The organism is Candidatus Legionella polyplacis (assembly GCF_037013735.1).
Lineage (GTDB): Bacteria > Pseudomonadota > Gammaproteobacteria > Legionellales > Legionellaceae > Legionella_E > Legionella_E polyplacis_A.
In genome coordinates this window covers 115343-230685 of sequence record NZ_CP135136.1, presented here as the reverse complement: position 1 = coordinate 230685, position 115343 = coordinate 115343, and the positions used below count along the sequence as shown (strand labels likewise).

Below are 115343 nucleotides of genomic sequence, written 5' to 3'. Positions count from 1 at the left end.
CTAGAGTGGACGATAAAATGGTTTTCTGATGATCGTGATTTTATTGGAATGAATTCTTTGTTGTTACAAAAAAAATATGGAGTTCCAACGAAGTTGATCGGTCTTATTATTAGTAAGAAAAAAATTATGAGGCATGGATATAAGGTTTTATTGTCTAATAATGATACTGGAGTAGTTACTAGCGGAGTGTATTCTCCTTTTTTGAAAAAATCTATTGCTTTTGCTCGTATTCCTTGGAAAAATATAGATAAAATGGTACAGGTATTGATTTATGGAGAGTATTGTTTGGCTAAAGTATGTAAACTAAAATTTGTTAGATAGGATTTATATATTAGGTTATTTGTACTATATAAAAAACAAGATTGAAATTGTTTTTTTGTTTTTAGATTTGATAGAATAATATATTTTATTAGTTATTATGAATAATAATATTGTTTATAATTTATTAACAATTGGATATTGCAATATCTTGGTTTTATTACATTTTTATTTGATATGGAAGTATTATTATAGCATTTAATATTCTTAATTAGATTTCATGAAAAATTAGTATTATATACTAATAATATTTTAAGTATTCAATTGTATTTTTTTTAGCCCTAGTTTTTTGAGTAAAATATTGTCTTTTATTGTAGGAGCATTTTCAGAGGTAAGTAGTTTTTCTCCATAAAAAATAGAATTAGTTCCAGCTAAAAAACATAATGCTTGTAATTCATAGGACATATTTTTTCTACCGGCTGACAATCTAATTGAAGATTTTGGCATAGTTATTCTTGCTGTTGCTATTGTACGTATAAAATCAAAAGGATCAACATCCTTTATATTATCAAAAGGTGTTCCTTGTACTTTTACAAGCATGTTTATTGGTACGGATTCTGGTGGTTCATTCATATTAGCTAAAATTACTAGCATCTTTATTCTATCATCATTGGATTCTCCCATTCCTATTATTCCTCCGCAACAAATTTTAATATTTGCTTTTCTTATATTATCTAGTGTTTTGATTCTGTCTTCAAATGTTCTAGTTGTTACAATTTTATTGTAATATTCTTTAGATGTATCTATATTATGGTTATAAAAATCTAATCCAGCTTCTTTAAGTTTTTTTGCTTGATTTTCATTTAATGATCCGAGTGTTACGCAGGTTTCTAAATTTAATTTTTTTATTTCTTTGATAATGTTGCAAATTGTATTTAAGTCCTTATTATGTAGTCCTTTCCAAGCAGCTCCCATACAGAATCTAGTGCTCCCAGCTTTTTTAGCTTCTTTGGCTTTTTGAATAATTTTTTCAATATTTAGTAGAGGTTTTGATTCAATATTGGTATTATGATGTATGGATTGCGAACAATATGAACAATTTTCAGGGCATTTTCCTGTTTTTATACTTAGTAATGTACTGATTTGTACTTCGTCAGGTCTAAAATATTTTTTATGACTTTTTTGTGCGTTGTATATTAATTCGGGGAATGGCATGTTAAATATTTTTTTTGCGTTTTCAAATGTCCATGTTTTGTTCATATGTTATTCTCCTATAGAATAGTAAGATAAATTATGTATAAATTATATAATCGATATTACACTACCTTAAAGAATAAAGGAAGAGATAGAGTAATTCCTTCTATTAATTATTTATCAAATTTTATTGATTTTTCTACAAACGATTATTTTTGTCTTAGTAGATTAAATACCTTATGCAAGGAAATTAGTATTTTTGTAAAAAGATATGGAATAGGATCGACTGGTTCTAGATTAATTTCTGGAAATAGAAAAATTTTTGAAAAGTTAGAATCTCAAATTGCTAAAGATAAAAAAACAGAGTCATCTTTAATTTTTAATTCTGGATTTCAGGCAAATATTTCTGTATTAAGTAGCTTACTTAATCAGTCTGTTTTAAAGAATGTTCCAATTGTATTTTTTGATCGATTAAATCATTCAAGTTTATACCAGGCTGTATTTTTGAGTAAAGCTAGGTTAATTCGATATAGACATAATGATATGGAACATTTAAATGATTTACTTAAAAAGTATAATAATTGGACAAATTCTAAATTTATAGTGACAGAAACTATTTTTGGAATGGATGGTGATGTTTTGTTGATAAAAGAAATATATTGTCTTGCTAAGAAATATAATGCATTTTTATATTTAGATGAGGCACATGCTACTGGAATGATAGGAGAAAAAGGATATGGTCTATCTACTATGATTGATCTTAGTGAAGTTCCTCATTTAGTTTTAGGTACTTTTAGTAAGGCAATTGGATGTTTTGGCGCTTATATAGCGTGTTCAGAAGTTATCAAAAATTATTTAATTAATTGTTGTCCTGGATTTATTTATTCTACTTCCTTACCTCCAATGTTGATTGGAGCAGTTTTTAAAGCTTGGAAATTAATTAAAAGTTTATCTGATAAACGTGATATTTTAAATAAAAAATCTAGTTTTTTAAGAAAAAGATTAAATTATTTTGGATTTAATACTGGGAATTCTTCTACTAATATTATACCTATTTTTTTACATAAAGACATTTCTGTAATTAATGTTAAAAATATGTTTTTACAAAAAAAAATAGTTGTTTCTGCAATAAGACCACCTACCGTACCTCCTGGTAGTTCAAGATTACGTGTTGCTATTAATATTAGTCATTCAAATGAGCAAATAAATAATTTATTAAGAGTTTTAAAATCTATATGAAGTATGATTTAGTTTTTTGTCATGGATGGGCATTTGATAGAAATTATTTTAAGTTTTTAGCAGAAAAATATTTTTTTAATATGAATTACTATTTATTAGATATAGGGTATTTTAATAGTAGTAATATGTATTTATTAGATCTATTACGTAATAAGTATTCTAAAAAATTTATTGGCATTGGACATTCTTTAGGTTTTTTAAAGTTATTATTGTCTTCTTTAAAATTTGAAGCATTAATTGGAATACAATCTTTTATAAATTTTTTAGGTTTTACAAAGTATTTAAGAAAAAAAAGAAGAAATGAATTTGATATATTATGGAATTTTTTTATAAGAAATGAAAGAAATGCATTAATGTTTTTTTATAAGCGCTGTGGTTTTAAGAATTCATGTAATAAGAATATTAATAAATTTATTTTAAGAAAGGATCTTAGATTTATTTATGATTTTAATTTAAATTTTGATATATCAGTTCCAATCTTGATATTGGCATCTAAGGATGATAATATAGTTCCCATAGATTTAATTTATGATAATTTTGGTAAATGTTGTAATATAATTACAATTGAAACTGGTAGTCATTGTTTGGGAATTTATGAATGTTCTTTTGTATATAGGAAAATTATAAATTTTTTAGATGAAATTAAATAAAGAATTTATACAAAATAATTTTGATAGAGCAAGTTTATCCTATGATAGTGTTGCTTCAATTCAAAGGGAATGTGCCTTAATTTTGGTTAAATATTTAAAAAAATATTTTCCTAATTTTTATCCTTATTCTATATTGGATTTAGGAACTGGAACTGGTTATGTAGCAGAAGTTTTATTAAATTTTTTTCCAAAAAGTAAATTAGTTTTAAATGACATATCATTTAATATGTTAATGCAAGCTAAAAAGAAATTATTAAATGATGATATTGAATTTATTATGAGTGATATGGAAGATAGAAATTTTAATTTTCATGATCTTGTTATTTCAAATTTTTCTATTCAATGGGTAACTAATGTTAAAGATTTATTAAAATATTTTTCTAGTAATTCGATTGTTTTTGCTTTTACTTGTTTACTTGATGGAACATTTAAGAATTGGATCAGTTTTTTTTTAGAATCTTCGTTGCCTATTCCTGTATGCAAATATCCATCTGAAAAAGATATGGAAAATTATTTAATTTCTTTAAAATTGAATAATTATGTCTATAATATTAAAGAGTTTTCACTTGAATTTTTGAATTCTGTTGAATTTATTAGATATTTAAAAAAATTAGGTGCTAATTATAGTAGTAATAAGTTGATGATAACAGATTTAAGAAAAATTATTAAGAATTATAAAGATAGGTTTATTGTAAATTATAAAGTTTTTTTTGGTTTTTTGAATTAATGAAGATATTTATTGCTGGTACAGATACGAATGTTGGGAAAACTATTGTTAGTAGTTGGATTTGTTTGCATACTGGGTTTCCTTATATTAAGCTTATTCAAACTGGCTATAAATATAAAAATACGGATACTTTTATGGTTAAATCATTGAGTAATGCGTTTACTTATAAGGAAAATTATATATTTAAAAAGTCTTTATCTCCGCACTTGTCTGCTTATTATGAAAATAAGTCTATTAAAATTGATAATATAAAATTACCTGATGTTAATAATTTAATTATAGAGGGAATTGGTGGTTTATTAGTTCCTATAAATGAAAAAATGTTAGTAATTGATTTAATAGTACATTTTTCTTTACCTGTTATTTTAGTTTCAAAATCAATTTTGGGAACAATTAATCATACATTATTAAGTATAGAGTCAATGCGCTTAAGGAAAATTAAAATTTTGGGAGTAATTTTAGTGGGACCGTATAATCAAGATAATATTAATTCAATAGAATTTTATGGTAAAATAGAAGTGTTGTATTCAGTTCCTAATTTTAGAAAGTTAAGTAAAAAATCTTTAAGTAAGGTTTTATTTTCTGATAGGTTGAGGAGTTTATTTGGACTTTTTGTTAGAAGATAAAAATATTATTTGGCATCCATTTGTTCAAGAAAAAAAGGAGAGTTTATCTATTTTTATAAAAAAAGGTAATGGATCTTATATTTATGACAATAATAATAATGCGTATTTAGATTTAATTAGTAGTTGGTGGGTAAACTTACATGGACATTCTCATCCTAAAATTTCTGAAGCTATATATAAGCAAAGTTTAATTTTAGAACATGTTATTTTTTCTGGGTTCACACATGAACCTGCAATAAAACTTTGTAAGAGATTAAGTGAAATTTCGTCTTTTAGTAGTTTTTCTAAGTTTTTTTTCTCTGATAATGGTTCGACAGCAATAGAAGTATCTATTAAGATGGCATATCAATATTGGAGAAATATTGGTGATTATAATAGAACTCTTTTTTTGGGATTTGATGGTGGATATCATGGAGATACATTGGGGGCTATGAGTGTTGGTGTTACATCTAAATTTCATGATAGTTTTAAGGATTTATGTTTTTCTGTATTTAGTATTCCATTTCCTTATACTTATTTTGGGGATCTCAATGTTGAGTTAAAGGAAAATAATTCTATTAAGATTTTAAAAAATTTTTTAGAATTTAATCATTTGAAAATAGTAGCGTTAATAGTAGAGCCATTGGTTCAGGGTGCTAGTGGAATGAGAATGTGTAGATCGGTATTTATAGAAAAAGTAGTAAATTTAGTACGACAATATGGAATTTTAGTTATATTTGATGAGGTAATGACTGGTTTCGGTAGGACTGGAACTTATTTTGCTTTTGAACAAACTCGTATTGTTCCTGATTTTTTATGTCTTTCCAAGGGATTGACTGGTGGTTTTTTACCTCTTGCTTTAACTATAACTACTAGTATGATTTATGAGTCTTTTTTAGATACTAGTACAAAAAAATTAAAAACGTTTTATCATGGACATTCTTACACCGCAAATCCATTAGGATGTGCTGCGGCTATTGCTTCATTAGAATTGTTGTTTGAATTGAATACAATGAATTCTATTAAAAATATATCTACTTTGCATATAAAAATGTTAAATAGATTATTGGAAGAACATTCTGATATTATAAGTTGTGTAAGATCTGTTGGAACGATTTCTGCATTCAATATTAATTTGAATGATGATATTATGATAAAGTTAAAAAAAATTTTTTTATGTTATGGTTTATTGCTTAGACCATTGAATAACGTTATTTATTTAATGCCTCCTTATTCGATTACTTCAGAAGAATTGTTATTGGCTTATAATAAAATTGAAGAAATTATTGTAAAGGTAAAAAACAAAAAGTTTATTGGAATATGTTTCTAATTATAAAATTTAATATTTAAAGTTATAAGTATTTATTATTGAATTTTTGTATTTTTATATTTTTTTTATACGCTCGAAGGGATTTGAACCCCTGACATCTTGGTTCGAAGCCAAGTACTCTATCCATACTGAGTTACGAGCGCATTTTTTGTCTTTAAATTTAATATTTATTAAATAAAAAATAGATTAATTTTTTTAAGTTTTTATTTTATTGGGCTGTATAGGAATTGAACCTATGACACAGAGGTTAAAAGCCTCCTGCTCTACCAACTGAGCTAACAGCCCTTTTTTATACTATTATTAGTTAATAATAACTATAGTTACAATAAAATTTCAAGTGTTTTTATATAGTTATATGTCAATTAATGGTTTTTTTGTATTTAGATTATTATTTGTTGCTAATATAGTCCAATTATTTGTTAAAAAATAGTTAATTTGTTTTTTTAGTTCTGAGTTAGGTATTATTAATAATATTACATCTGCTCCTAATGCTCCACATCCTTTAGATGCTAAAATATTAAATTTCTTTTTAAAAAAGTTTATATATTTTTTAGTATAATCTGTTATTAAATTGAGTTGTTCAAGTTTTTTTTGGTATGCATTAATTGATTGTATAAGCATAAGACTATTTTTTTTTATAAATGCTAGTTTTGCAAGTTCTGTAATTTTTGACAAGACATTGAAGGATTTTGATATAGTAATACTTTTTAAGTGTAAATGAGTTTTTATTTTTTTGTTACTATGTAACAGTAAGAATGATAGATCTTTAAATGGCCAATTGTAATTATGTAAGATTTTATTTTTTTGATTAAAATATACACAAAGTTTTTGTGTTTGTGCTATTAGGTCATACCCACTTGTATGTAAAGTTTGTTTTTTTTTGTTAGTTATTTTTATATATTTAAAATAACTTTCTGTTAAGTGTTTTATAGATGGTAAAGTAGATGATAAGTGACATTTAATTAGATATATTCCAAGAAATTGAGCACTAGATGATCCTAGTCCTCCATTTTTTTTATAAGGATCATCCCATGATATTTTTCCTCTATTATGAAGAAATGAGTTTTTCCATAAGTATTTTGCAGGAGGATATGTAATTTTTTTATCAATAAAATTTTTATATGGGTTCCAGGATAATCTAAAATATGGAGTTGTTGTTAATATAATTGCTGAACCACCTATTAAAGCAGAATATTCTCCTAATAAAAATGTTTTAGCAGGAATATTAATGTTCATAAAATTTTTTATTTTATAATTAGTTATTAGTAGTAATGTTTTATTTATTAAATTTTATTGTGTTTTGATTTTGTGAATATAAAACCAAAATAAATTATATTTTTTAAAAAATTTTTTTGTATAATTAACTATTTATTAGTATTCTATTTTAGAATAATTAATTATATTTATTATAATATAAAGTATTTATTATGTTATTTGTTAAGTAATTTTAAATTTTTATTTAGAAAAAAACTCTATTATAAATAGAATAAATAATTTTTAGTATAAGTTTTTATAAAATTTATGTTTAGTTTTTTAGTTTTGATTTTAATTTATAAAAAGACATAATTATATGTGAGTATATATTTTATATGATTTTTTAAAAAAAATATTTTTTTTTAGTTATTACTGTTTTTAGTAACAGTTTTTTATTATTTGTTAATAGAATATTTTCCTTTTAATTCTTTTAATGTGTGGCTTCCAGTACAAAACATGGCTATTTTTAGTTCATATTCGATTAATTTCATTAGATTACATACTTTTTTTGAATTATGTATTGCTGCGTTTAACATTAACTGAGCAAAACCTACTATGTTCGCTCCCAATGCAAATAGTTTTGCTGCATCTAATCCGTTTCGTACACCACCTGATCCCCAAATTTCAAAGTTTGGAATTAAAGAAATTGCATTTTTTATACTTTGTATAGTAGTAATACCCCAATTACTAAATGTTATAGCTGCTTTTTTTTTTATCTTGTTTTTTGTTCTTTTTCCTTCAATTCTTCCCCAATGAGTTCCTCCTAATCCGCTTACGTCTACGGCTGCTATTCCAATTTTTTTTAGTTGTTTCAGTGTTTCTTTTGAAAAACCACATCCTGTTTCTTTTACAATTACAGGAATAGATAGTGTTTTTACTAAATTGTCTAATGCTTTAAAGCATCCTTTAAAATTTGGAATTCCTTCTGGTTGTAGAATTTCTTGCAAAGGATTACAGTGTATGATGATGGCTTTAGCTTGTAATGTATCTATTAGTTGTTGAATTTTTTGAAAGGGAGTATGAATAAGTTGAGTTATTCCTAAATTACTAAATAAATTTACATTAGGAAAGCGTTTTCGTAGAAATATCCATTCCGAAGAAGCATGTATATCAGTTAGTTCTCTTCGTTGAGAGCCTACTCCCATTGACCATTGATGTATTGAGCAAGCTTTTATTAGATTGTAATTTATGTTAATGGAGTTTTTGTGTCCAGCAGTCATAGAGCTTACTAAAAAAGGTTTGATAACTTTTTCCCCTAATTGGGTGCTATTAATATTAATTTCTTTGAAATTAATGTTTGGTAATGCGTTGTGAGTAAGTAAAATTTTATCTAAAATATTATGTTTAGTTGTTTGATTGGATTTCATAAGAGCTAGTTTTATGTGTTCTTTTTTTCGTTTTTCAAATTGAAGATAATTATTTTTATTCATTATGAATTAATTAGATTTTAAATATATTTAAATGATGTTTTGGAAAATTTAATTTTAAATATTTTTATATGATTTAAGTTTAATGAAAGTTAATTTTTCTTTTCAAGTTTTTAGTTAAATTTTATTTTATTTATTTTGAAAACGATGTCTTTTTGTATATTTTTTTCATTGATTGTGAATTTAATATTATTGGATGTAATGGCTTAAGTGATTATATATTTTGTATAATAAATAATATTTAATTAAATATTAAATTTTAATAGATATATTATAGTTTTTTATTATAATGTTTAATTAAAATTGTTGATTTATTTTTTAAAATTTTTTATATAATAGAATTTATGAGATTTTATGGCAATATCGTGGCGTTGGTAACTCCATTTTTTCAATCAGGTGCAATAGATGTCAGTAGTTTGTGTAGATTAGTAGATTTTCATATTTACATGGGTACTAATGTGATTCTTTCTCCAAGTATTACTGGAGAATATAGTACATTATCGAATAAAGAAAAAATTTTAATAGTAAGAACTGTAGTTAATCAAGTAAAAAAACGTATTCCTATTATTGCTTGTACTGGATTGGATAACTTGAATCATTGTATTGATTTGACATTAAGTTTTATAGATTATGGAGTAGACGCTGTTTTAGTTTCAACTCCTTCTTATTTAAGACCAACTCAATTGGGTTTGTATGAGTATTATAAATATATTTCAAAAAAAATTAAAAATTTTCCTATTATATTGTATAATATTCCTAGTAGGACATCATATAATTTACATATAAAAACCATAGAAAAGTTAATAAAGATTCCGAATATCATTGGAATAAAAGAGACAGTTATTAATTGTAAAAAAAGATTTAAAAGACTTATATATTTATGTAAAAATGAAGATGTTTGTCTTTATAGTGGAAATGATTTGGTATCTGCTGATTGGATATTAGGTGGAGCAAGTGGTGTAATTTCTGTAGCAAGTAATATTGTACCTAATTTGATATCAGAAATGTGTTGTTTTGCTTTGAATTTAAATGCTAAAAAGTGTTTACAAATACATAATAAATTAATTTCTTTATATAAATTATTATTGATTGAATCAAATCCTATACCTGTTAAATGGGTATTAAGTAAAATGGGTCTTATAAAAAACGAGTTACGTTTACCTATGACTGTCTTATCTAAGAAGTCTGTAAAAATAATGGAGAAAAAGATATATGATTTTATATCAGTAGATGGCTACTATTAAATAGTGTTATGTATTTTAATTATCTTTATATGTTAGATAAATTGAAAAATTTTTGGTTTTTTATTATTAATTTTATATTTTAAATAATTTAAGTTTTTAGTGTTGTATGTATGTTTTTATATACATAGTAATGTATATTAATTGTTTTTATGTAAGATATTTTAAATTATTTTAGGTGAATTTTATGACATTTGTAGTAACAGAACCTTGTATTAAATGTAAATATACTGATTGTGTTGAAGTTTGTCCAGTTGATTGTTTTTATGAGGGGCCAAATTTTTTAGTTATTAATCCAAATGAGTGTATTGATTGCGCTTTATGTGAATCGGAATGTCCAATTAAGGCTATAGTACATGAGGATGAACTTGAAGATAAACAAAAGATTTTTTTAAGTATTAATAAGGAATTATCAAAAATATGGCCTAATATTACTTCTAAAAAAAAAGCATGTAAAGATGCTGATTATTGGGAAAAAATTTCTAATAAATTACATTTTTTAAAAAAAAAGTGGGAATAATAAATTTTGATTGAGATATGAATTTTTTAGCTATTGATTTATCTACAGATATGTCTTCTGTGGCTTTATTAACTAAAGATGGGATGTTTTATAAGAAAGATTTAGATTTAAATAATCGTTCTAGATTTGTTTTAAAAATGATTGATAATTTATTAATAGATTCTGGTATATGTTTTAGTAAATTAGATGCAATAATTTATTGTGCAGGACCAGGAAGTTTTACTGGAATTCGTGTTGCTTGTAGTATAGTAAAAGGTTTAGCATATACCATGAATATCCCATTATTTTCAGTTAGTAGTTTTAATTCTATTGCGCAAGAAGCTTATGCTATGCAGCAATATATTAATATTAATTGTTTTAAATTTAATTTGTTAGTTGTAATGGATGCAAAAATGAATAGAGTTTATTGGGATTATATTAAATATAAGTTTATTAGTACAAAAGAGAGAATATCAAAAGTTTCAAGTATTTCTATACCTGAAGATAAATCTGAATTAATTTTAGTTGGTGTTTTTAATGATAAGATCATCAGTTATTTGTCTGGTAAGATAAAAAGTCGAATTGTGAATAAATTTTTTATTTATCCAAATGCGAAATCCATTATTAATTTTGTATTAAGTAGAAAAATATCAATTAATAATGTACATATTAACGATGTTGTTCCTATCTATTTAAAAGATTTAATGTTATTATGAACATATACTTAGGATAAGATTCAATGGAAAATTTTTTATTAAGAACTTTAGCTTGCCCATTGTGTAAAAAAAGATTAATTTTTGAGAAAAATAGGTTAATATGTACTTTCGACAAAATTTCTTATCCAATATTAGATGACATTCCTATCATGTTAAAGGAAAAATCTTGCATATTACAATAATATTTTTGATTTGATTTAATTTGGTATTTCAAATTTTGATTTAATGTTCTTTATTTGATTTTAATTAATTTGATTTTTAGTAGAGTACAGTACATACGTTTATATGTATAGATTTATAAAAATAAAAAATTGTTATTTTGAATAGGCAATTGGAAAACCATTTTACTTTGATGAGAGTTTAATGGATATTAGTAAGTTTTAAGTAATTTTTTAAAGTTTTTTGTTGATATCTGCTCCATTCTTTGTTTTTTATATCAAGTCTTTTATCGTATTTTTTTTTACCTTTTGCTAAAGATATTTTTACTTTAATTAAATTGTTTTTCCAATAAAATTCCAATGGGATTAAAGTGTATCCTTTTTGTTTTATGCTTCCGATTAGTTTTTTAATTTCTTTATATTTTAATAGTAGTTTTCGTGTTCTTTTTGTTTCTACATAAAAATTTTTTATTACATTTTGAATTGGTTGTATATGTGTGTTTAATAAAAATATTTCTTCATTTTTTACTAAAATTATAGAATTAGTTAAGTTAATGGAATTTATACGTATACTTTTTACTTCCCATCCTTTTAAAATTATTCCAGCATCATAGATATTTTCTATATAATAGTTAAAATATGCTTTTTTATTAGATGCAATGATAGAGGATATATTTTTTTTATATATGTGCATTATAAGATTTTGTGTTTTTTAACATATTATTTGTAGGTTATGTTTTAATAATATTAATTTTAAGTATAGAAAATTAATGAATATTATTTTTTTTTGATAAAGCAAATATAGTATCATACTATATTTAATATAAATATAACTTTATGTACAAATTATTTTATACTAAAATTTATAGAAGTAGTTTTTATAGTATTGTGTTATTTATTTTTAATAAAATGTTTTTTAGTACTCAAACTAATTTTTAGTATAATGGAGTGTTATTTTTTTTATATGAAAAAAATTGTGATTATTAATTGGAAAATGAATGGTAATATATATGATATAAGATTGTTAGTTGAACAATTAATTTTATTTTATAAAAAAAAAGTGAATTTAACAAAATTTATTGTTATTCCACCATTTATTTATATACCTCTTGTTGTAAGTATTTTAAAAAAAAAGGGGGATATGTTAGATGTTTTTTGTGGAGCTCAGAATATTTATCCAAGGGATAATGGACCTTTTACTGGTGAGATTTCTGCATCTATGTTAAAAGATTATGATTGTAGATATGTTTTGGTTGGCCATTTTGAACGTCGTAGTATTTTTAAAGAAAATGATGCTTTAATTTCTAAAAAGTTTCATTTTTTACAAAGTAAAAAGATGATTCCAATTTTGTGTATTGGTGAATCAGATGTAGAAAGAAAAAATAAAAAAACAGAATTGGTATTGGAAAATCAATTATTATCTATTTTAACAAAAAATAGTGATTTAATAGATTCTTCTGAAGAAATTTTTTTTAAAGATTGTATTATTGCGTATGAACCAATATGGGCCATAAACAATAGAAAAGTTATATTAGATATGGTATATTTACAAGATACGATATCTTTTATAAAAAATTTTATATTTAAAATTAATAAAGGTTTTGATAGAAATGTTCATGTAGTTTATGGTGGTGGTGTTAACAAGGATAATGTTAAGTTTTTATTTTCTAAATTAAAAATTAATGGAGTATTAATTGGAAGGAGTTCTTTAAATTTGTATAATTTTTTGGATATTGTGAAATGTATAAATTTATATTAATAATTCATATTTTCATTTCTTTTGTTTTAGTTTTTTTAGTATTATTTCAAAATGGTAAAGGAGCTAGTATGAGTCTTTCTTTTAATTCTGGAATTTCTAGTACATTATTTGGAAGTAAGGGTTTAAACAGTTTTTTATACAAATTTACAATTGTTTTATCTTTATTTTTTTTTATTACAAGTGTATCTTTATCATGCTGTCTTTCAGTTAAATTAAAAAATTTAACATCAGTCAATCATAATAAAAATTACATAGGAGATATATTTAGAGAGAATGTACTGGTTCCTTCTTCTGTATATAAAATGGAACGTACATCTTATTGATAAAAATAAAATATTTTTATGATTAATTAGTTCTAATAATTTGATAATATTAGTATGTTTTTTATACATATATTTGTATATGGAGAATAAAAAAAATAATTTTATTAGGTTAATACCGAAGTGGTGGAATTGGTAGACACGTCGCTTTGAGGGAGCGATAGCTAATTATTTATAGCTGTATCGGTTCGAATCCGATCTTCGGTATAAGAATATTTTATATTTTATATTTTATTTAATATTTTAAATTGGTGAGGTGATTATTGGTGTATTTGTTAATTTTAATTTTTTTTATTATTGTACTTTCCATTAGTTTGATAATAGTAGGTTTTGGTTTGTTAGTTAATACTTTTGTTGAGAATAAAGAAAAGAGTTTATCATATGAATGTGGTTTTGATACTTACAGTCATGCACATGATCCTTTTGATATAAAATTTTATTTAGTTTCTATATTGTTTGTTTTGTTTGATATAGAAACTGTTTTTATTTTTCCTTGGGTTGTAGTTTTTCGTAAATTAAATTATATTGGAATATATGGAATGATATTGTTTTTGGTTTTGTTAGTAATTGGATTTATATATGAATGGAGATCTGGAGCCTTAGATTGGAAATGAATGTTACTATTAAGAATTTTTAATGTTTATTTGGACTAAATAATTATATAAATTTTTATAAGATTATGTTTCATAAATATGAATTAGTGAGGTAAGTTATATTAGTAAAATTAGTATTTTTGAAGGAAAAAAATATTTCTTAACTTCTATAGAAAAATTAGTAAATTGGGCTCAGGGAAATTCATTATGGCCTATGACATTCGGTTTGGCATGTTGTGCTATAGAAATGATGCATGCTGGTTCGTCTAGATATGATTTGGATCGTTTTGGCGTTTTATTTAGACCTAGCCCACGTCAATCTGATGTTATGATTGTTGCTGGAACATTATGTAATAAAATGGCACCTGCTTTGAGAAGAGTATATGATCAAATGCCCAATCCAAAATGGGTTATCTCTATGGGATCTTGTGCGAATGGTGGTGGATATTATCATTATTCTTATTCAGTTGTTCGAGGATGTGATCGAGTTATACCTGTTGATATTTATATACCAGGATGTCCTCCTACTGCTGAAGCGTTGATTTATGGTATAATGCAATTACAAAATAAAATTAAGCAAAGATAATTTTATCTATTTTTAATAAAATTATTTAATGATACTATTTTTAGAGTTTTATGAAAAAAATTATTAGTTTATATAATAAATTACAGAGTAGATTAAAAAATTATAGTAGTAAAATAATAATTGATAATAATGAAATTACGTTAAAATGTGATTTATGTTGTTTGAAAAATATTTTATTAGTTTTGAAAACTGATAGTGAATTTAGTTTTAATCAACTAATTGATTTGTGTGGCGTAGATTATTTAGATTATGGAAAATCTGACTGGAATGTAAGATCGGCAACAGTATATGGTTTTTCTAGAGCTGTATTAGAAAAAGATAGTCAAATGTTGAATTTTGATAAAAATAGGTTTATGGTTGTATATCATTTATTATCAACTGAAAAAAATTATCGTGTTCGTATAAAATCTTTTGTTAACAATGAAGATTTAATAGTTCCTTCTGTTTGTGATATTTGGGAAGTAGCAGATTGGTTTGAAAGAGAAACATATGATATGTATGGAATTTTATTTGATGGACATCCTGATTTAAGAAGAATATTAACTGATTATGGATTTATGCATTATCCGTTGAGAAAAGATTTTCCTATCATAGGTTATTCGGAAATTCGTTACGATGATAATTTAGGTAAAGTAGTTTATGAGCCAGTAAATATTGAATCAAGAATTACTGTTCCTAAAGTTGTAAAATTATAATTATTTATAAGATAAATAGATTTTATGTTTAATGAATAGAAATTATATTAACTATAGAAAATAAATATATGGAGTTAAAAACTTATACTTTAAATTTTGGGCCGCAGCATCCTGCTTCACATGGTGTGTTACGTTTGGTATTGGAATTAGAAGGAGAAACTATAGTTGGAGCTGATCCTCATATTGGTTTTTTACATCGTGCAACTGAAAAACTTATAGAAACTAAACCTTATTTACAAAATATTGGATATATGGATAGGTTAGATTATGTATCTATGTTATGTAATGAACATAGCTATGTGTTAGCTATAGAAAAACTTTTAGGATTAGATATTCCAATAAGAGCAAAATATATTAGAACTTTATTTGATGAGATTACTAGAATATTGAATCATTTATTATGGTTAGGGGCTACGGCTTTAGATATTGGAGCTATGACTGTTTTTCTTTATTGCTTTAGAGAGAGAGAAGATTTATTTGATTGTTATGAGGCTGTATCTGGTGCTCGTATGCATGCTAAATATTATAGACCTGGAGGTGTTGTTCGTGATTTACCAGAATTTATGCCAAAATATAGATCTTCTATTATAAATAGTCAAAAAGATATTAAGAAAATAAATGAGAGTCGTGAAGGAAGTTTTCTTGATTTTTTGTCGGATTTTACAGAAAGGTTTCCTAAATGTATAGATGAATATGAAACATTGTTGACTGATAATAGAATATGGAAACAACGAAATGTAGATGTAGGAATTGTTTCTAAAGAGGATGCGTTAAAATGGGGATTTACAGGTCCAATGCTTAGGGCTTCTGGAGTAAATTGGGATTTACGTAAAAAACAGTCATATGCTGCATATGAGTACATTGATTTTAATGTACCAATAAAGTTCAATGGAGATTGTTACGATAGATATTTAATTCGTATTGAAGAAATGCGTCAATCCAATATTATTATAAAGCAGTGTATAAAATGGCTTAATAATAATCCTGGACCTATTAAAGTAGATAATTTTAAAATTTCCCCGCCATCTAGAAATAGTATAAAATCTAGTATGGAATCTTTAATTCATCATTTTAAATTATTTTCTGAAGGTTTTTTTGTTCCTGCGGGAGAAGTTTATGCAGCTGTAGAAGCTCCAAAAGGAGAATTTGGAATATATTTAGTATCAGATGGTTCTAATAAACCGTACAGGATTAAAATAAGGTCTCCTTCATTTGTACATTTAGCAAATTACCATAAAATGGTTAAAGGACATTTATTAGCTGATGGAGTTTCAATTCTTGCTAGTCAAGATATTGTTTTCGGAGAGATAGATAGGTAATAATTTTAACATTAAAAATAAATATTTTTATCTAAAATAAAATTTAGAGTAGTTTTTATAGATAGAATTTAAATAAAGAAATATATATTCATTTGTATGATTAAAACACTTAATCAATTAGTAGACTCTAATAAATTAAAAGAAATTGATGATTGGATATTAAAATATCCAGTTTATGGAAAAAAATCTTCTGTAACAAGAATTCTTATGATATTGCAAGAAATATATGGGTATCTAAATAATGAATTAATTGTTGCTGTAGCGGACTATTTAGGTATTTCATATATTTCTGTTTATGAGGTTGCTAAATTTTATTCCATGTTTTTTTTAAGTCATGTTGGAAAGTATGTTATTAATATTTGTACTGGTTTACCGTGTTGTTTATTGAAAGCTGATGATATTGTTGAGTATATTAAAAATAAGTTAGGTATTTCTCTTAATGAAACAACGAAAGATGGTAAATTTACTTTAAAAGAAGTTTCATGTTTAGCATTTTGTATTAATGCTCCTATTATAAAAATAAATAAAAATTTGTATAAAAATATTACTTTTGATGAAGTTGATTTTATTTTAAAAAAATATTTATAATATGTAAAATATTAAGTTAATTTAAATTAGAATTTGATGAAATTAAATCAAGTTTGTTATAGGACTTTTCATTTAAAAAAATCTTGGACCTTATCTGCATATCAAAGCGTTGGAGGTTACACTGCTTTAAAATATATTATTCGTACTAATATGTCTCCTGAGGAAATTATAAAAGAGATAAAAATATCCTCTTTAAGAGGAAGAGGTGGTGCTGGTTTTCCTACATATATTAAATGGGATTCTATAGATAGAACTAAGAATGAAGATAAATATGTTGTATGTAATTCTGATGAAGGTGAGCCAGGAACTTGTAAGGATAGATATATATTAACATATAATCCACATCAATTAATTGAAGGAATGATTATTGCAGGTTATACTATTGGAGCTAAAGTTGGTTATAATTACATAAGGGGCGAGTTTTGGTTTCCATTTAAGAGAATGGAAGAAGCAGTAAAAGAAGCTTATATATTTGGTTTTTTAGGGAAAAATATATTGAGTAGTAATATCGATTTTGATTTATATAATCATTTAGGAGCAGGTTCCTATATTTGTGGAGAGGAAACAGCTTTATTAAATTCATTAGAGGGTAAAATTGGACAACCTAGGTTTAAGCCACCATTTCCTGCACAATATGGATTATATGGAAAACCAACTCTTATAAATAATACAGAAACTTTAGCTTCTATACCATTAATTATAGAAAAAGGAGGAGAGTGGTTTTTAAATATTGGAAAACCTCCAAATAATGGAGGTACGAAGTGTTTTAGCGTCACTGGACACATTAATCGACCTGGAAATTATGAAGTTCCGTTAGGTACTCCTTTTAAAACAATTTTATCTTTAGCAGGAGGAGTGTATGGTGGAAAAAAAATTAAAGCTGTAATACCAGGTGGAACTTCTATGAAGGTTGTTTTAGGAAAAACTATGATGGACTTGGATTTAGATTTTGATAGTTTAAAGGATATTGGTTCAGGACTAGGGTCTGGTGCCATCATTATAATGAATGAACATACTTGTATGGTTAATGCTCTATATTGTATTACAAAATTTTATATGGAAGAATCTTGTGGACAATGTACACCTTGTAGAGAAGGTGTTGGATGGATGTTTAGATTACTTCGAAAGATAAAATGTGGATATGGAAGTCTTGATGATATTGATAAATTGGTTAATGTAGCTAACAATATAGAAGGAAAAACTATTTGTGCATTTGGAGATGCTGCTTCATGGCCTGTTCAAAGTTTTATTAAAAATTTTTATGATGAATTTGAGTGTTTTATCAAAAAAAAATCTATTTTTTAATAGAGAATTTTTTTAAAAATGATTGAAATAGAAATAAACAATAATATTTTTAAGGTTGAAAAAGGAAGAACTATTATTCAGGTTGCTGATGATAAAAATATTTATATACCAAGGTTTTGTTATCATAAACAGTTATCATTAGCTACTAATTGTAGAATGTGTCTTGTAGAAATTTATGGATTTAATAAATTGTTTCCAGCTTGTTCAACAGTAATTAATAAAAAAATAAAAATTTTTACTCAATCTAAAAAAGTTATTGAGGCTCAAAAATCTGTTATGGAGTTTTTATTAATTAATCATCCGTTAGATTGTCCTATTTGTGATCAAGGAGGAGAATGTGAGTTACAAGATTTTTCTATGGATTTTGGATCTGATTTTTCAGCATATAAAGAAGAAAAAAGAGTATTTAGCAATGATAATTTTGGATCTTTAATTGCTTCTGAGATGACACGATGTATTTACTGTACAAGATGTATTCGCTTTGATAGGGAAATTAATGGATCTCAGGAATTAGGATTATTAGGTAGAGGAGATAAGATAAGGATAGGTACATATATAAAATCATCTATAACATCAGAAGTATCTGGGAATATGATTGATTTATGCCCAGTTGGTGCTTTAACTTCTAAACCATTTAGATCATTGAAGCGCTCATGGGAATTGTTTCAATATAATGGAATATCTATTCATGATTGTTTGGGATCAAATATTTATTTTCATGCCAGTAAAAATAAAGTATTTAGGGTTGCCTCTAGAAAGAATGATAATATCAATAAATATTGGATATCTGATAGAGATCGTTTTAGTTATTTAGGATTGCAAAGTAAATTTCGTGCAAAGAAACCAATGTTAAAGAGAAATGGTAAATGGTGTTTTGTAGATTGGTCTATGGCTTTAAAAGCTGTGTCTGATGGAATTTTAAATATATTACAAAAATATGGTCCTGAGCAAATTGCAGTTTTTGCTTCTCCTTCATCTACATTAGAAGAATTTTATTTACTTCAAAAATTAATGAGATCTCTTGGAATAAATAATTTGGATTATAGATTACAGCAAATTGATTTTAGAGATCAGAATTATCAAGAATTAGCTCCATATAGTTCTTTATCATATTCTTTAATTGCAGAACAAAAAAATATACTCATTGTAGGATCTAATATTCATAGAGAAGTTCCGTTAGTTGGATTAAAGGTGCGTGAGGCCTTTATTAAAGGTGCTAAACTATTTATTATAAATCCTATTGATTATAATCATAATTTTGATGTTGAAAAAAAGATAATTTTACCTATACAGGATCTATCATTGCAATTGGCTAAGTTGGTATTAGCTGTTTTGCCAAATGATTTTTTTCTACCTAAAGAATTAAAAAATTTTTTTGAAGGTTTGACAGTAGATGATGAGACTTTATTTATTGCTAAATCTTTATGTTATCAAAATTCTGTTATTATTACGGGTTTTATATGTGAGAATCATCCAGATTCTTCTTTATTACGCACTTTATTGTATTATTTTAAATTATTTAGTGGTGTGAGAATATTTAGGTTAACTTTTGGATCAAATACCTTAGGTGCTTGTGTTTCTGGGTTTTTGCCACATAGAACAACTGGAGGAATTTCTATAAATAATCCAGGAATGGATGTTCAGTCTTCTTTGAAAAAAAAATTAAAAAGTTATATTTTATTGGCAGTAGAACCAGAATTTGATTTTGCTAATTCTTATTTAGCATTAGATTCTATAAAAAATGCTGATTTTGTTGTTGTTTTTTCTGCTTTTCAAAATAATCAAGTTAAAGAATATGCGAGTATTTTATTGCCTATATCTCCTTATTATGAAACTGATGGCACGTATATTAATATTAATAATATTTGGCAGACAGTTAAACATGTTTGTAATCCATATGTTGAATCTAAGCCTGCTTGGAAAGTTTTTAGAGTTTTAGGAAATATGTTAAATTGCAGTGGATTTGAATATTCATCAATTTATGAGGTTTTATCTGAAATTAAATCTATTTTAAAAAAAACTAAAAAAATCAAATATTGTCCATATTTTCCAAAGAAATTTCCTATTTCTCAAAAATTTTTAGTTCGTGTTGGAGAATGGCCTTTATATAGGGTTGACATGATTGTTCGAAATTCTTGTGAATTACAAACATGTCCATCTTCAGATATAGATAAGGTATATGTGAGAATTAATTCTAGTACTGCAAAAAAAAATAATTTACTAACTTCTAAATTTGTTTTAGTTTCTCAAGAAGATAGTATGAGTGTAATGTTACCTATTAAGTGTGATGATAGAGTTGGAATGAATATGGTTTGGATAGTAAACGCTATGTTGGAAACTGTAAATTTAGGATATTCCTTTTTAAAAGTAGATTTAAAAAAAGTTGATTAAAGATATTATATGTATATAAGTAATTTGTTGTTTATTTTTATAAAAATTGTAATGTTTATTTTTATTTTGATGTTTTGTGTAGCATATTTGACATATGCAGAGAGGAAAATAATTGCTTATATTCAATTGCGTATTGGTCCGAATAGAGTAGGTTGGAAAGGATTACTTCAGCCATTTTCTGATGTTATTAAATTGTTTACGAAAGAAATTATTTTTCCTATAGAATGTAATAAGTTTTTATTTCTTTTTTCTCCTATTGTTTCTTTAATTATTTCTTTGATGGGATGGTCTGTTATACCATTATCGGATACTATGGTTTTTAGTAATTTAAAACTGGGTATTTTATTTATTTTTATGATAAACTCTATGAGTGTATATCCTATATTGATAGCTGGGTGGTCGTCAAATTCAAAATATGCTATGCTAGGCGCTTTGAGAAGTGCTGCCCAAACTATATCGTATGAAATACCAATGGGAATTGGGTATATAGGTATAATTCTTGCTTCAAATAGTACTAATTTGATTGATATTGTAAAATCACAAAGTGGTGGCATATGGCATTGGTGGGCAATACCTATGTTTCCACTTTTTATGACATTTTTGATTTCTGCTATAGCTGAAAATAATAGAGCGCCTTTTGATCTAGTAGAAGGAGAATCAGAAATTGTAGCTGGGTTTCATGTTGAATATTCTGGAGTAATTTTTGCTATGTTTTTTCTTTCTGAATATATTAATATGATTTTTTTATCTACTGTAATAAGTTTGCTGTTTTTTGGTGGTTGGTTATCTCCATTTGATGGTATATATTTTTTAGATAGTTTCTTCATTGTTGCCCCTAGTTTTTTATGGTTGTTAATTAAAGTTTTATTTTTTTTGTTTATTTATTTATGGATTAGAGGTACATTTCCTAGATATCGATATGATAGTTTGATGCAATTAGGATGGAAAATATTAGTTCCTATTAGTTTTTGTTGGTTAATTATCGTTGTATGTATGGTACAATTACATTGTAAACCTTGGTTTTAGTTTTAATAAATGTAATGAGAAAAATAAAGACATGTTTTATAAATTTAAACGATTATGTAAAAAAATGAGATTATATGTTTTGCGTTTTTTGTTATTAGAGATGTTACGTGCTTTATGGTTGACTGGAAGATCAATTTTTAAAAAAAAAATAACAGTGCAGTTTCCTGAAAATAATATACCTGTATCTCCTAGGTTTCGTGGTATGTTAGCTTTAAGAAGATATCCTAATGGAGAAGAAAGATGTATTGCTTGTAGATTATGTGAATCTATTTGCCCTTCATTGGCAATTACTATTGAATCAGAAATACAGGAGGATGGAACGAGAAAAGCAATAAAATATGAAATTGATATGTTTAAATGTATTAGTTGTGGTCTATGTGAAGAGGCATGTCCTGTAGATTCAATTGTTGTAACTCCTATTCGTCATTATTTTTTTACTGAAAAAGGTCAAAATTTTTTTACAAAAGAACAATTACTTAATATTGGTGATTTAATGGAGAAGAAGATAATTTATAATAGAAGAATTGATAAAAATTATTATTATTAACAATTTTTTGTGTGGGAGGATATTTTATTGATGTTAATAAAGGATTTTTTGTTTTGTGTTTATTCGATTTTATTGATAGTTTTGACTTTTATGGTTATATTTCAAAGCAATCCTATATATTGCGTATTATTTCTTGCATTAAATTTTTTGTTCATTTCTTTATTATGGTTAGTAAATAATTCTGAATTTTTATTTTTTATTTTTATTTTAGTTTATGTTGGAGCTATAATAACCTTATTTTTGTTTGTTACAATGATGATAGGATCATATAGTAATGTTGGTTCTGATGGTTCTTTTTCTATTTTAAATTTTGTTTTGTTTTTTGTGACCTCATTTTGTTTAATAATACTATTTATATTAGTATTTCCTAAATGTTTATTATTAAATAGGGGTAGTCAAAATTTTAATAAAATTGATTTATCTTTTTTGTCGTTATTTACTTATAAAGTTATGAGTTTAGATAAAAGCGTGGATCATACTATGAAAATTGGTAAAATGCTTTATTTTGATTATATTATTCCATTTGAATTAATAGCATTAATATTATTGGTTTCGATAATTTCTGTAATTGTTTTATCTAAAATTAGAAATAGGTAATGTATTTAGTAGTATTAATTTTATTTAATAGTATTATTGAGTTAATTTTTATTTACTAAATTCTTTCTAAATGGGTAATTTTAAATTTTATGGTTTTTAAAAAAGAGAGGTTTATAGTATTATAGTAAGAATATTAGATTTGTTTTTATTGTGCAATTGATATTAATTGATGAATATCAGTATATTTTATTATTTTATTTTAAGAATAGAAAATGATTATTGTTATGTTGCCTATAGGTTATTATTTAATATTAACAGCAGTATTATTTAGTTTTAGTTTATGTGGGATTGTATTGCGCAAAACTCATATGTTAATATCGTTGATGTGTATAGAATTGATGTTTGTAACTATATGTACTAATTTTATTATTTTTTCTAATTTTTATAGTAGGGTAGATGGAGAAATTTTTGTATTTTTTATCTTAGCTGTTGCTGCTTCTGAAATATCTATAGGTTTATCCATTTTGATGTTATATTATCGTGTGCATGGTAATATTTATTTGGATAATTTGAATAAATTAAAAGGTTAATTATTGTGAGTATTGAATGTTTATTTTTATTTATAATAATATTATCTCTTTTATTTTCTTTGTTGTTTATAGTTCTTTTTCAAAAAAAACTTAGTAATAACATGATTCACGTTATTACTATTTTTAGTACTTTTACATCTTTATTATTATCTGTATATATTTTTATATATTTTTTATTTGTAACTAAAAAAATAGAAAATTTTAATTTTTTAATATGGATGAGTGGAGGTAAAGTTTTTCCTTATATTTTTCATTTTGGATTTTTAATTGATTCTTTAAGTTGTGTTATGTTGATTTTAATTAATTTTATTTCATTAGTTGTTCAAATTTATAGCATAGGTTATATGAAAGGAGATATAGGATATAAGAGATTTTTTTCTTACATAATTTTATTTACTTTTATGATGAATTTATTGGTTGTTTCTAATAATTTTTTACAATTATTTTTTGCTTGGGAAGGAGTTGGTTTGGTTTCATATTTATTAATTAGTTTCTGGTTTTTTAAAGAAAAAGCTATATATTGTGGATATAAAGCTTTTTTAATTAATCGTATTGCTGATTTTGGGTTTATATTAGGTATTGGATTAATTTTATCTTATGTTGGAAGTTTAGATTACCATGTTGTTTTTCAAAAAGTATATTATTTGAAAAGTAAACAAATATTTTCAGTTTTTGATAATGTTCATTGTTCATTATTAACAATAATTTCTATATTTCTTTTTATTGGTGCTATGGGTAAGTCTGCTCAAATTCCATTACATATTTGGCTTCCCGGATCAATGGAAGGTCCTACTCCAATTTCAGCTTTACTTCATTCTGCTACCATGGTTGTTTCTGGTATATTTATGTTAATTCGCGTTTCTCCATTAATTGAATATTCTACTGTTGTATTGAGTTTGATTTTGATAGTGGGATCAACAAGTGCTTTTTTTATGGGTATGGTTGCTATTACATTAAATGATATTAAATCTATAATTGCTTATTCTACTTTATCTCAATTAGGATATATGATGTCTGCTTTAGGTGTATCTGCTTATAGTTCTAGTTTATTTCATTTATTTAATCATGCTTTTTTTAAAGCTCTATTATTTTTATCAGCTGGATCTGTAATAATTTGTATGTCACATGAGCAAAATATAAAAAAGATGGGAGGATTATGGAATAAGATTCCTATTACTTATTTTTCTTATTTAATTGGTAGTTTATCATTATGTTCTATTCCTCCATTTTCTGGTTTTTATTCTAAAGATTCTATAATAGAATATGTAAAATCTTCTAAAATTTTTGGTAGTAATTATGCATATTGTTTATTATTGATAACTGTATTTATTACATCGTTTTATATTTTTCGTTCTTTTTTTATAATTTTTCATGGTAAACGAAAGGAAATTATAAACATAAGTTTTTCTTATATGCATGAAAAATATTTTGTTTTTTGGTTTCCTTTATTTTTACTTGTGATATTTTCATTGGGTTCTGGATTTTTTTTGTATAAAAATATATTTAGTGAGTTTTCCTTTTTAAAAGGATCATTTTTTGTTTTGCCAAACCATGTTGTGAATTATGTCTTTTTTAGAGAGATGTTGGCTTATTTTTATTTTGGTAAGAGTATGTTTTTAAATATAGCTTTTATTTTAACGATATTTGGTATATTTTGTGCTTGGATATGTTATATTAAGATTCCATGTCTTCCTATTTATTTTTCCAGAAAGTTCTCTTTGATATATAAAGTACTTATAAATCAGTATGGTTTTGATTTTTTGATTAATTATTTTGTTTTTCTTTTTAAGAAAATTGGAAATATTTTTTATAAAATTTTTGATCGAAAAATAATTGATGGATTCATAGTAGAAGGAATCAGTTTGATAATTTTGTGGTTTTCAAAAAGAATTAAGTTTTTTCATAATGGAAATTTATATAATTATGTTTTTGTCATGATTTTATCTGTTATTTTATTGTCATATTGTACGTTGTTTTTTTATGGGAGATAGAGAGTATAGCTATGTATTTTTATTGCATTAGTTTGTTAATTTGGATTCCGATCCTATCTGGTTTATTGATTTTATGTTGTAGTAGAATTAATTTTTTTAAAAATTTTGATTTTCGTTTTATATGGTTATTAATAGTAAGTTTTATTTTTGTTATTACTATTTGTATGTTGTTTAATTTTGATTTGAATTCTCTTAAAATGCAATATGTTGAAGAATATTTATGGATTCCTACTTTTAATATTAAGTATAGTGTGGGAATTGATGGTTTATCTATGTCTTTAATTGTGTTAAGTGAAATAATTATTTTTATAAGTGTTTTATCAATATGGAATTATATTGAAAATAATATTTCCGAATATTTAGCTTATGTACTTGTAATACAAGGATTACTTATTGGTATTTTTACATCATTGGATGTAATATTATTTTATGTTTTTTGGGAATCTATTCTAATTCCTTTTTATCTTATTATTGGAATTTGGGGATCTACAAATAAGTCTTATGCTGCTATAAAATTTTTTATTTATACATTTTTAGGGTCTATATTTATGTTATTAGCATTTATTTATATTGGACAAATAGCTTCTTCATTTGAAATAAAAGATTTTTATTTTGTAAAGTTAAATGTAAAAGAGCAAATTTTGATTTTTGTTTCGTTTTTTTTAGCTTTTGCTGTAAAGATTCCAATTTTTCCTTTTCATACTTGGTTACCTGATGTACATACTGAAGCTCCATCAGGAGGATCTATTTTATTATCTGCTATTTTATTAAAAGTTGGTGTTTATGGATTGTTGAGATTTTTATTTCCAATAGTTCCTTATGCTTGTAATTTATTTGCAAATATAATTTTGTTAATATCTTTTTTTTCTATTATTTATATTAGTATTATTGCTTATGTTCAAGAAGATTTAAAGTGTGTTATTGCTTATTCTTCCATATTACATATGAGTCTTATTATACTAGGTTTATTTTCAACTTTTTTAATTATTCATAGATTAGGTAATATTAAATATGCTGGATTTGTATTTGAGGGATCTATTTTTATTATGTTTTCACATGCTTTTATTTCTAGTGCTATGTTTTCTAATATTGGTTATCTTTATAGACGTTTGCATACAAGGAAAATTAAAGATTTTGGAGGAATAGCCAGTGTGATGCCAGTATTTTCTTTTTTCTTTATATTTTTTAGTATATCTAATTTGGGAATTCCAGGAACTTCTGGTTTTGTTGGTGAATTCATGGTAATTTTGGGTAGTATGAAAGCTGGATTTTGGTTAAGTATAGGATCTGGAATTATTTTAATATTAGGTGCTTCTTATACATTACGAGTATGTAATTACGTTATATTTGGTTCGATTGTTAATTATAAAATTAAAAGTTTATATGATTTATCTAAATTTGAGAAAATTTCGAATTATATTTTATTTATGTTTGTATTGATACTTGGTATTTACCCAAATATATTATTAAAGTATATTCATAATTCGGTAAGTGTTTTTTTATCTAAAGAAAATGTTTAAAAATTTAAATTTTGTTTGAGGCGTATATTAATGAGTATGTTGTATTGTAATAGTTCTTACATTGTTTTTTCTTCGGAAATAGTAATATTAGTTACAGCATGTTTAATATTATTGATAAATTTGTTTGTAAATAATAAACTTTTGGTAAATAAATTTACTTTAATATTTTCTATATTAGGATTATTTATATCGACTATTTTTAGTTTCTTTTTGTTAAAGAATGAAAAGTTATTTTTTATTGATAATTTTTTTATTAATGATAAATTAGTTCAGCTAATAAAATTATGTATTTATTTTTTTGCTTTCATATTTTTTTTATATTCTTGGTTTTATGTTACTAAATATAATTTAAATTATGTTTCAGAATATTATGTTTTAAGTTTATTTTCTGTTTTAGGAATGATGGTTTTAGTTTCTTCTTATTCTTTTTTAACTATTTATCTTGGATTAGAATTGTTGTCTTTTCCTATATATGTTATGATTGCGATTTTTTGTATTGGAAATGATGAAATTGAAGCAGTTTTAAAGTATTTTTTTATGGGTGCTATTGCTTCTGGATTATTATTATATGGTGTTTCTTTATTGTACAGTTTAACTGGAAAATTAGATTTAGTAAGTGTTTTTAAAATTATAAAATCTGGAAATTTAGAACAAAGTCAAATGTTACTTATATTTGCTTCGATATTGATTTTATCTACTTTTAGTTTCAAATTATCAATTGCTCCTTTTCATATGTGGGCTCCTGATGTTTATGAGGGATCTTCAATTCCAGTAGCTTTATTTATTAGTACTGTTCCTAAAATATCTATTTTAGGAGTATTGTTACATTTTTTGATTCCAAATTATTATAGTAATATTTTTTTTCAATGGAAGTTATTTTTTTTAATTATATTACTATTTTCTATAGGTATGGGAAATATATTAGCTATTTTTCAAAGTGATATTAAAAGATTTTTAGCATATTCATCTATTTCTCATATTGGTTATTCTGTTTTAGGTTTGTTATATAAAATTAATATTAATTATAGTGCTGTTATTTATTATTTTATATTTTATTTATTAGCAGTATCAGCTTTTTTTGGGTTTTTGATAGTATTATCTGTTGTTTGTGATAAGAATATAAGATTTTTTTATGAATTGAGAGGTTTAAATAGTGTAGATCCTTTGTTGGCTTTTTTTATATTGACGGTAATTTTTTCTATTGCTGGTATTCCTCCTACAATTGGTTTTTTTGCTAAATTTTATGTTTTAAAAATTTTGGTTGAAAATCATTTATTTTGGATAGCTATTTTTAGCTTATTGTTTTCAGTGATTGGGTTATTTAATTATATATATATTATTAAAATAATTTATTTTGATGATTTTAATGGTCAGTTTAATTTTGTTAAATCTTGTAAAGTTGTAAGAATAATATTCTTTGTTCATTGTTTATTTCTAATGATTTTAGGGGTTTTTCCTTCTATATTAATAAATATTTGTACCAATATTTCACATTAATAATGTTTTATTAGAAAAAAATTAAATAATTAGTTTTAGTTATATAAAATTTTGTTACTTTATAAGAGATTAAGATAAATATAATGCTTGCTATATATTATAATGATGCGATATACTCATTCTTTTATTATAATTGCGGGGTGGAGCAGTTTGGTAGCTCGTCGGGCTCATAACCCGAAGGTCATAGGTTCAAATCCTATCCCCGCTACCAAAAAAGTTTATTAAACCCCATTTAATTTGGGGTTTTTTGTTATATAGGAAAGTATATGATTTTAAGTTTGTATAATTTTTATATTTATTTCTAGTAGGTAGAAATTAGTATTTTTTTATAGGTTATGTGAAAAATAAGAGTAAAAATAGTATTTTTTTGATTGTAAAAATAGTTAATGAAAGAAAATATGTGTTTATAGATATTTTTTTTAGAAATTAATAAATATTTGATGATAAAAAGTATCTTACTATGATATAGGAATAATAATTGATATTAGGTATATTATTTATTTTTTGAATAGATTTATCATGTATATCAAATATTGTGTGAAATAATTTATATTAGTGTTTTAATATTGTTAATTTTGAAATAAAAAGAAGAATATAAGAGTATAAATACTATTTTATAAATAAAATAGAGTATATTAAATAGGTATGCAAGAGAGGTATTTTAATTATGAGTAAGGAACTGTTATTAGTAGCAGAAGCTTTATCAAATGCAAAAGGAGTACATAGGGATGTAGTATTACAAGCAATTCAATTGGCTCTTGAATCGGCTACTCGTAAATTTAGTGACAAAGATATTAATGTAAGAGTACAGCTTGATTCTAAAACTGGAGAATATAAAACGTTTCGTTTTTGGGAAGTAGTTTCTGATGAAAATTTAGAATTTCCAGAAAAACAAATTGTTTTAAGTAAAGCAAAAGAATATGTTCCACGCGTTGAGTTAGGAGGTATAATAGAAGAATTAATGCCTTGCGTTAAATTTGGTCGTATAGCAGCTCAAACTGCTAAGCAAATTATTATACAGAAAGTTCGTGAAGCGGAAAGAAAACAAATTATTGATCAATTTAGTGACAAATTAGGTCAATTAGTATATGGTACTGTAAAGAAAGTAACTCGTGATAGTATTATTGTTGATTTAGGTGGAAAAGCTGAAGCATATATGTCTCGTAATGAAATATTGCCAAATGAAGTTTTTAGACCTAATGATAAAGTACGTGCTTATTTGTATGATATTGTTTCTCAAATTCGTGGTCCTCAGTTATTTGTTAGTAGAACTAGGGATGGTATGTTAATTGAGTTATTTAAGATCGAAGTACCGGAGATTGGAGAAAATATTATTACTATTAAGGCATCTGCTAGGGAACCTGGAAATCGTTCAAAGATTGCTGTTAAAACTAATGATGGTCGTATTGATCCAGTTGGTGCTTGTGTTGGAATGAGGGGTTCTCGTGTACAAGCTATTTCTAGTGAGTTATCTGGTGAAAGGGTAGATATTATATTATGGGATGATAATCCTGCTCAATTAGTTATTAATGCTATGGCACCAGCTGAAGTAACTTCCATTGTTGTTGATGAAGATGCTCATTCTATGGATTTAGCAGTAAAAAAAGAACAATTATCTCAAGCTATTGGTAGGAATGGACAAAATGTGAAATTAGCTAGCCAATTAACTGGATGGTCTTTAAATGTGATGACTATTGAAGATTTTAATAATAAAGGGAAAGAAGAATCTAATACTATTGTTAATTTTTTTATGTCTAATTTATGTATTAATGAAAAAATAGCGAGATTATTAGTTGATCATGGTTTTTCTTTGTTAGAGGAAATTGCTTATCTTCCAAAGGAAGAATTATTAGTTATTAGTGGATTGAATGAAGAGATTGTTGATAATTTAAAAAAGCATGCACATAATGTATTGTTAACAAAAGCATTGGCTTCTGAGGAATTTAAAGAATGTAGTAAGGAAAATAAAGTTCTGTCATCAGAGTTATTAGGGATGCAGGGAATGACTAAAGAAATAGCCAATTATTTACTTTCCATTGGTATAACAACTATGGATAAATTGGCGGAATGTTCTGTAGATGAGTTATTTAATTTAAAAAATGGAATGACAGAAAAAAAAGCAGCTGATTTAATTATGCAAGCAAGAAAATCTTGGTTTGAGTAAGTCTGTAATATACATATTATGTAGTGTATAGACTACTATATTACAGGTAATATATCAGAATTTTTTTTTATTTATTGTTTATTGTTTTTATTTAAAATAATAATAGTTTTATATAAAAAATATAAATTGGTTATTTTGTGAAAGATATATTTATTAGTTTATATGAGATAATGGTTGGTATTTATTATTAATTTTAGGAATATTATATATGTCAGATTTAACAGTAAAACAGTTAGCTAAGATTGTTGGGATTTCTGTTGAACGTTTATTATTAAAATTTAAAGAAGCTGGTTTATCATTTAGTGATTCTCATCAATTAGTTTCTGAAGAACAAAAGGGTATTTTGCTTAATTATTTGAATGATTTAAAAAAAAAATTTTATTTGAATTCAAAAATAAATGTAAAAAATAATTTAAATTTATTTAAAAATAAAAGTATTGTTAAGAATAAAATAGAGAATGATATATGCATTGGTGGAAAAAAAATTAATGTTGAAATTCGTAAAAAAAAAATATATATGGATCAAGATTTATTTGTGAAAACTAAGGATTGTCAAATAAATTTAAAAGATGTTTCAATTGTTGAAAAATGTGATGATAAAAAAAATTTAAATATGAATTTAGATTGGATAAATGGTAATCGTAATATTGTAACAAAAAAAATTTTTAATATAAAAAATCAAATTAAATTGCATGAGAAAGATACTTTTATTAGAAAAGATGATAGTAACTTCATTGAAATACATAATAATAGAAAATTTTTTTTAAAAAATAATAAAAAAATGATTTCTAATATTGGTAATAATTATTTAAAAAAAATGGAAGATAAAAAATTTGAAAAAAATAAAAAGAAGAGTTTTAATAAGACTATTTTAGAAAAAGATATAAAGTTTAAAATTGGAAAAATGAGTGTTAAACACTATATGAATTTAGATGATGAGAATGATAAAAAATTGGTTAGTAGATTAAAAAAAATAAATAAATCAAAAAAAAATTATGTAAAAAATAAAATTAATGTACATTCTGAGAATACAAATTTGTTGGTAAATCATGGGTTTGAAAAACCATGTAAGTCTATTGAGAAAGAAATTTTTTTACCAAAGAGTATTTCTGTTCTAGAACTCGCTAAAAAAATGTCGGTAAAAGCAGTTGAAATTGTTAAAGTTATGATGGATTTAGGTAGTATCGTAACTATAAATCAAATTATTGATCAAAGTACAGCTTCTATTATTGTTGAGTCTATGGGGCATAAATTTATATTAGAAAAAGAAAACACTATTGAAGATATATTAAAAAATAATATTGTAGAAAAAAAGAATATTAATGTAAATAATTTAAATTTTATAACGATTAGACCTCCTATTGTTACTATAATGGGTCATGTTGATCATGGAAAAACATCATTGATTGATTATATAAGAAAGACAAATGTTGCTCATTTTGAGAAAGGAGGAATTACCCAACATATTTCTGCCTATCATATTAATTATTTAAATAAATTTATTACTTTTTTGGATACACCAGGTCATTCTGCCTTTATTTCTATGAGAGAAAGAGGTGTTCGAATTACCGATATTATAGTACTTGTTGTGGCGGCAGATGATGGAGTCAAACCTCAAACTATAGAAGCAATACAACATTCAAAAAAAAGTAATGCTCCTATAATTGTTGCAATTAATAAAATTGATAAATGTGAAAATGTTAATTTAAATCGTATTATGCATGAATTGTCTGCTTATGATCTTCTCCCAGAAGAATGGGGTGGAAATACAATGTATATAAATATATCAGCTAAATTTGGTACTGGTATTAATAAATTATTAGATGCAATTTTATTACAATCTGATTTACTTGAATTAAAGGTTTCTACACGAGAGAGAGCTGAAGGTGTTGTAGTAGAATCATATATTGATAAAGGAAAGGGTCCTATTTCTATGGTTTTAATGAAAACTGGTATTTTATATAAAGGAGATTTTATTTTGGCTGGTTTAAAATATGGAAAAGTGCGAGCTTTATTAGATGGCAATGGAATTTGTTTGGATAGTGTTAAACCTTCTATACCAGTAAGTATTTTAGGAATACCACATGTTACTTGTTCCGGGGATAAGGTTGTTGTGGTGAATGATGAAAAAAAAGTTAGAGAAATACTTTTATGTAAGAAAAGAAAATATCAAAATATAAAAAGGTTTAATGAAAGAATACCTTTTACTAAGGATTCATTAAAGAATATGATTTTATTTTCTGACATTAAAAAATTAAATATTATTTTGAAGTCAGATGTTTATGGATCAATAGAAGCTGTAACTAATATAATATTAAAATTATCAACGGATACGGTAAAAATAGAAATTATATTTAGTGGAGTTGGAAATATTACTGAGTCTGATGTTCATTTAGCTATTGTTTCTAATGCTATTATTATTGGATTCAATGTTAAATCAGATAATTTTATAAAAAAGTTATTAAAAGATAATTCAATATGTTTATATTGTTTTAGTGTGATTTATGATGTTGAGAATTTCGTTAAATCATTGTTAAGTAAAATGATTATTCCACAATCTAGAGAGATCTTGATGGGGTTTGCTACAGTTAAAGAAGTATTTAATGTATCAAAATTTAAAGTTATTGCTGGTTGTTTAGTAAATAATGGAGTTATCAATAAATGTCATCCTATTAAAGTATTACGCAATAATATTGTAGTGCATAGTGGTATGTTAGATAACATAAAGAGATTTAAAGAAAATGTAGTAGAGATTAGAGAAGGATTTGAATGTGGAATAAGTTTTAGAAATTATACTAATATTTTATTAGGTGATATTATAAATTCTTATAAAATAATTGATTAAAAGTTATATATTTTTTATTATGGTATTAAATTAAAATTTATTTTATTTCTTATGAGTAGTGATTTCAAAAGAATTGACAGAATAGCTTCTGTTATACAGAGAGAATTATCTATTTTGATTTATAAGGTTTTAGATAATCCTAAATTGCCTAAGTTCATTACAATTACTTTTGTAAAAGTATCTAAAGATTTAAGTTATACTAAAGTATACTTTACTGTTTGTGATGAGAATAAAAAGTTAGCAGTAGAAATTCTTAATCATTCTGCAAATTATCTAAGAAATAAGTTATCAAAGTTATTAAGAATTTATACTGTTCCGAAATTATATTTTATATATGATAAAAATATAGAATATTCTAGAAGATTATTAAAGTTAATCGAAAATATTAATGTTGTTAGTAGAATAAAATGATTTTTTATGAATATTTATCAATAGTGATAGTATACATTTTATGTGTAAAATAAATGGAATTTTACTTATGAATAAACCTGTAGGGATAACTTCTAATTGTTTCTTACAAAAGATTAAGAGGATTTATGGAATTAAGAAAGCTGGATATGTTGGAACATTAGATCCTATGGCTAGTGGGATGTTACCTTTATGCTTTGGTGAAGCTACTAAGTTTAGTCAATATATTGTAAATTCAAAAAAATTTTATCAGGTAGTTGGTTTGTTAGGCATAAAAACTACAACTTTAGATTCTTTTGGAGAAATTATTAGAACCAATACTGCTTGTTTGGGAATAAAAATTTCGAAATTAATTGATGTATTAAATAAGTTTATAGGAGGTATAAAACAACGCCCCCCAATGTATTCTGCTATTAAATATAATGGTATTCCATTATATAAATATGCTAGAAAAGGTAAAATATTAAGCAGAAAATTTCGTGATGTGTTTATATCAAAATTAAATTTGATATATTTTGATGGTAGATATTTTATACTTAATGTTTGTTGTAGTAGGGGTACTTATATCCGTACATTGGTTGAAGATATAGGATTGTATTTAGGTGTTGATGCACATGTTGTAGGGTTACACCGTGTGTATATAGATATTTTTAAAAAAGATTTTTTAATAAATTTTTCGGATTTAAAAAATAAAACATATAGTGAATTATTATCTTATCTTATATCGACAGAATGTTCTGTAATGAATTATCCTATTGTATATCTTGATAAAGATGACATTATATCTTTATATACTGGAAAAATATTAAAAAATAAAAATTGTTTATTTGAAAGGTATGTTCGTATTTATAATAGAGAAAAGAATGTTTTTATAGGATTAGGTAAGTTAAGTGACAATGGAGATATTAGTATTAAGTATCTATTTAAAAATCTTGATTTATAGGTTTTATAAATTTATGTTTTATACATTTTTTTTAAATATATTTAAACTTGAAAAAGTTTTATTTTATTGTAGACATATTTTCTTGACACTCTTTTTCGATTATTTTAAAATGAAATAAAAGGTTTAATTTTTTTATTATTTTTGATAGATAGTGGGGGGAGTTTTGGTTAGTGTAAATCAAAAGATATCTAATGATTCTTATATTGTAAAAGAAAATATTAATTATGATACTGGATCTGTAGATGTACAAATATCTTTAATGACTAGTCGTATTAAATATTTAACTGATCATTTTAAAAATAATAGGAATGATTTTCATTCAAAACTTGGTTTAAAGAAATTAGTTAATAAACGTAAAAAATTGTTAAAGTATTTAAAAAGAACTAATATAGATAAATATAAGGAAATTATTGACAACTTAAATTTGAGAGATTCTTATTAACTTTTTGTATATATAAAGTAAAGTAAATGTTTATATTTATTATTAGTTTTTAAATTTTAAAAGGCGCATGTATATAGATGCGCCTTTTTATTCTAAAGTAAAAAAATGTTTTTTAATAAGATTTTAATATATTAAAAATATTTATTCTATTATAAATATTGATTATTGATTTTTAAAATTAAATGTTTAAGAGGTAGCGTGTTGAAATGAAAGTTGCTAAAAAAATACAGTACGGAAATCATATTTTAACGATTGAAACTGGAGAGATTGCTCGACAGGCTGATAGTTCTGTTTTTGTAAGCATGGGAGGAACACAGGTTTTGGTTACTGTTGTTTCTAGAAAAGATGAAATAAAAAATAAAGATTTTTTTCCTTTGACAGTTTATTATCAAGAAAAAACTTTTTCTGCAGGTAAGATACCTGGTGGTTATAATAGAAGAGAAGGGAGATTAAGTGAGTATGAAATATTAGTTTCTCGTTTAATTGATAGATCTTTAAGACCTATTTTTGATAGTAAATTTAATGAAGAAATTCAGATTATTGCTACAGTTATGTCATTAAATCCTGAGGTTCCATCTGATATTTTATCTATTATTGGTTCTTCTGCAGCATTAATGATTTCTGGATTATCTTTTAATGAGCCTGTTGGTTCTATTAGAGTTGGATATAAAAATGGTATTTATTTGTTAAATCCTAGTTATAAGGTTATTTCAGAATCTGATCTTGATTTGGTTGTTTCTGGTGTTAAAGATTCTATCATAATGGTTGATTCTAGGTCTAATGAACTAAGTGAAGAGATTATTCTTGGAGCTATGTTTTTTGGACATATGATAATGCAGGATTTGATATTAATGATTAAAGACTTTGCAGAAGAATGTTTGTCTGATAGAAATTATGTTGATTGCAATATTAGTTCTAAAGAATATATTGATGAACAAAAATTATATAAACAATTGTCTGAATCTATTTCGAAAGAGATTTTAAAAGCTTATTCGATAAAAAATAAAGTGGATCGGCAGTTATTTTTAAGAGATACTAAGAAAAATCTTATATTAAATTTTTGTAATGAAGATATTACTGAGGATGTTATATTAAAGATGTTTTGTGTTTTGGAGAGATTTATTATTCGTAATCGAATAATTAATGGAGAGCTGAGAATTGATGGACGAACTTGTGAAGAAATTAGACCTATCAGTATTAAGACTAATTTTTTAGAAAGGGTTCACGGATCTGCATTATTTACTAGAGGAGAAACACAAGCTATTGTAGCAGTGACATTAGGAAATGATAGAGATGCTCAAACTATAGATAGGTTATTTTCAATTGATATTAAGGATAGATTTATTCTACATTATAATTTTTTACCTTATGCTGTTAAAGAAATTGGTATTTTGGGTTCTCCTAAACGTAGAGAGATTGGACATGGGTATTTGGCAAAAAAAAGTTTATTGGCAGTTTTACCTAAAGTTTCAGAATTTCCTTATGTTATAAGGGTTGTTTCAGAAATAACAGAATCTAATGGATCTAGTTCTATGGCAACTGTTTGTGGATCTAGTTTAGCATTAATGGATGCTGGAGTACCTTTAAAATCTCATGTGGCAGGTGTTGCAATGGGTTTAATTAAAGAAGAAGAAAAGTTTGTTGTGTTAACAGATATTATTGGAGATGAAGATCATTTAGGTGACATGGATTTTAAAGTTTGTGGAACTAAAAGTGGTATTACTGCATTACAGATGGATATTAAAATTAAGGGAATTACAAAAGAGATGTTTGAAAAGATTTTAAATCAGTCTTCATTGGCTCGTATGAAAATATTAGACACAATGTACAGCGTGTTATTAAAGAACAGAGATGAATTATCAAAATATGCTCCTAGAATTGATACTTTAATGGTTTCAAAAGATAAAATTCGTAATGTTATTGGAAAAGGTGGATCAGTAATTAAAGGTTTGATTGAAACTACAGGTGTGTCTATAAATATTAATGACAATGGAATTGTTCAATTATTTTCTACAGATAAAATTGCTTTAGAAGAAGCTAAGAATCGGATTAGATTATTGGTTTCTGATATTGAAGTTGGAAAAACTTATAAAGGAAAAGTAAATAAAATTGTGGATTTTGGAGCTTTTATTAAGATTTTACCTGGAAGAGATGGATTATTACATATTTCTCAGATTTCTCCTGATCGTTCAAAACGAGTAAGTGATATATTACAAGAAGGTCAAGAAATAGATGTTTTTGTTTCTGGGATTGATAGACAAGGTAGAATTAAATTAGAATGGAAGAGAGAAAGAAATAAGGATCAGTAGTGTGTTTTACAATATAAATATATTTTTAATATAAAAATATTAATTTTATGTATAAATTTTTTTAAAATTCATAGAGAAAAATTTTTTATTTTTTACATATTTAGAAAAGCTGTATATAAAGGTTTTTTATATATTTTTTTTAAAAAATATATTATTAGTCTAATTTATTAGTTTTTAAGATAAGTAGAGGCTATAAATTAGAATTTTCTTCTATGTTGATTTTTTTTATTGTTTTTGCTAATAACGTAGCTAAACTTATTGTTCTTATTTTTTTTGTATTTTTTGCTGAATTATTTAGCGGGATTGTGTTTGTTACAATAATTTCATCTAGTTCTGATTGTTCTATATTTAATATAGATTTTCCAGATAATACTGGATGTGTTACGTATGCTCTTACACTTGAAGCTCCATTTTGTTTTAGTTTTTTTGCAGCAGAACAGATTGTTCCTGCTGTATCAATAATATCATCTACTATTATGCAATTTCTATTAATAGGATCTCCAATTATATGCATAACTTGAGATTTATTAATGCTATTTCTTCGTTTATCTATGATCGATAGTTCAGTGTCGTTTAGTAATTTTGCAGTTGCTCGTGCTCTTACTACTCCTCCTATATCTGGAGATATTACCATAATGTTAGAGAGTTTTTGTTGTTTTATATCTTCTAATAATACGTTAGTTGAATAGACGTTATCAACTGGTATATAGAAAAATCCTTGAATTTGATCTGAATGTAAGTCTACAGTTACAACTCTGCATATTCCAACTGATTCCATCATATCTGCAATAATTTTTGCAGTAATTGGAACTCTGGATGATCTTACTTTTCTATCTTGTCTTGCATATCCAAAATAAGGTACTACTGCAATTATTCTTTTAGCTGATGATCTTCTAAGAGCGTCAGCCATTATTAATAGTTCCATTAGATTATTATTAGCGGGAGCACAAGTAGATTGTAATATAAAAACGTCTTTTCCTCTAACAGTTTCTAATATTTCTACCATAATTTCTCCATCGCTAAATCTTTTAACTAAGGCTTTTCCAATCGGAATATTTAAATAATTGGATATTTGTATTGATAAATTTAGATTAGAGTTACCTGTGAAAAGCATCATTTTGGACATATAAATTGATTTGTTATTTTATAATTTTAAAAAAACTGGGGTGCTAGGATTTGAACCTAGGTATGCAGGGATCAAAACCCTGTGCCTTAACCGCTTGGCTACACCCCAAATATAATGTAAATGATATATATATAAAATATTTTGTATTAATTATAAAGTATTTTGCAAAGTATTTATTATATTGTCAATAAATGTTTTTAAATCAAAATTAATTGATTAATATTTGTACAAGGTTTTAGTAGATATTTGTTTGTAAATAATATTTCTATAATAGTCTAAAATATATTTTTAAATAAAAAATAGAACCTTTTATAAATAAATTTTATTTACTTTTATTAGATTTAAAATTGATATTTTTTTAAAAAAATAGACTTATATTATATTAAGTAGTTTGGTATGATTTTGTTTTATTGTTAATAATATTTTGAATAATTAGTAATATCTTATTTAGTTAATTAGTTTTTTTATACTTTTAAAGGTTTTTGATATTAGTTTTTCTTTATTTTTTAGATTATATTTGTTTGAGTATATTGGTTCTCCAATGTGTATTTCTATTTTTTGATTAGTATTTATTTGTATTGTTTTTTTTGGTAAAACGTTATCAGTTCCTTTTAATCCAATAGGGATTATTGTTGATTTAGTTTTTATTGCTGATATAAATACACCTTTTTTAAATGGCATTAGTTTTTTATTTTTAGATCTTGTTCCTTCTGGCGCTACCCATATTACAATTCCTTTTTTTATAAGATTGTTCATATATTCTAGATCTTTTATGGCTTTATATTTGTTTTTTCTGTCGATTACTGGAAATTCCGATGATAATATTCCTTTTCCAAAAAAAGGGATTTTAGTTAGTTCTTTTTTGGTTAACATTCTAACTGAATATTTTGGAAATATTTTAAAAATTATTGGTATATCATATAAACTTCTATGATTGGACATCAATATAGTAGGTTGATTTAATTTTGGTTTTATATTTTTAGGATTAAAAATTTTATATTTTATTTTTGCAATTTTTATTAATCGTTCTGACCATAATTGAATTATTTTATTGGTATAATTGCGATTTATTATATTGAGTTTTTTTCTGATTATTGATTGACAACATGCTAGTATTGTATAATACAAAGATATTAAAATAATTTTAATATTATTTATTTTTTTTAAAATGTTTTTTGTCTTGTACATATAATATTCTTTTCTTTCTAAGAAAAATTTAATTGTATTATATTTTGTGTGTAATAAGAATGGTTTTTAAAGAAATTATATTTAAGTGTTTTAATATTTAAAAGGCATAAAAAATTTTATAATGAGTGATAATTGTAATATATTTTTTATATACTTTAAAAAGTTTACAAAAGGGTATTATTTTTTTAATTATTTTAAATTTTTTTTAAAATAGATTTTTTTTTACAAAAGAAGTATATAATTTATATTTATGTAATTTAATATAAGGTATTGTTATTTCATGATTTATGGAGTTTTAAATTTATCTTTTTTTGGTAATCTAGTGGCAGTGTTGGTATTAACACAATTGACTATTGCTTCAGTTACTATTTATTTGCATAGATGTCAAGCTCATAGATCTATTGATTTACATCCTTTAATGAGTCATTTTTTTCGCTTTTGGCTATGGTTAACAACTGGAATGGTTACTGCAGAGTGGGTTGCTGTGCATCGTAAACATCATGCAAATACAGATATACAAGGAGATCCACATAGTCCTAAGATTGAAGGATTGGGTATGGTTCTTTGGAATGGAACAGAATTATATAGAAAATCTTTGATGGATAGAAAAATGATAGAAAAGTATTCTCATAATACCCCGGAAGATTGGATAGAGAAAAATTTTTATTCAAAATTTCCTTCTAAGGGGATTTTATTAATGTTTTTTCTAGATATTTTATTTTTTGGGTTTCCTGGTATTAGCATTTGGGGTATTCAGATGTTATGGATTCCTTTTCATGCTGCTGGTGTTATTAATGGAATAGGTCATTATTTTGGATATAGAAATTTTGAATGTGTTGATTGTTCTAAGAATATTTTCCCTTGGGGATTTTGGATAGGAGGAGAAGAACTCCATAATAATCATCATGCTTTTTCTTTTTCAGCAAAATTTTCAAATAAATGGTGGGAATTTGATATGGGTTGGGTTTATATTTGTTTTTTACGTTTTTTTAGAATGGTTAAAGTAAGAAAAGTTTCACCTAAGTTAATGAAGGATAAAAGTAAATTATATATAGATTTAGATACGGTAAAGGCTGTTATTAGAAATAGATTTCAAATTATGTCTCGTTATTATAATGATGTTATTTATCCTATTCTTAAAGATGAGAAACGTAGTAGTTTTGAAAATCGTAATAAATATTTATTGGATAAAGCCAGATATTTATTGCGGTTACAAGATAATTTTTTATCCTCAAATTCTAGATTTTTATTAAAATCTGTATTAAAGCGATATAAACGTTTACAAATAGTTTATAATTTTCGTATATCTTTACAGAATATTTGGCTTGTTGCTGCAAGTTCTCAAAAGGATTTAATTGATGCATTAGTGTGTTGGTGTAAACAAGCTGAAGAATCAAATGTAGAAGTTTTATGTAATTTTTCTCAAAATATTAAAAAGTATATTTAATTTTAGAAATTATGTTTATATTTAATTTTTTAGTTGAATTGTAATTCAATATTTAAAATATTTTATTTATAAAAATAGTTTTCTTGTAATTATTTTAATTAATTATTATAGATAAATATCATATTTATGAAATTTGGTATTTTTATTTTATTACTAATATTAGGGTATTTAGTAGGATCATTATGTTTTGCTTTGTTGATTAGTAAGATTTTTTGTTTTAAGGATCCTAGGCTATTAGGCTCAAAAAATCCTGGAGCTACGAATATTCTTAGAGTGTTTGGATTTAAATATGGGGTATTAGTATTATTTTTTGATATTATAAAAGGTGTAGTTCCAGTTCTGTTTTCACAATTTTGTAATTTAGATCAAAACAAAATTATTTATATTTGTATAGCATCTATCATTGGTCATATGTATCCTATATTTTTTAAATTTAGTGGAGGAAAAGGAATAGCTACAGCATTTGGTTCTTTAAGTTTCTTATATTATAAGTTTTCTATTTTTATTTTTATTTTTTGGATTTTGATTTTTATTTTAACTGGTTATGCATCTTTAGCATCTATTGTTAGTATTTTTATTTGTTTTTTTATTATATTTTTTATTGTTAAAAGTAAAATTGAGATATTTCTTATTTTTTTTATTGGTTTATTGCTTATTTATAAGCATAAAAATAATATTGTTTCATTAATTAATGGCAGTGAGAATAAAATTAATTTGTTATTTACTTTTTTAAGTAAAAAAAGTTTAAATAAATAAAATTTTAATTTTATTTATTAAAATGAAACATCATTGTAATAATATTATAATAAAGATTATATTAAGTTTATGATGAAGTTATCAAGTGTAGCGAAATTATTTGGATATTCTTATAAAGAATCTTTAGTAATTAAAAATGTTACTATTGATAGTAGAACAGTAAGTTCTGGTTCTTTGTTTATTGCAATAAAAGGAAAGAATTTTGATGGTAATAATTATATTAAAGAAGCTGTGAAAAATGGTGCATGTGCTGTTATATGTGAAAAATTGGACAATGAAATAGATAATAAAAATGTACCTCAATTTCAAGTAAATAATACATTAAGTGCTTTACGAATATTGGCTACTTATTATAGAAAATTAATTTCTTGTAAAATTATTGGAGTTACTGGTAGTAATGGAAAGACAACTGTAAAGGAAATGATTTCTTTAATTTTACCTAAGCCATCTTTTGCTAGCAAAGGTAATTTAAATAATTATATTGGAGTTCCAATAAGTGTATTAAATTTAAAGTTCTATCATTCTTATGCAGTTTTTGAATTAGGAGCTTCTAATTTGGGAGAGATTAATTATTTATCTAAAATAATAAAACCAGATGTTTCTTTAGTTACTAACATTGCTCCTGCTCATCTTAAAGGATTTGGCAATATATATAATGTAGCAAAAACCAAAGGAGAAATTTATAAATCATTAAATTTAATTGATGGTGTGGCTATTTTAAATAGAGAGGAATATTATAACTTTGTTTGGAGAGAATTTTTATTGAATAAAAGAATAATATATTTTTCTCATATTAGATGTTCTGATGTTTATGCTAGAAATATTATAATGGATAATTATGGTTATGCCAAATTTACTTTGGTTTTACCTATTGGCTGTAGTAATGTGAAATTAAAGGTTCCTGGTAGGTATTCTGTAATTAATGCTATAGCTGCCGCAGCTTGTTGTTATGCTTTAGGAATTTCTTTATTTGAAATAGTTAATGGTTTAGAAACATTTAGAGGTGTTTCTGGTAGAATGACATTCTTAAGAGGGAAAAAGAATTCTTTAATTATTGATGATACTTATAACGCTAATTTATATTCTGTTTTAGTAGCAATAAATATGCTTTATAAGGTAAAAAGAAGAAAAAAGATTTTAGTGTTAGGTGATTTATATGATCTTGGATGTTTTTCAAAAAATCATCATAAGGTAATAGGATATATGGCTAGGTATTATAATATTGATTTATTATTTACTTTAGGTCTGAATTCTATAAATTCTAATATTATTTTTTATAATATGAATATTGAAAAACACTATATGTGTAAAGAAAAATTAATTTATGATTTATTTTATTATCTTGATAAAGATACTGTTATTTTGGTTAAGGGTTCTAGAATTTTTTTTATGGAAGATATTGTGAGAGCATTATTGATCGAATAATCATATGCAAAAATATTATTTTTTATTCATAATTTATTTATTACGGTTGATAAAATAATTAATGTTTTATTGGTTAATATGTTTTTTGATAAAAAAAAAGTATCATTACATTTTATATTTATCTAAGTTTTTAATATTACGTTCAATATTATCCGGTATAACTGCTTTTTTAATTTGTTTATTTTTTGGTAATTTGATAATTAAATATTTAAAGCAGTTTAATATTAGACAGATTCTTAGATGTTCTAAACATAGTAATAATTTATTAAAGAAAGATACTCCTACTATGGGTGGTATTTTAATTATATTTTCTATTTGCTTTAGTTGTTTGATTTGGGGAGATTTATGTCAATTTAATTTATGGATAGCAATATTTGTTATTATATGTTTTGGGATAGTAGGCGCTGTAGATGATTATTTGAAACTTGCATGTAAAAATAAAAATGGTGGATTATCAGTTTCTTGTAAATATTTTTTTGAATCGTTAATTGTAATTGGTGCTTTAATATGTCTTTATTTTAATTCTTGTAATAATATACAAACGCAATTGATTATACCATTGTTTAATGGTATATGTATCGATGTTGGGCCTATCTTTCTTTTATTAGATTATATTGTGGTTATGGGAAGTAGTAATGCAGTAAATTTAACTGATGGTTTAGATGGATTAGTTATATTTCCTATTATTACGAATATTGGATTTTTATGTTTACTTATTTATATGTTTTCTGGAATAGGTAATATTTATTATTGTAATATTCCAGTTTTTTTTAATATAAAAGAATTAATAGTTTTTTGTTTTTCTATTATTGGATCTGTATTAGGTTTTCTTTGGTATAATTGTTATCCTGCTCAAATTTTTATGGGAGATACTGGATCTTTAGCTATAGGATCTGCATTAGGTATTATTTCTGTAATTGGAAGACAGGAGTTTTTTTTAATGATTACAGGAGGTATATTTATTTTAGAAACGATGTCAGTAATATTTCAAGTGTTATATTTTAAATATACTAAGGGTCGTAGATTGTTTAATATGACTCCATTGCATCATCATTTTGAACTAAAAGGTTTACATGAATCTAAAATTATTGTTAGATTTTGGATTATAAATATGCTATTTACGTTCATTGGTTTGTTTGTATTAATTATTTCTTTAATATAAATTAAAGAAATATTTATAGATAATATTATAAACATTATGTTTTATTTAGTTGCTGGATTAGGAAAAACAGGATTATCTGTTTCTAGATATTTATGGAATAAAAATAAAAGTTTTATTGTTTTTAATACCTATAGAGATATTAAAAGATTATCGGTTTTTATTAAAAATTTTCCAAATATTGATATATATATTGGAAGTATACCAGTATTTGTTTACAAGAAAATTAAAGCGGTTATCTTGAGTCCTGGAATTTGTTTAAATGAAGATTTTATTAGAAAAGCTGTTGATTTAAATATTCCAATTTTTGGCGATATAGAGTATTTAATAAGAGAAACAAAATTTTCTTCTAAAGTTATAGCTATTACTGGTACTAATGGAAAATCCACAGTAGCAACTTTATTAGGAGAGATGGTTAAGTTTTATGGGTTATCTGTTATTGTAGCTGGTAATATTGGTTTTCCTGTTTTTGATGCATTATTGAATAATGATGTATATGATATATGGATTCTTGAATTATCTAGTTTTCAATTAAGTTTACTGAGATCTTTAAAACCTTTTATTGCTACAATTTTAAATATTTCTTCGGATCATTTAGATAGACATCTAGATTTATTTTCTTATATAGAGGTTAAACAGAGTATTTATGAAAATGCTGATTATGTTTTATATAATAGAGATGATTATAATACTTTTCCAAAAAAAATTTTTCCTTTTGATAAAAAATATAATTTTTCTTTGAAAAAACCAAATTCTTCTAGAGAATGGGGTATTTCAATTATTGATAATATTAGTTATATATCTCATGGTAGTGAAATATTATTAAATATTGAAGATATTAAAATTAAAGGTAAGCAAAATTGGCAAAATGCTTTAGCTTCTTGTGCATTAGCAACTCATATAGGTATAGATAAAAATAGTATAATTAGTGTATTAAAATCATATATTGGATTACCTTATAGATGTCAGTGGATTGGTTCTTCAAATGGGATTAAATGGATTAATGATTCTAAATCTACAAATGTAGGTGCAACTATTTCTGCAGTTTTGAGTGTGAATGAATTAATAGTGGGGAAAATTATATTAATTATTGGTGGAGATAGTAAGAATGCTGATTTTTCTATTTTAAGTGAATACATAAAAAAGTATGTTCGAGTAATTATTATTATAGGAAAAGATGCAAATAAAATAAAATCAGTATTTTTAGGTATTGTACCAGTATGTTTAGTTTTTTCTTTAAAAAAAGCAATGATTGTTGCTAAGTCTAAAGCAAAATTTGGAGATGCAATTCTTTTTTCTCCAGCATGTTCTAGTTTGGATATGTTTCGTGATTTTAATCATAGGGGAGAAGTTTTTAATAAATTATTGGTTAAAATTTAATAATTTTATTGTTTGCAAAGATAAAATTCTGCAGTAATATTAGTTATATTTTTTTTGAAAATTTTATTTTTTATAGAAAAGTTTTTATTTGTAAAATAAATAGTATTTATAAATAAAGATTTATTCTTTTGATTAAGAATATTAATTTGAATTTGTTATTAATGTTTTAATTTTTTGTATAAGAATGGTTGATAATTTAATGTGTAATCAAGAATTACTATATTATAAAGCAGAAGAGTATTTAGATAATATAAATTTTTTTAAATATAAAAATATTCATTTTATTGGTATCGGTGGAATTGGTATGTCTGGAATTGCTAAGATTCTTTGTGAAAAAGGATATAATATTACTGGATCTGATCTCGAAGATAATCATATTATAAATTCTTTAAGATTATTAGGAATTAAAATTAGTATAGGTCATAAAGCAATTAATGTATTGAAAAGCGACTTAGTTGTTAAATCATCCGCTATTTCTATGGAAAATATTGAAATTAAATTTGCAATAAAATATGGAATTCCTATTATATCTAGAGGATTAATGCTTGCGAAATTATTATATTATCATTACAATATTATTGTATCTGGTTCTCATGGAAAAACTACCACTTCTGGTTTGATTATTAGTATATTTACTGAATGTAATATAGATATTAGTTTTGTAATTGGTGGTATATTAAATGTTTTGAACGTTAATGCAAAATTAGGTAAATCTAGATATTTTATTGCAGAAGCGGATGAAAGTGATGCATCTTTTTTATTTTTAAAACCAGATATAGCTGTTGTTACAAATATTGAGAAAGAGCATTTAGATAATTATTTTAATAATTTTAATAATTTAAGTAATACTTTTATAAATTTTATTAATAATGTTGTTCCAAGTTATGGTTTATCTATTATTTGTATAGATAATAAAGAAATTAAGAGGAAATTATTAAAAATAAATGGATATATAAGAACTTATGGATTTTCTAAAGATGCCGATTATAGAGCGTGTAATTGGGTTCAAATAGGATTGTTTAGTCATTTTACAGTGCATAGACCAAAACCTTTTTGTTCTTTAAGAGTAAAAATTATTTTACCAGGTAGGCATAATGTTTTGAATGTTTTGGCGTCTATTGCTGTTTCTACAGAGATTGGAATTAATGATAAGTATATTATTAATGGATTATTAAAATTTAAAGGAGTAAATAGACGTTTTCATATTCTTGGTAAGTGCCAATTTAAAAATGGAGAAGCACTTATAATTAGTGATTATGGTCATCATCCTAATGAGATTTTATCTACTATTAACGCAATACGTTCTGTTTGGCCTAATAAGAGATTAATTCATGTATTTCAACCTCATCGTTATAGTAGGTTAAAATTGTTATTTTCAGAATTTGTTAATGTTTTAGCTTTATCAGAGGAATTGTTTTTATTAAATGTATTTAGTTTAAATGAAAATTTTATTAATTGTGTAGATAGTAAAGATTTGTTAGATAATATAAGACAACGTTTTTTAAATTACAAAGTTACATTAATAAATAATGATGAAATATTTTTATATTTAAATTTATCTGTTAATGATGGAGATATTATTTTAATGCAAGGTGCTGGAAATATTCATTATTTAGCTTTAAATTTATTAAATTTACATAATTGATTGGTATGGTTCATACTTGTAATAATAATTTTCCATTTTATGGAAAATTATTTATTAATATAAATTTATCTCGGTTTACTACGTTTAAAATAGGTGGTATGGCTAACAGATTATATAAGCCAATTAATATTTATGATTTAATTGTTTTTTTTAAAAATTTATCTTTAGATGAACCGTTATTGTGGATAGGATCTGGAAGTAATATTCTTATTCATGATGATGGTTTTTTAGGAACGGTTATTGTTACAAAAAAATGTTTGAATAATATTTTTTTATTAGATGATAAATGTGTATATGTTGAAGCCGGAGTTTCTTGTACGAAATTAGTTTCGTTTTGTGTAAAGCAGAATTTTTCTGGTATAGAATTTTTATCTGGTATACCTGGTACAATAGGTGGAGCATTAAATATGAATGCTGGATGTTTTAATCAGAATATATGGTCTTTTGTAGTATCTGTAGAAATTCTTAATCGTTGTGGTGTACGTTCTATTCGTTATCCGTCAGATTTTATAATTTCATATCGTTGTGTTACTGGATTAGATGTAGATGAATGGTTTGTTTCTGCAATTTTTAGTTTTTCAAAAGGAGAAAAAAAAAAATCAATTGATAAAATTAAAAGATTTTTATCTTATAAAAGGAAAGTTCAACCAATTAAAGAGTATAATTGTGGTTCTATATTTAAAAATCCTAGTAATGATATTTCTGCTGGTTATTTAATTGAATCATGTAATTTAAAAGGAAAAAAAATTGGTGGAGCAATGGTTTCAAATAAACATGCTAATTTTATTGTAAATTATAATGGCAATGCTTCATTTAAAGATGTTAAAAAATTGATAAATATTATTAAATATACTGTATGGAAGAAAAAAAATATTAAGTTAGAAACTGAAGTTCATATATTGGATAATAAATAAAATGAGTTCTTTAATTTTGAAAATTATTTTAATTTATGGAGGAAAGTCTGTAGAACATGAAGTTTCTTTATCTTCTGCTGCTTCAGTGCTGTCAAATTTAAATAGAGAAAAGTATGAAATTATACCTATTGCCATAGATAAAACAGGATGTTTTTTTATCAATGATTATAATGAGTTGTTAAAATTTAAAGATAAACTTCCAGTTAAGACATTTAAATCAAAAATTTTATCTAGTTTTATGAAAAATGGAAATTTATTTATTGATGCAGATGTGGTTTTTCCTATTATACATGGTTCATTTTATGAAAATGGTTCATTACAAGGTTTATTGGAGTTGTCTGAAGTGGCTTATGTTGGTAATAATGTTAAATCTTCATCGATTAGTATGGATAAAGATTTAGCAAAACGCATTGTATGTGATAATACAATAAAATGTGCTCGTTATAGGGTTATTTCTTTTCGTACAAGTTTTAAAGAACGAATTGTATTCTATAAAAAGTTAATTAGTGAATTAAATTTTCCTTTATTTGTTAAACCATGTTCTTTGGGATCTAGTATAGGTGTTGCAAAAGTAGAAAGTTTTGATCAATTGGTTTTTGCTGTTAATAGCGCATTTAATTATGATGAAAATGTAATAATAGAGGAGTGTATTTTGGGGAGAGAAATAGAGATTGCTGTTTTAGAAAACAGATTTTCTATTAATCCAATTGTAAGTGTACCTGGAGAAATTCATATTAATCATCCTGATAATTTCTATTCTTATTCTGCAAAGTATTTAGATACTGATTTTATTGAATTGTGTATTCCTGCTAATTTGAATTATAAATTAATAAAAAAAGTACAATATTTTGCTAAAGAGATTTTTATTCGTTTAAAATGTAATGGAATGGCTCGTATTGATTTTTTTGTAACAGATGAAAATGAAGAAATTTATTTTAATGAAATTAATACTATACCTGGATTTACAAAAGTTAGTATGTATCCAAAAATGTGGGAAATGAGTGGTTTATGTTATACAAAGTTACTTGATGAATTAATTGAACTTGCAATTATTAAGAAAAATAATTCTGATAGATTGATTAGAAGTTAAAATTTTATTTATTTATTAAATGTATTTAATTTTATTAGTAAACATAAGATTTTATATAAGGTATAAATATTATTTTTTTTTAAAGATATTTTAGTATTTTTTAGTTTTAAATTAAGTTATGATTAATAAGGAATAATATTTAGTAATAAAATATTTTGTTTTTTTAAATAATTATTAAATTTTGTATTTGTTAAATATTTTTAAATTTAATTTATAAAAGGTATTATCATTATTTTTTAATTTAAAGGAGGGGAAATTGTTTGAATTAATGGAAACAAAAAAAGATAATATAATTATTAAAGTTATAGGCGTTGGTGGTGGTGGTGGAAATGCTATAAATTATATGATTAGTAAAAATTTTAGTAAAAATAATATTGAATTTATTTATGCTAATACAGATAAACAAGCTTTAAAAAATTCTAATGTAAAAATTCAAATTCAATTAGGAGAAACTTTATCAAATGGATTTGGTGCTGGATCAAACCCTAATGTTGGTCGAGAATCAGCAAATGAAAGTAAAGATAAAATTAAAGAAATTTTATTTGGTTCAGATATGGTATTTATTACTGCTGGAATGGGTGGAGGAACTGGAACTGGTGCATCTCCTGTATTTGCTCAAATTTCTAAGGAGTTGGGAATTTTGACTGTTGCTGTTGTTACTAAGCCGTTTTTATTTGAAGGAAAGCAAAGATCGTTAATTGCTGAAGATGGAATTTATCAATTAAGTAAGTATGTTGATTCATTGATTGTTATACCAAACAGTAGATTAATTACGGTTCTTGGAAAAAAAATTACTTTAATTAATGCCTTTAAAGTTATTAATGATATTTTGTTTAGAGCAGTAAAAGGTATTTCTGATTTAATTATTAAACCTGGATTGATTAATGTTGATTTCGCTGATATTCGTACTGTTATGTCTAAAAATGGTATAGCAATGATAGGCACAGGAAGTGCTTTTGGAGATGATAGGGCTTGTAGAGCAGCAGAATCAGCTATTTCTTCTCCATTTCTTGAAGGTACAAATTTTTCAGGGGCTCGTGGAATATTGGTAAATATTACTTCCAATGAAAGTATATCTATTGGTGAGTTTCAAGAGGTTGGTGATATAGTAAGAGAATTTGTTCTTGATGATGCAACTATGATAATTGGTTCTGTTATTGACGAAGCAGTAAAGGAAGAGATTATAGTGACGGTTATTATCACTGGTCTTAATAATTATTTTTATATGGATAAATATCAACATAATAATATGTTATTTAATTTTTCAAGAAAAAACTTTATTGGTTTATCTCGGAACAATAGTAGTGTTTTTGAGTTTTGTAAGTTAGATAATACTTTATCGTCTAAGTTTAGAAAGAATAATTTACGTGAAGTAACAAAATTGAACGGAGATTTAATTTCCAATGAAAGAGATTCTTTAGATATTCCAAATTTTTTAAGAAAAAAAGACGAGAAATCAGAATGATTAAAATGTTATATAAAATTTGTAAAGATATTTATAACTATATAGGATTATTTTTTTGTGGGATAAAATATTTTTATCTATGTTTGATTATTCGTATGAAAAATATAATATGTATTTAAGAAAGTTTTTTTGAATATTTATTGTTAATAGTAGTGGTGTTTTAAGTGTTAAATATTTTATTTAATTATTATTAAAGGAAATTATTATATTTTTGAATATTTTTAGAAAGTAAAATAAACTATTTTTAGCTTTATATTTTAAGATGTAGATATTAATAATTTTATATAATGGAGATAGTATTATTATATGGCTGTTAGAGATATAATGTATTGTGTTAAAAATGATGAACAGTTAAGAAGAGTTTCTAAGCCAGTTTTGAATTTTAATGATTCTTTACAAATTTTGATTGAAGATATGTTTGAGACTATGTATAAGTTTAATGGAATTGGTTTATCTGCTCCTCAAGTTGGAAAAAATATTAGATTATTTGTTGTAGATATTTTTAAAAAAAAAGGTGATCAGTTTGTATTAATTAATCCTGAGATTATCAAATCTAAAGGTATAACAGATTCTTATGAAGGTTGTTTGTCCATTCCTGGAGTTCATGCATGGATTGTTAGATCAAAAGAGATAACTGTTCGTGCATTAGATCGATTTGGTGTTTATTTTGAAAAAAGTGTTAATGGTTTATTAGCAGAATGTTTTCAACATGAAATTGATCATTTAGATGGAAAATTATTTATAGATTTTCTTTCTCCATTAAAACAATTTCTTGTGAGAAAGAAAATAAAAAATATACTAAAAAATAGTAAAAAATATTTGTGATAGTATAATTTTTTAATTATAAGGATTGTTTTTTTGAAAGTTATATTTGCTGCCACTGGTAATTTTGCTTTACCTTGTATAAGGCTTATACATAAATCGGATTTTTTTAAAATAGTTGGAATATATACTCAACCAGATAGTCATTCGGGAAGGGGTAGAAAATTAAGAATGTCTGATATTAAGAAATGGGCTTTGGAGTATCAATATCCTATATATCAACCAAAAAATTTTAAGGATCATTTAGTTATTAATGAAATGAGAAATTTAAATTCTGATGTGCTGATTGTATCAGCATATGGTAATATTCTACCTTTAGAAGTTTTAAATATACCAAGGTTTGGTTGTATTAATATTCATCCCTCTTTGTTACCTAGGTGGAGGGGTGCATCTCCTGTGGAATATGCTTTATTATATGGAGATAAAAAATCTGGTGTTACATTCATAAAAATGGATTTAGGAATAGATACTGGTGATATTTTATATAGAAAATGTTGTCCGATCTTTTTAGAAGATACTGCTTATTCTTTAGGGATTCGTTTATCTAAATTAGCAGAATCTATGTTATTAGATGTTCTTAATCTTATAATAAAAAAGAAAATAGTTACAAAAAAACAGCGTGAATGTTATGCGACTTATTCTAAGAAAATAAAAAAAATTGATGCAATAATTGATTGGAATAAATCGGCTTTAGAGATTAGAAATAAGATTAGGGCGTTAAATCCAAAACCTGTAGCACATACTCATGCTGTATTATATAACAATAAGTTTAATATAGATTATAAATTATTAATAAAGATTTATTGTGCAGATATAAATAGTAATTTAATGTCAATATATGGTAAAAAACCAGGAACTATTATTGCAATAAATAAAAGTTGGATAGAAGTTTGTACAGGTTTTGGTAGTTTATTAATAAAAGAATTACAATTTCCTGGATCTAAAGTGATGAAAGTAAATAGTTGGTTGAATTCTAATCGTTTTAAACTTTATGAGGGTTTGCTTTTGGAATGAATAATTTTAGATTAGAGTCATATTTAGTTTTGTTAAAAGTCTTAAAAAATAAGTTGACACTTAATTTTTTAATTAAAAACAGAAATATTTCTTCTTTATCTAAAGAAATTTGCTTTGGTGTATGTAGGCAGTATTATAGATTGAATGTTTTAATTAATTTTTTTTTAAGGAAACGTATTAGATTTATAGAGATTTTAATTGTATTGTTAATTGGTATATATCAATTACGATATATGAAGAAAGCATCTAATTATATTGTGATAAAAGAAAGTTTGTTGCTACTAGATTTAATAAATAAATCATGGGCAAAAAGCTTGGTAAATGCTATATTAAATCAATATTGTACTTATGTAGATAAATTATATTTAGAAAATAATAATGATTTTATTTTTAATCATCCAAACTGGTATATACAAGAAATACAAAAAGATTGGCCATTAAATTGGATTCAGATTTTGAAAGCAAATGATTGTCATCCTCCAATGAGTTTGCGTGTTAATAAAATGTTTATTAATAGGGAAAAGTATTTGTATTTTTTAAGAAAAAAAAATATAAGCGGCTTTCCTCATATGTATTCCTCTGTTGGTATTACTTTAGGTACAGCTTGTAGCATTAAGGATTTACCTTATTTTCGAGAAGGATATGTTTCGGTGCAAGATGAATCTGCACAAATGGCTGTTTCTTTGCTATCTTTGAAACCAGGTTTAAGAGTACTTGATGCTTGTTGTGCTCCTGGTGGTAAACTTAGTCATATTTTAGAAACTGAATCAGAATTATTAAATTGTGTAGCAGTTGATTGTAGTCATAATGGTTTAAATAAAGTTAAAGAAAATTTATTACGTTTGCAATTAAAAGCTACTGTAATAAAAGCAAATGTATTAAATTTAAAAAATTGGTGGGATGGAAAGTATTTTGACCGTATTCTTTTGGATGTTCCGTGCTCTTCTACAGGTGTTATTCGTAGATGTCCTGATGTCAAAATATTACGTACAAAGAAGGAAGTATTATTTATGAGTTCTTTACAAAAACGTTTTTTAAAAACTTTATGGTCTTTGCTTAGTTTTAATGGAATATTGGTGTATGTTACCTGTTCGATATTAAAAAAAGAAAATGAAGAAGTAATTAAAGATTTTTTAAAGAATAATAATAATTGTGTAATTTGCAAAAAAAATATTTCTTGGGGAATAGATACTGGATATGGTTGGCAAATTTTACCTGGGATTAATAATCAGGATGGATTTTTTTATAGTGTTTTAAAGAAAAAGAATAATTAAATATTTTTATTATTAAAAAAAATTTTTATTAGCAATAAAAATTGTATCAGATATTATTTTTTATCTATGTTTAGATAAAGTAATGTTTATGTTATAATTGGTATTATTTTTTATTTTGTTCTACAAACATATTCTTTTGTTCTTGTATCAATTTTTATAAAATCTCCTTTTTGTATAAAATTAGGTACGCGTATTTTTAATCCTGTTTCTAATATTGCTATTTTATTTCCATTTTTTGATATTTGATTCTTAAAATTTGGATTAGTTTCTGTTACGAAAAAATTTATAAAGTTAGGAGCGACGATATGTATAGGATTTTTATTCCATAATGTTAAAGTATATATTTCCTCTTCTTTAAGCCAAATTTCTATATTAGATATGTCGTTTTTTTTTAGCTCATATTGCTCAAAGTTATTAATGTTTATAAAATTCCATGCATGTAAATGTTGATATAGATATTGTACATTAACTTCAATAATATTAGCTACTGGTAATTTTTCTCCAGCTTTATATGTACGTTCGATAATTTGATTATTTTTTAAATTTCGAATTTTTATACGTACGAATGCTTGTCCTTTTCCTGGTTTTATAAAATGACTTTCAATGACAATATATGGATTGTTGTCAACAATGATTTTTGTACCAATTTTAAATTTATTGGTATGATAGTTAATCATTAGATTTAATTTTTAAATATTATTTGTTAATATAAGTATTTTTAAAAAATTAGATATTATAGGATAACTTGATTTTGGAGAGATGGCAAAAAGTTTTATCAAAAAGTTTTTTTAAAGTACAAGAATTATTAAAATTTTTATCACTTCCTGTTGATATTGGAAATTTGGAAGCAGAAAAAAAATTTAAGACTAGAGTTCCTTTAAGTTTTGCATTGCGTATAAAAAAACGTAGTTTTAAAGATCCTATTTTACTTCAAGTTTTAGCTGTAAAAAAAGAATTGAAAGAAAAACTAAATTATGTTAAGGATCCTTTAAAGGAAATAAATATTAATGTTAAAAAAGGTCTTTTACATAAGTATTATGGACGTGTTTTGTTAATTTTGACTGGTTCTTGTGCAGTTAATTGTCGTTATTGTTTTAGAAAGTATTTTCCTTATAGAAATAATACGTTGCAAACTCGTAAATGGGATTCTGTATTGGATTACATAAATAGAAATCGTTCTATTAATGAAGTTATATTAAGTGGTGGAGATCCATTACTAGTATCAAACAAGGTATTATTTAATTTATTTGATAAATTAAACAATATTGATCATTTAAAAATTATTAGAATTCATACTAGGATTCCTGTGGTTTTTCCGGAACGTATTGATAAGAGTTTTTTAGAGATATTATATAAGATTCGTTTGCAGAAAGTTATTGTTTTACATATTAATCATCCGCAAGAATTGAATAATTCAATTTTGAATGTATGTGTATATTTAAGGAGTGTAGGTTGTTATTTATATAATCAATCAGTTTTATTAAAAAATATTAATAATGATGTTAATATTTTAGTGAAATTAAGTTATTGTTTATTTTCTTTTGGAATTTTACCGTATTATTTACATCTATTGGATAAGGTTAAAGGAATATCACATTTTGATATACCTATAGATGAAGCAAAGTTTATATATAGAGAATTACAAAAAAAGTTACCTGGATATCTTGTTCCTAAATTGGTTTATGAAAACCCTGAATGTTTAAATAAAGTATTAATTTCATAAATTTTACATATAAGTTATTGTTTTTTTTGTGTTGTTTTTTATAACTTGATAAGTTATTTTAGTTTTATGAATTAAGATATTGATTATAAGGATAATAAAATGTGTTTTATAGATAATAAAGATAATAAGATGTGTTTTTTTATATAATTTTTTTTAATAATTGTAATTAGTGATTTTATATATATAAAGAATGTTATAATGGGTTGTAATATTAAATTTAGTATTTTATGTTAAAAATTTTAAAAGGAATTAGAATAAGTAACATTGAACGTTAAAAATTAATTATTTTATTTATAGTATATATATTAAAATATATTGATTTATTTTAAATGAATAAATTTATTTTGGGTTTATAAATTTTAATAATTTAGTTAGATATTTATTGTTTAAGATCGAAGATAAATTTTATATAAGAGATAGTGAGTTTTCTTTTTATTTTATTATTTTAAAGTGATGAATATTTAATATTTTTAGTGGTGTATTATTAATATATATAAATTAGTATTTATTCTTATTTTTGAATTAATAATTTTTTATTAAATTTATCTTTTCAAAGGTTTTTTCAATAAAGATTTATTCTATAATTAACAAAATTTGAAATATAATGTTTATATATTTAAAAAAAAAATTTTTTATTTTTAATAAAATAAATTTTATGATTAGTATGATTGCGGTTATTGATGAAAAAGGAGGTTTAGGAATAAATAATAATTTATTATGTCATTTACCTGATGATCTTAAAATTTTTAAACAAATTACAATGGGATTACCTGTGATAATGGGAAGAAATACATTTATTTCAATAGGAAAAAAACCATTAGTAGGAAGATTAAATTTAGTTTTAACTAATAAAAATTTTAATTTTTATAAAAGTAAGTATCAAAAAAGTAATGTTAAAGTTTTAAATTCTTTAGAGGATACATTAAATGTAGTAAAATCTTATAAAGAATCTGTAGTTATTGGTGGAGCTATAGTATATAAAAATTTTTTTCCATTTGTTTCAAAAATTTATTTAACTATTATACATAATGTTTTTAAAGCTGATGTTTATTTTCCTAAATTTGATATAAATAATTGGAAGATTAATAATAAAATATTAAAATTAAAAGATGATTTTAATCCATTTGATTTTACTTTTTATTGTTATGTAAAAAGATAAATTTGATTATGCATTGAAATATGAAATTTATACAAATAATATTTATAAAATAAATTGTATTTAAAAAATATTTTAGATATGTTATTAGTAGTAATATATTTTTATATAAAAGCTTTAAACTAATTATTATATGAAATTTATTTTTTAATAATATTTTTTTATATATATGGGTCTGTAGCTCATTTTGGTAGAGCACACCCCTGATAAGGGTGAGGTAAGTGGTTCAAATCCACTCAGACCCAGAATAATTTTTGTGTTAGTATTATTATTTAAATATATATTTATACTTTTATAAAGTATTAATAGTGTTTTTATTAATTAAGGTTTTAAAAGTTTAATATTTTTTAGTTAACTTAAATTTATAAAAGAAACGAAATTTAGCTTTTTTTGTAAAAATTTATAAATAATTGATAAAAATAGTGGTGTTTAGAGTAAAATTTTATGCTATAATCAGTAGAATTGTTTTTTATATTTTTGTTGTGCTGATATAGCTTAATTGGTAGAGCAACTGATTTGTAATCAGTAGGTTCCAGGTTCAATTCCTGGTGTCAGCATGTAACTTTAGTTCATTTATTATTTTTTTTCAATGCGTTATTTATATTGATTTTGATAAATAGAAATTTTTTTATTTATATTATTGTGTGATTTTTAATTATTTTATGTATTCTGGAGGGGTTCCCGAGTGGTTAAAGGGATCAGACTGTAAATCTGACGACTCAATGTCTTCGAAGGTTCGAATCCTTCCCCCTCCATGTTTTGCTTTGTATAATTTGGATCTATATAGAATTAAAATAAAATATATTATTTAAAGTTTTATATTATAAAGAATATTTTGCGGGCGTAATTCAATGGTAGAATCTTAGCCTTCCAAGCTAATAATGTGGGTTCGATTCCCATCGCCCGCTTTTTTATTTATTACTTTATTTTATTTTATTTTTATTAAAAATAGTAGTTTACATAATGCCCACATAGCTTAGTGGTAGAGCGCTTCCTTGGTATGGAAGAGGTCGTTGGTTCGATTCCAGTTGTGGGCATGTATTTTATTATTTTAAAATATTTAGTATATGTTTTAATTAAAATTAAATTTTGCTTTTATATTTTGATTTAATATGTTTACGAAATGTTAAAATTTAAATAATTTTAATTATTTGTATACATATAAGGTATGCAAATGTTTTATGTTAATAATTAATATAATAAAAGAGATTATGTATATATAAAATCGTATTATGAGTTAACACAAATTTTGTTTTTTAGATGTTTTATTGTTTAAATTTGTATTTTTTAAAATTTTAGAATGAATAATTGAAAAATTATAAGTATAATTTTATTATGTTATAATATGGATGTATTGCTTATTTTTATACTATAAAAGTTAGTTTTTTGACTATATAATTATTTTTTTTGATATATAATTAGTAATATATTAAGAATTTAATTTTATTATTTAGATAATATAAAAATATTAATAATGTGGATGTGTGTTATTAGTTTTGGTTTTTATAGGTAGAAATATTAAATATTTTTTTGATGGAGAATTTTAAATATTAATAGGTCAGTAGCTCAAATAGGAAGAGTAACGGTCTCCAAAACCGTGGGTTGTGGGTTCGATTCCCTCCTGACCTGTATTTAGTAATTTGAGAGTATAGTGAAATATTTGAATACATTATTTAAAAGAAATATAAGAGTTTTGTTGTGGGTTGTTTGTTTTATAGTGAATATAATGTTTTTTTATGTTGCTTGTGTAAATTATGTATATTATGCTAAATTGATAATAGGTTTTTTAAGTTTGTTTTATACTATTTTTGTATTTATATCTTCTGTTCAGGGAAGATTAATTTTAAAGTTTGTTAAGGAGGCAAAGATTGAATTATATAAAGTTGTATGGCCAAATAGATCAGAGACGTCTAAACTAGTGTTAGTTGTTATTGTTATTATTTTTTTTGCTTCTTTATTTTTTTGGTTTATAGATTCTATAATTATTTGGTTAGTTTCTAAATTAATATATTTGGGTTGATAAAATATAGTGGAAAACAATGAAAATCTTAAAAAATGGTATGTAGTGCATGTATATTCTGGATTTGAAAGGTTGGTAATGAAAGAGATAAAATCTAAGATAAAACAATTTTGTTTGGAGGATAAAATAAGCAATGTTGTAGTTCCTTCAGAGGAAGTTGTTGAGATGAGATTTGGGAAAAAAAGAAGAAGTACACGTAAATTTTTCCCTGGATATGTATTGGTTTGTATGATTATGGAAGATAAAACTAGAAATGTTATTCGTGAAATTCCTAGAGTTTTAGGTTTTATTGGAGGAACAAGAAATTCTAGCATGGGAATAGAAAAATGGCCTACTCCAATTTCTGACAAAGAAGTTGAGGTAGTTTTACAACGTATAGAGGATGGAGTTAGTAAGCCTAGACCAAAAATTTTGTTTGAATCTGGTGAGCTTGTTCGTATAAAGGATGGTCCTTTTATTGATTTTAATGGGGTAGTGGAAGAAGTTAATTATGAAAAGAGTCGTTTAAGGGTTGCTGTTTTAATATTTGGAAGATCTACACCTGTAGATTTAGAATTTAGTCAAGTTGAAAAGACTTAAAATTTTTAGTTTTATTTAATATAAATTTATTTTTTTTGATAAAAGTATTATACTACTTGATTAATAGAACTTAAAGAGATTTATTTTTTATATAATTAATGTTAAAAATAGTATTTTTATTGTTTTTTTGTTAATTTATTACGTTTTTAGTTAAAATATTGTATTTTTAGTTTTAATTTGTAGTTAAAAGGAAAATATTATAATGTCTAAAAATATTGAATCAGTAGTTAAGCTGCAAATACCTGCTGGAAAAGCAACACCTGCACCACCTGTTGGTCCTGCTTTAGGTCAGCATAGGGTTAATATTATTGAGTTTTGTAAGCAATTTAATGAATCTACTAAAAGTGTGAAATTAGGATTAATTGTTCCCGTTGTAATTAAGATTTATTCTGATCGTAGTTTTGATTATGTTATAAAATCTCCTCCTGTTTCAGTTCTTATTAAAGAAGAATTAGGTATAGATAAAGGTTCTAATGCATCCAATAGTAAGAAAGTTGGAAGTTTGAGTTATGTTCAACTTAAAAAGATAGCTTCTATAAAAGCAAGTGATTTGACAGCATCTAATTTGGAATCTGCTATTAATTGTATAAAAGGAACAGCAAAAAGTATGGGAATAGATGTAGATAAAAATTTGAATTGAATAAGGAAGATTTATAAAGTTTATTATGGCAAAAATAAGTAAAAAAAGAAAAGATATTAATAAATTGATTAGCTATAATTCTACCTATAAGATAGATGATGCTATTAAGTTTCTTAAAAGATTTTCAAGTAAAAAATTTGAAGAGAGTGTGGATTTATCTATTAATTTAAATATAGATGCTAAAAATTCTGAGCATTTTATTAAATCATCGATATGTGTGCCACATGGTTTAGGGAAAGTATTTCGTGTTGCTGTTTTTGCTCAAGGAGATAAGTTAATTGAAGCTAAAAATTCGGGTGCTGATGCATTTGGATTTGAAGATTTATTTAAAGAAATAAGAGATGGAAATTTAGATTTTGATATTGTTATTTCTACTCCGGATTCAATGAGTTTAGTTAAAAAACTAGGTAAGATATTAGGGCCAAAAGGATTGATGCCAAATATTAAAATGGGTACTATTACTAATGATGTAGGTAGAGCTGTGTTAAATGCAAAATCTGGACAAGTTCGTTATAAGGCTGATAAATATGGTATCATTCATTGTAAAATTGGAAAGATTACTTTTTCTTACGAAGAGTTATTAGAAAACATTAATGCATTAATATTTGATTTAAAGAAAAATAAGCCTTTATCAGTAAGAGGTAATTTTTTTAAAAAAATATTTTTATCAACTACTATGGGTCCTGGTTTATCTATTGATATTAGTACGTTAATTAAATAAATATTTAATATTGAAAAATGTAAATTATTTTTTTAAGAGTTTGGTTAATATCAAATTAGAAGTATTTTAAATTTTGAGGATTGTAATTTATGTTATTAACTTTAGATAAAAAGAAAGATATAGTTAAAGAGATTGTTAAAATTTTTTCCAAGGTTTTTTCAATTGCTTTAATAGATTTTTATGGATTAAACTCAAATCAAATGAATGAATTACGATATAAAGCTCGCAATTTTGGAGTTTACGTACGTGTAATTCGTAATACTTTGTTGTATAGATCATTTAAAGAAATGAATTTAAGCCATTTAAATTTTAGTTTGGTGAATTCTACTTGTTTTATTTATTCAAAAACATCATATAGAGATGTAGCTAAATTATTAACAGAGTTAGTTGAAAAATTTGATAAAATTAAAATTAAATTATTTATGGTAAATGGGTTAGTTTATAGTTGTGAAAAATTAAATTTTTTTGCAAATCTTCCTAGTTTTAAAGAAGCAATTATTAATTTTTTGTATTTGATAAAAGCTCCTATTAATAGGATTTTAAAGATATTTTATTTAATCTTATTAAGATTGTTTAAGATTTTATATTTGGTTAAAGATATTAAAGAAAATAGTATTTTAGTTATATAAAAAATTAGTATTTTTAGTTAATTATTAATAATTTTGTGTTTATGTTTGTTTTTTAGTAAGGAGAATTAAAAATGACAATATCAAAAGATGAGGTTCTTGAAGCAATATCTAATATGTCTGTAATGGATGTTATGGATTTAATTCATGCTATGGAAAAGAAATTTGATATTTCTTCTTCATCTGTAGTTTCTGTATCAGATAAATTAAAAGAAGAAAAAAAAACTGAAGTTGTGGAAGAAAAAACTATGTTTGATGTTGTTATGACTAGTTTTGGATCTAATAAAATTTCTGTTATTAAAGTTATTAGGGAAATTACAGGTCTTGGCTTAAGAGAAGCTAAAGATTTAGTAGAAAAAGTTCCTTCTATAGTAAAGAATAATTTATCTAACAATGAATCTTTAGATATTAAAAAAAAATTGGAGGATGTTGGAGCTTCTGTAGAAATAAAATAATGTTATTTGTATGAATGGTTTTTTTATTTGGTTTATATTTGAATATTTTGTGTTTGTGTATTTTTAAGAGGGTATTTCTATATGATGAAATCCAAAAATTTTAGTTTTTTGTTTTCAAAAGAAGAAAATAAAATTAAATATTCTTATGCTGAGAAGAAAAGATTTAGAAAGAGTTTTGCAAAGCAGTTTGATATGTTGGATATTCCTCATCTTCTTGATATTCAGATAAAATCTTATAAAGATTTTTTACAAATTGATAAACCTATTGATAAACTAAAAAATACAGGTTTACATGCTGCTTTTTTATCGGTGTTTCCAATTGATAGTTATTCTGGGAATATAAGATTAGAATATATTAGTTATAAATTAGGTGAACCTAATTTTAATGTTTATGAATGTAAATCTCGCGGATTAACGTATTCTTCATCTTTAAGAGCACGGATAAGATTGATTGTATTTGATAAAGATGTTTCTGATAATAATAGTAGAAGTATTAAAGATATAAGAGAACAGGATGTTTTTATGGGAGATATACCATTGATGACAGATGTTGGTACGTTTGTAATTAATGGTACAGAAAGAGTAGTTGTGTCTCAACTTCATAGATCTCCTGGAGTTATTTTTGAACATGATAAAGGAAAGACTCATTCTTCAGGAAAAATATTATATTCCGCTCGTATTATTCCTTATCGTGGTTCTTGGTTAGATTTTGAATTTGATCCTAAAGATTGTCTTTTTGTTAGAATTGATAGAAGAAGAAAATTTCCTGTTACGATTTTATTAAAAGCATTAGGTTATAGTAGTAAAGATATATTAAAAGAGTTTTTTAAATTTATTATTTGTGAATATAAAAATGATGTATTTTATATACATTTGATGCCTAAATGGTTAAAGGGGGAAATTGCATTTTTTGATATTACAGTTCCTGGAACTGAAAATATTATTGTAAAGAGTGGTCGTCGTATTACAGCTAATCATGTTAAAATCATGGAAGAGAATAATATTCAATATTTAATAGTTCCTAAAGAGTATTTATTGGGAAAGATTTTGGCTGATGTTATCGTTAATGTCTTTAAAAAAGATGAAATATTAGCTATGCCTAATGATGAGATAACTATAGATTTATTAGATAAAATTATAGAATATAATATATGTAGTTTTAGCATATTGTATGTAAATGATTTAGATCATGGACCATATATTTCTGATACATTAAAAATTGATACGACTTATAGTCAGTCTGAAGCATTAGTTGAAATTTATCGTATGATGAGACCTGGAGAACCTCCAACAAAAGAGGCTGCTGAATCTTTATTTAAAAATCTTTTTTTCGTTGAAGATAGATATGATTTATCTTTAGTTGGTCGCATGAAATTTAATCGACGCTTAGGGAAAAAAAGTAATTTAGGGTTAAATACTTTAACTAAAGAAGATATTTTATTGGTTATTAAAACTCTTATAGATATTAGAAATGGAATTGGTATGGTTGATGATATTGATCATTTAGGAAATCGTAGGGTAAGAAGTGTTGGAGAAATGACTGAAAATCAGTTTCGTATAGGATTGATAAGAGTAGAAAGATCAATTCGAGAACGTTTAGGTTTGATAGATATTGATAATGTTATGCCTCAAGATTTAATTAATGCTAAACCAATATCTGCTGCAATCAAAGAATTTTATGGTTCTAGTCAATTATCTCAATTTATGGATCAAGTTAATCCATTATCTGGAATAACACACAAGCGTCGTGTTTCTGCTTTGGGCCCAGGAGGTTTAACTAGAGAAAGAGCTGGATTTGAAGTAAGAGATGTTCATACAACTCATTATGGTAGAGTTTGTCCAATTGAAACACCGGAGGGTCCGAATATTGGACTAATTAATTCTTTATCAGTGTATGCTAGAATTAATGATTATGGATTTATTGAAACTCCTTGTAGAAAAATTATTAATGGTTATGTAACTAATAGAATTGAGTATTTATCGGCAATTGAAGAAGTTGATCAATACATTGCTCAGTCCAATATAGAAATTAATAAAGATGGTTATATAATTTCAGATTTGGTTCCTTGTAGACATAAAAATGAATTTTTGTTAACTCATAGAGATAAGATAAATTATATGGATGTATCTCCAAAACAAATTGTGTCTGTAGCAGCTTCTCTTATTCCTTTTTTAGAGCATGATGATGCGAATAGAGCTTTGATGGGTTCTAATATGCAAAGACAGGCTGTTCCTACAATACAATCAGAAAAACCTTTAATAGGTACAGGAATGGAAAGAATAGTTGCTTCTGATTCTGGGGTTTCTGTAGTTGCAATAAGAAGTGGAATAGTTGATTTAGTTGATTCTTCTCGTATTGTTATTAGAGTAGATGATAGTGAAATTCCTTCAGAAGATTCCGGTGTGGATATTTATAATTTAATCAAATATTCTAGATCAAATCAAGATACTTGTATTAATCAAAGACCTATTGTTTTTAAAGGTGATTATGTTGAAAAAGGAGATATAATAGCAGATGGTCCTTGCACTGACATGGGTGAGCTTGCTTTAGGTCAAAATTTATTAGTAGCTTTTATGCCTTGGAATGGATATAACTTTGAGGATTCTATATTAATTTCTGAGCGCATAGTTCATGAAGATAGATTTACTTCAATTCATATAGAAGAGTTGTCGTGTATTGCTCGTGATACGAAATTAGGAATAGAAGAAATCACTTCTGATATACCTAATATTGGTGATTTTGCATTATCTAGATTGGATGAATCTGGAATAGTTTATGTTGGAGCAGAAGTAAGTGCTGGTGATATATTAGTTGGAAAAGTTACACCAAAGGGAGAATCTCAAATTACTCCAGAAGAAAAATTATTAAGGGCAATTTTTGGTGAGAAAGCTTCTGATGTGAAAGACACATCTTTGAGGGTTCCATCTGGAATGAGTGGTACTGTTATTGATGTTCAAATTTTTACAAGAGATGGTATGCAAAAAGATTTGAGATCTAAAATTATTGAAGAAGAACAGTTGATGAAAATTAGAAAAAATTTAAATGATGAGAAAAGGATAAGAGAAGAAAATATATATAGTAGAATACATAATTTATTAATTAGTAATAAAATAATTTCTGCTCCTGGAATACAATCTGGTATTGAGATTGATTCAATTCATTTAAAGAGTATTAATAGAGAAGATTGGATTAATATTATAGTGGAAAGTTTAGAGGTTAATAAACAAATTAAAAATCTTTTTAAACAATTATCTCTTTTAGATAAAGAGATAGAAAATCGTTTTTGTAAAAGTAGAAAAAAAATTATTCAAGGAGATGATTTAGCTCCAGGAATATTAAAAATTGTTAAGGTTTATTTAGCGGTAAAGCGAAGAGTTCAACCTGGAGATAAAATGGCTGGAAGACATGGAAATAAAGGGGTTATATCAGTTGTTGTTCCGGTTGAGGACATGCCATATATGGAAGATGGTACTCCTGTAGATATTATTTTAAATCCATTAGGAGTTCCTTCCAGAATGAATATTGGACAAGTTTTAGAAACTCATCTTGGATTTGCTTCTAGATTTATTGGTAAAAAGATTTCTGATCTTATTGATAATGGTTGTTCATTGAATGTTTTAAGGGATTTTTTAAATCAAGTATATAATAAACATAATAGAAAACCTATTAATTTAGATGAGTTGGATGATGATCAGATATTGACTTTATCAAATAATTTAAGGAATGGATTACCCATGTCTACTCCTGTTTTTGATGGAGCTACTGAGGATGAAATTAAATATATGTTAAATTTAGCTGGTTTACCTTCTAGTGGAAAGGTAATTCTTTATGATGGAAGAACCGGTAGAGCTTTTGATAATCCAGTTACAGTTGGTTATATGTATATATTAAAATTAAATCATTTAGTTGATGATAAAATGCATGCTCGTTCTACTGGATCTTATAGTTTAGTTACGCAACAACCTTTAGGAGGTAAAGCTCAGTTTGGTGGGCAACGTTTTGGAGAAATGGAGGTATGGGCTTTGGAAGCATATGGAGCTGCATATTCTTTACAAGAGATGCTTACAGTAAAATCAGATGATGTTTATGGTAGAACTAGAATATATAAAAATATTGTTGATGGAAATCATTATATGGATCCTGGAACACCTGAGTCATTTAATGTGTTATTAAAAGAAATCAGAGCTCTAGGTATTGATATTGAATTATCAAATGATTGAGATCATTTTTAATTTTTTCTATGTATTTTAATTTTAATATTTAGGATTTTATGGTTTTTAAGGTATATAAAATATAATGGATAATTTATTGAATTTTTTTAAAAAGCAGAATAATCAAAGTGAGGAGTTTGATAAGATTCGTATCTCTCTTGCTTCTCCTGATTTAATTCGTTCTTGGTCTTATGGTGAAGTTAAAAAACCTGAAACAATTAATTATAGGACGTTTAAGCCTGAGAGAGATGGTTTATTTTGTGCAAAAATTTTTGGTCCAGTTAAAGATTATGAGTGTTTATGTGGAAAATATAAAAGATTAAAGCATCGTGGAGTGGTTTGTGAAAAATGTGGAGTGGAACTTGCTTTATCTAAGGTGAGAAGGGAAAGAATGGGACATATAGAGTTAGCTAGTCCTGTTGCTCATATATGGTTTTTAAAATTACTTCCTTCAAGAATTGGATTATTGTTAGATATGACTTTACGTGATATTGAGAGAGTTCTTTATTTTGAATCATTTGTTGTAGTTGATTCTGGAATGACTTCACTGGAAAAAGGACAAATTTTGAATGATGAAGCATATTTAAACGCTATAGATAAGTATGGAGATGAGTTTGATGCTCGTATGGGTGCAGAGGCTATTCGTGATTTGTTACGGCAAATTGATATAGAAGAAGAAATTAAATTATTACGAAAAGAATTACCAAATATTAACTCTGAAACAAAAACAAGGAAATTAACTAAGAGATTAAAATTACTTGAAGCTTTTTATGAATCTAAAAATAAGCCAGAATGGATGGTTTTAGATGTTTTACCTGTTTTACCTCCAGATTTAAGACCATTAGTTCCTTTAGATGGTGGTCGTTTTGCTACTTCAGATTTAAATGATCTTTATAGAAGAGTTATTAATAGAAACAATAGACTTAAGAGATTACTTGATTTAAGTGCCCCAGATATAATAATTCGTAATGAAAGAAGAATGCTTCAAGAAGCGGTTGATGCGTTATTAGATAATGGACGTCGTGGTAGAGCAATAAATGGTTCAAATAAACGACCTTTAAAATCTTTAGCTGATATGATTAAGGGGAAACAAGGAAGATTTAGACAAAATTTATTAGGAAAGCGAGTGGATTATTCTGGTAGATCAGTTATTGTTGTTGGTCCTACTTTACGTTTACATCAATGTGGTCTACCTAAGAAGATGGCTTTAGAATTATTTAAACCGTTTATTTTTAGTAAATTAGAGTTTAGAGGGTTTGCAAGTACAATTAAGACAGCTAAGAGGATGGTTGAAAATGAAGATCCTGTAGTTTGGGATATTTTAGATGAGGTAATTAAGGAGCATCCTATTTTGTTAAATAGAGCTCCTACTTTACATAGATTAGGTATTCAGGCATTTGAACCAGTTTTAATAGAAGGGAAAGCTATTCAGCTTCATCCGTTGGTATGTACAGCTTATAATGCTGATTTTGATGGAGATCAAATGGCGGTCCATGTACCATTAACTCTTGAAGCTCAACTTGAGGCTAGAGTTTTAATGATGTCAACAAATAATATTTTATCCCCAGCTAATGGGGAGCCTATTATTGTTCCTAGTCAGGATGTGGTTTTAGGATTGTACTATTTAACCAGAGAGAGAATTTTAGCGAAAGGGGAGGGAAAAATCTTTTCTAATATACAGGAAGTTAAAAATTTTTATGAAGCTGGTTATATTGATCTTCATGCAAAGATAAAAGTTCGTATTTATTATAAAAATAGTAAAGTTAATGATTATGAATTGGTAGATACAACCGTAGGAAGGTCTATTCTTTTTGATATTTTGCCCGATGGAACTTCTTTTAGTTTAATAAATAAAACTATGACAAAAAAAGTTATTTTGAAAGTAGTGGATATTTGTTATCGTAAATTTGGATTGCAAAAAACTGTATTGTTTGCAGATAATTTAATGTATATGGGATTTAAGTATGCTACTAGAGCTGGTGCTTCTATTGGAATTGAAGATATGATTATTCCTAACGATAAAGCTTCTATTATTGATCAAGCTGATAAAGAAGTTCGTGAAATTGAATCTCAGTTTAGATCTGGACTAGTTACTAATGGAGAAAGATACAATAAGGTGGTTGATATTTGGTCTAAGGCAAATGAAGTTATAGCTAGATCTATGTTGTCTGAAATTGCTAAAGAAAGAATTTTAGATTCTGATGGAAATATGTTATTTCAAGAATCTTTTAATCCAATTTTTATGATGGCAGATTCTGGAGCTAGAGGTTCAGCTGCTCAAATTCGTCAACTTGCTGGAATGAGAGGATTAATGGCTGCTCCTGATGGCTCTATAATTGAAACACCGATCACTGCTAATTTTAGAGAGGGACTTAATGTTTTTCAATATTTTATATCTACACATGGTGCGAGGAAAGGATTGGCAGATACTGCGTTAAAGACTGCTAATTCTGGTTATTTAACAAGAAGATTGGTAGATGTTGCACAAGATGTAGTTATAACTGAATTAGATTGTGGTACAAAAAAAGGTATTTTAATGCATTCTTTAATAGAAGGTGGAGATATAGTAGAGCCTTTACGAGAGCGAGTATTAGGTAGAGTACTTGCATCTGATGTTTATATAGATGATAAAAAAGTTCCTTATATTGTTTCTGGAACTTTATTGGATGAAATTTTAGTTGAAAAGATTGATAAATTTGGTATAGATCAGATTATGGTTAGGTCTCCTATTACTTGTGAAACTAGGTTCGGTCTTTGTGCAAAGTGTTATGGTCGTGATTTAGCTAGAGGTCATTTAGTTAATACTGGAGAGGCTGTTGGTATTATTGCTGCTCAATCTATCGGAGAGCCAGGAACACAGTTGACCATGCGTACTTTCCATATTGGTGGAGCAGCATCTAGATCTACTACTTTGAATAGTATTTGTATAAAGAATTCTGGTATTGTTAGACTTCATAATATCAGGACAGTTAAACATAAAAATAATAATCTTATTACTATTTCTAGGTCAGGAGAGTTATCTATTATAGATAAATTTGGAAGAGAAAAAGAACGTTATAAATTGCCTTATGGAGCAATATTAACTGTTCATGATGATGTCAAAGTAAAATCAGGACAGGTCATTGCGAATTGGGATCCACATACTCATCCAGTGATATCTGAAGTTGGTGGGAAATTAAAGTTTGTTGATTTAATAGAAGGATTAACAATGCATCATCAAACTGATGAAATTACTGGTATAACTAATATTGTAGTGGTAGATGCTAAACAAAGAGGAATGATAGGTAGAGATTTAAGGCCGATGGTTAAATTGGTTTCTGATGATAATAAAGATATTTATTTAACTGGGACTGGTATTCCAGCTCAGTATTATCTTCCACCTGATGCTATAATTAATTTTGAAGATGGATGTATTGTTGAATTAGGTGATGTGATTGCTCGTATACCTAAAGAACGTTCTAAAACTAGGGATATAACTGGAGGATTGCCTCGTGTTGCAGATCTTTTTGAGGCTAGAAAACCAAAAGATTCTGCTGTTATGGCTAAGATATCTGGAATAGTTAGTTTTGGTAAAGAAACAAAAGGAAAGAGAAGATTGATTATTTCAGTTTCTGATAAAGAAAAACATGAAGAATTAATACCTAAGTGGAGAAATATTTCGGTATTTGAAGGAGAGCATGTTGAAAGGGGTGAGATTCTTTCAGAAGGACCTTTAAATCCTCATGATATATTATCTTTATTGGGTATTGGTGCTTTATCTAATTATATTGTTAATGAAGTTCAAGATGTATATCGTTTACAAGGGGTAAAGATAAATGATAAACATATTGAAACTATTGTTAGACAAATGTTGAGAAAACGCGTTATAACCTTTGTTGGAGATTCTAAATTTTTATTAGGGGAACATGTTGAAGAGGGAATTCTTTTACAAGAAAATGATAAGTTGTCTTTAGATAATAAACAGATAGCAAAAGGAGTTCCAATTTTGTTAGGTATTACTAAAGCTTCTTTATCTACTGAGTCTTTTATTTCTGCTGCTTCTTTTCAAGAAACTACTCGTGTTTTAACAGAAGCTGCAGTTAGTGGAAAAACAGATGAATTAAGAGGTTTAAAGGAGAATGTGATGGTAGGACGTTTAATACCTGCTGGAACTGGATATACTTATCATAAACTTCGTAAAAAAAGAAAAAATAAAGTTAAATTGTTTTGTGATAAAACGAAAAATGTGATTTTATCAAATAAAATTGATCATGATTTGAATAAAGTATTTGATATGGATGATGGGATAACAAGTTAATATTTTTGTTATTTTTAAATTATTTTAAAAATAATTTTTTTTATTAAAAATAAAAAAATTTTTTTTCAATGTGTTATAATGTAAATTAATTATTTTAGTTAAAGTTTTAAAATAAATTTTGATTTGTGCGAATTATAAGGTTTTAAATATGGTAACTATTAATCAGTTAGTTAGAAAACCTAGAAAACATATAAGAAAAAAGACCAATGTTCCTGCATTGTCTGGTTGTCCTCAGAAGCGTGGAGTATGTACTCGTGTATATACTACAACTCCAAAAAAACCTAATTCAGCTATGAGGAAAGTAGCTCGTGTTCGTTTAACAAATGGATTTGAGGTTACTTCTTATATTGGAGGAGAAGGTCATAATTTACAGGAACATTCTGTTGTTTTGATACGTGGAGGTAGAGTGAAAGATTTGCCTGGAGTTAGATATCATGTTATAAGAGGAAGTTTAGATACTTCTGGTGTTGAGAATAGAAAGAAAGGTCGTTCTAAGTATGGAACAAAAGTAGTTAAGGTAAAATAAGATTTTTTATAGTTAAGTTTTTTATTATTTTTAAATTAAAAAAATGTCAAGAAAAAAAAATGTATTAAAAAGAAAAATATTATCTGATCCAAAATATAATAGTCGATTACTTGCGAAGTTTATTAATGTTTTAATGATAAATGGTAAAAAGACAATTTCTGAGAAAATAATCTATAATTCTATGAAATTACTTTATAATTCAGTGGAAAGAGATGTTATTGATTCTTCTGAGAAAAAGGATAAGATTTTAAGTTGTTTTGAAAAAGCTATTAATAACGTTCGTCCTAGTGTTGAGGTAAGATCAAGAAGAGTTGGTGGAGCTACTTATCAGGTTCCAGTTGAAGTATGTTTAGATAGAAGTTTAGCATTAGCTATGAGGTGGATTATAAAATTTGCTCGTTCTCGTTCTGAAAAGGGAATGACGTTACGTTTGGCTGGTGAATTAATAGATGCTTTTAAACATAAGGGACTTTCTGTAAAAAAGCGTGAGGATACTCATAAAATGGCAAATGCTAATAAAGCTTTTGCACATTTTAGATGGAATTAATTTTATGAAGGTATTATATTGTGTCTGAGTTTTCATTAAAATTATATAGAAATATTGGTATTGCTGCTCATGTTGATGCAGGGAAAACAACTACTACCGAGAGAGTATTATTTTATACTGGAATTTCTCATAAATTAGGAGAAGTTCATGATGGGTCTGCTATTATGGATTGGATGGATCAAGAGCAGGAACGAGGTATAACTATAACTTCTGCGGCAACCACTTGTTACTGGTCTGGAATGGATAGAGATTTTCAACCTCATCGAATTAATATTATTGATACCCCTGGTCATGTTGATTTTATGATTGAGGTAGAGAGGTCTTTAAGAGTATTAGATGGAGTTGTTGTTGTATTTGATGCTGTATCTGGAGTAGAACCTCAATCGGAGACTGTTTGGAGACAATCTGATAGGTATAAAGTTCCAAGAATAGTATTTATTAATAAAATGGATAGAGTTGGCTCAAATTTTTTAAATGTTATTCGTCAAATTAAAGAAAAGTTATTTTCTATACCTGTAATTATGCAGCTGCCTATAGGTTCTGAAGAAAAATTTGAAGGTATTATTGATTTAATTAAAATGAAATCAATTTATTGGGATGAGTTATCTCAAGGTATGTTGTTTGAGTATAGAGAAATTCCTGAATATATGATGGGTGAGTGTATTGAATATCGTTCTAAAATTATTGAGTGTGCAGCTGAAGCAACTGAAGATTTAATGAATAAATATCTGAGTGATGGGAAATTTAGCGAAAAAGAGATTAAATATGGATTAAGAAAAAGAACTATTAATAATGAAATAGTTCCTGTATTTTGTGGTTCAGCTTTAAAAAATAAAGGAATACAATCTATTTTAGATGGAGTAGTGGACTATTTACCATCTCCATTGGATATTCCTTTTGTTTTTGCTTCAGATAAAGATGGAAAAAAAATTAATGTACTAAAAAATGTTGATAAACCATTTTCTGCTTTGGTATTTAAAATTTCTACTGATCCCTTTGTTGGTTCTTTATCTTATATTAGATTATATTCTGGAAGAATTAGAAGTGGTGATATTGTATATAATTCTACTAAAAATAAAAAAGAACGTATAGGTCGTTTATTACAGATGCATGCTAATTCTAGAGAAGATATAAAAAAAGCTGCAGCTGGAGATATTATAGCTGCTGTTGGGTTAAAATCAACAAATACAGGAGATACTTTATGTGATATGTCTAATATCGTTATCTTAGAAAAGATAGAATTTCCTGATCCTGTTATTTCAGTATCTTTGGAACCTAAAACAAGCGTAGATCAAGAAAAAATGTCTGTAGCTTTAGGTAAATTAACTCAGGAAGATCCATCTTTTCGTGTTTTTATAAATAAAGAATCTGGTGAAACTATCATTAGTGGAATGGGTGAGCTGCATTTAGAAATTATTGTAGAAAGAATGAGAAGAGAGTTTGGTGTTTTAGTAAATATAGGAAAACCTCAGGTGGCTTATAGAGAAACAATTAAGAAAAAGGTAGATCAGGAAGGTAAATTTATTCGTCAATCTGGTGGAAGGGGGCAGTATGGACATGTTTGGATTACTGTAGAGCCTCAAGAATTAGGATTTGGATATAAGTTTGTTAACTCTATTGTTGGTGGTGCAATACCGAAAGAATATATTTCTGTTATTGATAAAGGAATTCAAGAACAAATGAGAAATGGTGTGGCATTTGGCTATCCAGTAGTGGATATTAAAGTAACTTTATTTGATGGATCGTATCATGATGTAGATTCTAGTGAAATAGCATTTAAGATTGCAGCTTCTCAGGGATTTAAACAGGCAGTTTTAAGAGCTGTTCCAGTTTTATTAGAACCTATTATGCGTATTGATGTGGTAACACCTAGTAATTATATGGGTGATGTAATTGGAGATATTAATAGGAGAAGAGGGATAGTTCAAAATATAGAAGATACTGCTTTGGGAAATGTAATTGTTGCAGAAGTTCCTTTATCTGAAATGTTTGGATATGCAACTGATCTCAGATCGTTTACACAAGGTAGGGCAACGTATTCTATGGAGCTTAAAAAGTATGCAGAAGTACCTAGTAATCTTATAAAAGAAATTATAAAACAATAAATTATATTTTAATTAATATGAGGTGATATAACAATGATGGCTAAGGAAAAATTTGAGAGAAAAAAGGAACATATTAATGTAGGAACTATTGGGCATGTTGATCATGGGAAAACTACGTTAACTTCAGCGATTACTACTATTATGGCTAAGAAATATGGTGGTGTAGCAATGGCTTATGATAAAATTGATTCAGCTCCGGAAGAGAGAGAGCGTGGTATTACCATAGCAACTGCTCATGTGGAATATGAGTCAAAAAATCGTCATTATGCTCATGTGGATTGTCCTGGACATGCGGATTATGTAAAAAATATGATTACAGGAGCTGCACAGATGGATGGTGCTATTTTAGTAGTTTCTGCAGCAGATGGTCCTATGCCGCAAACCAGAGAGCATATATTATTAGCTCGTCAAGTTGGTGTTCCTTATATTGTAGTTTTTTTAAATAAAGCAGATATGGTTGATGATTTAGAATTATTAGAGTTAGTTGAAATGGAAGTTAGAGACTTATTAAGTAGTTATAATTTTCCTGGAAGTGAAATACCGATTATTGTTGGTTCATCATTAAAAGCTTTAAATGGAGATAATGGAGATCTCGGAGTTAAGTCAATTGAGAAATTAATAGAAGTTATGGATAATTATATCCCTTCTCCATCTAGAGATATAGATAAAAATTTTCTATTACCTATAGAAGATGTTTTTTCTATATCAGGTAGAGGAACAGTGGTTACTGGTAGAATTGAACGAGGTGTGATACGTCCTGGTGATTATATTGAGATTGTTGGTTTAAAAGATACTCAGAAAACAACATGTACTGGTGTTGAGATGTTTAGAAAATTACTTGATGAAGGAATGGCAGGGGATAATGTTGGTATTTTGCTTAGAGGTACAAAACGTGAAGATGTTGAGCGTGGTCAAGTATTGGCAAAGCCTAATACTATAAAGCCTCATACAAAATTTAAAGCAGAAGTTTATGTGTTAACTAAAGAAGAGGGAGGTCGTCATACTCCTTTTTTTTCTGGATATAAGCCACAGTTTTATTTTAGAACTACAGATGTAACAGGATCTTGTAATTTACCAGATAAAGTGGAAATGGTTATGCCTGGGGATAATGTACAAATGGTTGTAAATCTTTTATCTCCAATTGCCATGGATGAAGGTTTACGTTTTGCTATAAGAGAGGGTGGTAGAACTGTTGGTGCTGGTGTTGTTTCTGAAATTATAGAGTAATATAAATATTATTTATTATATGAGTAATCAGAATATTAAGATTCGTTTAAAATCGTTCGATCATAAGTTAATTGATACTTCAGTAAAGGAGATTGTTGAAACTGCAAAGCGTACTGGAGCTAGAATTAAAGGTCCTATACCTTTGCCTACAAAAATAGAGAAATTTACTGTTTTAGCATCTCCTCATGTTAACAAGGATGCTAGAGATCAATATGAACTTCCAACGCATAAGAGGTTAGTTGTTATAGTTCATCCTACTGATAAAACGGTAGATGCTTTGATGAAACTTGATTTGGCTTCTGGAGTTGATGTTCAGATTAGCTTAGATGATGATGATTAATAATACAATAATATAAATGTTTATATTATTGTATTATAATATAATGGGTGGTAAATATTCTTTTTTTTTATTGGTTAAGAGATTTAAAATTTTTTCTAAGAAATATAAGTTACTATTTTTTTTGATAGAAAACAAAAAGGTTTATATTATATGAAACAGTCTATGTCTGGATTATTAGGGGTTAAGGTTGGAATGATGAGGTATTTTATGAATGATGGTATAACTTTTCCAGTATCTATCATTGAAGTTATTCCTAATAGAATTTTACAGATAAAGACATTAGAAAATGATGGGTATTCTTCTGTACAGTTGACTAGAGGTAATAGAAAAGCTTCTCGTATAAAAAAACCGTTGTTTGGACATTTTTCTAAATTTGGTGTTCGTTCTGGAGATATTATTCGTGAATTTGGTTCAAAATTTTTTAGTAGTAAATTGGTTTCTGGTAAAGTTTTAGGCATTAATGATGTTTTTAAAGAAGGGGATAGAGTTGATGTTATTTCAGTATCAAAAGGAAAAGGTTTTTCCGGAACGGTTAAGCGTTATAATTTTAAAACTCAGGATGCTAGTCATGGAAATTCTTTATCTCATAGAGTTCCTGGATCCATAGGTCAAAATCAAACTCCTGGTAGAGTTTTTAAAGGAAAAAAAATGCCTGGTCACATGGGTAATAAAAGGTGTACAATTCAAAATTTATTGGTGGTTCAAATTGATATTAGTCGTAATTTATTATTTGTTAAAGGTTCAATTCCTGGTTTTTCTGGTATAAAATTAGAGATAAGAATTTCTAAAAAGGGAAAAATATGATGCAATTGTTAATACAAGATACTAATGAATATTTAAAAGTTGATTCTAATGTTTTTAATTGTAAATATAATCCTGATTTGATACATCAAGTATTCGTATCTTCTATACAAAATAGAAGAAGTGGTAATAGTTCACAAAAAACAAGATCAGAAGTTAGTGGAAGTGGAATTAAACCTTGGAGACAAAAAGGAACTGGAAGAGCAAGGGTTGGTACAATACGAAGTCCTTTATGGAGGGGTGGAGGAGTTGTTTTTGCTTCGAAAAAAAGAAGTTATAATCAAAAAATTAATAAGAAGATGTATAGATATGCTTTTAGAAGTGTAGTGTCAGAACTTCACAGATCAGGGAATTTAATTGTTGTTAGTTGTTTTTTTTGTGATTCTTATAAAACTAAGTATTTTATAAATAAAATGCATAATTTAAATATATTAAATGGATTAATATTAAAATGTGAGATTAATACAAACGAATTGTTAGGATCTCAGAATTTGTATCAGTATAAAATTTGTAATATTAAGACTGTAAGCTTTGTTGATTTTTTTTATTTTAAGAAAATTTTAATGACGAAATCTGCTGTTAAAGTTTTGGAAAAGAGAATTAGTGAATGAATATAAGTAATAAGTTTTTATATTTTATTATAGAACCGTATACTTCTGAGAAGTCAACTATGATATCTAATAAGTATAATCAATATACTTTTAAGGTACAAAGATTTGTAAATAAGAAAGAAATTAAAAAATCTATAGAATCCATTTTTAATGTTAAAGTGAATAAGATTTCTGTAATCAATATTAAAGGTAAAGTAAAAGTTTTTAAAAGAATTTGTGGAAAAAGAAGTAATTGGAAAAAAGTATATGTATCTTTAGACAAACAACATAGTATTGATTTTTCTTTTTTTGATAAAAGGTAATTTTATTATGACTTTAGTAAGATCAAATCCTACTACTCCAGGCAGGAGAGGGCATATTAGGCTGTTACATAAAAATATTTATAAAGGAAAGCCTTATAAATCTTTGATAAGGAAATTAAATAGAACTGGAGGAAGAAATAATCAAGGACGTATAACAGTAAGACATATTGGCGGTGGTTGTCGATTAAAATATAGATTAATTGATTTTAAAAGAAATAAGGATTATATTAAAGGAAGGGTATCTAGAATAGAATATGATCCAAATAGATCTGCTTTGATTGCTCTAATTTCTTATATTGATGGTGAATATAGGTATATTATATCTCCTTCAAATTTGGAAATAGGACATATTGTAATTAGCGGAGATGATGTTCCCATAAGTAATGGGAATTGTTTAATATTACAGAACATACCTGTAGGTACAGTAATACATTGTCTTGAATTAAAACCTAAAAAGGGTGCTCAATTATTAAGAAGTGCTGGATCTTATGGGCAGGTTCTATCTAAAGAAGATAGATATGCTATTATAAGATTATCTTCAGGAGAAGTTAGGAGGGTTTTATTAAGATGTAAGGCGACTATAGGAATGGTGAGTAATAGTGAACATAATTTAAGAACTTTAGGGAAGGCAGGAGAAAATAGATGGAGAGGAATACGACCAACTGTTCGTGGAGTAGCTATGAATCCAATAGATCATCCTCATGGAGGTGGAGAAGGAAGGACTTCAGGTGGAAGACACCCTGTTAGCCCAACTGGAATTCCTGCTAAGGGATATAAAACAAGAAATAATAAGCGTACTGATTTTTTTATTATTAAACGTAGAAAGGTGAAGTGAATTGTGAAGAAGTAATTAACAAAATTGGAGAAGACAGTGTCTCGTTCTATTAAAAAGGGTCCTTATGTAGATTTTAATTTATTAAAGAAAATAGAAAAATCTAATAATTTGAATTCTAATAAACCTATAAAAACTTGGTCTAGAAGATCGACTATTATACCTGAAATGATTGGTCGTACTATTTCTGTACATAATGGTAGGGTTCATGTTCCAGTTTATATTACCGATAATATGGTGGGTCATAAATTAGGTGAATTTGCATCAACTCGTGTTTTTAGAAATCATTCTGGTGATAAAAAGATCAAATCTAAATAAATAATTTTTGTTGTTAGTTAAAAGTTGAAAAAAAGGGTTATAAATCAATGGAAGTAAAAGTTAAGTTAAAAAATGCTCCTATTTCTGCTCAGAAATGTAAATTAATTGTTAATGTTATTCGCAATAAAACTTTGTCAGATTCAATTAATATTTTAAGATTTTTACCTAAAAAAGGAGCACGCATTCTATTGAAGATGTTGGAATCCTTGATTTCTAATGCTGAAAATAATCATAATATAGATATTGATTCATTAAAAATTTCTGTTATTTATGTAAATGACGGGATAAAATTTAAGCGTATTGTTCCTAGAGCAAAAGGTCGTTCTAATAAAATATATAAAAAATTTTGTCATATTGTAATTAAAGCTTCTGATGGAGGTAAAGTTAATTAATTATGGGTCAAAAAGTAAATCCTATTGGAATTAGGTTAGGAATTATTCAAGATTGGAATTCTAAATGGTATTCTAGTAAATATTATTCTAGATTACTTAATCAAGATATTAATCTGAGAAAATATTTAAAAAAGAAATTAAGTAATGCGTTTATAGGTAAGATTTGTATTGAACGTCCTGCAAAAAATGCTGTTGTAACTATATATACTGCTAGACCAGGTATAATAATAGGAAAAAAAGGAGGTGGGATAGAAAATTTGAGAAAAGATATAGAATCTTATTTAAGAATACCAGTAAAGTTGAATATTGAAGAAATAAAACATCCTGAATTAGATCCTATTCTTGTTTCTGAGAACATAGCTCAACAGTTGGAACAAAGAATTATGTTTAGAAGAATTATGAAAAAATCTATAAATTCTGCAATTAAATCTGGAGCTAAAGGTATTAAAATTTGTATTAGTGGAAGATTAGGTGGTTCTGAAATTGCTCGTAGTGAATGCTATAGGGAAGGTCGAATACCTCTTCATACTTTTAGAGCAAATATTAGTTATGGATTTTCTGAAGCTAGAACTACATATGGAATGATTGGTGTTAAAGTTTGGGTTTTTTCTGGAGAGATATATACTAGAAAAGTAATTAAATAAAATTGTAAAATTGATATATTTTATATTATATATTATATACTGTTATATATGGAAAATAAATTATGTTGCAACCAAAACGTACAAAATATAAGAAGCAGATGAAAGGCAGAAACAAAGGGAACTCTCATAGAGGAAATAGGATTAGTTTTGGTGAATTTGGATTAAAATCTGTAGGAAGAGGTAGGTTAACAACTAGACAAATTGAAGCAGCTAGAAGAGCTATGACTAGACACATTAAAAGAAATGGAAAAATTTGGATCAGAGTTTTTCCAGATAAACCTATAACTCAAAAACCACTTGAAGTAAGGCAGGGTAAAGGGAAAGGAAATGTTGAGTATTGGGTAGTAAATGTGAAACCAGGTCGGATTCTATTTGAAATAGAAGGAGTTGATAGGGAACTTGCTATTGAGGCTTTTATTTTAGCAAGAGCTAAATTGCCGTTTAAGGTTGTATTTGAAGAAAGAAGAATATTGTAAGGTAATAAAATATATATGGTAAAGATAAAAAAAAGTAAAGAACTAAATACTTTAAGTTTGAATCAATTAAAAATTGAGTTATTACTTCTTAGTAAAGAAAGATTTAATTTGAAAATGAAAAAAATATATGGACCTTTAGAATCTTATCATTGGATAAAATTAATCAATAAGGGTATTGCCAGGATTAATACTATTTTATATTTAAAGAAAAAGGAAGGATTATTAGAAGATTAATATAAGGTTGTTAATATGAAAAAAATAATGGTTGGGAAAATTATAAGTAATAAAATGAAAAAGACGGTTGTTGTGATCGTTAATCGTGTTTTAAAGCATCATAAGTATGGAAAAATTTTGAGAAGGACTACGAAATTATATGTACATGATCCGAATTGTGTATCTAAGATTGGAGATTTAGTTAAGATAGTTGAGTCTAAACCTTTATCTAAAAAAAAACGTTGGTTATTATTAGAGACAATAAATTAGTAGTATATTGAGTTATGAATTTGATTTTTTTTAAAAATTATTTGTAATAAGAAAATATTAAATTGTGGTTTTTTTAGTAATTGTTTTTATTTTATATTATTTATTTAATAATGAGTAATGAGTTTATTATGATACAAGTACAAACTATTCTTAATGTAGCAGATAACAGTGGAGCTCGTAAAGTGATGTGTATTAGAGTTCTTGGAGGAACAAGAAAAAGATATGCTAATATTGGGGATCTTATTAAGATAAGTGTAAAAGATGTAATTTCAAATGGTAAAGTAAAAAGAGGTGATGTAATGGGTGCTGTAATTGTTAGAACGAAAAAAGGAATAAGCAGAGATGATGGGTCTGTAATTCGTTTTGATGAAAATTCAGTTGTTTTATTGAATAATCAAAATGAACCGTTTGGTACTAGAATTTTTGGTCCAGTAACAAGAGAATTAAGATATAGATTTATGAAAATAATTTCTTTAGCTCCTGAAGTACTATAAAATAGGAAAAAAATTATATGAGACGTATTAAGTTAAATGATATAGTTATGGTTTTATCTGGAAAGAATAAAGGGAGTATCGGCAAAATAAAAAGGGTTGTGGGAGATAAGGTTATTGTTGATGGTGTTAATTTATGTAGAAAAGCAATTAAACCAAATCCAAAAATTGGTCAAGAAGGTGGTTTAATCTTTAAGGAAATGCCAATACACATTTCTAATGTAGGTTTATATAACAATGATTTTGAAAAATATGATAAAATTGGTTTTAAGTATTTAAAAGTTGATAAGTGTAATTTTCGGTATAAGGTTAGATATTTTAAATCAAACAAAAAAGTAATAGATAATTTCAGTACAAAAAATAGGTATTTAAAAAAAATAAAAAATGTCTAGATTAAAAGATTTTTATAATAAAGAAATTATAAAAAAAATGATGAATGTTTTTTATTATAAAAGTATTATGGAAGTTCCTCGTATTTTGAAAATAACATTAAATATGGGTGTTGGTAGATCTGTAGATGATAAAAAAGTTTTACAGCATGCAATTAAGGATATGACTTTGATTTCTGGTCAGAAGCCTTTTATAACAAAAGCCAAAAAATCTTTGGCGAATTTTAAAATTAGAAAAGATTTTGAAATTGGATGTAAAGTTACTTTAAGACGTGATAGAATGTATGATTTTCTTGATAAGATTATTAATATAGTTTTGCCTAGAGTTAGAGATTTTAGAGGTTTAAGTAGAAAATCATTTGATGGTACTGGTAACTATAATTTTGGAATTAAAGAGCAAATTGTTTTTCCAGAAATTGATTTCGATAAGGTTGATCGTATAAGAGGGTTAGATATATCTATTGTTACAAATGCTTGTACAGATAAAGAGGCTGCTTTTTTATTGGAATTTTTTGATTTTCCTTTAGTAAGAATGTATAATGAACAATGATTTACATTTTTTATTTTGTAAAAATAAATTTTAATAGATAAGGAATGGTATTTTGGCTAAAAAATCAGTTATTGCTAGGGTTGATAAGCGTAAGAAGTTAATTGAAAAATACAAGAAAAAGAGAATGTATTTAAAAAAGGTTATAAAATCTTCTATTGAGGTAAATGATATTAGGAATGCTCAGTTTAAATTAAGCAAACTTCCTGTTGATTCTAATCCTGTAAGATATAGCAGAAGATGCCAACAGTGTGGTAGGTCTAGGTCAATTTTACGTAAGTTTGAACTTTGTCGTATTTGTTTGAGAAAACAATTAATGTTTGGTAATGTTACTGGTGGAAGAAAATCAAGTTGGTAGTGTTTTTTTGTAAAGATATATTTATTACTTATAAAATGATATAATATTATGACTATACAAGATCCTATATCAGATATGTTGACACGTATTCGCAATGGACAACGATCTAAATGTGATAAAGTTGTTTTTTATTATTCTAAATTAAAAGAGAAGATTATTTTAGTTTTAAAAGAAGAAGGATTTGTAGTAGATTACAATATATGTAATTTGAATAATAAAATAAAATTAATAAGTGTGATATTAAAGTATTATAAGGGAAGGCCTGTAATCGAGAGAATATTTAGGGTAAGTAGTCCTGGTTTAAGAATTTATAAAAAAATGAAAGATTTATATTCTGTACCAGGGTTTGGTGTATTAATTATGTCAACTTCTATGGGAGTAATAAGTAGTAAAAAGGCTAAGAAATATAGAATTGGTGGAGAAATTATTTGTGGAGTATCTTAAGTTATATATATTTTTTTTGGTTATATAGGATGAAATAATGTATGTCTAGGGTTGCTAAATCAATTATTAATTTACCAAAGGATGTAGAATGTTCGATAAAGAATTTCAAGTTAGAAATTAAAGGACCCAAAGGAGTGTTATACAGGAATTATGATGCTAGAGTAATTATTCTTTGTGAAAATAGAAATATAAAAATTTTTCCAGTATCAAATAATGATAATAAGTATGGTTGGTCTTTGGCTGGTACTATTCGTTCGTTGGTTTATAATATGGTTTATGGAGTCATGTATGGATATAAAATTATATTGGAATTTTTTGGTGTAGGTTATAAGGTTCAATGGGCAAATAAAGATAAAAGTGTTAGTTTATTTATAGGTTATTCACACCCTGTTACTTATAATATTCCTGATAATGTATCAGTAAAAATATTAAATAATGGCACAATACTTAATTTGTATAGTATAGATAAACAATTGATAGGGGATGTAGCATCTAGGATTCGTCATTTGAAGATTCCTGATGCTTATAAAGGAAAAGGAATTCGTTATTTTGGTGAAGTTATAAATCTTAAAGAATCTAAAAAGAAATAAAATTATGATTTGTAAAAATAAGATTCGAAAAAAAAGATGTTTAAGAAGTAAATACATTATATTGCATAACTCTAATAGACCAAGAGTTGTAGTTTATAGGAGTTCTAAAAATATTTATGCACAGATTGTTGATTATAGAGATAAAAGCAGAAAAAGTTTTGTAATTGCTTTTGCTTCATCTGTTGATAAAGAAATTAAAAAGAATTTGGTTAATAAGAATAAAGTTGAGCAATCTGAGCAAGTTGGTATTTTATTAGGTAAAAGAGCTAGAAATAAAGGGATTGTTAATGTAGCTTTTGATAGGTCTGGATATAAATATCATGGGAGAATAAAATCTTTAGCCAATGGTATAAGAATTTCTGGTTTAAAATTTTAAATGTAGGAAATATGATATTATGGTATTTCGTGAATTTAAAAAAAATGAAGGTTATCAAGATAAATTAGTTTCTATTACTAGAACAGCAAAAGTAGTTAAGGGTGGTAGGGATTTTGGTTTTGCTGCGTTAGTTGTTATAGGAGATGGAAATGGAAAAGTTGGATATGGAAGGGGGAAAGCAAGAGAGGTTCCTATTGCAATTCAAAAAGCTATGGATAAAGCTAGGAAGAATATGACTTATGTTTATTTAAATGGTACAACCATATATCATTCCATTACTTGGAGTTTTGGTGCGTCTAAAGTTTTTATGAAACCAGCTAGTGATGGAACTGGAATTATTGCTGGAGGAGCTATGCGTGCTGTATTAGAGGTATTAGGAGTACAAAATATTTTAGCGAAGAGTATTGGATCTACTAATCCTAATAACGTTGTTCGTGCTACTATAGGAGCTTTAATGCATATTAAAACTCCAGATTATGTTTTAGCTAAAAGAGGTAAGATAGAATTATAATTAAGAAGTAAGTATTCAGTTTTATATTTTATTTAAAAAAAAATAAATAATATGTATGTTATGATTAAAATGATCAAAATTACTTTGATAAAAAGTGTTATTGGGTGTAGGTCTAAACATGTTAATATAATTAGACAATTAGGATTAAGAAAAATAAATAGTAGTGTTATAAAAAATGATAATCCTTCAATTCGTGGTTTAATTAGTGTTGTTTCATATTTATTAAAATATGAGGAATATATTTAATGAATTTAAATTTTGCTTTTTGTAATTTATCAAAGAAGAAGTATAAAAAACGTATTGGAAGAGGAATTGGATCTGGTTATGGAAAAACATCTGGTAAAGGACATAAAGGTCAAAAATCTAGATCTGGAGGTTTTTGTAAAGTTGGTTTTGAGGGTGGTCAAACACCAATATATAGACGTGTTCCAAAAATAGGTTTTAATTCTATAAAAAGAAAGTTTTCAACGGAATTAAGACTAGATGAGTTATTAAAAATAAAAAATTTTAAGACAATTGATTTGGAAGTTTTAAAAAAATTTAAATTAATAAGAAGAATAGTCAGAAATGTAAAGATTATTGCTCCTAAAAAAAAATGTTTTGTTAATTTTCAATTTATAGGTTTAAAGGTTTCTAAAGGAGCTAAGAAGTTTATTATAAGTTAATTGTAGTTATTATTTTTTATAAATTTTATATTACTTTAAAAGTATAGAAAGGATTATGGTGAAAAAAATAGGTTTAAGAGAGATTAATATTAGATTATTTTTTCTTTTTGTATCTATTGTGGTTTATAGATTGGGTTCTTATATACCTGTTCCTGGGTTAAATTTAAGAGAGTTGAATATTTTTTTTCAGAATCAACAAAATACAATATTTGGACTGTTTAATATTTTTTCTGGTGGTTCATTATCTAGGTTTACAGTATTTGCTATTGGTATATTTCCTTATATATCATCGTCTATTATTATTCAATTGCTATCTTTAATAATTCCTTCATTAGATCAATTGAAAAAAGAAGGGGTTTTAGGTAGAAAAAAAATAAATCAATATGTAAGATATTTAACATTATTGTTATCTGTATTTCAATCTTTAGGTATGGCAAGATGGTTAGTTGTTCAAGGTTTAGTTTTGTATTCAAATGCTTTATTTTATTTTACAACTGTTATAACTCTAGTTTCTGGAACAATGTTTTTAATGTGGTTGGGAGAGCAAATTACAGAAAAAGGTATAGGAAATGGAATTTCTTTAATTATTTTTTCTGGAATTGTTTCTAGTATTCCTTCTTCTATAGTTAGAGTAGTACAACAAGAAAGAGAAGGAAAGTTAAAATTAATAGTTTTATTGTTATTATTATTAATGATAATATTTATTATTAGTTTTGTTGTTTTTATTGAAAGGGCACAACGTTGTATTCGTGTTAATTATGCTCAGCGTACTTATGGAAGAAAAGTATATGCTGCGCAAACTAGTCATTTACCATTAAAAATTAATATTTCTGGTGTTATTCCTCCGATTTTTGCTTCAAGTATTATATTATTGCCTTCTATGTTAATTCAGTTTTTTGCAAAAGGAAAAACAACAGGATTTTTATATAATATAGGGTTACTGATTTCCCCTGGAAAACCTTTATATTTATTTATTTATTCTTTGTCTATTTTGTTTTTTTCTTTTTTTTATGCTACTTTAGTATTTAACCCTAAAGATACTGCGGAAAATTTAAAAAAATCCGGTGCTTACATTTTAGGTATACGTCCTGGAGAACAAACTATGAAATATATATATACTGTTATGATGAAGTTAACTTTATTTGGTGCAACATATTTGATGTTAGTGTGTTTATTACCACAACTTTTAATGTATACTTGGAATGTACCATTTTATTTTGGTGGAACATCTATTTTGATAGTAGTTGTTGTTATTATGGATTTTATATCTCAAATACAGGCTTATCTTATGTCTAAACAATATGATTCTTTAATAAAGAAAGCAAATTTTAAAGGTATTAAATTACCAAAGTTTTTATAAGTTTTTTTAAATAAGTAGTAAATAGAGATAATTTTTTATTGTGTTTATATAGAGAAATTTTTATTTTATATTATGAAGATACGAGCATCGGTAAAGAGATTTTGTCGTTATTGTAAGGTAATTAGAAGAAATAGGGTTGTACGTGTTTTATGCGATAAAGATAAACGACATAAACAAAAACAGGGGTAAATTGTAAAAGAATAATGATATTTTTATATACAAATATTTTTTGTTAGTATTGGTATAAACTATTTTGTAGAGATTTAAATATTTTTTATAAAAGTTATTTTATATAGTGTGTTTAATTCTTTAATAGTGCAAGATGTAAGAAAAAAAAGGGGGTATTTGTGGTTCGTATTTCTGGAGTAAATATATCAGACAGTAAACATATTATGATTGCAATCATGTCTATTTATGGAGTAGGAAAATCTACTGCTGTAAATATATGTAGATCAATTAATGTAAATATTTGTTCCAAAATATCAGAATTGTCAGATTCTGATATAGCAAATTTGCGTTCTGAAATTGCAAAAATTAATGTTGAAGGAGATTTAAGACGTATAGTTTCTATGAATATAAAAAGATTAGTTGATATTGGATGTTATAGAGGAAATAGACATCGTAGATGTTTGCCAGTGAGAGGACAAAGGACAAGGACAAATGCTAAGACAAGGAAAAGTAAAAGAAGTAGATAATTAAAAAGTGTTATATTATTAACATTATATATAATAGAGTTAATATGATAGAAAAAAATAAAGAACAAAAAAAAAGTAAAAAAAGTTCCATATTAGATGGAATAGTACATATTCATGCATCATTTAATAATACAATAATTACGATTACTGATAGACAGGGAAATACTTTATGTTGGGAAAGTTCTGGAGGTTCTGGTTTTAAAGGATCGAGAAAGAGCACTCCTTATGCTGCACAGGTTGCCATGGAAAGAGCTGCGAAAATTGCTAAAGAAAAATATGGAATGAATTCAGTTATTGTGTTAGTTAACGGTCCTGGTCCTGGGCGTGAATCTACAATTAGAGAGTTAATTTCTCAAGATTTTAAAATTATTCAAATAACTGATGTGACTGGAATTCCTCATAATGGATGTAAACCGCCAAAAAAGAGAAGAGTATAGTTAGTTGTGTTATATATATTGAAAAATACATTGAATTAAAGGAGATTTATAGAAATATGGCTAGATATCTTGGACCAAAATGCAAGTTATCACGTAGAGAGAATTTAGATTTATATTTAAAAAGTGGTATACGTGATTATAAAAATAAATGTAAATATGATAGTTTGCCTGGAAAAAAATCTGGAGTTAGACCTAGATTAAGTGATTATGGAATTCAATTAAGAGAAAAACAAAAAATCAAACGATTATATGGAGTTTTAGAAAGACAATTTAGAAATTATTATAAAAAAGCTTCCATGAAGAAGGGTTCAACTGGTGAGAATTTAATAAGGTTTCTTGAAAGACGTCTTGATAATGTAGTTTATAGAATGGGATTTTCTAGTACTAGAGCAGAGTCTAGGCAGTTGGTGAGTCATAAGTGTATATTGGTAAATGGAAAAATTATTAATATAGCATCATATCTTTTGTCAATAAATGACACTATTTGCATTAGTGAAAAAGCAAAGAATCAAGACAGAATTAAATCTGCTATTAATTTTTCTAAACAGAAAAAAAATTTTAATTGGTTAAAAGTTAATGTAAATGAATATAGTGGAGTTTTTTGTTCCTATCCATCGATGAGCGATTTGGTTTCTGACTACAACATAAATTTGGTGGTTGAGCTTTATTCAAAATAATTATTTTTTTGGAGATGTATTAAATGTATAATAAAATCAATGAAATGTTAGTTCCATCTGCATTAAAGGTATCTTCAGATTCTATAAATTATTCTAAAATTATTCTTGAACCTTTGGAAAGAGGTTATGGTCATACATTAGGTAATGCTCTTAGAAGAATTCTTTTATCTTCTATGCCTGGAAGTGCTATAGTTGAAGTAAATATTGAAAATGTATCTCATGAGTATAGTAAAATTGATGGAGTTAGAGAAGATGTAGTAAATATATTACTTAATTTAAAACAGGTTGCTGTAAAAATGACTACTAGTAAAGAAGAAGTTATTTTACATTTAACGAAACATGGTCCATGTAAAGTTGTTGCTGGTGATATAGAATTAGTTAATGGTGTAGATGTTATGAATCCAGATCTAGTTATTGCAACTTTAAATGAAAATGGATATTTAAGTATGTCATTAAAAGTTATAAAGGGCATTGGGTTTTATTCTTCAGAATCTTTAATACATTCTAATGATAAAGAAGAAAATAATATGAATAAGTCTATTGGAGTTTTAAAAATAGATAATATATTTTCTCCAGTAAAAAAAGTATCTTATTTTGTTGATAGCACTAGGGTACGTAATAGAACTAATCTTGATAAATTGACTATTGAATTATATACGAATGGAACTATTGATCCAATGGAAGCAATTGAAATGTCTGCGTATATATTGAAAAGACAATTACAAGCTTTCATTAATATTAAGATTGAAGAGGTTGAAAAGGTTGAAAAGAAGGAGTCTTCTTTTATGTTTGATCCCGTATTGTTGCGTTCAGTTGATGATTTAGATTTAACTGTGAGATCGGCAAATTGTTTAAAAGCAGAAAATATTCATTTTATAGGTGATTTAGTACAGAAAACGGAATCTGAGTTGTTAAAAACGCCTAATTTAGGGAAAAAATCTATGAATGAAATTAAGGATGTTCTTGCATCTCGTTCTTTATCTTTAGGTATGACTATTAAAAATTGGGTTTCTCCTAGTAAGGAGAAAAAATAGATTTTTAATTATTTTAGTAAATGTTTTGATTGTTATTATTAAAAATGTAAAATGATATACTAAAATTTTTTATAAATTATATTTATTAAAAAAATATTTTATTTAATTATGAACAGGAGGATAATGTGCGTCACAAATGTAATAGAAATAATTTTAATAGATTAAGTAGTCATAAGAGATTGATGTTTTTTAACATGTGTGTTTCTTTAATAAAAAATGAAATTATAAAAACAACTTTATATAAAGGTAAGGAGTTACGTAGATATATAGAACCAATTATTACTATTAGTAAAAAAGATTCTGTATTTGCACGTCGTAGTGTTTTTAATAAGTTAAGATCAAAAGAAGTTGTTAAAAAATTATTTAATGTTTTAGGACCTAGATATATAAATAGGCCTGGTGGTTATACTAGGGTATTGAAATGTGGATATAGGTCTGGAGATAATGCTTTAATGGCTGTGGTTCTATTGGTTGAATAAAAAATTTATTTACTTTTTGTAATTATATATCTTATATAAAAAGATTAGAATGGAATTTCATCATTTAATTCGTTATTTAATTCTTCGTTGATTTCATCAAATATATTTTTTGATAATTCATTTTTTGTATTAATATTTTCCATAGGAAAATTGTCTTCAGTATTTATATTGATAGTTTTTTTGGGATCATTTTGTTGAAGATTTTTTTCAGGAATTCCAGATGTTATGTTTTCAGATAGATTATCATTTTTGTTTCCTAATATATTTAGGTCATTAGCAACAATTTCTGTTATATATCTATCTTTTCCTTCTGAATCTTGCCATTTTCTTGTTCTTAGACTTCCTTCTATATAAAGCTTAGATCCTTTTTTTATATATTCTCTTACTGTTTCTCCAAGTTTATTGAAAAAAATTACTCTATGCCATTCTGTTTTTTCTTGTTTTTCAAATGTCTTTTTATTTTTCCATACTTCATTTGTCGCTAATGAAAGCGTTGCAACTGGATTTCCATTGGACATGTATCTAATTTCTGGAGTGTTTCCTACATTGCCTATTAATATTACTTTATTTATTCCTCTAGACATTTTTAATATTTAATAATTAATTTTTTATTATTGTAAAACAAATTAAAAATAGATTCAATTTTTTTTTATAATAAGTAAATTACATATTGTTAATTTGTGTAATATATTTTTTTTTATTTGATTGTTATCAATATATATATAAAGTTTTTTTTCTTTTTTTGATAAAAAAATTTTTTTTATTCCAGGAATTTTATTTATTTTTTTTAGAAAATTAATTTTATTTTTATTATTAATAATAATATAATTATTATTAATATATTCACTATTTTTTTTGTAAAAATTTAATATTTTTATAGGCAAGGTTAATAACCTTATATTTGGTTCTATATAAAAACAAATAATTACCCATATTAAAGAAATAGATGCATTCATTATAAATATTCCTATTATGCCTACGTTAGAATCTAATATTCCGCTAAATAATCCTCCAGTAAAAATTCCTAAAAATTGACTGCTAGAATATATTCCAATTGCTGTTCCTTTAGTAGAGTGATATGCTTGTTTTGATATTAAAGATGGAAGATTTGCTTCTAAGATATTAAAAGAAATAAAATATATTAATATAAGTAAAAATAGTAATGAGTAAGAGTATCGATATAAAAATGCTATAAGTATTTGTGAAGTTCCAATAGTGATTACTGAATATAATATTGTTTTTTTTATTAATTTACGTTTTTCAGTAAAAAATATTATTGGAATAGTAATGATTGATGCAAGGATTATTAATTTAAAATAAAAAATCCACTGTTCATTTTGTTTTGCTTTAAATAAATATAAGTTTTTGAGTATGATTGGCAATGCATAAAATGTTGTGATTAAAATAAAATGATGTATAAATATACTTAAATTTAGTTTTTGCAGATTTTTGTTTTTTATAACTGTATTTAATATATGTAAGAAAGTTTGATTTTTTGTTAAATAAAAGATTTTTTTTTGTGGATTTGGTATTGAGATATATAATAAAATTATACCAATAATTGGTAATACAGTTGATATGTAAAATATACTTTTTAATTGAAAATAGTAAGTAATAATTGGACTTGTTATTATGGCGATGTTAAAAGTAATTCCAATACTAATTCCTATAATGAGCATAGATTTAGTTATTTCTTTTTCTGAAATTAAGTCAGAGAGTAGTGCGATTAAAACACTTCCTATTGCTCCAAATCCTTGTAAACTTCTAGCAAAAATCATAGTATAAATTGAGTTACTGAAAGAAGCTATTAAGCTTCCAATGGAAAAACAGAATAGATTAATTGTAAGTATTGTTTTTCTATTGTAATAATCAGATAAAATCCCCATCGGAATTTGCATTACTCCTTGAGTTAGTCCATAAACTCCAAAAGCGATTCCTATTAATGTATGAGTCGCATATCTTAGTTTGGACGATAAAATTGTAAAAATAGGAATTAACATAAATAATCCAAGCATACGAAATGAAAAAATAATTGAGATTGGTAGTGTAATTTTGATCCAGTTATATTTTATATTCATTGTTTTTTCGTAGTTTATTAGATAACATTAAATATACAAAATCTTATAGTAATACAAGATTTAAATTTTTACTAATTATACTAATGAAGTTTTGTAATTGATATATTATTTATTCTAATATAATAGAATTGTATATTATTTTTTATATGATAAAATTAGTATGTTTAATAAAATTAAAAATATATTTTATATAATAAAAAATATTATTTTAAGTGTTAATTATTTTTTTTAAAATGTTATCTTCTTTATAAGATACCTTTATATACTATATTTGCTGGTCCCGTAATGTATACAGGGCTATATATTGAAGGCCAATATATTGATAATTTTCCTTCTGAAAAAAGTACATTAATTTTTTTATTAAGGTTAAAAAATATTTTTGCTATAACAGCTGATGCTATTGCTCCACTTCCACAAGATTTAGTTTCTCCACATCCTCTTTCATATACACGAATTTTAATATTATTGGAATTAATTATTTGCATAAATTCTACATTAGTCTCTTCTTTAAAAAATGAATGTTCACTGATTTGTTTTCCTAATTTTTTTATAGAGATTTTATTAATGTTTTTATTAACTATAACTGCATGAGGATTTCCAATATCAATTGTATAGATTTGATATTTTATTTTTTTTTTTATAATTAATGTGTGAAGGTGTTTTTTTTTGAAATAATCATAAGATTTAATAATATTTATTAATTTAGGTTTTTTTATAACGGTAGTTATTGTTTTTTTTTGATTTAAAAATGTTATAGTTTTAGTAAATTTTGTGGCAATAGTAATTCTTTTTTTTTTAGTAATGTTGTTATAAATTATGAATTTATATAAACAACGTATTCCATTACAACATTGAAAAATTTCTTTTCCATTACTATTATATATAGCGCATAAAAAATCGATTTTTTTGTTATTACTTTTTTTTAAAAGTATACATTGGTCAAACCCTATACCTGTATGACGGTTTGCAATTTTTATTATGTATCTTGGTGAGAGTGAAACTTTGTTATATATTCCGTTTATGATGATAAAATCGTTTCCTAAACTATGCATTTTGGTGAAATTAATTTTCATTGGTTGTAATTAAAAATTATATTTTTCTTATAAGAAAGAGATATTTAATATATTATGAATGTCTATTTATTTTTGTTGAGTAATAAACAGGGTTATTTACATTATTTATATTGTATTTTTGTTTTAATTTTTATATTTTAATTCATTTATATATTTTGGCTATTAATTATTTTAATAATGTTTTGATTGATTTTTAAATATTTTTAGTACTAAATATTATTTTAGTTTATTGCTAGATTTTGTTTTTTTAATAAAATCTTCTAATTGTTGTTGTAAAAGTTCTACTTTTTCTCTTGTTTTTTTTAGTACTTTTGTTTGAATTTCAAATTCTTCTCTTGTAACTATATTTAAGCGTAATAATATGTTTTGTATAGTGCTTTTTAATTTTTTGTAGAAATTATTTTCTAGCATCTTATTGTGTGATTATTGGTTAGTTTTTATATTAACATTTATTTTTATGAATTTTGTTAATGATCTATATTTTTATTTTTTTAGTAATGTATTTTCCATTCATGCAATTTATTGTTTATTTTTAAAAAATTTTGCTATTTTTCAAAATATCAATATTTTTATGCATATATCTTTGTATATGATTCTATCAATTTTATTATAGGAAGGATATCATATTATATATGTTTATAATAGGTTTATTTTTATATAATTATTTTTTATAATATGTTGAATATTGTGTAACTATTAAATTGATATTTATATCCCAGTGATTTTTATCAATGTGATGTACACATTGTGTCTCGTAAGCTACTCCTATTAAAGTGGGTATGTTTTTTTTATATGATAATGTTCTATCATAATATCCATGACCCATTCCTAGTCTGTTGCAGTTTTTATCAAAAGCTATTATTGGAATAAATATAATATCTAATTTTTTTAAAGCTATTTTTTTTGATTTTGTATAATCTGGTTCTAAAATATTATATTTATTTTTTATAAAAGGAGTATTAGATTTTGCTTGTAAAAAAGTTAATGTTTTATTTTTCTTCATAAAAGGAAAGTAACATTTTTTTTTGTTGAGTAAAGAGTGTAACCATAATAGATTAAGATTGATTTCTTTTTTTATTGGCCAATATAGAGCTATATTTTTAGATAAGTAATATTGTTTTAATAAAGAAATTTTTTTACATATTATACTAGATACTAGATTTTGATAAGAGATTGAGAAAGATTCTCTTATTTTTTGTTGTTTTTTTCTTAGAAAATCATGCTTTTTTTTAAAATTGTGAATAATCATATATATAAAAGGATATTGTAAAGTTTATGAAATTACTGAAGTATTTTAAGCTAAAATTAGTTATTTTGTATGTTTAAAAAAGGTATTTTGTGTAAATATAAGTGAAATTAAAAGTATATGTTCTATTATATAATATAAGTAATAAGATTATATAGTCTTTTAAAGAAGTTTTATTTTTATTTTTTAGATAATTATGAAATTTATTTAGTGTAAAACATTAAAATTATGTATAATATGGTTTTTATTAATGGTTAATTAACGATAAAATAGTATATTTTTATTATTGGACAATTTGTTTTCTTGGATATTTTTTATATTAGATTAAAATTAAAATATTTATGTATTACAGTTTAAACTGGAAATTCCATAGCCTTAAATGGGAGAATAGATGAATTGGAATAATTCGTCAAATAAGGATAAAGATCCTTGGGATAGTAAAAGATATCCTCCTGATTTGGATGAGATTTGTAGAAAATTTTATAGAAGATTTAATGAATTATGTTGTAGATTTTTTGGTAAAATAAATAAGACAAATAATTTTTTTACTTTTAAAAAAGGAAAATTCATTTTTTTAATGTCTATTTTAGTAGTATTTATTTTATGGATATTATCAGGAGTCTTTATTGTAAATCCAGCTGAAGAGGCTGTTGTTTTAAGATTTGGAAGATATATTAAAACTGTTGGTCCAGGACCGCATTGGATACCTTGTTTATTTTCTTATAAGATTGTAAGAAATGTAGATAGAATATTAGATTATTCTTATTCGTCGCAGATGTTAACCAAAGATGAGAATTTAGTATCGGTTTCTTTAGCTGTTCAGTACAGAATTGGTGATTTAAGAGCTTATTTATTTAATGTAGTAAACCCTGAAGAAAGTTTACAACAGGCTACTTCTAGTGCGTTGCGTCAGGTTGTTGGAAATACTTCTCTTGATCAAATTATTACTGCAGGAAGAGAAATATGGGGAAAAAATGTAAGAGAAACTTTAATTAAAATAATTAGTAGGTATAAAACTGGTATTTATATTACTAATGTTTCTCCTCAGCCTGCTCGTGCTCCAGAGAATGTTCAGGATGCGTTTGATGATGCTATCAAGGCTCAAGAAGATGAAAAACGTTTTAAAGAGCAAGCTCTTGCTTATCAAGCTAAAGTGATTCCTATAGCTGAAGGAAAAGCTAAGCGTATTATTAAAGAAGCGAAAGCTTATAGTAAACAATTAGTTTTACAGGCTAAAGGAGAGGTATCTGAGTTTTTATATTTATTACCAGAATATAAAATATCTCCTAAAATTATTGCTGAGCGTATGTATTTAGATATGATGCAGTCTGTGTTAAAAAAAGTTAGTAAAATTATTATTAATATTGATTCTAAAAATTTTATTTATTATCCTTTAAACAAATTATTATTGTCTAATAGTTTTGTTAAAAAAAAAATGATTTTAGATGAATATAAAGTAAAGAATAGAATAAATAGTGATAATTTAAATAAAATATTTATTAAAAATAAAAATTTTAGAAAAGTTTATCGTACTATTAGAGTTAATAATGGAATTTATGAAAATAATTAAAACATTTTTTAGTGTTGTTTTATTGTTATTAGTAATAATATTTTTATTATTTGGCTTTTTTATAATTAAAGAAGGAAATAATGGTATTTTGTTACGTTTAGGTCGATTAGTTTTGAATAGTAATAACCAAAAAGTAAGAATATATTCTCCAGGTTTACATATGAAGATTCCGTTTATTGACAATGTTTATGTATTTGATACAAGATTAAAAACTTTAGATATAAAATCATCTAGAATTGTAACAAAAGAAAAAAAAGATGTGATTGTTGGGTATTATGTTAAATGGAAGATTATTGATTTAGGTAGATATTTTGTATATACTGGTGGAGATGAGTTGAAAACAAATTCTTTGTTATCTCAGCAGTTAAATACATCTATAAGAGCTGAATTTGGAAAGCGTGTAATTTCTGAGGTAGTTTCGGAAGAAAGAGATGACATTAATGAAATTTTAAGAACAAGGGCAACAAAACAAGCAGTTGATTTGGGTATTGAAATTATAGATGTAAGAATAAAAGGAATAGAATTTCCTGATAATACTAGTAATGCTATTTATCAATTAATGCGCGCTAATATGAAAAAAATTGCTAATCGTCATAGAGCAGATGGAAATTCTATTGCAGAAGAAATTTTGGCTTCTGCAGATGCAAAAGTTATTGTTCTTCTTGCTAAGGCAAGAAGTGAAGCTCAGATTATTAGATCACATGGAAAAAATAGAGCTTTTAAAATTTATTTACAAGCATTTAAGAAAAATTTAGATTTTTTTTCTTTGTATCAATATTACAAAACATATGAGAATATTTTTTATAGTAGCAAAGATTTATTTGTTTTAGATGGGAAAAGTAAATTTTTTAAATATTTTGTTGATCCTTCTTTATATGTAAAGAATTTTAATAAAAATTAAATGTTATGTAAAATATTATTTATATTTTTTATAAAAGAAGTGATAAACGATTTAATTATAAATTAATAAAAATTAGTTTTTTAGAATAAAGTGGAGGATTGATTTTTATAATGATTGATATTTTTTTTTCATCTCTTGCATTAGTATTTGTTTTAGAAGGTTTAATGTTGTTTATATTTTCTGAAAAATGGAAAAAATTATTGCAAAAAATTATTAATCAAGAGGAAAAGACATTAAAAATGGTTGGATTTATTAGTATGTTAATTGGAGTATTTTTATTAACTATAGTGCATCAATTATTTGAGTAGTAATATAATTTTATGACTAAAAATATTGTAATTGTAGGAATGCAACTAGGTGATGAAGGAAAAGGGAAGATTATTGATGTATTGACAAAATATATTCATGTTGTTGTACGTTATCATGGTGGGCATAATGCTGGTCATACGCTAAATATAAATAATGAAAAAACAATATTAAGAATAATACCGTCTGGTATTTTAAGAGAAAATGTTCAGTGTTATATAGGAAATGGAGTAGTATTATCTCCAGAGGTTTTGTTTAATGAGATAAATATGTTGGAAAATAGAGGTATTAATATAAAAGAAAGATTACATGTTAGTCAATCTTGTTTTTTAGTTTTGCCAAACCATGTTGCATTAGATAATGCAAGGGAGAATTTTAAAAATTCAATTTGCAAAATTGGTACTACTGGATGTGGTATTGGTCCTGCGTATGAAGACAAAATAGCTAGAAGATCTATAAGAGTTATTGATCTTTTTCATTTAGATAAAACAACTAAAAAGATAGTTTCATTATTAAATTATCATAATTTTATATTAAAAAATTATTATTGTTGTTCAGAAATTAATTTGGAACAATTGTTAGAAACAATTGAGTCCTGGTCTTGTAAGTTTAAAGAGTTAACTTGTGATGTTACTAGTTCTTTACATTTTCACAGAAAGAATAATGATTCAATTTTATTTGAAGGAGCTCAGGGATTTTTTCTTGATATTGATCATGGTACATATCCTTTTGTGACATCTTCAAATTCTTGTGTAGGTAGTGTAGTTAATGGAGCTGGATTTGGTCCATTATATTTAAATTATGTATTAGGAATTACTAAATCATATACAACTAGAGTTGGAAACGGACCATTTCCAACCGAACTTAAAAATAATATTGGTAAAATGTTGGCAATTCGTGGATTTGAATTTGGATCAATTACAGGAAGACCTCGTCGTTGTGGATGGATTGATATTGTGTTGTTACGTCGTTCTATTGAAATTAATAGTATCTCTGGAATTTGTATTACTAAATTAGATGTATTAGATGGATTATCTACAATTTGTATTGCAGTGAATTATTATGATTGTAAAAAAAGAAAGTTATTAAAATATCCACCACAATGTGTAGAAGATTTTTTAAATATTAAACCTATATATGAAGAAGTTCCTGGTTGGAATGAAAGTACTTTTGGAGTCAAAGAAATTAGTCAGTTGCCTAAGAATGCAATATTTTATATTAGAAAAATAGAATCTTTATTAGAAATTCCTGTTGATATAATATCAACAGGCCCTGAAAGAAATTCGGTAATTTTTGTGAGTAATTTATTTGAGAGATGATAAATAAAGTTTTAAAAATAAAAGATCTTTATATTTATTAAATATAATAAAAAAATGATTTGTATATTAAATGTAATATTTATAGCGTTTATAAAACGGTTTTCAGATTTTGTTCAAATACAATTTTTTTTATTGTAAGGGTTTTTTATATACCCCGGAGAGGATTTGAACCTCTAATCTACCCGTTAGGAGTGGGTTGCGTTATCCAATTACGCTACCGGGATAAATTCGATTTTAAGCAGTTAATATATAAGATATTTTATATAATATTATTTGGAGGAATATATTTCAATTAATAAATTTTTTGATTAAATAAAAATAATAATTTTCATTTGTTGTTGATCTAGTAAATGTTATTAAGATTTTATATTTATAGATATTACTAAGTTTTTTCTGAAAGGATTTTTATTTTAAAAAATATATTTTATAAGTATATATATAATTTTTTTTAAATTAATTTTTAATTATTTAATAATCTAATATTAAAGTAAATTATTTATTGTCTTATATTTCCAATAAATTAATAAATTTTTATTTAGATAAAAAATTCCACAATAAATTGGATATTTATAATTGTTCATTATTAATTTAGCATAATGATTAATTTGTTTTATATGATGTTTTTTATTATTGAGATTTCCTGTTTTATAATCAATAATCCAAAATTTGTTTTGATAAATAAATATCCTATCAATAATTTTTGTTGAAATTTTTTTATTTATTTTAACTAGTATTTTATATTCATTTTTTTCTTTGTAGTGAGATTTAAATATCCATTTTGCAATAGGGTTATTAAATGATTTTTGTATTATTAGTAGTATTTGTTTATAAATTATTTTTTGTTCAGTTAAATCTAGTCCTAAAATTTTCAGTTGTTTTTTAATGTTATGCCATGGTAGTTGTTTTATTGTATTCGGGTGATTATTGCAAATCCATTCTAATAATTCATGTAATATTGTTCCTATTTCTTTTTTATTGATGGAATATTTAATATAGATTTTTATTTTATTTGGTTTATATGGAATATGTTTTTTATTAATAGATAAGGGATTGATATAATATTTTTGAGGTAGTTTGTATAATGAGGATTGGATTATTTTTTGAGTTTCAATATTTATTTTTGAATTTTGTTCATTTAATATAAATTTTTGTTCTTTTAATAGTGAACGAAAAGAAAATTGTGATTCTTTTTTTTTATGGTCAAATAGGTATATATTTTTTTTAGCGCGTGTTAATGCTACATATAAAAGACGTTGCAGTTCGTAGAAGTTTTTTTTATTATCTATGTTTTTAATATAATCATATAATGATATATGTGTTTTATTATAAATATTTTCTATAGGATATATTAACGGTGATTTAGAAAAATTTTTTTCTGAAATTTCTAAATAACGAAATAATGGGTTTATATTTTTTTTTGTTGTATAACTTAAGTAAGGTAATATGATTGAGTCAAATTCCAATCCTTTTGCTTTATGTATAGTCATTATTTCTATTTGTGATGTAGTATGTTTATGAGAATATAATTTTTTCAGTTCTTTTTCTATTGTATTTAAATTAATAAATTTTCCTTCAATATTAAATTGTTCGATTAATTCCCAGAATTTTTCTAAATCTTCTTGTTCCTCTTGTGTAAGAATATGTTTTATATGAAGTTTTTTGAGCACATTTATTATCCAATGCACTAATGGTTGTTGATATCTTTGGTTTAGAGCATCATGGATTTGTTTGAAAATAAATTTTATACGATATTTTCCTTCATTACTAATTTTTGGAATTTTATCTATGTTTAACAGTATTTGGTAAATAGATTTTTTTTGTGAAAAATTAGCGATTTGATATATATCAGATATAGATAATCCACAAAATTGACTCCTTAGTAAAGCTAACCATGTTAATCGATTTCCTGGTAATAATAGAACTTGAGTTAATATCCATATGTCTTGTATGTGAGGTAATTTTAGTATAGGATTGATTTCAGTTCCTTGAAATAGAATATTATTTTTTTTTAATGAATGAATAATTTGAGGCAATTGAGATCTAGATCGGATCAGTATAGCAATTTTATCTTTAGGATTTTTTTTGATCTCTTGTTTTATTAAGTTAGCAATTGCTTCGGATTCTTCAATGAAGTTGTTGTATAATTGGGAATAGATATTGCTTTTTTTATTATGATTAGTACTTATTGATGGATAAAATTTAACCGCACCATATTTGTTATTGTTTGATATTGGGAAAATATTAGTACAATATTTGTTAATCCAATTAGTTAAATTAATTGTGGATCGAAAATTATATTTTAATTGTAATGATTTTACTTTTATATGTGCAATTCCTTCTTTTTTAATTTTTTCAAATAGTCCTACCTCTGCTTGTCGAAATCGATAAATTGATTGCATTGGATCTCCAACCAAAAATATAGTTTTTTTATTTGTTTTTATGTTGGTTTCCCAGTGTTTAATTATTTTTTTAAATAATTTATATTGTTGTATTGAAGTATCTTGGAATTCATCGATTAATAAATGATGTATATTATTTTTAATATAATTTGATAGATCATGAAGTTGATTTTTATTTTTAAATGCTGATAATATTTCTTGAGAAATGTATGAAAAGTCTACTGTATTATTTTGATAAAAAACTGTATGTAAATGTGCAATTAGGTTTGGTAACAAGATGCATAATGATTGAAGAATTTTCCATTGTTTTTTTGGATAATGTATAGATGGTAAATTTTTAATTTTAATAAGAATCTTGCAAAATTCTGGAAGTTTTTGTAGCATGTTTAAGATGTTTTTATTTTCATTTTTTAAAAAATTATATGTTTCATTATTATAATTATTTTTTTTAAATCCTACATGATGGTTAATTTTTTTTCTTAGTTGATTTTTAGAGTTGATCAATAAAAAAGATAAACTTTTTGCTATGTGTTGATTTATTTTAGTATAGTGACTCCATTTTTTTAACGTTTGTAATTTTGGTAAATTTTTTTTATTAGATTTTATAATTTTTGTTGTAAAGGAAAAAATTTTTTTCCAATATGTTGTTGATATGCTGTTTTTTAAATTAGAAATTTCTTGTTTTTCAATATAGGATAGTATTTTTTCATAATATGTTTTATTAACATGTTGTTTTTTAAATAAAAATGATATCCATTGTTCTCTGTTAGATAATAGGTTGATTAGGAGTGTAAATAGTTTTTTTTGGTTATTATTTACGTGCTGTAATATTAGTTTCAGATATTTTTTTAAATTAATGTGTTTTGTTATTTTATAAAAAAAATTTTTAACTGCTATTTCATATAAATATTGAGGTTTATCTGTAATATAAAATTGCATAATTTGCGTATTTTTTTTAGGAAAAATTTTGTATAAATCAAGGCATAATGCATCTATTGTAAGTACACGTAGTTTATGCAATTGATATAGAATATTTTTATTTTTATTTAGTTTTAATGCTTTTTTTGCATAAGAAATAGTGTTTTTTTGATATGTATCACACACATTGTTTTTGATAAAATTTTTATTTTTAATAATATATTGCATTATATTTATAATACGGTTTCGTATTTCGTTAGCTGATTTTTTGGTAAATGTTATTATCAATATATATTCTGGTTTTTTTGTAACTGATAAGAGTTTTAAATAACGTTGTATTAATAATTCTGTTTTACCAGATCCTGCTGGTGCTTGAACTATATAAGAGTAGGATGTATTAGTAGCTTCTACTCTATAGATTTGATCTTTTGTTTTCATATAAGTTAAATTTAATTGAAATTAATTTAATAGTTAAAAATTTAATTTTTTAAATACAGGAATTAAAAATTTATTAGTTAATATTTTATTGTATTTAGTAGATTTTTATTAAATATTAGTTACATGATGCAGTTTTATACTAAGTTTATTTTAAATCTTTATGTTTTCTATAAGCTTATTATGTAAGATTTTATATAAATGTTTACTGTTTAGTTTTTTTTTAATTACGAAATTGAAGTATATTTTTTCAGAGTTTAAAGAGATGATTTTTATTTTTTTAGAATTAAATATATTCATAATTATGGAATTTATTTGGTAAAATAAATAGTTGATATTATTACCAATTATAGTAATGATGCTACAATCTTTTATTAGTTGAATTTTTTCTATTTTTTTTATTTTTTTAAGAAAAAAGTTTAAATAGAATTTTTTTTGGTTGTTTTTAAATTTATTTTTTAAGTAAAGAATTATGTTAGGCTCTAAATAAAATAGTGATTTTATTTTAAATTTATATGAGTTAATGGTTGAAATAATATTTGATATTGATTTTATATTTTTTTGTGTATTTATTTTAATTATATTAATATGATCTTGTATTTGTATAGATTTAATAGGTAGAATTTTTGAGCAGGTTTTTTTAGATATATATGTTCCTATATGTTGTGGTTTATAAATATTTTTAATTACAATAGGAATATTGTATTTTTTAACTGGAAATATACAATTAGGATGTAAAATATTATTTCCAATAGATATAATTTTTTGTGTTTCGTTATAATTTAGATTTTTTAATAATTTTGCGTATGGGAATATATTAGGGTTGATTGTAAAAATTCCTGGTACATCTTTCCAGATTTCGCAATAATTGACTTTTAATATAGAAGATAGTAGTGTTGCAGAAATATCTGAGCTATTTCTTCCTAGTAATACTGTATCTCCATTTGGGTTAGATGCTATAAACCCTTGAGTAATGATACTTTCAGCACCAGAGTTAATAAATTGTTTTTTAAGTACTTTATTTTTTTGAATTTTATAGTAAGCAGAAAGATAATTTTTTGTATTTTTTCCTGGAATTGGGCTTGATATTAATGCTTTTCGTATATCATACCATATACAGTTAATTCCTTTTTTTTTTAAAAAAGCACATCCTATTCGTGTAATCATAAATTCTCCTAAACTTAGGATTTGAGCTTTTATTTTTGCTGAATTTTTTTTAATTAGAGAAATATTTTTAAGTAGTTTTTTTAATTTTTTTAGGTCTAATGCAATAATTTTTGATGGTAATTTTAAAGAATGAGTTAATTGTGTATGACAAAATTTAATTTCAGTTTCTATATTTTGATAATGTTTTCCATTTATAGCTAATGTTGTTGCTTTTTCTAATTTATTAGAAATATTTTTAATAGCTGAACAAACAATAATTGGTTGTTTTCCATTTTTAATATGATTTTTTATTATTAATGCAATATTTTCCCAAGTTTTAGTTGAAGAGACACTAGATCCTCCAAATTTTACTACTAATTGATACATTTTAATATTTTTGTTTGAATTTTAAATTATTCATGATTATTTATAACAAAATAACATTTATTATTTGTCTAATACTTAATTGATGTTATTCAATTCTATATTAGATATAAACATTTCTACTTAGATTTATTTTATAAATTAATTGAGATTAAAGTTATTTTTGTTAATATATAAATAAAAATTTGTTTATTTTTTGTTAGTTTGATAATTATATATTTTATATAAATATAACATATTTTATTGGTATATTTTATGTTTAAATATATAGTTTCTTACTAATTTTGGGATGTATTTTTTTATTATTTTTTTATTTAAATATTTTCTTATTAATTTAGAAGATATGTAGATAGAATGTATATTAAAAAAATATATACAACCATGTGTATTGTAGTGTAATAAGTTAAAATCAAATATTTTATGTTTTTGAATTAGTCTTTTTATTGTTTTTGAATAATTTATATTAATTCCTGCTCTATTTGTTACTATCAAATTTGATAAGTTTAATATTTTTTTCCAAGAATACCAAAATTGTATTGTATTAAATACGTCTGTTCCTATCACTATGGATATAGGAATATGAGTTCCAAACTTGTTTCGAAAATATTTTAATGTTACATATGTATATGATGGTGTTGTCTTATTTAATTCATAATAATTAATAGAAAAATTTTTTTTATTTTCGAAAAAAGCTAATTTTAACATTTCTATACGTTGTTTGTCTGTAGCAAATTTTTTATGATATTTAAGTTTTGAATGTTTGCATGGTAAAAATAAAATTTTTTTAAAATTTAGATTATTTTGAACGTTATTAGCAACATTAATGTGTCCATTATGGATTGGGTCAAATGAGCCTCCATAAATAACGATACTATTATTTTGCATTATTTAGATTATTTCCTATTAATTTGTTACAGCATAAAGAGAGGGTTATATTTTCTAACATATTCCAAAATATTTTTTTTGAATTAAATTGTGTATTGATATTTAAATGAATATTTATACATTGTTGTAATAATATTAACAATAGTTTTTCATTAATATTTTTTAGAAAAAATTTATATAAGTTGTTATATTGTTGTAAATTTTTTGAATTACTATTCTTCTTATTAAGAAAAGTCCTATTTTTTAATAGGATTATTTTTTTGATTTCGTTAGTTAATAAGTATAGAATATTAGTTAAATTTGTTTCTTTATATGTATTTTGAAAAAAGTTTATTACTTTGTAAGGATTTTTTGTTAATAAAATTTTAATAAAATTATTTGAGTTATAATTGTGAGAATCTAGAATTTTTTTTGCTTCAAATAATGTAATTGATTTGTTTTTTTTTGGTATAAGAAAAAGTTTTAAAATTTTTGAGCAAGTATATATATTTTTTTTTGAATATTTCCAAATGATATGTGGTATTTTTATATCAAATTGAATTTTTTTATTATTTAACTGTTGAACAATCCAATTGTAAATAATTTTTGAAGATATTTTTTTTATTTCAATTATTTTAATTTCATTAAGGTTATTAAATTCTTTAAGTTGTGATATAATTAAAAACGGAAAATGTAGTACTAGTACATTACATGGATTGATAGATTTTATACATTGTTTTATGAGTTTTTTTTCTTCAAAATTTAGATTTTTTCCGTCAAAAAAAATATTAAAAATAAAAGTTTTACATAACAATGGATAGATTGAGATTTTTTTTTGAATGTTAATTAATTCTGATATTTTTTTTATAAAAATATTAATTATTTCATATTGTTTATTGGAAATTAACAGTGTTTGTATATATTTTTTATAGTATCTTGAAAAGATGGTATCATTTCCAATAAAAAAGAAAATTTTATTTGTAGAATTAATTGTTATTTTTATATTATTCATAATTTTTTACATAAATATTTTGTTTTGGTAAAAAAGTAATTTATAAAATTTTTAATAAATAAAAAAGAATTATTTTAATTTTAATTAATTAGAATTATTTTATTTAAATGAATTATCAGTTATATCTCTTTTAAAGATTTTAAAAGTTTTAAAACATTTAATTTAAAATAATTAATGGTATTAAAAGTATATATAATTATTTCACAATTAGATTTATTATTTTTTTATCAACGATATAAATAATATTTGTGATTTTTTTTTCTTCTAAATATTTTTTCATATGTTGTTTAGTTAAGGATAATAATTTTTGTTTTGAAATGTTTTTTGATATCTTTAAAAAAGATTTAAATTTTCCATTTATTTGAATACAAATTTTTTTCTCATTAAAATTAATAATGTTTTTATCTATTTTCGGCCATTTTGCATCTATTATGATGTCTTTAAATCCTAAATTAATCCATAAAACATGACAAATATGTGGTGCAATTGGTGCTAATATCCTTAATAATATACTTGTGCTAATATAAATAAGATATTCATCTTTTTTTGTTTCAATAGTAAATTTGATTATTTTTTTAAAAAGTTTCATTGCATTTGATACAATCGTGTTAAATTTATGATTTTTATAACTGAAATTAATTTTTTCTAAAATTTTGTATATGGAAGAATAAAATTTTTTTAATTTATATTCAGATTTTTCTAAGTTTAGAAAATTATCATTTACAGTGGAATTATTTAATTTCAAATATAACTTTCTATTTTTATATGAAAAATTCCAAAGTTTTGTTAGGAATTTATGTATTCCTTTTATAGAATTATTAGAAGACCATTCTAAATTTTGTTCTGGTGGAGCTAGGAAGATGATAAATAATCGTGTTGCATCAGCTCCATATTTATCAATTAAATAATTTACGTTTATGATATTTCCTAATGATTTAGACATTTTTTGTCCATCTTTAATGACCATTCCTTGAGTGAGTAATTTTTTAAATGGTTCGTTATATTGTACTAATTTTTCATCTCTCATGAGTTTATAAAAAAATCTAGCGTATAATAAATGCATAACAGCATGTTCAATTCCTCCAACATATTGATCAACTGGCATCCAATAGTTAGTTTCATTATTAGTCATTGTATTATGTTGTGTGGGACAGGTAAATCTAACGTAATACCAGGAAGATTGAAAAAATGTATCTAAAGTATCTGTATCTCTAGTAGCATTTTTTTTACATTTATGACATTTTATTTTATAAAAATTGGGAAAATTAGATAAGGATAGTTTTTTATGTTTGAAAGAATGTATTTTAGGTAGAATTATTGGTAAATGTTTTTCTTGAACTGGAATTATTCCGCATTGATTACAATGAATCATTGGGATAGGAGTACCCCAATATCGTTGTCTGGATATACTCCAATCTCTAATACGTAAATTAATAGAAGTATTTCCATAACCATGTTTTATTAAAAAACGAATAATTTCTTTATTTGCTTTCTTTGAAGATAAGTTATTAAATTGTCCTGAATTTATTAAATAACCTTCTTGGGTAAAGGCAGATTGGTTATAGTCATGTTTTAATTTGTTAAAAGGAATAATAACTTCTTTTATAGGTATATTATTTTGTTTTGCAAATTCCCAGTTACATTGATCATGTGCTGGTGCTACCATTATTGCTTTTAAATTATATTGCATTAATATAAAATTGACTATCCAAATAGGAATTTTGGTTTTGGTAATTGGATGAATTGCAATAATGTTAGTTTTTATTCCATGTTTTTTTGAGGTAACTATATTTTCTTCTGTTATTGCTGTTTTATAGCAATTTTTAATAAAGTTACTGATATTTATATCTTGTTTCGCGATTTCTTTTGCTAAAGAATGATCAGGAGCGATAGCTATATATGTTACTCCCATAATAAGATCTAATCTTGTTGTATATATTTTTAATAATTTCGTATTGTGATTTATTTGAAAATTAATTTCATATCCTTTGGACTTTCCTATCCAATTATATTGCATTTGCTTTACTTTATTTGGCCATTTATCTAATGTATTTAAATTTTTTAATAATTCTTTTGCATATGAAGTTATTTTAATAAACCATTGTGATATTTCTTTTTGTTCTATTGTAGCTCCTGATCTCCATCCTTTTCCATTAATTACTTGTTCGTTGGCTAATACTGTTTTATCTATTGGATCCCAATTAACAAGAGTTTTTTTCCTGTAGATAAGTCCTTTTTCATATAGTTTAATAAAAAACCATTGTTCCCATTGATAATAATTTGGATTACATGTATTAATTTCTCTATTCCAATCGTATGAATTTCCCAATTTTAATAATTGTTTTTTCATACGTTTTATATTTTTTTCTGTCCATTTTTGTGGATTAATCTTATGTTTTATGGCGGCATTTTCAGCTGGAAGACCAAAAGCATCCCATCCAATTGGATGTAATACATTTTTTCCCAATGATCTTTGATATCTGGCTATGATGTCTCCTATTGTGTAATTTCGTACATGTCCTATATGTAGATCTCCACTTGGATATGGAAACATAGATAAGCAGTAGAATTTTTTTTTATTTGAATCTTTAAAAACATTAAAAACTTTTTTTTCTTTCCAATATTCTTGAGTAATTTTTTCAATTTTTTTTGGAAGATAATTTATATCCATTTTACATATATTTAACAAAAATAAATTTTGTGATTAAAATAAAAATTTTGTTTTTTGATATTTTTATATATTTGTTATTATTCAATAAATTTAAAAATAGTTAAATCTAAAATAATTATAGATGATAATAATAAAATATAAAATATAATTTTATTAATACATTGAAAGATGATACATTATAAAATTACTATTTATTAGTTTTTAGATAAAAATTAAAAATATTAAAAACATAATTTATGTTTTTATATTGTTAAATGGGTGTATGGTATTTAATATTGTGTAATGTTAAACAATTTTTTTTCGAAAAGATTAATTTAGTTTTATGTTTATTAATTTGCGTTTTTATATAATCTAATATTATTTTAGTGTTTTTATGAATTGAATAATGTTATCTATAGGAATTAGATGTTTTTCTTTATTTTTTCTAGATTTATATTCAATAAGATTATTTTTTATATTTTTTTTACTGATAATTAAATGGTGTGGTATACCAATTAAATCATGATCCATAAATAAAATACCAGGTTTTTCATTTCTGTCATCCAATAGTACATCCCAGTTTTCTTTGATTAGTTGTTGATATATATTTTCTGATATAGTTTTAATTAAATTTGATTGATGTGCATTTATTGGAATTATAACTATTTGAAATGGAGCGATCTCGAATGGCCATATAATTCCATTTTCATCATGAAATTGTTCAATAATGGCTGCAATCATTCGACTGATTCCCAAGCCATAACATCCCATAACTAAATTTGTAAGTTTATGATTTTTATTTAAGATTTTTGCATTTAATATTTTTGAATATTTATTTCCAATTTGGAATATATGTGCTATTTCTATCCCTTTACAGGATTTTAGTTTTCCTTTTCCATCTGGACTTAGATCTCCTACTTGTACTTTTCTTAAATCATAAACATCATTATAATGTACGTCTTTTCCCCATTTTACGTTTAAATAAAATTTATTTATTTCATTGGCTCCACAAATAAAATCTTTTACCATAAGAGCATGGTAATCAACTATAATTGGAATTTTTAAATTAATTGGTCCTAAAAAGCAAGGTAATGTATTAAAGATTTTTTTTATAGTGCTTTCTTCAATTAATTTTATTGGTGACTTTATTAATGGATGTTTTTCAGCTTTAGTTAAATTAAGTTCATCGTTTTCTTTTAAAATTAATGCTATAAATGGACTATTTTTTCCTTCAGCAATAAAAGTTTTTACAATTTTTTCTTTTTTTGTTTTAAGGAAAATAGATATTTCATTATTTGACGTAATTTTAAATATTTTTTTATTTGTTTTATTATTATTGTAATAATTAATATTAGATTTTATTGTGGATTGATAATATTTTGTTGAAGATTTTAAATCGGTAGCTTGTTCTAAATTTGCAGCATAGTTACTACTATTGCTATAGATAATTATATCTTCTCCAATATTTGTTAAGATTTGGAATTCATGTGATATATTCCCTCCTATGTTTCCGTTATTAGCTTTTACAATACGATAATTTAATTTTAATTTATTAAATATATTACAATAAGTTTCACGCATTATTTTATAAGTTTTTTTTAGGCATTCATTATTTAAATGAAAGGAATAGGCATCTTTCATGATGAATTCTTGTGTTCTTATTGTTCCAAATCTTGGTCTGATTTCATCTCTAAATTTATTTTGGATTTGATAAAAAATAATAGGTAATTGCTTGTATGATTTTAGTTCATGTTTAATTAATTTAGTAATAATTTCTTCATGAGTAGGAGATAGACAATATTCTTTGTAATGATTATTTTTTAATTTCATTAATTGATTTCCAAATATATTCCATCTTCCAGTTTGTTTCCATAATGTTGATGGTTGCAATATTGGCATAAGTATTTCTATTGCATAATTTTTATTCATTTCTTTTCTAATTAAATTTTTTATTTTTTGAAGTATTTTTAATCCTAGTGGCATCCATGTATATAGTCCTGTACTAATTTTTCGTATAATTCCAGATTTTATCATCAATTGATAAGAAATATTTTCTTTATTATTTATAGGATTTTTATTTGTCGATAAAAACCATTTAGATATACGCATTATTGATATAGTTAGTGTATATAATGTTGTTATTATATATTATATGTATAAATTTTTATTTGGGAAATAATGTATTGTTTTTTGTATTAGATTAGTTATTATGAGTTTTTAAAAAGTAAATTTAAATATTTAGTTTTTTAAATTTTATATTTTGATATTTATCAAGTTACTTGATAAATAAATTTTTATAATATAAATATTTTTTTATTTGAGTGATCAATTATCGGAGTTGTAATTGTTTCAAACAATATATTTTGTTTAATAATTTTATTATTTTGAATAATAAATAAAATTCCTTTCATTGTTAATTTGTTTTTTAATATAGTAAATAATTTTCCATTAGATAAAAATTTTAATAAATATGGTATTTTTATTTTATCTATTGCTGCTGTACAGATTAATATATCGAATAAATATTTATTGTTGCATTTGTAGGTGTTAAAATCTTTTTTGATTAATTGTATATTTCTGATAGATAGGGCTTTTAATTTATTTTCAGCTGTTTTTATAAATTCTTCATAATAATCAATACTTATAATTTTTTTGGATAATTTACTTAATATTGCTGTAAAAAACCCTGTTCCTGTTCCAATTTCTAATATTTTTTCATTTCCTTTTAAAAATAAAGATTGTAGAATAATGGCTTCTTCTAATGGAGTTAACATATATTGACCATAATTAATTGGTATTCTCATATCAGAATAGGAGAATGTTTTAAATTTATTTTGAACAAAAATGTGTCTAGGTATATTATTAAAAATATCAAGGATTTTTTTATTTGTTATATATCCGTAATATAATTGTTTTTTCAACATGTTATTTCTTTCTTTATTCATTGTAATTATTCTACAATATATTTTAGAATTATTTTATTTTTATTTAATTTTGAAATTGGTTTTTTTGTTAAAGATAGCATTTTAAGCAAAAATAATAGTTTTGTTTTTAAAACATATTTTATTCAAAATATTAATAATAGAATTTTTCCCCCATATGTTATATAGATAATATTATGATTGGGATATTTTATTTTTAAAATTAATATATAATAAAAATTATTAATATTTAATATGTTGTAATTTAATGTTTTAAATTGTCAAATTTAAATTTGAATTTAATCAGAAGAAGATGATGTTTATCATAAAAGATTTATAGAATTATATTTATATTAATACAGATTATTATTATTATTATGTAGTTTTAGATAGTTTTAGGTAAAATTAATTCTTAATTTAAGATTATTCAATAATTTTATGATTAAGTTTTTTATTATGTTTATGATAGTTCCTATCATAGGTTATAAATTATTGTTACTTAACAAATCAACTTTAATAATAGATGATTATGGATATATCCATAAAACATTATTTTATTTGAAAGATAAAAGGGGTCAAAAGGAGTTTCCATTGAGGATTTTATCAAATGGGAAAAAACAATTTGTTTTTAATCCTAAAAAATATGTATGGGCTGTTTATAATAAACATGGTGATCGAATTATGACAGGTAGTGCTTCTGGTGGAAAAGATTTTTGTAAAGATTTGGGAACATCATGTCGTACTGTAACTGGTAGTTTTTACATTTATTACAAAAAAGGGGTAAATTGTCGTTCTAGTGAATTTTTTGTAAATAAAAGTCGTTTAGGAGTTAAAATGCCTTATTGTATGTTTTTTTTTCGTGGATTTAGTATACATGCTGCTTATGAAGTTCCTTATGCAAATTCTAGTCATGGTTGTATTAAAGTGCTTCCTAGTGCGGCGGAGTGGTTAAATAAATATTTTATGAAAATAGGTACTCAAGTTATAGTTCTTCCTTATTAATTTATTATTTTTTTAATTATTTTTCTTTTTAATGTAAAAGTTCTTCTATGAATTTTTTTATTAATTTATTAAGTTTTTTTTCTATTTTTGATGCCATTGCTAGTACTGTTTCATGAGTATGGTTTGTAGATACAATGCCTGTAGCATAATTTGTAATACCTGCGATTGCGATAATTTTCATTCCGCAATGTTTTGCTAATAAAACTTCTGGAATAGTAGACATACCTACTGCATCTCCTCCTAATATTTTAAATGCTTTTATTTCTGCTGCTGTTTCGTAATTTGGTCCTAGTACTGAAATATATACTCCTTGATGTAAAATAATATTTTCTTTTTTAGCTATTATTAACATTTTTTCTTTTAGTTTTGCATCATATAAATTATTTAATGGTAAAAATCTTGGTCCAAATTCTTCGTCATTAATTCCTACCAATGGATTGTTTGGTTGCATATTTATATGATCAGTCAAAATCATAATTTCTCCTGGTTTAATTTTTTTTTTTAGAGATCCAGATGCATTAGTACATAAAAAATATTGACAACCTAATAATTTTAAAGTTCTAACGTATGTTTTCATTGTGTGAAAGTTTGTCCCTTCATAACTATGACTTCTTCCTTGCAAACATACAACATCTTTTCCTGATATATTTCCTAGTATTAAGTTACCATTATGACCATTTACTGTACATTTTGGAAATCCTGGTAAATCTTTATATTTAATAATAATAGTGTTATTTAACATTGATGATAGATTGCCTAATCCTGATCCAAGTATGATTCCTATGATTGGTTTAAAGTAAGGATTTTTTTTTTTTATTTTTTTTGTGGATATATGTGCTAATGTTATTTTTTTTTTTTGCATTTTTAAAGTTTTGTATTGTTAAATATAAATATTTTATATCAAAATAGTTTTGATTAATATCTTATATTAGATAATTGTGTAATATTTTATTAATTGTTATAACTTATTTATAAGTTGTTTTTATAAATAATATTTATATATAGGTTTTTATGAATAAATTGTGTCATAAAGAATTTGCTAATTTAGAAAAAATAGGTAGTTTATTAGTTTTTATTTTTGCTTTATTTGCAATAATTTTATCAAATTCTCCATATTGTTATTTTTATGAAAAAGCGTTAAATTATGTAGTTCGAATAAAAATATTTAATTTTTTAGTTGCAAAATCATTTTTATCATTGGTAAATGATGGTTTAATGATTATTTACTTCGTACTGGTTGGTCTCGAAGTTATAGATGTTCTTATAGAAAATTTTCTTGTTAACAAAGTGAGTATGTTAATTTTTAATATTGTTGTTTTTAGTGGTTTAGTTTTTCCGGCATTTGTTTTTTTTATTTTTAATAAAAATTATATAGAATATTTAAAAGGATGGTCTATACCAATTTCTACTGATATTGTTTTTTCTTCAAGTGTTATTAATTTTTTGGATCCTTATGTATCTTATTCTTTAAAAAGTTTATTAACTGTTATTTCTGTTTTTGATGATATACAATCAATGATTGTGATATCTATTTTTTATTCTAAAAAAGTTCCTTTATTTTTAGGATTATTTTTAATTAGTATTATATTGATTTATTTATTTTATTTTAACTTCAAAAGTTCTCTATTGTTTATAACTATTGGTTTTTTTTCATTATTTTTTCTTTTTAAATCAGGTGTTCATGGAGTTTTGTCTGGAATAATTATTTCTATAATTGTTTCTAAATATAAGAATTTAAATTTTTTAATATATTTTAAAAAATATTTAAAATATTTTGTAACATTTTTTATTTTACCGATATTTGCTTTAGTAAATTCTGGTATAGTGTTTGTAAATTTTAATTTTTCAATGTTATTGCATCCTATTTTTCTTGGTGTGTTTTTTGGTTTATTAGTAGGAAAACAAATTGGTATATTTTTACCATTGTTTTTTTTTATTAAGATTAAATGTCTATTAAAATTAGATAGTAATATCAAATCTTTAGATATTTATGGGATTTCTTTGCTTTGTGGGATTGGATTTACAATGAGTATATTTATTGGGTCTATATCTTATCATTATGATTTATATTATATGACTTTGGCTAAAGAAGGTATATTTTTAGGTTCATTTTGTTCGGGAATGTTGGGTATTTTTGTCTTAAATAATGTAAGTACAAGAAGAAATGATAATTTAGTTAAGAAATGCTAAATTAATTTATTTTTTTTAAGTTGTTTCATGATTAGCTATTTTTATAGTAGTTTAATATTTTAATTATTTTAATTTGAAACCTAATTTTATTAACAATTTATTTTCTAAATTTTTCATGATTGTTTTTTCTTTTTTTTTAATATGATTAAATCCTAATAAATGTAGGATTCCATGAATAATTATAAAAGCTAAATATTTTTTAAATGGTTGAGCTATTTTTTTAGATTCTATTTTTAAAATCTTTGTACATATAATAATGTCTCCTAAGAAATGATAATTTAATTTTTTATATGTAGAAATAGAACTAGGAAAAGACAATATATTTGTAATTTTGTTTTTTTTTCTGTATAAATAGTTTAATTGAATTATTTCATTTGGACATACAAATTTAATAGTAATTTCAGCAGTTTTTATTAAATTTTTTAATATTAATTTTGCCCAAAAAATAATAGTTTTAATTTTTATTGGAATATAATTTTTGTGTGAATATTGTATATCTATATAATATTTTTTTTTCATAAGATATTGTTTTATTATTTTTAATAAGTTTCTTTTTGATAGTTTTGATAAAAATTAAAAAAATTGCAAGAATCTTTTATAGAGTTAATATATATGTAAATATAAATATTTTTTGTAAAGTATTGAGGTTCGATTTAAATGAAAAAGCGTGTGGTTTCTGGTATACGTGCTAGTGGAGATTTGCATATTGGACATTATCATGGAGTTATTAAACATTGGATTGACTTACAAAGTCAATATGATTGTTATTTTTTTATTGCAGATTTACATGGGTTAACGACTTGTTATAAAAATCCAAATTCTATTAAACCTTTTGTTTGGAATATGTTGGTTGATTTGTTTGCATGTGGAATAAATCCAAATATGTGCAAGATTTTTATTCAATCTTGGATTTCAGAACATATTGAATTATTTTTATTACTTTCTATGATTACTTCGTTAAATTGGGTTGAACATGTTCCTTCTCATAAGAATCAAAAACAAAGAAATTTTTTAAAAAAAGATTTTATGACATATGGTTTTTTAGGTTATCCTATTTTACAAAGTTCTGATATATTACTTTATAGAGCAGATTATGTTCCAATTGGTGAGGATCAAATTGCTCATATTGAATTAACTAGAAAAATTGTCAGAAAATTTAATTTTTTATATAAAGATAATAATCTTTATATAAAACATTTAATTTTTAAGGCTATTCAAAATTTAAAAAATAATTATAGTAATTATTATATTTTTTTAAAAAAAATTTTACAAAATAATGATGGGTGTAAGTTAATTAATGAAATTAAGTTGTTTTTAGCAAATTATAAAAAGTTTCCTTTAAGAGTTAAACAGAATTTATTAAATAATTTTGATGTTTATAGAAAAAAGATATTGAATGAACCAAAAGCAATAATAAGACATGGTTTTTCTAAAGTACTAGGAACTGATGGAAAAAAAATGTCTA

General features: G+C 24.7%; 114 protein-coding genes and 12 tRNA genes (2 of these 126 running past the window's edge). 101 read left to right on the top strand and 25 right to left on the bottom strand.

Features of this window, described 5'->3' with window-relative positions:
* Nucleotides 1-321, top strand: the final stretch of a protein-coding gene (gcvT, locus tag RQL38_RS01185) for a glycine cleavage system aminomethyltransferase GcvT (RefSeq protein WP_338521992.1). Its footprint begins 744 nt before the window's first position; the window shows 321 of its 1065 coding nt (coding positions 745-1065); the start codon falls outside the window, past its left edge; it ends in the stop codon at nucleotides 319-321.
* 249 nt (nucleotides 322-570) lie between these two features.
* On the opposite strand, the gene bioB is transcribed toward gcvT, so the two are convergent.
* A complete protein-coding gene (gene bioB / locus RQL38_RS01180; RefSeq protein WP_338521941.1) occupies nucleotides 571-1518 on the bottom strand; it encodes a biotin synthase BioB in 948 nt (315 codons plus the stop codon).
* Nucleotides 1519-1551: 33 nt separating this feature from the next.
* Here bioB and RQL38_RS01175 point away from each other — a divergent pair, with 33 nt between their 5' ends.
* Genes RQL38_RS01175 through bioA form a run of 5 tightly spaced genes read left to right on the top strand, consistent with a single transcriptional unit; the run spans nucleotide 1552 to nucleotide 6003 of the window.
* Nucleotides 1552-2691 (top strand): pyridoxal phosphate-dependent aminotransferase family protein, encoded by a 1140-nt coding sequence (locus RQL38_RS01175; RefSeq protein ID WP_338521939.1) that lies wholly within the window; start codon nucleotides 1552-1554, stop codon nucleotides 2689-2691.
* Entirely contained in the window at nucleotides 2688-3341 is a 654-nt protein-coding gene (locus tag RQL38_RS01170) for a hypothetical protein (RefSeq protein ID WP_338521937.1), read from the top strand. Before RQL38_RS01175 ends, RQL38_RS01170 begins: the two co-directional genes overlap by 4 nt.
* The gene (locus RQL38_RS01165; protein ID WP_338521936.1) at nucleotides 3328-4068 is read left to right on the top strand and encodes a methyltransferase domain-containing protein; all 741 of its coding nucleotides are present in this window, start codon (nucleotides 3328-3330) and stop codon (nucleotides 4066-4068) included. The genes RQL38_RS01170 and RQL38_RS01165 overlap by 14 nt, the downstream gene beginning before the upstream one ends.
* Nucleotides 4068-4694, top strand: coding sequence for a dethiobiotin synthase (gene bioD, locus RQL38_RS01160; RefSeq protein ID WP_338521934.1), 627 nt, complete (start codon nucleotides 4068-4070; stop codon nucleotides 4692-4694). Before RQL38_RS01165 ends, bioD begins: the two co-directional genes overlap by 1 nt.
* Nucleotides 4681-6003, top strand: a complete 1323-nt coding sequence (bioA, locus tag RQL38_RS01155) for an adenosylmethionine--8-amino-7-oxononanoate transaminase (protein WP_338521932.1) — start codon at nucleotides 4681-4683, stop codon at nucleotides 6001-6003. Before bioD ends, bioA begins: the two co-directional genes overlap by 14 nt.
* Before the next feature lie 68 nt (nucleotides 6004-6071).
* Here bioA and RQL38_RS01150 read toward each other — a convergent pair.
* The 4 genes from RQL38_RS01150 to fni all read right to left on the bottom strand — a co-directional run bounded on the left by RQL38_RS01150 (nucleotide 6072) and on the right by fni (nucleotide 8687).
* A tRNA-Arg gene (locus RQL38_RS01150) sits at nucleotides 6072-6146 on the bottom strand.
* 69 nt (nucleotides 6147-6215) lie between these two features.
* A tRNA-Lys gene (locus tag RQL38_RS01145) sits at nucleotides 6216-6288 on the bottom strand.
* Nucleotides 6289-6354: 66 nt separating this feature from the next.
* Nucleotides 6355-7239, bottom strand: coding sequence for a hypothetical protein (locus RQL38_RS01140; protein WP_338521930.1), 885 nt, complete (start codon nucleotides 7237-7239; stop codon nucleotides 6355-6357).
* 413 nt (nucleotides 7240-7652) lie between these two features.
* On the bottom strand, nucleotides 7653-8687 hold the full coding sequence (gene fni / locus RQL38_RS01135; protein ID WP_338521929.1) for a type 2 isopentenyl-diphosphate Delta-isomerase: 1035 nt from the start codon (nucleotides 8685-8687) through the stop codon (nucleotides 7653-7655).
* Nucleotides 8688-9028: 341 nt separating this feature from the next.
* Between fni and dapA the strand changes: the two genes are divergently transcribed.
* From dapA to RQL38_RS01115, 4 genes are all read left to right on the top strand, one after another.
* Complete coding sequence (gene dapA, locus RQL38_RS01130; RefSeq protein WP_338521927.1) at nucleotides 9029-9928, top strand: 4-hydroxy-tetrahydrodipicolinate synthase; 900 nt, start codon at nucleotides 9029-9031, stop codon at nucleotides 9926-9928.
* Between the two features lie 184 nt (nucleotides 9929-10112).
* Nucleotides 10113-10445 (top strand): ferredoxin FdxA, encoded by a 333-nt coding sequence (fdxA, locus tag RQL38_RS01125; protein WP_338521925.1) that lies wholly within the window; start codon nucleotides 10113-10115, stop codon nucleotides 10443-10445.
* A 17-nt stretch (nucleotides 10446-10462) separates the two neighbouring features.
* Nucleotides 10463-11140: a tRNA (adenosine(37)-N6)-threonylcarbamoyltransferase complex dimerization subunit type 1 TsaB gene (tsaB, locus tag RQL38_RS01120; protein ID WP_338521923.1), complete on the top strand. Its 678-nt coding sequence runs from the start codon at nucleotides 10463-10465 to the stop codon at nucleotides 11138-11140.
* Between the two features lie 23 nt (nucleotides 11141-11163).
* Nucleotides 11164-11322, top strand: coding sequence for a Trm112 family protein (locus RQL38_RS01115; RefSeq protein WP_338521921.1), 159 nt, complete (start codon nucleotides 11164-11166; stop codon nucleotides 11320-11322).
* 178 nt (nucleotides 11323-11500) lie between these two features.
* On the opposite strand, the gene smpB is transcribed toward RQL38_RS01115, so the two are convergent.
* Entirely contained in the window at nucleotides 11501-11992 is a 492-nt protein-coding gene (smpB, locus tag RQL38_RS01110; protein WP_338521919.1) for an SsrA-binding protein SmpB, read from the bottom strand.
* 270 nt (nucleotides 11993-12262) lie between these two features.
* On the opposite strand from smpB, the gene tpiA reads away from it, so the two are divergent.
* The 24 genes from tpiA to pnp all read left to right on the top strand — a co-directional run bounded on the left by tpiA (nucleotide 12263) and on the right by pnp (nucleotide 37673).
* Nucleotides 12263-13057, top strand: a complete 795-nt coding sequence (gene tpiA / locus RQL38_RS01105) for a triose-phosphate isomerase (protein ID WP_338521917.1) — start codon at nucleotides 12263-12265, stop codon at nucleotides 13055-13057.
* Complete coding sequence (secG, locus tag RQL38_RS01100; protein ID WP_338521915.1) at nucleotides 13039-13380, top strand: preprotein translocase subunit SecG; 342 nt, start codon at nucleotides 13039-13041, stop codon at nucleotides 13378-13380. Before tpiA ends, secG begins: the two co-directional genes overlap by 19 nt.
* 114 nt (nucleotides 13381-13494) lie before the next feature.
* A tRNA-Leu gene (locus RQL38_RS01095) sits at nucleotides 13495-13584 on the top strand.
* 59 nt (nucleotides 13585-13643) lie between these two features.
* A complete protein-coding gene (locus RQL38_RS01090; RefSeq protein ID WP_338521913.1) occupies nucleotides 13644-13991 on the top strand; it encodes an NADH-quinone oxidoreductase subunit A in 348 nt (115 codons plus the stop codon).
* Between the two features lie 109 nt (nucleotides 13992-14100).
* Entirely contained in the window at nucleotides 14101-14556 is a 456-nt protein-coding gene (locus tag RQL38_RS01085; protein ID WP_422388209.1) for a NuoB/complex I 20 kDa subunit family protein, read from the top strand.
* A gap of 50 nt (nucleotides 14557-14606) precedes the next feature.
* Nucleotides 14607-15251, top strand: a complete 645-nt coding sequence (locus RQL38_RS01080) for an NADH-quinone oxidoreductase subunit C (RefSeq protein WP_338521911.1) — start codon at nucleotides 14607-14609, stop codon at nucleotides 15249-15251.
* A 68-nt stretch (nucleotides 15252-15319) separates the two neighbouring features.
* On the top strand, nucleotides 15320-16570 hold the full coding sequence (locus tag RQL38_RS01075) for an NADH-quinone oxidoreductase subunit D (protein WP_338521909.1): 1251 nt from the start codon (nucleotides 15320-15322) through the stop codon (nucleotides 16568-16570).
* A 96-nt stretch (nucleotides 16571-16666) separates the two neighbouring features.
* Nucleotides 16667-17158: an NADH-quinone oxidoreductase subunit NuoE gene (nuoE, locus tag RQL38_RS01070; RefSeq protein WP_338521908.1), complete on the top strand. Its 492-nt coding sequence runs from the start codon at nucleotides 16667-16669 to the stop codon at nucleotides 17156-17158.
* Nucleotides 17159-17191: 33 nt separating this feature from the next.
* On the top strand, nucleotides 17192-18463 hold the full coding sequence (nuoF, locus tag RQL38_RS01065; RefSeq protein ID WP_338521906.1) for an NADH-quinone oxidoreductase subunit NuoF: 1272 nt from the start codon (nucleotides 17192-17194) through the stop codon (nucleotides 18461-18463).
* Between the two features lie 18 nt (nucleotides 18464-18481).
* Nucleotides 18482-20854: an NADH-quinone oxidoreductase subunit NuoG gene (gene nuoG / locus RQL38_RS01060; RefSeq protein ID WP_338521904.1), complete on the top strand. Its 2373-nt coding sequence runs from the start codon at nucleotides 18482-18484 to the stop codon at nucleotides 20852-20854.
* 9 nt (nucleotides 20855-20863) lie between these two features.
* The gene (gene nuoH / locus RQL38_RS01055; RefSeq protein WP_338521902.1) at nucleotides 20864-21880 is read left to right on the top strand and encodes an NADH-quinone oxidoreductase subunit NuoH; all 1017 of its coding nucleotides are present in this window, start codon (nucleotides 20864-20866) and stop codon (nucleotides 21878-21880) included.
* A gap of 64 nt (nucleotides 21881-21944) precedes the next feature.
* A complete protein-coding gene (gene nuoI, locus RQL38_RS01050; RefSeq protein ID WP_338521989.1) occupies nucleotides 21945-22427 on the top strand; it encodes an NADH-quinone oxidoreductase subunit NuoI in 483 nt (160 codons plus the stop codon).
* A gap of 30 nt (nucleotides 22428-22457) precedes the next feature.
* On the top strand, nucleotides 22458-23024 hold the full coding sequence (locus RQL38_RS01045; RefSeq protein ID WP_338521900.1) for an NADH-quinone oxidoreductase subunit J: 567 nt from the start codon (nucleotides 22458-22460) through the stop codon (nucleotides 23022-23024).
* A gap of 212 nt (nucleotides 23025-23236) precedes the next feature.
* Entirely contained in the window at nucleotides 23237-23554 is a 318-nt protein-coding gene (nuoK, locus tag RQL38_RS01040) for an NADH-quinone oxidoreductase subunit NuoK (RefSeq protein WP_422388207.1), read from the top strand.
* A gap of 5 nt (nucleotides 23555-23559) precedes the next feature.
* Nucleotides 23560-25545, top strand: coding sequence for an NADH-quinone oxidoreductase subunit L (gene nuoL, locus RQL38_RS01035; protein WP_338521898.1), 1986 nt, complete (start codon nucleotides 23560-23562; stop codon nucleotides 25543-25545).
* An 11-nt stretch (nucleotides 25546-25556) separates the two neighbouring features.
* The gene (locus RQL38_RS01030; RefSeq protein WP_338521896.1) at nucleotides 25557-27065 is read left to right on the top strand and encodes an NADH-quinone oxidoreductase subunit M; all 1509 of its coding nucleotides are present in this window, start codon (nucleotides 25557-25559) and stop codon (nucleotides 27063-27065) included.
* 36 nt (nucleotides 27066-27101) lie between these two features.
* Nucleotides 27102-28562, top strand: a complete 1461-nt coding sequence (locus tag RQL38_RS01025; protein WP_338521894.1) for an NADH-quinone oxidoreductase subunit N — start codon at nucleotides 27102-27104, stop codon at nucleotides 28560-28562.
* A 134-nt stretch (nucleotides 28563-28696) separates the two neighbouring features.
* Nucleotides 28697-28773: transfer RNA gene (locus RQL38_RS01020), tRNA-Met, on the top strand.
* A gap of 456 nt (nucleotides 28774-29229) precedes the next feature.
* Entirely contained in the window at nucleotides 29230-30726 is a 1497-nt protein-coding gene (gene nusA / locus RQL38_RS01015; RefSeq protein WP_338521892.1) for a transcription termination factor NusA, read from the top strand.
* A 208-nt stretch (nucleotides 30727-30934) separates the two neighbouring features.
* Nucleotides 30935-33571, top strand: a complete 2637-nt coding sequence (gene infB, locus RQL38_RS01010; RefSeq protein ID WP_338521890.1) for a translation initiation factor IF-2 — start codon at nucleotides 30935-30937, stop codon at nucleotides 33569-33571.
* A gap of 51 nt (nucleotides 33572-33622) precedes the next feature.
* The gene (rbfA, locus tag RQL38_RS01005; protein ID WP_338521888.1) at nucleotides 33623-33982 is read left to right on the top strand and encodes a 30S ribosome-binding factor RbfA; all 360 of its coding nucleotides are present in this window, start codon (nucleotides 33623-33625) and stop codon (nucleotides 33980-33982) included.
* 40 nt (nucleotides 33983-34022) lie between these two features.
* Nucleotides 34023-34922: a tRNA pseudouridine(55) synthase TruB gene (gene truB / locus RQL38_RS01000; RefSeq protein WP_338521887.1), complete on the top strand. Its 900-nt coding sequence runs from the start codon at nucleotides 34023-34025 to the stop codon at nucleotides 34920-34922.
* A 184-nt stretch (nucleotides 34923-35106) separates the two neighbouring features.
* The gene (rpsO, locus tag RQL38_RS00995) at nucleotides 35107-35364 is read left to right on the top strand and encodes a 30S ribosomal protein S15 (protein WP_338521985.1); all 258 of its coding nucleotides are present in this window, start codon (nucleotides 35107-35109) and stop codon (nucleotides 35362-35364) included.
* Between the two features lie 206 nt (nucleotides 35365-35570).
* Complete coding sequence (gene pnp / locus RQL38_RS00990; protein WP_338521885.1) at nucleotides 35571-37673, top strand: polyribonucleotide nucleotidyltransferase; 2103 nt, start codon at nucleotides 35571-35573, stop codon at nucleotides 37671-37673.
* 190 nt (nucleotides 37674-37863) lie between these two features.
* Here pnp and RQL38_RS00985 read toward each other — a convergent pair whose 3' ends face one another.
* From RQL38_RS00985 to RQL38_RS00975, 3 genes are all read right to left on the bottom strand, one after another.
* Complete coding sequence (locus RQL38_RS00985; protein WP_338521883.1) at nucleotides 37864-38799, bottom strand: ribose-phosphate pyrophosphokinase; 936 nt, start codon at nucleotides 38797-38799, stop codon at nucleotides 37864-37866.
* A gap of 35 nt (nucleotides 38800-38834) precedes the next feature.
* Nucleotides 38835-38907, bottom strand: a tRNA-Gln gene (locus RQL38_RS00980).
* Between the two features lie 339 nt (nucleotides 38908-39246).
* Entirely contained in the window at nucleotides 39247-39987 is a 741-nt protein-coding gene (locus tag RQL38_RS00975; RefSeq protein WP_338521881.1) for a lysophospholipid acyltransferase family protein, read from the bottom strand.
* A gap of 280 nt (nucleotides 39988-40267) precedes the next feature.
* Between RQL38_RS00975 and RQL38_RS00970 the strand changes: the two genes are divergently transcribed.
* From RQL38_RS00970 to rsmB, 12 genes are all read left to right on the top strand, one after another.
* Nucleotides 40268-41434: a DesA family fatty acid desaturase gene (locus RQL38_RS00970; protein ID WP_338521879.1), complete on the top strand. Its 1167-nt coding sequence runs from the start codon at nucleotides 40268-40270 to the stop codon at nucleotides 41432-41434.
* Between the two features lie 126 nt (nucleotides 41435-41560).
* Nucleotides 41561-42190, top strand: a complete 630-nt coding sequence (plsY, locus tag RQL38_RS00965) for a glycerol-3-phosphate 1-O-acyltransferase PlsY (protein ID WP_338521877.1) — start codon at nucleotides 41561-41563, stop codon at nucleotides 42188-42190.
* Between the two features lie 69 nt (nucleotides 42191-42259).
* A complete protein-coding gene (locus tag RQL38_RS00960; protein WP_338521875.1) occupies nucleotides 42260-43615 on the top strand; it encodes a UDP-N-acetylmuramoyl-tripeptide--D-alanyl-D-alanine ligase in 1356 nt (451 codons plus the stop codon).
* A 61-nt stretch (nucleotides 43616-43676) separates the two neighbouring features.
* Entirely contained in the window at nucleotides 43677-44777 is a 1101-nt protein-coding gene (gene mraY / locus RQL38_RS00955) for a phospho-N-acetylmuramoyl-pentapeptide-transferase (protein WP_338521874.1), read from the top strand.
* A gap of 36 nt (nucleotides 44778-44813) precedes the next feature.
* Nucleotides 44814-46154 carry a UDP-N-acetylmuramoyl-L-alanine--D-glutamate ligase gene (gene murD / locus RQL38_RS00950; RefSeq protein ID WP_338521872.1) on the top strand — a complete coding sequence of 447 codons (1341 nt, stop codon included), beginning with the start codon at nucleotides 44814-44816 and terminating at the stop codon, nucleotides 46152-46154.
* 184 nt (nucleotides 46155-46338) lie between these two features.
* Nucleotides 46339-47799: a UDP-N-acetylmuramate--L-alanine ligase gene (murC, locus tag RQL38_RS00945; protein WP_338521871.1), complete on the top strand. Its 1461-nt coding sequence runs from the start codon at nucleotides 46339-46341 to the stop codon at nucleotides 47797-47799.
* Nucleotides 47800-47804: 5 nt separating this feature from the next.
* Nucleotides 47805-48713 (top strand): UDP-N-acetylmuramate dehydrogenase, encoded by a 909-nt coding sequence (gene murB / locus RQL38_RS00940; protein ID WP_338521869.1) that lies wholly within the window; start codon nucleotides 47805-47807, stop codon nucleotides 48711-48713.
* Nucleotide 48714: 1 nt separating this feature from the next.
* Nucleotides 48715-49803: a D-alanine--D-alanine ligase family protein gene (locus tag RQL38_RS00935; protein ID WP_338521867.1), complete on the top strand. Its 1089-nt coding sequence runs from the start codon at nucleotides 48715-48717 to the stop codon at nucleotides 49801-49803.
* Nucleotides 49804-50059: 256 nt separating this feature from the next.
* The gene (gene ftsZ / locus RQL38_RS00930) at nucleotides 50060-51268 is read left to right on the top strand and encodes a cell division protein FtsZ (RefSeq protein ID WP_338521865.1); all 1209 of its coding nucleotides are present in this window, start codon (nucleotides 50060-50062) and stop codon (nucleotides 51266-51268) included.
* A gap of 306 nt (nucleotides 51269-51574) precedes the next feature.
* A complete protein-coding gene (gene def / locus RQL38_RS00925; RefSeq protein ID WP_338521863.1) occupies nucleotides 51575-52093 on the top strand; it encodes a peptide deformylase in 519 nt (172 codons plus the stop codon).
* A 33-nt stretch (nucleotides 52094-52126) separates the two neighbouring features.
* A complete protein-coding gene (gene fmt, locus RQL38_RS00920; RefSeq protein WP_338521861.1) occupies nucleotides 52127-53104 on the top strand; it encodes a methionyl-tRNA formyltransferase in 978 nt (325 codons plus the stop codon).
* The gene (gene rsmB / locus RQL38_RS00915) at nucleotides 53101-54378 is read left to right on the top strand and encodes a 16S rRNA (cytosine(967)-C(5))-methyltransferase RsmB (RefSeq protein WP_338521859.1); all 1278 of its coding nucleotides are present in this window, start codon (nucleotides 53101-53103) and stop codon (nucleotides 54376-54378) included. The genes fmt and rsmB overlap by 4 nt, the downstream gene beginning before the upstream one ends.
* Nucleotides 54379-54488: 110 nt before the next feature.
* Here the strand turns inward: rsmB and efp are convergent, their stop codons facing one another.
* Nucleotides 54489-55055: an elongation factor P gene (gene efp, locus RQL38_RS00910; protein ID WP_338521857.1), complete on the bottom strand. Its 567-nt coding sequence runs from the start codon at nucleotides 55053-55055 to the stop codon at nucleotides 54489-54491.
* Nucleotides 55056-55123: 68 nt separating this feature from the next.
* Here efp and epmB point away from each other — a divergent pair, with 68 nt between their 5' ends.
* The 48 genes from epmB to rplQ all read left to right on the top strand — a co-directional run bounded on the left by epmB (nucleotide 55124) and on the right by rplQ (nucleotide 89464).
* On the top strand, nucleotides 55124-56101 hold the full coding sequence (gene epmB, locus RQL38_RS00905) for an EF-P beta-lysylation protein EpmB (RefSeq protein ID WP_338521855.1): 978 nt from the start codon (nucleotides 55124-55126) through the stop codon (nucleotides 56099-56101).
* A gap of 664 nt (nucleotides 56102-56765) precedes the next feature.
* The gene (locus RQL38_RS00900; RefSeq protein ID WP_338521854.1) at nucleotides 56766-57260 is read left to right on the top strand and encodes a dihydrofolate reductase; all 495 of its coding nucleotides are present in this window, start codon (nucleotides 56766-56768) and stop codon (nucleotides 57258-57260) included.
* Between the two features lie 168 nt (nucleotides 57261-57428).
* Nucleotides 57429-57502, top strand: a tRNA-Ile gene (locus RQL38_RS00895).
* A 239-nt stretch (nucleotides 57503-57741) separates the two neighbouring features.
* Nucleotides 57742-57814, top strand: a tRNA-Thr gene (locus RQL38_RS00890).
* Nucleotides 57815-57928: 114 nt separating this feature from the next.
* A tRNA-Tyr gene (locus RQL38_RS00885) sits at nucleotides 57929-58012 on the top strand.
* Between the two features lie 82 nt (nucleotides 58013-58094).
* Nucleotides 58095-58165: transfer RNA gene (locus RQL38_RS00880), tRNA-Gly, on the top strand.
* A gap of 57 nt (nucleotides 58166-58222) precedes the next feature.
* Nucleotides 58223-58294: transfer RNA gene (locus RQL38_RS00875), tRNA-Thr, on the top strand.
* Between the two features lie 518 nt (nucleotides 58295-58812).
* Nucleotides 58813-58886: transfer RNA gene (locus RQL38_RS00870), tRNA-Trp, on the top strand.
* A 22-nt stretch (nucleotides 58887-58908) separates the two neighbouring features.
* Nucleotides 58909-59277, top strand: coding sequence for a preprotein translocase subunit SecE (secE, locus tag RQL38_RS00865; RefSeq protein ID WP_338521852.1), 369 nt, complete (start codon nucleotides 58909-58911; stop codon nucleotides 59275-59277).
* Between the two features lie 6 nt (nucleotides 59278-59283).
* The gene (nusG, locus tag RQL38_RS00860) at nucleotides 59284-59856 is read left to right on the top strand and encodes a transcription termination/antitermination protein NusG (RefSeq protein WP_338521983.1); all 573 of its coding nucleotides are present in this window, start codon (nucleotides 59284-59286) and stop codon (nucleotides 59854-59856) included.
* 202 nt (nucleotides 59857-60058) lie between these two features.
* Nucleotides 60059-60496: a 50S ribosomal protein L11 gene (rplK, locus tag RQL38_RS00855; protein ID WP_338521850.1), complete on the top strand. Its 438-nt coding sequence runs from the start codon at nucleotides 60059-60061 to the stop codon at nucleotides 60494-60496.
* A gap of 25 nt (nucleotides 60497-60521) precedes the next feature.
* The gene (rplA, locus tag RQL38_RS00850) at nucleotides 60522-61217 is read left to right on the top strand and encodes a 50S ribosomal protein L1 (RefSeq protein WP_338521848.1); all 696 of its coding nucleotides are present in this window, start codon (nucleotides 60522-60524) and stop codon (nucleotides 61215-61217) included.
* Nucleotides 61218-61306: 89 nt separating this feature from the next.
* Nucleotides 61307-61846 (top strand): 50S ribosomal protein L10, encoded by a 540-nt coding sequence (gene rplJ, locus RQL38_RS00845; protein ID WP_338521846.1) that lies wholly within the window; start codon nucleotides 61307-61309, stop codon nucleotides 61844-61846.
* A 71-nt stretch (nucleotides 61847-61917) separates the two neighbouring features.
* Nucleotides 61918-62298: a 50S ribosomal protein L7/L12 gene (gene rplL / locus RQL38_RS00840; RefSeq protein ID WP_338521844.1), complete on the top strand. Its 381-nt coding sequence runs from the start codon at nucleotides 61918-61920 to the stop codon at nucleotides 62296-62298.
* Nucleotides 62299-62430: 132 nt separating this feature from the next.
* Complete coding sequence (gene rpoB / locus RQL38_RS00835; protein ID WP_338521981.1) at nucleotides 62431-66519, top strand: DNA-directed RNA polymerase subunit beta; 4089 nt, start codon at nucleotides 62431-62433, stop codon at nucleotides 66517-66519.
* 76 nt (nucleotides 66520-66595) lie between these two features.
* Nucleotides 66596-70807 (top strand): DNA-directed RNA polymerase subunit beta', encoded by a 4212-nt coding sequence (rpoC, locus tag RQL38_RS00830; RefSeq protein WP_338521842.1) that lies wholly within the window; start codon nucleotides 66596-66598, stop codon nucleotides 70805-70807.
* Nucleotides 70808-70955: 148 nt separating this feature from the next.
* Complete coding sequence (rpsL, locus tag RQL38_RS00825) at nucleotides 70956-71333, top strand: 30S ribosomal protein S12 (RefSeq protein WP_338521840.1); 378 nt, start codon at nucleotides 70956-70958, stop codon at nucleotides 71331-71333.
* A gap of 43 nt (nucleotides 71334-71376) precedes the next feature.
* A complete protein-coding gene (gene rpsG / locus RQL38_RS00820) occupies nucleotides 71377-71880 on the top strand; it encodes a 30S ribosomal protein S7 (RefSeq protein WP_338521838.1) in 504 nt (167 codons plus the stop codon).
* 17 nt (nucleotides 71881-71897) lie between these two features.
* The gene (fusA, locus tag RQL38_RS00815) at nucleotides 71898-73985 is read left to right on the top strand and encodes an elongation factor G (RefSeq protein ID WP_422388208.1); all 2088 of its coding nucleotides are present in this window, start codon (nucleotides 71898-71900) and stop codon (nucleotides 73983-73985) included.
* A 36-nt stretch (nucleotides 73986-74021) separates the two neighbouring features.
* Nucleotides 74022-75212 carry an elongation factor Tu gene (tuf, locus tag RQL38_RS00810; protein WP_338521979.1) on the top strand — a complete coding sequence of 397 codons (1191 nt, stop codon included), beginning with the start codon at nucleotides 74022-74024 and terminating at the stop codon, nucleotides 75210-75212.
* A 19-nt stretch (nucleotides 75213-75231) separates the two neighbouring features.
* Nucleotides 75232-75552 carry a 30S ribosomal protein S10 gene (rpsJ, locus tag RQL38_RS00805; protein ID WP_338521834.1) on the top strand — a complete coding sequence of 107 codons (321 nt, stop codon included), beginning with the start codon at nucleotides 75232-75234 and terminating at the stop codon, nucleotides 75550-75552.
* A 162-nt stretch (nucleotides 75553-75714) separates the two neighbouring features.
* The gene (gene rplC / locus RQL38_RS00800) at nucleotides 75715-76356 is read left to right on the top strand and encodes a 50S ribosomal protein L3 (protein ID WP_338521977.1); all 642 of its coding nucleotides are present in this window, start codon (nucleotides 75715-75717) and stop codon (nucleotides 76354-76356) included.
* Complete coding sequence (gene rplD / locus RQL38_RS00795; RefSeq protein WP_338521832.1) at nucleotides 76353-76964, top strand: 50S ribosomal protein L4; 612 nt, start codon at nucleotides 76353-76355, stop codon at nucleotides 76962-76964. Before rplC ends, rplD begins: the two co-directional genes overlap by 4 nt.
* Nucleotides 76961-77266: a 50S ribosomal protein L23 gene (gene rplW / locus RQL38_RS00790; RefSeq protein ID WP_338521830.1), complete on the top strand. Its 306-nt coding sequence runs from the start codon at nucleotides 76961-76963 to the stop codon at nucleotides 77264-77266. Before rplD ends, rplW begins: the two co-directional genes overlap by 4 nt.
* Before the next feature lie 7 nt (nucleotides 77267-77273).
* Nucleotides 77274-78101 carry a 50S ribosomal protein L2 gene (gene rplB / locus RQL38_RS00785; RefSeq protein ID WP_338521828.1) on the top strand — a complete coding sequence of 276 codons (828 nt, stop codon included), beginning with the start codon at nucleotides 77274-77276 and terminating at the stop codon, nucleotides 78099-78101.
* 36 nt (nucleotides 78102-78137) lie between these two features.
* Nucleotides 78138-78416 carry a 30S ribosomal protein S19 gene (rpsS, locus tag RQL38_RS00780; protein ID WP_338521975.1) on the top strand — a complete coding sequence of 93 codons (279 nt, stop codon included), beginning with the start codon at nucleotides 78138-78140 and terminating at the stop codon, nucleotides 78414-78416.
* Nucleotides 78417-78463: 47 nt separating this feature from the next.
* Complete coding sequence (rplV, locus tag RQL38_RS00775) at nucleotides 78464-78808, top strand: 50S ribosomal protein L22 (protein ID WP_338521826.1); 345 nt, start codon at nucleotides 78464-78466, stop codon at nucleotides 78806-78808.
* Between the two features lie 2 nt (nucleotides 78809-78810).
* Nucleotides 78811-79452, top strand: coding sequence for a 30S ribosomal protein S3 (gene rpsC / locus RQL38_RS00770; RefSeq protein WP_338521824.1), 642 nt, complete (start codon nucleotides 78811-78813; stop codon nucleotides 79450-79452).
* A gap of 62 nt (nucleotides 79453-79514) precedes the next feature.
* On the top strand, nucleotides 79515-79928 hold the full coding sequence (gene rplP / locus RQL38_RS00765) for a 50S ribosomal protein L16 (protein WP_338521822.1): 414 nt from the start codon (nucleotides 79515-79517) through the stop codon (nucleotides 79926-79928).
* Between the two features lie 15 nt (nucleotides 79929-79943).
* A complete protein-coding gene (gene rpmC / locus RQL38_RS00760; RefSeq protein ID WP_338521821.1) occupies nucleotides 79944-80162 on the top strand; it encodes a 50S ribosomal protein L29 in 219 nt (72 codons plus the stop codon).
* 15 nt (nucleotides 80163-80177) lie between these two features.
* Nucleotides 80178-80411 carry a 30S ribosomal protein S17 gene (gene rpsQ / locus RQL38_RS00755; RefSeq protein ID WP_338521820.1) on the top strand — a complete coding sequence of 78 codons (234 nt, stop codon included), beginning with the start codon at nucleotides 80178-80180 and terminating at the stop codon, nucleotides 80409-80411.
* Nucleotides 80412-80539: 128 nt separating this feature from the next.
* Complete coding sequence (gene rplN / locus RQL38_RS00750) at nucleotides 80540-80905, top strand: 50S ribosomal protein L14 (RefSeq protein ID WP_338521819.1); 366 nt, start codon at nucleotides 80540-80542, stop codon at nucleotides 80903-80905.
* Between the two features lie 17 nt (nucleotides 80906-80922).
* Nucleotides 80923-81294: a 50S ribosomal protein L24 gene (rplX, locus tag RQL38_RS00745; protein ID WP_338521817.1), complete on the top strand. Its 372-nt coding sequence runs from the start codon at nucleotides 80923-80925 to the stop codon at nucleotides 81292-81294.
* Nucleotides 81287-81841, top strand: a complete 555-nt coding sequence (gene rplE, locus RQL38_RS00740; protein ID WP_338521814.1) for a 50S ribosomal protein L5 — start codon at nucleotides 81287-81289, stop codon at nucleotides 81839-81841. Before rplX ends, rplE begins: the two co-directional genes overlap by 8 nt.
* A 52-nt stretch (nucleotides 81842-81893) precedes the next feature.
* Nucleotides 81894-82196, top strand: coding sequence for a 30S ribosomal protein S14 (gene rpsN, locus RQL38_RS00735; RefSeq protein WP_338521812.1), 303 nt, complete (start codon nucleotides 81894-81896; stop codon nucleotides 82194-82196).
* 48 nt (nucleotides 82197-82244) lie between these two features.
* The gene (rpsH, locus tag RQL38_RS00730; RefSeq protein ID WP_338521811.1) at nucleotides 82245-82640 is read left to right on the top strand and encodes a 30S ribosomal protein S8; all 396 of its coding nucleotides are present in this window, start codon (nucleotides 82245-82247) and stop codon (nucleotides 82638-82640) included.
* 41 nt (nucleotides 82641-82681) lie between these two features.
* Nucleotides 82682-83230: a 50S ribosomal protein L6 gene (gene rplF / locus RQL38_RS00725; protein ID WP_338521809.1), complete on the top strand. Its 549-nt coding sequence runs from the start codon at nucleotides 82682-82684 to the stop codon at nucleotides 83228-83230.
* 4 nt (nucleotides 83231-83234) lie between these two features.
* Nucleotides 83235-83606 (top strand): 50S ribosomal protein L18, encoded by a 372-nt coding sequence (gene rplR / locus RQL38_RS00720; RefSeq protein ID WP_338521807.1) that lies wholly within the window; start codon nucleotides 83235-83237, stop codon nucleotides 83604-83606.
* A 19-nt stretch (nucleotides 83607-83625) separates the two neighbouring features.
* Nucleotides 83626-84117 (top strand): 30S ribosomal protein S5, encoded by a 492-nt coding sequence (gene rpsE / locus RQL38_RS00715; RefSeq protein WP_338521806.1) that lies wholly within the window; start codon nucleotides 83626-83628, stop codon nucleotides 84115-84117.
* Nucleotides 84118-84186: 69 nt separating this feature from the next.
* Nucleotides 84187-84363 carry a 50S ribosomal protein L30 gene (rpmD, locus tag RQL38_RS00710; RefSeq protein WP_422388206.1) on the top strand — a complete coding sequence of 59 codons (177 nt, stop codon included), beginning with the start codon at nucleotides 84187-84189 and terminating at the stop codon, nucleotides 84361-84363.
* Nucleotides 84363-84782, top strand: a complete 420-nt coding sequence (gene rplO, locus RQL38_RS00705) for a 50S ribosomal protein L15 (protein WP_338521804.1) — start codon at nucleotides 84363-84365, stop codon at nucleotides 84780-84782. The genes rpmD and rplO overlap by 1 nt, the downstream gene beginning before the upstream one ends.
* A 58-nt stretch (nucleotides 84783-84840) precedes the next feature.
* On the top strand, nucleotides 84841-86142 hold the full coding sequence (gene secY / locus RQL38_RS00700) for a preprotein translocase subunit SecY (RefSeq protein WP_338521803.1): 1302 nt from the start codon (nucleotides 84841-84843) through the stop codon (nucleotides 86140-86142).
* A gap of 72 nt (nucleotides 86143-86214) precedes the next feature.
* On the top strand, nucleotides 86215-86331 hold the full coding sequence (gene rpmJ / locus RQL38_RS00695) for a 50S ribosomal protein L36 (RefSeq protein WP_338521801.1): 117 nt from the start codon (nucleotides 86215-86217) through the stop codon (nucleotides 86329-86331).
* 158 nt (nucleotides 86332-86489) lie between these two features.
* The gene (gene rpsM / locus RQL38_RS00690) at nucleotides 86490-86837 is read left to right on the top strand and encodes a 30S ribosomal protein S13 (protein ID WP_338521799.1); all 348 of its coding nucleotides are present in this window, start codon (nucleotides 86490-86492) and stop codon (nucleotides 86835-86837) included.
* Nucleotides 86838-86881: 44 nt separating this feature from the next.
* On the top strand, nucleotides 86882-87274 hold the full coding sequence (gene rpsK / locus RQL38_RS00685; RefSeq protein WP_338521796.1) for a 30S ribosomal protein S11: 393 nt from the start codon (nucleotides 86882-86884) through the stop codon (nucleotides 87272-87274).
* Between the two features lie 56 nt (nucleotides 87275-87330).
* Entirely contained in the window at nucleotides 87331-87951 is a 621-nt protein-coding gene (gene rpsD / locus RQL38_RS00680) for a 30S ribosomal protein S4 (protein WP_338521794.1), read from the top strand.
* Between the two features lie 23 nt (nucleotides 87952-87974).
* Nucleotides 87975-88985 carry a DNA-directed RNA polymerase subunit alpha gene (locus tag RQL38_RS00675; protein ID WP_338521792.1) on the top strand — a complete coding sequence of 337 codons (1011 nt, stop codon included), beginning with the start codon at nucleotides 87975-87977 and terminating at the stop codon, nucleotides 88983-88985.
* Nucleotides 88986-89110: 125 nt separating this feature from the next.
* Nucleotides 89111-89464 carry a 50S ribosomal protein L17 gene (gene rplQ, locus RQL38_RS00670; RefSeq protein WP_338521791.1) on the top strand — a complete coding sequence of 118 codons (354 nt, stop codon included), beginning with the start codon at nucleotides 89111-89113 and terminating at the stop codon, nucleotides 89462-89464.
* Nucleotides 89465-89508: 44 nt separating this feature from the next.
* Here rplQ and ssb read toward each other — a convergent pair whose 3' ends face one another.
* The 5 genes from ssb to RQL38_RS00645 form a co-directional block, all read right to left on the bottom strand.
* Nucleotides 89509-90048, bottom strand: a complete 540-nt coding sequence (gene ssb / locus RQL38_RS00665) for a single-stranded DNA-binding protein (protein ID WP_338521790.1) — start codon at nucleotides 90046-90048, stop codon at nucleotides 89509-89511.
* Between the two features lie 54 nt (nucleotides 90049-90102).
* Nucleotides 90103-91542 carry an MFS transporter gene (locus tag RQL38_RS00660; protein WP_338521789.1) on the bottom strand — a complete coding sequence of 480 codons (1440 nt, stop codon included), beginning with the start codon at nucleotides 91540-91542 and terminating at the stop codon, nucleotides 90103-90105.
* A gap of 245 nt (nucleotides 91543-91787) precedes the next feature.
* The gene (dapF, locus tag RQL38_RS00655) at nucleotides 91788-92615 is read right to left on the bottom strand and encodes a diaminopimelate epimerase (RefSeq protein WP_338521788.1); all 828 of its coding nucleotides are present in this window, start codon (nucleotides 92613-92615) and stop codon (nucleotides 91788-91790) included.
* A gap of 216 nt (nucleotides 92616-92831) precedes the next feature.
* Nucleotides 92832-93026, bottom strand: a complete 195-nt coding sequence (locus RQL38_RS00650) for an accessory factor UbiK family protein (protein ID WP_338521786.1) — start codon at nucleotides 93024-93026, stop codon at nucleotides 92832-92834.
* A gap of 250 nt (nucleotides 93027-93276) precedes the next feature.
* Entirely contained in the window at nucleotides 93277-93864 is a 588-nt protein-coding gene (locus RQL38_RS00645; RefSeq protein ID WP_338521784.1) for a 5-formyltetrahydrofolate cyclo-ligase, read from the bottom strand.
* Between the two features lie 388 nt (nucleotides 93865-94252).
* On the opposite strand from RQL38_RS00645, the gene hflK reads away from it, so the two are divergent.
* The 4 genes from hflK to RQL38_RS00625 all read left to right on the top strand — a co-directional run bounded on the left by hflK (nucleotide 94253) and on the right by RQL38_RS00625 (nucleotide 97957).
* Complete coding sequence (gene hflK, locus RQL38_RS00640) at nucleotides 94253-95431, top strand: FtsH protease activity modulator HflK (RefSeq protein WP_338521782.1); 1179 nt, start codon at nucleotides 94253-94255, stop codon at nucleotides 95429-95431.
* Complete coding sequence (hflC, locus tag RQL38_RS00635) at nucleotides 95418-96332, top strand: protease modulator HflC (protein WP_338521780.1); 915 nt, start codon at nucleotides 95418-95420, stop codon at nucleotides 96330-96332. Before hflK ends, hflC begins: the two co-directional genes overlap by 14 nt.
* 110 nt (nucleotides 96333-96442) lie before the next feature.
* Nucleotides 96443-96640 carry a DUF2065 domain-containing protein gene (locus RQL38_RS00630; RefSeq protein ID WP_338521778.1) on the top strand — a complete coding sequence of 66 codons (198 nt, stop codon included), beginning with the start codon at nucleotides 96443-96445 and terminating at the stop codon, nucleotides 96638-96640.
* 12 nt (nucleotides 96641-96652) lie between these two features.
* Complete coding sequence (locus RQL38_RS00625; RefSeq protein WP_338521776.1) at nucleotides 96653-97957, top strand: adenylosuccinate synthase; 1305 nt, start codon at nucleotides 96653-96655, stop codon at nucleotides 97955-97957.
* 150 nt (nucleotides 97958-98107) lie between these two features.
* On the opposite strand, the gene RQL38_RS00620 is transcribed toward RQL38_RS00625, so the two are convergent.
* From RQL38_RS00620 to RQL38_RS00585, 8 genes are all read right to left on the bottom strand, one after another.
* Nucleotides 98108-98181 (bottom strand) — tRNA-Arg (locus RQL38_RS00620).
* 258 nt (nucleotides 98182-98439) lie between these two features.
* Nucleotides 98440-101712, bottom strand: coding sequence for a UvrD-helicase domain-containing protein (locus RQL38_RS00615; RefSeq protein WP_338521774.1), 3273 nt, complete (start codon nucleotides 101710-101712; stop codon nucleotides 98440-98442).
* Between the two features lie 150 nt (nucleotides 101713-101862).
* Complete coding sequence (locus tag RQL38_RS00610) at nucleotides 101863-103242, bottom strand: aspartate kinase (RefSeq protein ID WP_338521773.1); 1380 nt, start codon at nucleotides 103240-103242, stop codon at nucleotides 101863-101865.
* A 237-nt stretch (nucleotides 103243-103479) separates the two neighbouring features.
* Entirely contained in the window at nucleotides 103480-104124 is a 645-nt protein-coding gene (gene nadD, locus RQL38_RS00605; protein WP_338521771.1) for a nicotinate (nicotinamide) nucleotide adenylyltransferase, read from the bottom strand.
* Nucleotides 104114-105115: a hypothetical protein gene (locus tag RQL38_RS00600; RefSeq protein ID WP_338521769.1), complete on the bottom strand. Its 1002-nt coding sequence runs from the start codon at nucleotides 105113-105115 to the stop codon at nucleotides 104114-104116. The genes nadD and RQL38_RS00600 overlap by 11 nt, the downstream gene beginning before the upstream one ends.
* 196 nt (nucleotides 105116-105311) lie before the next feature.
* Nucleotides 105312-107786 carry a leucine--tRNA ligase gene (gene leuS / locus RQL38_RS00595; RefSeq protein WP_338521767.1) on the bottom strand — a complete coding sequence of 825 codons (2475 nt, stop codon included), beginning with the start codon at nucleotides 107784-107786 and terminating at the stop codon, nucleotides 105312-105314.
* A 357-nt stretch (nucleotides 107787-108143) separates the two neighbouring features.
* Nucleotides 108144-109874: a proline--tRNA ligase gene (locus tag RQL38_RS00590; RefSeq protein WP_338521765.1), complete on the bottom strand. Its 1731-nt coding sequence runs from the start codon at nucleotides 109872-109874 to the stop codon at nucleotides 108144-108146.
* 185 nt (nucleotides 109875-110059) lie between these two features.
* Nucleotides 110060-110710, bottom strand: coding sequence for a protein-L-isoaspartate O-methyltransferase family protein (locus tag RQL38_RS00585; protein WP_338521763.1), 651 nt, complete (start codon nucleotides 110708-110710; stop codon nucleotides 110060-110062).
* 414 nt (nucleotides 110711-111124) lie between these two features.
* Here RQL38_RS00585 and RQL38_RS00580 point away from each other — a divergent pair, with 414 nt between their 5' ends.
* On the top strand, nucleotides 111125-111688 hold the full coding sequence (locus tag RQL38_RS00580; protein WP_338521761.1) for a L,D-transpeptidase: 564 nt from the start codon (nucleotides 111125-111127) through the stop codon (nucleotides 111686-111688).
* 28 nt (nucleotides 111689-111716) lie between these two features.
* Here RQL38_RS00580 and RQL38_RS00575 read toward each other — a convergent pair whose 3' ends face one another.
* Nucleotides 111717-112550: a purine-nucleoside phosphorylase gene (locus RQL38_RS00575; RefSeq protein WP_338521760.1), complete on the bottom strand. Its 834-nt coding sequence runs from the start codon at nucleotides 112548-112550 to the stop codon at nucleotides 111717-111719.
* Nucleotides 112551-112699: 149 nt separating this feature from the next.
* On the opposite strand from RQL38_RS00575, the gene RQL38_RS00570 reads away from it, so the two are divergent.
* Complete coding sequence (locus RQL38_RS00570; RefSeq protein WP_338521758.1) at nucleotides 112700-113878, top strand: Na+/H+ antiporter NhaA; 1179 nt, start codon at nucleotides 112700-112702, stop codon at nucleotides 113876-113878.
* 63 nt (nucleotides 113879-113941) lie between these two features.
* Here RQL38_RS00570 and ybeY read toward each other — a convergent pair whose 3' ends face one another.
* A complete protein-coding gene (gene ybeY, locus RQL38_RS00565; RefSeq protein WP_338521756.1) occupies nucleotides 113942-114397 on the bottom strand; it encodes an rRNA maturation RNase YbeY in 456 nt (151 codons plus the stop codon).
* A gap of 138 nt (nucleotides 114398-114535) precedes the next feature.
* Here ybeY and RQL38_RS00560 point away from each other — a divergent pair, with 138 nt between their 5' ends.
* On the top strand, nucleotides 114536-115343 hold the 5' portion of the coding sequence (locus RQL38_RS00560) for a tryptophan--tRNA ligase (RefSeq protein WP_338521754.1). 398 nt of this gene lie beyond the right edge of the window; the window shows 808 of its 1206 coding nt (coding positions 1-808); its start codon is at nucleotides 114536-114538; its stop codon lies off the right edge, out of view.

Coding starts and splice junctions, on each gene's coding strand:
- rpsE (WP_338521806.1), top strand. CDS start 83,626: ATGGTATTTCGTGAATTTAAAAAAAATGAAGGTTATCAAGATAAATTA.
- RQL38_RS00570 (WP_338521758.1), top strand. CDS start 112,700: ATGAATAAATTGTGTCATAAAGAATTTGCTAATTTAGAAAAAATAGGT.
- RQL38_RS01080 (WP_338521911.1), top strand. CDS start 14,607: ATGAAAAAAATTATTAGTTTATATAATAAATTACAGAGTAGATTAAAA.
- fdxA (WP_338521925.1), top strand. CDS start 10,113: ATGACATTTGTAGTAACAGAACCTTGTATTAAATGTAAATATACTGAT.
- rplN (WP_338521819.1), top strand. CDS start 80,540: ATGATACAAGTACAAACTATTCTTAATGTAGCAGATAACAGTGGAGCT.
- RQL38_RS00650 (WP_338521786.1), bottom strand. CDS start 93,026: ATGCTAGAAAATAATTTCTACAAAAAATTAAAAAGCACTATACAAAAC.
- infB (WP_338521890.1), top strand. CDS start 30,935: ATGTCAGATTTAACAGTAAAACAGTTAGCTAAGATTGTTGGGATTTCT.
- rplA (WP_338521848.1), top strand. CDS start 60,522: ATGGCAAAAATAAGTAAAAAAAGAAAAGATATTAATAAATTGATTAGC.
- rpsC (WP_338521824.1), top strand. CDS start 78,811: ATGGGTCAAAAAGTAAATCCTATTGGAATTAGGTTAGGAATTATTCAA.
- truB (WP_338521887.1), top strand. CDS start 34,023: ATGTGTAAAATAAATGGAATTTTACTTATGAATAAACCTGTAGGGATA.
- RQL38_RS00645 (WP_338521784.1), bottom strand. CDS start 93,864: ATGATTATTCACAATTTTAAAAAAAAGCATGATTTTCTAAGAAAAAAA.
- RQL38_RS00575 (WP_338521760.1), bottom strand. CDS start 112,550: ATGCAAAAAAAAAAAATAACATTAGCACATATATCCACAAAAAAAATA.
- pnp (WP_338521885.1), top strand. CDS start 35,571: ATGAAAGTTGCTAAAAAAATACAGTACGGAAATCATATTTTAACGATT.
- RQL38_RS01175 (WP_338521939.1), top strand. CDS start 1,552: ATGTATAAATTATATAATCGATATTACACTACCTTAAAGAATAAAGGA.
- rplD (WP_338521832.1), top strand. CDS start 76,353: ATGATGCAATTGTTAATACAAGATACTAATGAATATTTAAAAGTTGAT.
- RQL38_RS01075 (WP_338521909.1), top strand. CDS start 15,320: ATGGAGTTAAAAACTTATACTTTAAATTTTGGGCCGCAGCATCCTGCT.
- rpmJ (WP_338521801.1), top strand. CDS start 86,215: ATGAAGATACGAGCATCGGTAAAGAGATTTTGTCGTTATTGTAAGGTA.
- rplV (WP_338521826.1), top strand. CDS start 78,464: ATGGAAGTAAAAGTTAAGTTAAAAAATGCTCCTATTTCTGCTCAGAAA.
- rplL (WP_338521844.1), top strand. CDS start 61,918: ATGACAATATCAAAAGATGAGGTTCTTGAAGCAATATCTAATATGTCT.
- RQL38_RS00675 (WP_338521792.1), top strand. CDS start 87,975: ATGTATAATAAAATCAATGAAATGTTAGTTCCATCTGCATTAAAGGTA.
- rpsK (WP_338521796.1), top strand. CDS start 86,882: ATGATAGAAAAAAATAAAGAACAAAAAAAAAGTAAAAAAAGTTCCATA.
- RQL38_RS00975 (WP_338521881.1), bottom strand. CDS start 39,987: ATGTACAAGACAAAAAACATTTTAAAAAAAATAAATAATATTAAAATT.
- hflC (WP_338521780.1), top strand. CDS start 95,418: ATGAAAATAATTAAAACATTTTTTAGTGTTGTTTTATTGTTATTAGTA.
- rpmC (WP_338521821.1), top strand. CDS start 79,944: ATGGTAAAGATAAAAAAAAGTAAAGAACTAAATACTTTAAGTTTGAAT.
- bioD (WP_338521934.1), top strand. CDS start 4,068: ATGAAGATATTTATTGCTGGTACAGATACGAATGTTGGGAAAACTATT.
- rpsJ (WP_338521834.1), top strand. CDS start 75,232: ATGAGTAATCAGAATATTAAGATTCGTTTAAAATCGTTCGATCATAAG.
- RQL38_RS00600 (WP_338521769.1), bottom strand. CDS start 105,115: ATGAATAATATAAAAATAACAATTAATTCTACAAATAAAATTTTCTTT.
- rpsH (WP_338521811.1), top strand. CDS start 82,245: ATGACTATACAAGATCCTATATCAGATATGTTGACACGTATTCGCAAT.
- RQL38_RS00625 (WP_338521776.1), top strand. CDS start 96,653: ATGACTAAAAATATTGTAATTGTAGGAATGCAACTAGGTGATGAAGGA.
- nadD (WP_338521771.1), bottom strand. CDS start 104,124: ATGCAAAATAATAGTATCGTTATTTATGGAGGCTCATTTGACCCAATC.
- RQL38_RS00985 (WP_338521883.1), bottom strand. CDS start 38,799: ATGTCCAAAATGATGCTTTTCACAGGTAACTCTAATCTAAATTTATCA.
- tsaB (WP_338521923.1), top strand. CDS start 10,463: ATGAATTTTTTAGCTATTGATTTATCTACAGATATGTCTTCTGTGGCT.
- rplK (WP_338521850.1), top strand. CDS start 60,059: ATGTCTAAAAATATTGAATCAGTAGTTAAGCTGCAAATACCTGCTGGA.
- fni (WP_338521929.1), bottom strand. CDS start 8,687: ATGAATAAAAATAATTATCTTCAATTTGAAAAACGAAAAAAAGAACAC.
- smpB (WP_338521919.1), bottom strand. CDS start 11,992: ATGCACATATATAAAAAAAATATATCCTCTATCATTGCATCTAATAAA.
- RQL38_RS00585 (WP_338521763.1), bottom strand. CDS start 110,710: ATGAATAAAGAAAGAAATAACATGTTGAAAAAACAATTATATTACGGA.
- RQL38_RS01165 (WP_338521936.1), top strand. CDS start 3,328: ATGAAATTAAATAAAGAATTTATACAAAATAATTTTGATAGAGCAAGT.
- murD (WP_338521872.1), top strand. CDS start 44,814: ATGTTTTATTTAGTTGCTGGATTAGGAAAAACAGGATTATCTGTTTCT.
- murB (WP_338521869.1), top strand. CDS start 47,805: ATGGTTCATACTTGTAATAATAATTTTCCATTTTATGGAAAATTATTT.
- ybeY (WP_338521756.1), bottom strand. CDS start 114,397: ATGAAAAAAAAATATTATATAGATATACAATATTCACACAAAAATTAT.
- rplX (WP_338521817.1), top strand. CDS start 80,923: ATGAGACGTATTAAGTTAAATGATATAGTTATGGTTTTATCTGGAAAG.
- nusA (WP_338521892.1), top strand. CDS start 29,230: ATGAGTAAGGAACTGTTATTAGTAGCAGAAGCTTTATCAAATGCAAAA.
- tuf (WP_338521979.1), top strand. CDS start 74,022: ATGGCTAAGGAAAAATTTGAGAGAAAAAAGGAACATATTAATGTAGGA.
- plsY (WP_338521877.1), top strand. CDS start 41,561: ATGAAATTTGGTATTTTTATTTTATTACTAATATTAGGGTATTTAGTA.
- ssb (WP_338521790.1), bottom strand. CDS start 90,048: ATGTCTAGAGGAATAAATAAAGTAATATTAATAGGCAATGTAGGAAAC.
- RQL38_RS01115 (WP_338521921.1), top strand. CDS start 11,164: ATGGAAAATTTTTTATTAAGAACTTTAGCTTGCCCATTGTGTAAAAAA.
- rplW (WP_338521830.1), top strand. CDS start 76,961: ATGAATATAAGTAATAAGTTTTTATATTTTATTATAGAACCGTATACT.
- RQL38_RS01025 (WP_338521894.1), top strand. CDS start 27,102: ATGTTGTATTGTAATAGTTCTTACATTGTTTTTTCTTCGGAAATAGTA.
- RQL38_RS00970 (WP_338521879.1), top strand. CDS start 40,268: ATGATTTATGGAGTTTTAAATTTATCTTTTTTTGGTAATCTAGTGGCA.
- rplC (WP_338521977.1), top strand. CDS start 75,715: ATGTCTGGATTATTAGGGGTTAAGGTTGGAATGATGAGGTATTTTATG.
- rplB (WP_338521828.1), top strand. CDS start 77,274: ATGACTTTAGTAAGATCAAATCCTACTACTCCAGGCAGGAGAGGGCAT.
- def (WP_338521863.1), top strand. CDS start 51,575: ATGGCTGTTAGAGATATAATGTATTGTGTTAAAAATGATGAACAGTTA.
- leuS (WP_338521767.1), bottom strand. CDS start 107,786: ATGGATATAAATTATCTTCCAAAAAAAATTGAAAAAATTACTCAAGAA.
- bioB (WP_338521941.1), bottom strand. CDS start 1,518: ATGAACAAAACATGGACATTTGAAAACGCAAAAAAAATATTTAACATG.
- rplE (WP_338521814.1), top strand. CDS start 81,287: ATGTCTAGATTAAAAGATTTTTATAATAAAGAAATTATAAAAAAAATG.
- rpsD (WP_338521794.1), top strand. CDS start 87,331: ATGGCTAGATATCTTGGACCAAAATGCAAGTTATCACGTAGAGAGAAT.
- hflK (WP_338521782.1), top strand. CDS start 94,253: ATGAATTGGAATAATTCGTCAAATAAGGATAAAGATCCTTGGGATAGT.
- RQL38_RS01030 (WP_338521896.1), top strand. CDS start 25,557: ATGTATTTTTATTGCATTAGTTTGTTAATTTGGATTCCGATCCTATCT.
- rpmD (WP_422388206.1), top strand. CDS start 84,187: ATGATCAAAATTACTTTGATAAAAAGTGTTATTGGGTGTAGGTCTAAA.
- RQL38_RS00935 (WP_338521867.1), top strand. CDS start 48,715: ATGAGTTCTTTAATTTTGAAAATTATTTTAATTTATGGAGGAAAGTCT.
- rplF (WP_338521809.1), top strand. CDS start 82,682: ATGTCTAGGGTTGCTAAATCAATTATTAATTTACCAAAGGATGTAGAA.
- RQL38_RS00610 (WP_338521773.1), bottom strand. CDS start 103,242: ATGTATCAATTAGTAGTAAAATTTGGAGGATCTAGTGTCTCTTCAACT.
- mraY (WP_338521874.1), top strand. CDS start 43,677: ATGTTTTATTGGTTAATATGTTTTTTGATAAAAAAAAAGTATCATTAC.
- nuoG (WP_338521904.1), top strand. CDS start 18,482: ATGATTGAAATAGAAATAAACAATAATATTTTTAAGGTTGAAAAAGGA.
- rbfA (WP_338521888.1), top strand. CDS start 33,623: ATGAGTAGTGATTTCAAAAGAATTGACAGAATAGCTTCTGTTATACAG.
- rpsG (WP_338521838.1), top strand. CDS start 71,377: ATGTCAAGAAAAAAAAATGTATTAAAAAGAAAAATATTATCTGATCCA.
- nuoE (WP_338521908.1), top strand. CDS start 16,667: ATGATTAAAACACTTAATCAATTAGTAGACTCTAATAAATTAAAAGAA.
- rplJ (WP_338521846.1), top strand. CDS start 61,307: ATGTTATTAACTTTAGATAAAAAGAAAGATATAGTTAAAGAGATTGTT.
- nuoK (WP_422388207.1), top strand. CDS start 23,237: ATGATTATTGTTATGTTGCCTATAGGTTATTATTTAATATTAACAGCA.
- RQL38_RS00660 (WP_338521789.1), bottom strand. CDS start 91,542: ATGAATATAAAATATAACTGGATCAAAATTACACTACCAATCTCAATT.
- RQL38_RS00590 (WP_338521765.1), bottom strand. CDS start 109,874: ATGCGTATATCTAAATGGTTTTTATCGACAAATAAAAATCCTATAAAT.
- nuoI (WP_338521989.1), top strand. CDS start 21,945: ATGAGATTATATGTTTTGCGTTTTTTGTTATTAGAGATGTTACGTGCT.
- secG (WP_338521915.1), top strand. CDS start 13,039: ATGTATAAATTTATATTAATAATTCATATTTTCATTTCTTTTGTTTTA.
- RQL38_RS01140 (WP_338521930.1), bottom strand. CDS start 7,239: ATGAACATTAATATTCCTGCTAAAACATTTTTATTAGGAGAATATTCT.
- tpiA (WP_338521917.1), top strand. CDS start 12,263: ATGAAAAAAATTGTGATTATTAATTGGAAAATGAATGGTAATATATAT.
- dapF (WP_338521788.1), bottom strand. CDS start 92,615: ATGAAAATTAATTTCACCAAAATGCATAGTTTAGGAAACGATTTTATC.
- RQL38_RS00580 (WP_338521761.1), top strand. CDS start 111,125: ATGATTAAGTTTTTTATTATGTTTATGATAGTTCCTATCATAGGTTAT.
- murC (WP_338521871.1), top strand. CDS start 46,339: ATGGTTGATAATTTAATGTGTAATCAAGAATTACTATATTATAAAGCA.
- rsmB (WP_338521859.1), top strand. CDS start 53,101: ATGAATAATTTTAGATTAGAGTCATATTTAGTTTTGTTAAAAGTCTTA.
- rpsQ (WP_338521820.1), top strand. CDS start 80,178: ATGAAAAAAATAATGGTTGGGAAAATTATAAGTAATAAAATGAAAAAG.
- dapA (WP_338521927.1), top strand. CDS start 9,029: ATGAGATTTTATGGCAATATCGTGGCGTTGGTAACTCCATTTTTTCAA.
- RQL38_RS00630 (WP_338521778.1), top strand. CDS start 96,443: ATGATTGATATTTTTTTTTCATCTCTTGCATTAGTATTTGTTTTAGAA.
- rplO (WP_338521804.1), top strand. CDS start 84,363: ATGAATTTAAATTTTGCTTTTTGTAATTTATCAAAGAAGAAGTATAAA.
- RQL38_RS01045 (WP_338521900.1), top strand. CDS start 22,458: ATGTTAATAAAGGATTTTTTGTTTTGTGTTTATTCGATTTTATTGATA.
- rplP (WP_338521822.1), top strand. CDS start 79,515: ATGTTGCAACCAAAACGTACAAAATATAAGAAGCAGATGAAAGGCAGA.
- rplR (WP_338521807.1), top strand. CDS start 83,235: ATGATTTGTAAAAATAAGATTCGAAAAAAAAGATGTTTAAGAAGTAAA.
- RQL38_RS00900 (WP_338521854.1), top strand. CDS start 56,766: ATGATTGCGGTTATTGATGAAAAAGGAGGTTTAGGAATAAATAATAAT.
- RQL38_RS01170 (WP_338521937.1), top strand. CDS start 2,688: ATGAAGTATGATTTAGTTTTTTGTCATGGATGGGCATTTGATAGAAAT.
- nuoH (WP_338521902.1), top strand. CDS start 20,864: ATGTATATAAGTAATTTGTTGTTTATTTTTATAAAAATTGTAATGTTT.
- rpoC (WP_338521842.1), top strand. CDS start 66,596: ATGGATAATTTATTGAATTTTTTTAAAAAGCAGAATAATCAAAGTGAG.
- RQL38_RS00960 (WP_338521875.1), top strand. CDS start 42,260: ATGATGAAGTTATCAAGTGTAGCGAAATTATTTGGATATTCTTATAAA.
- rpsL (WP_338521840.1), top strand. CDS start 70,956: ATGGTAACTATTAATCAGTTAGTTAGAAAACCTAGAAAACATATAAGA.
- efp (WP_338521857.1), bottom strand. CDS start 55,055: ATGATTAACTATCATACCAATAAATTTAAAATTGGTACAAAAATCATT.
- RQL38_RS00615 (WP_338521774.1), bottom strand. CDS start 101,712: ATGAAAACAAAAGATCAAATCTATAGAGTAGAAGCTACTAATACATCC.